Source organism: Lysinibacillus sp. Ag94, from assembly GCF_023242215.1.
In the GTDB taxonomy this organism is placed as follows: Bacteria; Bacillota; Bacilli; order Bacillales_A; family Planococcaceae; genus Lysinibacillus.
In genome coordinates this window covers 3,352,943-3,468,285 of the sequence record NZ_CP096780.1, presented here as the reverse complement: position 1 = coordinate 3,468,285, position 115,343 = coordinate 3,352,943, and the positions used below count along the sequence as shown (strand labels likewise).

107 protein-coding genes and 2 other annotated features (1 of these 109 cut by a window edge) are annotated in these 115,343 nt (G+C 36.3%); of the genes, 81 read left to right on the top strand and 26 right to left on the bottom strand.

Annotation, left to right across the window (positions count from 1 at the left end):
- The 3 genes from MY533_RS16060 to MY533_RS16050 all read right to left on the bottom strand — a co-directional run.
- A protein-coding gene (locus MY533_RS16060; protein WP_248716748.1) for a hypothetical protein crosses the window boundary here: on the bottom strand, positions 1–202 show its start. The gene continues 239 nt to the left of window position 1, outside the view; the window shows 202 of its 441 coding nt (coding positions 1–202); it begins with the start codon at positions 200–202; its stop codon lies off the left edge, out of view.
- 255 nt (positions 203–457) lie between these two features.
- A complete protein-coding gene (locus MY533_RS16055) occupies positions 458–1,186 on the bottom strand; it encodes an FxLYD domain-containing protein (protein ID WP_248716747.1) in 729 nt (242 codons plus the stop codon).
- A gap of 78 nt (positions 1,187–1,264) precedes the next feature.
- Positions 1,265–1,486 carry a helix-turn-helix domain-containing protein gene (locus MY533_RS16050; protein ID WP_248716746.1) on the bottom strand — a complete coding sequence of 74 codons (222 nt, stop codon included), beginning with the start codon at positions 1,484–1,486 and terminating at the stop codon, positions 1,265–1,267.
- Between the two features lie 182 nt (positions 1,487–1,668).
- Here MY533_RS16050 and MY533_RS16045 point away from each other — a divergent pair, with 182 nt between their 5' ends.
- The 4 genes from MY533_RS16045 (at position 1,669) to MY533_RS16030 (ending at position 3,982) form a co-directional block, all read left to right on the top strand.
- Entirely contained in the window at positions 1,669–1,845 is a 177-nt protein-coding gene (locus MY533_RS16045) for a hypothetical protein (RefSeq protein ID WP_248716745.1), read from the top strand.
- Positions 1,846–1,879: 34 nt separating this feature from the next.
- On the top strand, positions 1,880–2,770 hold the full coding sequence (locus MY533_RS16040; RefSeq protein ID WP_248716744.1) for a helix-turn-helix domain-containing protein: 891 nt from the start codon (positions 1,880–1,882) through the stop codon (positions 2,768–2,770).
- A gap of 55 nt (positions 2,771–2,825) precedes the next feature.
- A complete protein-coding gene (locus tag MY533_RS16035) occupies positions 2,826–3,449 on the top strand; it encodes a hypothetical protein (protein WP_248716743.1) in 624 nt (207 codons plus the stop codon).
- A 344-nt stretch (positions 3,450–3,793) separates the two neighbouring features.
- Positions 3,794–3,982, top strand: coding sequence for a hypothetical protein (locus MY533_RS16030; RefSeq protein ID WP_248716742.1), 189 nt, complete (start codon positions 3,794–3,796; stop codon positions 3,980–3,982).
- A 165-nt stretch (positions 3,983–4,147) separates the two neighbouring features.
- Here the strand turns inward: MY533_RS16030 and MY533_RS16025 are convergent, their stop codons facing one another.
- Positions 4,148–4,588 (bottom strand): hypothetical protein, encoded by a 441-nt coding sequence (locus MY533_RS16025; RefSeq protein WP_248716741.1) that lies wholly within the window; start codon positions 4,586–4,588, stop codon positions 4,148–4,150.
- 816 nt (positions 4,589–5,404) lie between these two features.
- Here MY533_RS16025 and MY533_RS16020 point away from each other — a divergent pair.
- From MY533_RS16020 to MY533_RS15960, 13 genes are all read left to right on the top strand, one after another.
- Positions 5,405–5,788: a hypothetical protein gene (locus tag MY533_RS16020; protein WP_248716740.1), complete on the top strand. Its 384-nt coding sequence runs from the start codon at positions 5,405–5,407 to the stop codon at positions 5,786–5,788.
- 114 nt (positions 5,789–5,902) lie between these two features.
- Entirely contained in the window at positions 5,903–6,421 is a 519-nt protein-coding gene (locus MY533_RS16015; RefSeq protein WP_248716739.1) for a hypothetical protein, read from the top strand.
- 1,928 nt (positions 6,422–8,349) lie between these two features.
- Positions 8,350–9,288 carry an NAD-dependent epimerase/dehydratase family protein gene (locus tag MY533_RS16010; RefSeq protein ID WP_248716738.1) on the top strand — a complete coding sequence of 313 codons (939 nt, stop codon included), beginning with the start codon at positions 8,350–8,352 and terminating at the stop codon, positions 9,286–9,288.
- Positions 9,289–9,424: 136 nt separating this feature from the next.
- Complete coding sequence (locus MY533_RS16005) at positions 9,425–14,968, top strand: type I polyketide synthase (protein WP_248716737.1); 5,544 nt, start codon at positions 9,425–9,427, stop codon at positions 14,966–14,968.
- A complete protein-coding gene (locus MY533_RS16000; protein ID WP_248716736.1) occupies positions 14,961–21,518 on the top strand; it encodes a non-ribosomal peptide synthetase in 6,558 nt (2,185 codons plus the stop codon). Before MY533_RS16005 ends, MY533_RS16000 begins: the two co-directional genes overlap by 8 nt.
- On the top strand, positions 21,496–22,263 hold the full coding sequence (locus MY533_RS15995) for a thioesterase II family protein (protein WP_248716735.1): 768 nt from the start codon (positions 21,496–21,498) through the stop codon (positions 22,261–22,263). Before MY533_RS16000 ends, MY533_RS15995 begins: the two co-directional genes overlap by 23 nt.
- 118 nt (positions 22,264–22,381) lie before the next feature.
- Complete coding sequence (locus MY533_RS15990) at positions 22,382–22,651, top strand: 2TM domain-containing protein (protein WP_132357055.1); 270 nt, start codon at positions 22,382–22,384, stop codon at positions 22,649–22,651.
- A gap of 327 nt (positions 22,652–22,978) precedes the next feature.
- Positions 22,979–23,425 (top strand): LytTR family DNA-binding domain-containing protein, encoded by a 447-nt coding sequence (locus tag MY533_RS15985; protein WP_132357054.1) that lies wholly within the window; start codon positions 22,979–22,981, stop codon positions 23,423–23,425.
- A 2-nt stretch (positions 23,426–23,427) separates the two neighbouring features.
- Positions 23,428–23,847: a DUF3021 domain-containing protein gene (locus MY533_RS15980; protein WP_371873361.1), complete on the top strand. Its 420-nt coding sequence runs from the start codon at positions 23,428–23,430 to the stop codon at positions 23,845–23,847.
- Positions 23,848–23,851: 4 nt separating this feature from the next.
- Complete coding sequence (locus MY533_RS15975) at positions 23,852–24,772, top strand: ABC transporter ATP-binding protein (RefSeq protein ID WP_248716734.1); 921 nt, start codon at positions 23,852–23,854, stop codon at positions 24,770–24,772.
- Entirely contained in the window at positions 24,769–25,641 is an 873-nt protein-coding gene (locus MY533_RS15970; RefSeq protein WP_248716733.1) for an ABC transporter permease, read from the top strand. The genes MY533_RS15975 and MY533_RS15970 overlap by 4 nt, the downstream gene beginning before the upstream one ends.
- Before the next feature lie 296 nt (positions 25,642–25,937).
- Positions 25,938–26,138, top strand: coding sequence for a hypothetical protein (locus MY533_RS15965; RefSeq protein WP_132357050.1), 201 nt, complete (start codon positions 25,938–25,940; stop codon positions 26,136–26,138).
- A 115-nt stretch (positions 26,139–26,253) separates the two neighbouring features.
- A complete protein-coding gene (locus MY533_RS15960) occupies positions 26,254–26,541 on the top strand; it encodes a hypothetical protein (RefSeq protein ID WP_132357049.1) in 288 nt (95 codons plus the stop codon).
- A gap of 186 nt (positions 26,542–26,727) precedes the next feature.
- Here the strand turns inward: MY533_RS15960 and MY533_RS15955 are convergent, their stop codons facing one another.
- From MY533_RS15955 to fdhF, 3 genes are read right to left on the bottom strand one after another with little or no spacing between them, the layout of a single operon-like run.
- A complete protein-coding gene (locus MY533_RS15955) occupies positions 26,728–27,774 on the bottom strand; it encodes an Mrp/NBP35 family ATP-binding protein (RefSeq protein WP_248716732.1) in 1,047 nt (348 codons plus the stop codon).
- Positions 27,775–27,790: 16 nt separating this feature from the next.
- Positions 27,791–28,267, bottom strand: a complete 477-nt coding sequence (locus tag MY533_RS15950; RefSeq protein ID WP_248716731.1) for a helical membrane plugin domain-containing protein — start codon at positions 28,265–28,267, stop codon at positions 27,791–27,793.
- A 4-nt stretch (positions 28,268–28,271) separates the two neighbouring features.
- Entirely contained in the window at positions 28,272–31,205 is a 2,934-nt protein-coding gene (fdhF, locus tag MY533_RS15945) for a formate dehydrogenase subunit alpha (protein ID WP_248716730.1), read from the bottom strand.
- A 788-nt stretch (positions 31,206–31,993) separates the two neighbouring features.
- On the opposite strand from fdhF, the gene MY533_RS15940 reads away from it, so the two are divergent.
- Genes MY533_RS15940 through moaA form a run of 3 tightly spaced genes read left to right on the top strand, consistent with a single transcriptional unit; the run spans position 31,994 to position 34,187 of the window.
- A complete protein-coding gene (locus MY533_RS15940) occupies positions 31,994–32,341 on the top strand; it encodes a Na-translocating system protein MpsC family protein (protein WP_132357045.1) in 348 nt (115 codons plus the stop codon).
- A 12-nt stretch (positions 32,342–32,353) separates the two neighbouring features.
- Entirely contained in the window at positions 32,354–33,169 is an 816-nt protein-coding gene (fdhD, locus tag MY533_RS15935) for a formate dehydrogenase accessory sulfurtransferase FdhD (RefSeq protein WP_248716729.1), read from the top strand.
- 1 nt (position 33,170) lies between these two features.
- Entirely contained in the window at positions 33,171–34,187 is a 1,017-nt protein-coding gene (gene moaA / locus MY533_RS15930; protein ID WP_248719224.1) for a GTP 3',8-cyclase MoaA, read from the top strand.
- An 82-nt stretch (positions 34,188–34,269) separates the two neighbouring features.
- Here moaA and moaC read toward each other — a convergent pair whose 3' ends face one another.
- Genes moaC through MY533_RS15915 form a run of 3 tightly spaced genes read right to left on the bottom strand, consistent with a single transcriptional unit; the run spans position 34,270 to position 35,823 of the window.
- Complete coding sequence (gene moaC, locus MY533_RS15925) at positions 34,270–34,752, bottom strand: cyclic pyranopterin monophosphate synthase MoaC (protein WP_132357042.1); 483 nt, start codon at positions 34,750–34,752, stop codon at positions 34,270–34,272.
- Entirely contained in the window at positions 34,745–35,332 is a 588-nt protein-coding gene (locus MY533_RS15920) for a molybdenum cofactor guanylyltransferase (RefSeq protein ID WP_248716728.1), read from the bottom strand. The genes moaC and MY533_RS15920 overlap by 8 nt, the downstream gene beginning before the upstream one ends.
- The gene (locus MY533_RS15915; RefSeq protein ID WP_248716727.1) at positions 35,329–35,823 is read right to left on the bottom strand and encodes a MogA/MoaB family molybdenum cofactor biosynthesis protein; all 495 of its coding nucleotides are present in this window, start codon (positions 35,821–35,823) and stop codon (positions 35,329–35,331) included. Before MY533_RS15915 ends, MY533_RS15920 begins: the two co-directional genes overlap by 4 nt.
- A 119-nt stretch (positions 35,824–35,942) precedes the next feature.
- Here MY533_RS15915 and MY533_RS15910 point away from each other — a divergent pair, with 119 nt between their 5' ends.
- The 5 genes from MY533_RS15910 to moaD are packed head-to-tail and all read left to right on the top strand — an operon-like array spanning position 35,943 to position 39,453.
- Positions 35,943–36,959, top strand: coding sequence for a thiazole biosynthesis adenylyltransferase ThiF (locus MY533_RS15910; protein WP_248716726.1), 1,017 nt, complete (start codon positions 35,943–35,945; stop codon positions 36,957–36,959).
- A gap of 14 nt (positions 36,960–36,973) precedes the next feature.
- Positions 36,974–38,266: a molybdopterin molybdotransferase MoeA gene (glp, locus tag MY533_RS15905; protein ID WP_248716725.1), complete on the top strand. Its 1,293-nt coding sequence runs from the start codon at positions 36,974–36,976 to the stop codon at positions 38,264–38,266.
- A complete protein-coding gene (gene mobB, locus MY533_RS15900) occupies positions 38,227–38,751 on the top strand; it encodes a molybdopterin-guanine dinucleotide biosynthesis protein B (protein ID WP_248716724.1) in 525 nt (174 codons plus the stop codon). Before glp ends, mobB begins: the two co-directional genes overlap by 40 nt.
- Positions 38,748–39,227, top strand: coding sequence for a molybdenum cofactor biosynthesis protein MoaE (locus tag MY533_RS15895; RefSeq protein WP_132357036.1), 480 nt, complete (start codon positions 38,748–38,750; stop codon positions 39,225–39,227). Before mobB ends, MY533_RS15895 begins: the two co-directional genes overlap by 4 nt.
- Positions 39,220–39,453, top strand: coding sequence for a molybdopterin converting factor subunit 1 (moaD, locus tag MY533_RS15890; protein WP_132357035.1), 234 nt, complete (start codon positions 39,220–39,222; stop codon positions 39,451–39,453). The genes MY533_RS15895 and moaD overlap by 8 nt, the downstream gene beginning before the upstream one ends.
- A gap of 91 nt (positions 39,454–39,544) precedes the next feature.
- On the opposite strand, the gene modB is transcribed toward moaD, so the two are convergent.
- Positions 39,545–40,201 (bottom strand): molybdate ABC transporter permease subunit, encoded by a 657-nt coding sequence (gene modB / locus MY533_RS15885; protein WP_248716723.1) that lies wholly within the window; start codon positions 40,199–40,201, stop codon positions 39,545–39,547.
- Positions 40,202–40,990, bottom strand: coding sequence for a molybdate ABC transporter substrate-binding protein (modA, locus tag MY533_RS15880; RefSeq protein WP_248716722.1), 789 nt, complete (start codon positions 40,988–40,990; stop codon positions 40,202–40,204).
- A gap of 163 nt (positions 40,991–41,153) precedes the next feature.
- On the opposite strand from modA, the gene MY533_RS15875 reads away from it, so the two are divergent.
- Together MY533_RS15875 and MY533_RS15870 are read left to right on the top strand one after the other, a co-directional pair.
- The gene (locus MY533_RS15875) at positions 41,154–42,077 is read left to right on the top strand and encodes a substrate-binding domain-containing protein (protein WP_248716721.1); all 924 of its coding nucleotides are present in this window, start codon (positions 41,154–41,156) and stop codon (positions 42,075–42,077) included.
- 656 nt (positions 42,078–42,733) lie between these two features.
- Entirely contained in the window at positions 42,734–42,934 is a 201-nt protein-coding gene (locus tag MY533_RS15870; RefSeq protein ID WP_248716720.1) for a cold-shock protein, read from the top strand.
- 520 nt (positions 42,935–43,454) lie between these two features.
- Here the strand turns inward: MY533_RS15870 and MY533_RS15865 are convergent.
- On the bottom strand, positions 43,455–44,831 hold the full coding sequence (locus MY533_RS15865) for an MATE family efflux transporter (protein WP_248716719.1): 1,377 nt from the start codon (positions 44,829–44,831) through the stop codon (positions 43,455–43,457).
- Between the two features lie 19 nt (positions 44,832–44,850).
- Positions 44,851–45,330 (bottom strand): DUF6530 family protein, encoded by a 480-nt coding sequence (locus MY533_RS15860; protein WP_248716718.1) that lies wholly within the window; start codon positions 45,328–45,330, stop codon positions 44,851–44,853.
- 730 nt (positions 45,331–46,060) lie between these two features.
- Here MY533_RS15860 and MY533_RS15855 point away from each other — a divergent pair.
- From MY533_RS15855 to MY533_RS15840, 4 genes are all read left to right on the top strand, one after another.
- Positions 46,061–46,438: a hypothetical protein gene (locus MY533_RS15855; RefSeq protein WP_248716717.1), complete on the top strand. Its 378-nt coding sequence runs from the start codon at positions 46,061–46,063 to the stop codon at positions 46,436–46,438.
- Positions 46,439–46,490: 52 nt separating this feature from the next.
- A complete protein-coding gene (locus MY533_RS15850) occupies positions 46,491–47,033 on the top strand; it encodes a TlpA family protein disulfide reductase (protein ID WP_248716716.1) in 543 nt (180 codons plus the stop codon).
- A gap of 71 nt (positions 47,034–47,104) precedes the next feature.
- Positions 47,105–47,608, top strand: a complete 504-nt coding sequence (locus tag MY533_RS15845) for a DinB family protein (protein ID WP_248716715.1) — start codon at positions 47,105–47,107, stop codon at positions 47,606–47,608.
- A 20-nt stretch (positions 47,609–47,628) separates the two neighbouring features.
- Complete coding sequence (locus tag MY533_RS15840; RefSeq protein WP_248716714.1) at positions 47,629–48,351, top strand: metallophosphoesterase family protein; 723 nt, start codon at positions 47,629–47,631, stop codon at positions 48,349–48,351.
- A 132-nt stretch (positions 48,352–48,483) separates the two neighbouring features.
- Here MY533_RS15840 and MY533_RS15835 read toward each other — a convergent pair whose 3' ends face one another.
- Together MY533_RS15835 and MY533_RS15830 are read right to left on the bottom strand one after the other, a co-directional pair.
- Positions 48,484–48,792, bottom strand: a complete 309-nt coding sequence (locus tag MY533_RS15835; protein WP_248716713.1) for a hypothetical protein — start codon at positions 48,790–48,792, stop codon at positions 48,484–48,486.
- A 150-nt stretch (positions 48,793–48,942) separates the two neighbouring features.
- Entirely contained in the window at positions 48,943–49,947 is a 1,005-nt protein-coding gene (locus tag MY533_RS15830; RefSeq protein WP_248716712.1) for a nucleoid-associated protein, read from the bottom strand.
- Positions 49,948–50,235: 288 nt separating this feature from the next.
- On the opposite strand from MY533_RS15830, the gene tsaA reads away from it, so the two are divergent.
- From tsaA to MY533_RS15815, 3 genes are all read left to right on the top strand, one after another.
- Entirely contained in the window at positions 50,236–50,697 is a 462-nt protein-coding gene (gene tsaA / locus MY533_RS15825; protein WP_248716711.1) for a tRNA (N6-threonylcarbamoyladenosine(37)-N6)-methyltransferase TrmO, read from the top strand.
- Positions 50,698–50,734: 37 nt separating this feature from the next.
- The gene (locus MY533_RS15820) at positions 50,735–51,298 is read left to right on the top strand and encodes a GNAT family N-acetyltransferase (RefSeq protein ID WP_248716710.1); all 564 of its coding nucleotides are present in this window, start codon (positions 50,735–50,737) and stop codon (positions 51,296–51,298) included.
- Positions 51,299–52,426: 1,128 nt separating this feature from the next.
- Positions 52,427–53,572 carry a DUF418 domain-containing protein gene (locus MY533_RS15815; protein ID WP_248716709.1) on the top strand — a complete coding sequence of 382 codons (1,146 nt, stop codon included), beginning with the start codon at positions 52,427–52,429 and terminating at the stop codon, positions 53,570–53,572.
- Between the two features lie 272 nt (positions 53,573–53,844).
- On the opposite strand, the gene MY533_RS15810 is transcribed toward MY533_RS15815, so the two are convergent.
- The 7 genes from MY533_RS15810 to MY533_RS15780 all read right to left on the bottom strand — a co-directional run bounded on the left by MY533_RS15810 (position 53,845) and on the right by MY533_RS15780 (position 61,515).
- Positions 53,845–54,705, bottom strand: a complete 861-nt coding sequence (locus MY533_RS15810) for a DUF6612 family protein (RefSeq protein WP_248716708.1) — start codon at positions 54,703–54,705, stop codon at positions 53,845–53,847.
- A 576-nt stretch (positions 54,706–55,281) separates the two neighbouring features.
- Positions 55,282–55,566 carry a cytochrome aa3 quinol oxidase subunit IV gene (gene qoxD, locus MY533_RS15805; RefSeq protein WP_132357021.1) on the bottom strand — a complete coding sequence of 95 codons (285 nt, stop codon included), beginning with the start codon at positions 55,564–55,566 and terminating at the stop codon, positions 55,282–55,284.
- The gene (gene qoxC / locus MY533_RS15800; RefSeq protein ID WP_248716707.1) at positions 55,566–56,165 is read right to left on the bottom strand and encodes a cytochrome aa3 quinol oxidase subunit III; all 600 of its coding nucleotides are present in this window, start codon (positions 56,163–56,165) and stop codon (positions 55,566–55,568) included. The genes qoxD and qoxC overlap by 1 nt, the downstream gene beginning before the upstream one ends.
- Before the next feature lies 1 nt (position 56,166).
- Positions 56,167–58,110: a cytochrome aa3 quinol oxidase subunit I gene (qoxB, locus tag MY533_RS15795; RefSeq protein ID WP_248716706.1), complete on the bottom strand. Its 1,944-nt coding sequence runs from the start codon at positions 58,108–58,110 to the stop codon at positions 56,167–56,169.
- Between the two features lie 27 nt (positions 58,111–58,137).
- Positions 58,138–59,061: a cytochrome aa3 quinol oxidase subunit II gene (gene qoxA / locus MY533_RS15790; protein WP_132357018.1), complete on the bottom strand. Its 924-nt coding sequence runs from the start codon at positions 59,059–59,061 to the stop codon at positions 58,138–58,140.
- Positions 59,062–59,895: 834 nt separating this feature from the next.
- Positions 59,896–60,738 (bottom strand): DUF2785 domain-containing protein, encoded by an 843-nt coding sequence (locus MY533_RS15785; RefSeq protein WP_132357017.1) that lies wholly within the window; start codon positions 60,736–60,738, stop codon positions 59,896–59,898.
- Positions 60,739–61,047: 309 nt separating this feature from the next.
- Positions 61,048–61,515, bottom strand: coding sequence for a hypothetical protein (locus MY533_RS15780; protein ID WP_248716705.1), 468 nt, complete (start codon positions 61,513–61,515; stop codon positions 61,048–61,050).
- A 314-nt stretch (positions 61,516–61,829) separates the two neighbouring features.
- Here MY533_RS15780 and MY533_RS15775 point away from each other — a divergent pair, with 314 nt between their 5' ends.
- The 10 genes from MY533_RS15775 (at position 61,830) to MY533_RS15730 (ending at position 77,355) form a co-directional block, all read left to right on the top strand.
- Positions 61,830–62,819, top strand: coding sequence for a CDC27 family protein (locus MY533_RS15775; RefSeq protein WP_248716704.1), 990 nt, complete (start codon positions 61,830–61,832; stop codon positions 62,817–62,819).
- 112 nt (positions 62,820–62,931) lie between these two features.
- Positions 62,932–64,221 carry a trigger factor gene (tig, locus tag MY533_RS15770; protein WP_248716703.1) on the top strand — a complete coding sequence of 430 codons (1,290 nt, stop codon included), beginning with the start codon at positions 62,932–62,934 and terminating at the stop codon, positions 64,219–64,221.
- A gap of 793 nt (positions 64,222–65,014) precedes the next feature.
- Positions 65,015–66,286: an ATP-dependent protease ATP-binding subunit ClpX gene (gene clpX / locus MY533_RS15765; protein WP_132357013.1), complete on the top strand. Its 1,272-nt coding sequence runs from the start codon at positions 65,015–65,017 to the stop codon at positions 66,284–66,286.
- Between the two features lie 230 nt (positions 66,287–66,516).
- Positions 66,517–68,841, top strand: a complete 2,325-nt coding sequence (gene lon / locus MY533_RS15760) for an endopeptidase La (RefSeq protein WP_248716702.1) — start codon at positions 66,517–66,519, stop codon at positions 68,839–68,841.
- Between the two features lie 4 nt (positions 68,842–68,845).
- Positions 68,846–69,427: a ribosome biogenesis GTP-binding protein YihA/YsxC gene (gene yihA, locus MY533_RS15755; RefSeq protein ID WP_132357011.1), complete on the top strand. Its 582-nt coding sequence runs from the start codon at positions 68,846–68,848 to the stop codon at positions 69,425–69,427.
- A 118-nt stretch (positions 69,428–69,545) separates the two neighbouring features.
- The gene (locus MY533_RS15750) at positions 69,546–69,719 is read left to right on the top strand and encodes a YjfB family protein (RefSeq protein ID WP_081011007.1); all 174 of its coding nucleotides are present in this window, start codon (positions 69,546–69,548) and stop codon (positions 69,717–69,719) included.
- A 161-nt stretch (positions 69,720–69,880) separates the two neighbouring features.
- Entirely contained in the window at positions 69,881–71,542 is a 1,662-nt protein-coding gene (locus tag MY533_RS15745) for a hypothetical protein (protein WP_248716701.1), read from the top strand.
- 351 nt (positions 71,543–71,893) lie between these two features.
- Positions 71,894–73,348, top strand: coding sequence for an S-layer homology domain-containing protein (locus MY533_RS15740; RefSeq protein WP_248716700.1), 1,455 nt, complete (start codon positions 71,894–71,896; stop codon positions 73,346–73,348).
- Positions 73,349–73,367: 19 nt separating this feature from the next.
- Positions 73,368–76,271: a vWA domain-containing protein gene (locus MY533_RS15735; protein WP_248716699.1), complete on the top strand. Its 2,904-nt coding sequence runs from the start codon at positions 73,368–73,370 to the stop codon at positions 76,269–76,271.
- Positions 76,272–76,524: 253 nt separating this feature from the next.
- A complete protein-coding gene (locus MY533_RS15730; protein ID WP_371873360.1) occupies positions 76,525–77,355 on the top strand; it encodes an MBL fold metallo-hydrolase in 831 nt (276 codons plus the stop codon).
- A 175-nt stretch (positions 77,356–77,530) separates the two neighbouring features.
- Here MY533_RS15730 and MY533_RS22370 read toward each other — a convergent pair whose 3' ends face one another.
- On the bottom strand, positions 77,531–77,704 hold the full coding sequence (locus tag MY533_RS22370) for a GNAT family N-acetyltransferase (protein WP_371873359.1): 174 nt from the start codon (positions 77,702–77,704) through the stop codon (positions 77,531–77,533).
- A gap of 11 nt (positions 77,705–77,715) precedes the next feature.
- A complete protein-coding gene (locus MY533_RS15725; protein ID WP_248716697.1) occupies positions 77,716–77,976 on the bottom strand; it encodes a hypothetical protein in 261 nt (86 codons plus the stop codon).
- A 195-nt stretch (positions 77,977–78,171) separates the two neighbouring features.
- Between MY533_RS15725 and MY533_RS15720 the strand changes: the two genes are divergently transcribed.
- The 30 genes from MY533_RS15720 to MY533_RS15570 all read left to right on the top strand — a co-directional run bounded on the left by MY533_RS15720 (position 78,172) and on the right by MY533_RS15570 (position 107,802).
- Complete coding sequence (locus MY533_RS15720; protein ID WP_248716696.1) at positions 78,172–78,705, top strand: hypothetical protein; 534 nt, start codon at positions 78,172–78,174, stop codon at positions 78,703–78,705.
- A 546-nt stretch (positions 78,706–79,251) separates the two neighbouring features.
- The gene (hemA, locus tag MY533_RS15715; protein WP_248716695.1) at positions 79,252–80,616 is read left to right on the top strand and encodes a glutamyl-tRNA reductase; all 1,365 of its coding nucleotides are present in this window, start codon (positions 79,252–79,254) and stop codon (positions 80,614–80,616) included.
- Between the two features lie 194 nt (positions 80,617–80,810).
- Positions 80,811–81,638: a cytochrome c biogenesis protein CcsA gene (gene ccsA / locus MY533_RS15710; protein ID WP_132357006.1), complete on the top strand. Its 828-nt coding sequence runs from the start codon at positions 80,811–80,813 to the stop codon at positions 81,636–81,638.
- 18 nt (positions 81,639–81,656) lie between these two features.
- Complete coding sequence (gene hemC / locus MY533_RS15705; RefSeq protein ID WP_248716694.1) at positions 81,657–82,589, top strand: hydroxymethylbilane synthase; 933 nt, start codon at positions 81,657–81,659, stop codon at positions 82,587–82,589.
- The gene (locus tag MY533_RS15700) at positions 82,579–83,340 is read left to right on the top strand and encodes a uroporphyrinogen-III synthase (protein ID WP_248716693.1); all 762 of its coding nucleotides are present in this window, start codon (positions 82,579–82,581) and stop codon (positions 83,338–83,340) included. Before hemC ends, MY533_RS15700 begins: the two co-directional genes overlap by 11 nt.
- Positions 83,337–84,317 carry a porphobilinogen synthase gene (hemB, locus tag MY533_RS15695; RefSeq protein ID WP_248716692.1) on the top strand — a complete coding sequence of 327 codons (981 nt, stop codon included), beginning with the start codon at positions 83,337–83,339 and terminating at the stop codon, positions 84,315–84,317. Before MY533_RS15700 ends, hemB begins: the two co-directional genes overlap by 4 nt.
- Positions 84,318–85,610, top strand: a complete 1,293-nt coding sequence (gene hemL / locus MY533_RS15690) for a glutamate-1-semialdehyde 2,1-aminomutase (protein WP_248716691.1) — start codon at positions 84,318–84,320, stop codon at positions 85,608–85,610.
- 519 nt (positions 85,611–86,129) lie between these two features.
- Positions 86,130–86,576: an SRPBCC family protein gene (locus tag MY533_RS15685; protein ID WP_132357001.1), complete on the top strand. Its 447-nt coding sequence runs from the start codon at positions 86,130–86,132 to the stop codon at positions 86,574–86,576.
- Between the two features lie 488 nt (positions 86,577–87,064).
- Positions 87,065–87,952, top strand: a complete 888-nt coding sequence (locus tag MY533_RS15680; protein WP_248716690.1) for a valyl-tRNA synthetase — start codon at positions 87,065–87,067, stop codon at positions 87,950–87,952.
- A gap of 268 nt (positions 87,953–88,220) precedes the next feature.
- Positions 88,221–88,501: a binding site (T-box leader), on the top strand.
- A gap of 125 nt (positions 88,502–88,626) precedes the next feature.
- A complete protein-coding gene (locus MY533_RS15670) occupies positions 88,627–91,272 on the top strand; it encodes a valine--tRNA ligase (protein ID WP_248716689.1) in 2,646 nt (881 codons plus the stop codon).
- A gap of 219 nt (positions 91,273–91,491) precedes the next feature.
- The gene (locus MY533_RS15665; RefSeq protein WP_248716688.1) at positions 91,492–92,787 is read left to right on the top strand and encodes a bifunctional folylpolyglutamate synthase/dihydrofolate synthase; all 1,296 of its coding nucleotides are present in this window, start codon (positions 91,492–91,494) and stop codon (positions 92,785–92,787) included.
- Complete coding sequence (locus MY533_RS15660) at positions 92,784–94,037, top strand: bifunctional folylpolyglutamate synthase/dihydrofolate synthase (protein WP_248716687.1); 1,254 nt, start codon at positions 92,784–92,786, stop codon at positions 94,035–94,037. Before MY533_RS15665 ends, MY533_RS15660 begins: the two co-directional genes overlap by 4 nt.
- A gap of 427 nt (positions 94,038–94,464) precedes the next feature.
- Entirely contained in the window at positions 94,465–95,112 is a 648-nt protein-coding gene (locus MY533_RS15655) for a hypothetical protein (protein WP_248716686.1), read from the top strand.
- Positions 95,113–95,211: 99 nt separating this feature from the next.
- Complete coding sequence (locus MY533_RS15650; RefSeq protein ID WP_142509021.1) at positions 95,212–95,805, top strand: Maf family protein; 594 nt, start codon at positions 95,212–95,214, stop codon at positions 95,803–95,805.
- Between the two features lie 34 nt (positions 95,806–95,839).
- Positions 95,840–96,511 carry a RadC family protein gene (gene radC, locus MY533_RS15645; protein WP_132357282.1) on the top strand — a complete coding sequence of 224 codons (672 nt, stop codon included), beginning with the start codon at positions 95,840–95,842 and terminating at the stop codon, positions 96,509–96,511.
- 606 nt (positions 96,512–97,117) lie between these two features.
- Positions 97,118–98,137 (top strand): rod shape-determining protein, encoded by a 1,020-nt coding sequence (locus MY533_RS15640; RefSeq protein WP_132356994.1) that lies wholly within the window; start codon positions 97,118–97,120, stop codon positions 98,135–98,137.
- Positions 98,138–98,150: 13 nt separating this feature from the next.
- Positions 98,151–99,077, top strand: coding sequence for a rod shape-determining protein MreC (mreC, locus tag MY533_RS15635; protein WP_248716685.1), 927 nt, complete (start codon positions 98,151–98,153; stop codon positions 99,075–99,077).
- Complete coding sequence (gene mreD / locus MY533_RS15630) at positions 99,077–99,601, top strand: rod shape-determining protein MreD (protein WP_132356992.1); 525 nt, start codon at positions 99,077–99,079, stop codon at positions 99,599–99,601. The genes mreC and mreD overlap by 1 nt, the downstream gene beginning before the upstream one ends.
- A 27-nt stretch (positions 99,602–99,628) precedes the next feature.
- Entirely contained in the window at positions 99,629–100,297 is a 669-nt protein-coding gene (minC, locus tag MY533_RS15625) for a septum site-determining protein MinC (RefSeq protein WP_132356991.1), read from the top strand.
- 1 nt (position 100,298) lies between these two features.
- Positions 100,299–101,096 (top strand): septum site-determining protein MinD, encoded by a 798-nt coding sequence (minD, locus tag MY533_RS15620; protein WP_132356990.1) that lies wholly within the window; start codon positions 100,299–100,301, stop codon positions 101,094–101,096.
- 93 nt (positions 101,097–101,189) lie between these two features.
- Positions 101,190–101,744, top strand: a complete 555-nt coding sequence (locus MY533_RS15615) for a M23 family metallopeptidase (RefSeq protein ID WP_248716684.1) — start codon at positions 101,190–101,192, stop codon at positions 101,742–101,744.
- A complete protein-coding gene (locus MY533_RS15610) occupies positions 101,734–102,345 on the top strand; it encodes a zinc metalloprotease (protein ID WP_248716683.1) in 612 nt (203 codons plus the stop codon). Before MY533_RS15615 ends, MY533_RS15610 begins: the two co-directional genes overlap by 11 nt.
- Positions 102,346–102,390: 45 nt before the next feature.
- Positions 102,391–102,466, top strand: a sequence feature (ribosomal protein L21 leader region).
- A gap of 14 nt (positions 102,467–102,480) precedes the next feature.
- On the top strand, positions 102,481–102,789 hold the full coding sequence (rplU, locus tag MY533_RS15605) for a 50S ribosomal protein L21 (protein WP_036124117.1): 309 nt from the start codon (positions 102,481–102,483) through the stop codon (positions 102,787–102,789).
- Positions 102,790–102,805: 16 nt separating this feature from the next.
- Positions 102,806–103,162, top strand: coding sequence for a ribosomal-processing cysteine protease Prp (locus tag MY533_RS15600; protein ID WP_248716682.1), 357 nt, complete (start codon positions 102,806–102,808; stop codon positions 103,160–103,162).
- Positions 103,159–103,458, top strand: coding sequence for a 50S ribosomal protein L27 (gene rpmA, locus MY533_RS15595; RefSeq protein ID WP_132356986.1), 300 nt, complete (start codon positions 103,159–103,161; stop codon positions 103,456–103,458). The genes MY533_RS15600 and rpmA overlap by 4 nt, the downstream gene beginning before the upstream one ends.
- A 298-nt stretch (positions 103,459–103,756) precedes the next feature.
- Positions 103,757–104,284, top strand: coding sequence for a Spo0B domain-containing protein (locus tag MY533_RS15590; RefSeq protein WP_248716681.1), 528 nt, complete (start codon positions 103,757–103,759; stop codon positions 104,282–104,284).
- A gap of 5 nt (positions 104,285–104,289) precedes the next feature.
- The gene (gene obgE, locus MY533_RS15585) at positions 104,290–105,579 is read left to right on the top strand and encodes a GTPase ObgE (protein ID WP_132356984.1); all 1,290 of its coding nucleotides are present in this window, start codon (positions 104,290–104,292) and stop codon (positions 105,577–105,579) included.
- Between the two features lie 26 nt (positions 105,580–105,605).
- Positions 105,606–106,061, top strand: coding sequence for an ACT domain-containing protein (locus MY533_RS15580; RefSeq protein WP_053484814.1), 456 nt, complete (start codon positions 105,606–105,608; stop codon positions 106,059–106,061).
- Positions 106,062–106,512: 451 nt separating this feature from the next.
- Positions 106,513–107,388 carry a prephenate dehydratase gene (gene pheA, locus MY533_RS15575; protein ID WP_248716680.1) on the top strand — a complete coding sequence of 292 codons (876 nt, stop codon included), beginning with the start codon at positions 106,513–106,515 and terminating at the stop codon, positions 107,386–107,388.
- 24 nt (positions 107,389–107,412) lie between these two features.
- Positions 107,413–107,802 (top strand): thiol-disulfide oxidoreductase DCC family protein, encoded by a 390-nt coding sequence (locus MY533_RS15570; RefSeq protein ID WP_248716679.1) that lies wholly within the window; start codon positions 107,413–107,415, stop codon positions 107,800–107,802.
- A 130-nt stretch (positions 107,803–107,932) separates the two neighbouring features.
- On the opposite strand, the gene MY533_RS15565 is transcribed toward MY533_RS15570, so the two are convergent.
- Positions 107,933–108,466: a transcription repressor NadR gene (locus MY533_RS15565; RefSeq protein WP_132356981.1), complete on the bottom strand. Its 534-nt coding sequence runs from the start codon at positions 108,464–108,466 to the stop codon at positions 107,933–107,935.
- 140 nt (positions 108,467–108,606) lie between these two features.
- Between MY533_RS15565 and MY533_RS22240 the strand changes: the two genes are divergently transcribed.
- From MY533_RS22240 to yajC, 7 genes are all read left to right on the top strand, one after another.
- Positions 108,607–109,638, top strand: coding sequence for a LysM peptidoglycan-binding domain-containing protein (locus MY533_RS22240; RefSeq protein ID WP_305883953.1), 1,032 nt, complete (start codon positions 108,607–108,609; stop codon positions 109,636–109,638).
- 70 nt (positions 109,639–109,708) lie between these two features.
- Positions 109,709–110,506, top strand: a complete 798-nt coding sequence (locus tag MY533_RS15555; protein ID WP_248716678.1) for a phosphotransferase — start codon at positions 109,709–109,711, stop codon at positions 110,504–110,506.
- Between the two features lie 115 nt (positions 110,507–110,621).
- On the top strand, positions 110,622–111,242 hold the full coding sequence (gene ruvA / locus MY533_RS15550; RefSeq protein WP_053596159.1) for a Holliday junction branch migration protein RuvA: 621 nt from the start codon (positions 110,622–110,624) through the stop codon (positions 111,240–111,242).
- Between the two features lie 18 nt (positions 111,243–111,260).
- The gene (gene ruvB, locus MY533_RS15545; RefSeq protein ID WP_132356978.1) at positions 111,261–112,265 is read left to right on the top strand and encodes a Holliday junction branch migration DNA helicase RuvB; all 1,005 of its coding nucleotides are present in this window, start codon (positions 111,261–111,263) and stop codon (positions 112,263–112,265) included.
- A gap of 17 nt (positions 112,266–112,282) precedes the next feature.
- Positions 112,283–113,326 carry a tRNA preQ1(34) S-adenosylmethionine ribosyltransferase-isomerase QueA gene (gene queA / locus MY533_RS15540; RefSeq protein ID WP_248716677.1) on the top strand — a complete coding sequence of 348 codons (1,044 nt, stop codon included), beginning with the start codon at positions 112,283–112,285 and terminating at the stop codon, positions 113,324–113,326.
- Between the two features lie 53 nt (positions 113,327–113,379).
- Positions 113,380–114,525 (top strand): tRNA guanosine(34) transglycosylase Tgt, encoded by a 1,146-nt coding sequence (gene tgt / locus MY533_RS15535; RefSeq protein WP_132356976.1) that lies wholly within the window; start codon positions 113,380–113,382, stop codon positions 114,523–114,525.
- A gap of 167 nt (positions 114,526–114,692) precedes the next feature.
- The gene (gene yajC, locus MY533_RS15530; RefSeq protein WP_248716676.1) at positions 114,693–114,953 is read left to right on the top strand and encodes a preprotein translocase subunit YajC; all 261 of its coding nucleotides are present in this window, start codon (positions 114,693–114,695) and stop codon (positions 114,951–114,953) included.
- The last annotated feature ends 390 nt before the right edge of the window (positions 114,954–115,343 follow it).

The window sequence follows — 115,343 nt, the reverse complement described above, 5'->3', positions numbered from 1 at the left end:
GTCTATAACTGTCTGTATAAGAGTTTCCTATTCCTCCATTTTTTAATTCAGATGCTTTATCATGAATACTACTGTATGTATTTATAGTAGAAAGAGTTTGAATTTGATTTGTATTTTCTGTTTCTGCAGCTGATACACCGCCAGTTAAGCCACCAAACAATCCTAGTGAGATAACAGGTACAAGTAATAATTTTTTCTTCAAAATAAAAACCTCCTAAAATTAGAAATATATTACAATATTATAGTAACATAAATATTTTTGGTTAGTCAACCAATTATTGGGTAAAGTTTTAGGAGTGAAGTATTTATAAATACCAATCAAGCTAAAAACACAGGTAGAGAAACTGCTTTTAAGCCATACAAACCAAGGCACTGATTAACATAGTGTCTATTTTTATGCAATGAAAAAAAGCCACTCATTTGAGTGACTAATATTTTTATTGCTTATGAAAATTTATTAAAAACTCCATCCATAAGATTTTACTTCAATTTTAGAAATATTTTTTATAACCTCTGGTGGTACATCAGGATAACTTAATTCGAAACCAGCTTCACTACCAGGTGCGATTCCTACATCAACACTTCCTTTTAGTGCTCCTAATAAATTTCCGTTTGCGTCAAATAAAGCTGCAGCTAAACGTACATCATCTTGCTGTTCTTTAGTAATATTCTTAACAACACCAGTTACCTTATATCCGAAATCTCCTGGGATACCTTTTGTACCACTAACTTCAAGAACGTTAGGATCCTCTTCTGTGTTATCGAAGCTGAAATTAAATGTTGTTTCTGCATATGCGTCAGCAGTTGCACCATCTAATGTTGTTGATTCAGAAATAATGGCAGTTTCACCAGGTAATATGACACTAGGGACGGAATAAACCATTGTTGATGTTCCAAGCATGCTACCATCTTTACCTTTATAATTCATTTGTGTTTCCCCGATTTTTACAGGTGTTTTACCTTTGTTTTCAAAGATGGCTGCAGAATGAACCCATGTAGTCCCAATAGAATCTTTCCAAGCTCCTCCTGTATGTTTAGTAACCTCTGCAATAGCTTTTGTTTCCTTTTTTGTTTCAGCAGGTTTACTATCACCACCACCTGTACTTGCTGTGTTTGTACCACTTCCGCATCCGGCTAATCCTAAGCTTAAAACTAATGCTGCACTAAAAATTAATTTTTTGTTCATATATAAAATCCTCCCTCTATATTTCCATTTTAGGAAATTATGATTGAAAAGTACATAATAAAAAACAGACAACATTATTTAGTTATCTGTTTTCGTGAATTGAATGATTTCAGAAATATCCTCAATGTTTAGGGCATCAGCTATTTTTTCTAGTGCATTCTTATTAATACGTATTGTTTTATCATTAACTAATTCACTTATGGTACGAGGATTTAAACCTGTTACCTCCACAAGTTTCTTTTGATCCCAGCCTCGTTTTTTCAATAGTTCTCCAAGGTTAGATTTTAATTCAGCGCCCATTTATTCACCAACTCTCATTTTATGATGTTATTTTTATTATAAACCATAATTTACTTAAAAGAAATTAAATGTTGACATTTTACTTAAACGAAATTAAGATTTACTTAATAGAAATATTTACTTAAACGAAATTTTTTTACTCAATGATTTCTTTTAAGTAAATCAAATGGGGAGTGAACAAATTGAAAACAATCCAACAACGTAATGACTACATCCGAATGAAAATGAAACAACAAGAGGCAATTACAGATGTCCATAAGTATCAGAATCGATTGAAGTGGATCATGAGGTATCATAGTCTGCTTACAGAATTGGAAGTAAAACAAATACGTGAACATTTAAGTCAGGCGTTTAAGTAGTAGAAAGAGGAATGGAAAAGAGGTGAAAAAACAAATGGCATTCGAATACCTAGCACAATACACAACATTCGACTCGGTAACAGATATGGATAAGAGTGTGGAGGACCATATGGCAGTTCACTATTATGACTTAACAGAATCAGAACGAGCTATCGTTTTCAAACTTGCATCACACAGTTTAGAGCATCCAGGAGTATGTCACTTAAAAGCTTCTACAATTGCTACATCATTGGAGATAAGTACAAAGACAGTTTATCGTTCAATGAAAAAATTAGTTGAGTTGGGCATCATCGAAAAAGTACTATGTACAAAATTAAACGGCATAAAAGGGGCTAGTATTTATCGTATTTTACCTTATGTCCCATCGAGTGTGTCCCAACGAGAGACAGTAAATGAAGCTAGTAATGACGCGATTTGCTGTCAACAATCTGAAAACCTATCTTTAAACTCTTTTAATCTTTTAAGTTCTAAACAAGCAAATAATAATTTATGTCAATTAGAAAATGAATTGGCTTTGCAAGCTGAAAAGAAAAAAGAGCACATGAATGAGTATCAACAAATGCTGTTTGATTTCATGCACTCGCTGCCATTAACAGATAACTTAAAAGATGAATTACACAAAGTTGTATTAGCTTCAAAAGTAAATTCTGTAGAAGACTTCATAAAAGCTAAGAATGTTCTATTCAAAATTGCTATGGATATTAAAGAAGGAATATTGACGGTTACAAGTACATTAAGAGCCGTATTTGTAGGTGCTTATAGTAAGGCTGTAGAGCGATTAAATAACAAGTCGAATAAATCGTTATCTATAGAAGAAACTCGTTCCAATGAACGTCCTGTACCTTTCTATAACTGGTTGAAGGAAAGAAATAGTCCTTCAAATATATGTAATAGACCAAATTTAGAAAATTGGATATTATGGTAAAATTAAAGAGATTGGAATATTAAAATTTATATATTAAAGAAGGAGAAAATTTAAAATGCAGACAAAGATATCTTTTTCCATACTAAAAACAGTGTTTTTAGTAAACTATTTACTTCCGTTATGTATTATTGTATTCGCAGTGATTTCTATAAAAGAATGGTACCCTGAAATAATAAGCTTAAATAATAGATTTTTTACAATTTGTATTTTACTAGTTTTGATCTACACTCTATACAATACATACTATATATCCAAGCAAATTGTAAATGATAGAAAACTTCGTGAAGAACTTGCTACTTTAAAAAGAGTAAATGACGGAGAAATAAGGTTGAGCGAAAAAATGAATTTCTATTTAAACCTTGTTGAGGAAACCAAATCTAAGTTGGAATTATATAAATCTATAAGCCTTATACCCATATTAACTTTTATATTGGGCTTTATCATAAAGTGGGATGTTAATATATTTAATAAACATTTAAAAGCCTTACTTAATTTTGAGTTAGAATTTAATTATTATGTTGCGGGCATGTTAATATTATTTGTAATTTGGTATGTGATTTCATATAGAAAATGTTGGATATTTTATAAGGGGATGTTAAAGGATTATTATGAAGTAAAAACTGCATATGAAGAATTAAAAATAAATAAAAATAATAATAAACAAAAGACCACTCCGTGATGGGTGGTCTTAAAATCATGGTAAACAAAAGGTAAACATTATAGTTATTAATCGTTGATATATAAGTATTGTGGTATGTCCTCCTGGGACGTCATTATTGCGGTATAAACCGCGTCAAATCAACCTTCTAGCGTAGTTTTATAGCGGTCAATGAAGCGGTCTAACTGCGGAAATTGAAACGCCTTATAACTAAACGTTAGGAGGTTTTTTTGCGTTGTCTAAAAGAAACGGTTTAAATGTAGGTGCGCGGAGGATAGCAAGAACCCGATCGTTGTTAATCCGAAGTCTACGCTATCTATCGAAAAAGCGTTAGGAATTGTCGTAAACAGATGCGAGCAAGCGGATTGCGTGAGCGTACGGTTCACGATTATGAAACGTACGTAAACGATTTTGTTCGTAAGGCAGACGTTGAATACTTGCTTGCTATAGATGCTGACGCCATTTACGGATGGTTAGGGCAAATGAAAGTAAAGGATACGACAAAGCGCTTTCGTTTGATGTGCTTCTGTGCGTTTCTCGGCAAGTGTAAATAATGGTTGGCTTAACGATATAGCTTTGTTTATATATGTAATTGTGTAATTTACAACATTCCGGTTAAATACTCACCCACGCCAACGGGTTGAGTCGCTAATCCTGCTCCAACAGTATCGGCATTCGCTTGGGTTTGCGCCAACATTGACCAAAATAAAACTAGGCGGCTACAAACGTCTCTTGTCATTTTTTGATATTAATTTTCGTGATTTGGCATCATAAATTTCATAACCGATTTCAAAGATATGGTCTTTTGTAACAGTCACCTTACAATAGTAAGGAATTGACTTACCATAAGCATCTAGCTCAGGGATTTCGCTAAAGTAATATTGTTCATCAGTATCTATCATGTTAAAAGATGCTTCTGCAGAGCGCCCGGAAGAAGAAACTTCAATCGTACAATCTCCACTAATAACATCATAATCTTTTTGAATAACAGATTTTAGACTTGGTAGGGTAAGCACTAACAAAGTAACACCTACTAAAAAACCAAAAAGAGACTTAAATCCATCAAAGGATAGAAGTTCTTTGTCTTGATAAATAAAAATTAATAATATAGCTTGCGAGAGAACAAGCAATAATCCTATTGAAAGTACTATATAATACAATTCTTCACTTCCTATGTATAACTGTTGAATATTTCATTGTAGCAAATATAAAGTTGATCTAACATATTTTATCGTTTTATTCTTATCAAGGTAAACAGGATTATTATTCCGTTAAATATTGTCATTCATAATTAATTGAATAAAGTGGTCCAAAATCGGGATTATGCTCATGTTCATAAAGATGCTAGATGTCTATTTTAAATCGAATCCCTTTTACTTATATCGATTCCATCACCAATCGTATATAATTTAGCTTTGTCTAATGTTTTACATTGAAATGAAAACAAAAAAGATTGGCCAAGATACGTTTACGTTACCAAGTGAAACCGCATATACGTGCTGAATCAATTTGAAAAGCTTTGAGTTAGGTTCTGGGGCAACGCTGATGATTGTGCATTAAACAATCTGGCTACAGGTGATGGACGTTCCTTAGCAATATAATATGCTGGCAACTACAGTACATGATTAACAGGAACTGTAAATATAGCAAGATATGCTGGTCAATATGTTGAAATCAAAGGAAAAAAGGTGAACCTAACAGTTTCAGGTTGGGGCTATACGACGAGTGCAGCAACAACTGGTATTTACAATTAGTCTGTTCCACAAATGCGAGTGGGACTTCTTAAAATGAGCATGCGACTAGATGGCAATTTACAAAAAATACTTTCATTGCAGACAAGGATTTTGTCAGAGCAAAAGTATATGTCAATTCGAACAGCTATGGCTTTTTTGACAATATTAAAGTAGAGCAAACAGGTTCAGGCGTATCAAAATCGTATACCAATCTTTCAGAAGTTAAGTAAGGGAGGGAATAGGATGGAATATAATATTATTTTTTCGGCCGAAAAAGAGTTATATATAGAACATTTATATACTATTGAGGGGTATTCTACATTTAAAATAAAAGTGAAATCTGGTGAATTCAAAGGTGCAACCAATTTTTGCTTATCGCAAAATAATATTGATACAATCACAAATATCTTATCTAACATGTACAATATGTTAGAAGGTGTTTGTGAAATAGAAGATAATGATTCAGATTCTGTATTGAGTTTGTGTATAAATAATAAATTAGGGCATTTAGTTGTCCATGGCCAAATCGGAGGAAGTCATGAGACACATAACATGAAATTTGAATTTTTGACAGATCAGACAGTGTTAGAATCATTAAAAAAGGTATTCGATATTTATAAATCTTAAGGTGCAAAGGACAAGTATAAAATATTGGGTTTAGAAACTTTCTGGAGTTCGTTATTTTAAAAGCACTAGGATGAGCACATATAATGCTAATCTTAATAGGATAGGTGATTAATAATGCACAAGTACAGTATTTCTAAGTATGACCCTTTGTTCAGGGATGAAGCTGGATGTTATCAAAAAAATGAGTGGACTGCAATCAGTGATATTGGGAAATCTTTCGATGGAATATTATTAACGGATGAAGAGTATATAGGGATAGAGGATAAATATGTTGATGCAGTGAAACTAATAATTAAATTTCATTCACTTACTAGTTTATCTGTAGCAAATTTATGTCATTCATTCTCAAAAGAAGAATTTTTAAATTTAATAAAACCTTATTCCCAGTTGTACTCCGAAAGTTTACTTGACTTCTATTCAAATTTTAATGGAAGTCAGGCGGGTCTTGACGAAGTTGAGAGTTTATGTAGGTTACAGCTTAGAGAAGATATTGGGGTTGATATATTTTCTCCGAGAAAGCTAAAAATATTTATCGGATACGATTATTTAATGGGGGTTCATAGTTCAAAATCTCTGGAGCCAATTATTCCAGAAATAAACGCTATGGGATTGTTTGTCGAAAAATTTGATTAATAAACTGAATAGTCCTTAATACAACATTTGGTATTGCCTTTCCGGAAAAAGAAGAATAGAAGGAAAGAACGACTTGTAATTGGTACAGGATTATTTTGGTGAAAATTTTAGGTTGTAATTCATAGTGAAAAAGGAATAAAAGACTTAAAGAATAAGGGATCGTTTAATTGAATTAATAATACGATTCAACAAAGACGTAGCAAATGATGCCTATTTAAATATACTTTATAGGTAAAATTTGATGGTGCTCTTACTAGTCGTGACAGAACTGCAAATGGCGCTTGAAACGGAAAAGTTGAGCAAGGAAGATATTATGATAAAAATGGGAATGCTGACCTGGATATTGACTATACAAATCATGGAAATTCGAAGTAACACCCAAAAGTACCTCATAGACATGACTGGAACTGCACTAGTAGAGGTCTAGTTTATTAAAAAGGAGAATATTTAGAATTCAAAAAAACTCATTTCAATGGGTGACGAACTCAATTTTTACTATAAAGAGGATGAATACTGGATAAGTCATAGTTTAGAAAAATCCTTCCTATCAAGAACTAAAGATTCGTACACACAAGAGTTTAATGGCTACAATGAACTATTTGAAAATGCAACAATAGAGGGTATAGGAATTTCCTAAAATATCCAAAACTAAGACTGCTAAAATAAAAACAGTAATGTATAAAAGGGCCGAGTTTAGTATAAGATTACTCAAACTTGGTCTTTGCTTGATTTAATCCTACTTTCGATAAAGAAGAAAAAGACAAAATCAGGTGTGATGGGTTATCTTTAAATTACGATAGTTGTAAACCGTTGATATTTCAGTACTGTCCTCCTGGGACGTCTATAGATCCAGATAGAATAAATTTGAATCAACTGAAAAGCGCTTCAGATCCTTTGTTATCAAGGATTTGAAGTGCTTTTCCTTTTTTGAGAATACGTTAGAAAAGGATGGAGAATGAATAGCGAGAAAATTTTTATGGGGAAATGTATCGTATCATCTAAAAGAATGGAGAAAAAAATATCGCTGCATACTAAAAAAGTTATAAAATTATCGTTTAATAGGCGGAGCATAAATCAATGCTTATACTCTCTTTTTTGTTATTGTCTATAAACTCGTCGATCATGATGCTAGTACGACGCTATCAGACGCTTCTCAAAGGCTACAAAAAGAAGAGGGTTTTTAAATCAATTTTAAAAGATTAATAGAATCTTAATAAATTTAGTGAAAACTCTAGATCTAATTTTTTTAGGAATAAAGCATTTTCATTACAAACAGATAATCTGTATTTGTCGTCAATGAATCATTAGAAAAAATAATTTCGTTTTCATTAATCAATCTCAAAAGTAATTGATTTTAAAGGGATAGAAAGACCTTCCCCAACAGTTTTAATATAACTTTCTTTCAAGTCCATAAGTTGAAAATATAGTGTTTCTATCATTTCACAACTCCGAATAATTCTTATTCCATTTTACCTCCACTTTTTATTTCCTTATTGTTTTTGTTCAGGCATTGACGGATGGCAATCCCAAGGCATGGCTCACTGATGGAAGGAAGTCTTAGAGCAATTTTAAAATAATTTACTATAAGACAAGAGCGACAGTGACTAGAAAAATCTTAATATTTATGCTTTGGATCTTTTTAGATTAATATAACTGATTTTTTACCGTTTAAACAATTATTCAAATAATACATTTGCACCTTCATTTCAAAGTAAAGAGGTTTGGAATATTTATCCTACTTTTAATGCGTATTCGAAATCAATATAGTTCTAAAGGTAGTAAATATAAACATAGGTATTTTAACATAAAATTCAGAAATATTTATTTCCAATAAGATACAAATATGGTAGAGTGGAAAAGGGTGGATTAATGTTATTATTTGTTATATTACCTTTTGTTTTCCAAAAAGTGTTTTGTAGGAGGTTGAAATGTGTGCTAATAAAGAAAAACATGTTGTAGTTGGAACTGGACCACTTGGGCTTGCAGTAATGAGAGAGCTTCTAATTAGGGAGAAAGAGGTCATAATGGTTAACCAAAAGAGTTTCATCGAACTTCCTAAGGACGTAATTTTAATCCATGCGAATGTTTCAAATTTTGAAGAGTCAGCTAATGCATTTAAGGGAGCAACAGTTGTATATCATTGTGCCAAACCTGATTATACGAAGTGGCCAGAGCAATTTCCGAATTTAAACAAAGGAATTATTTATGGAACAAGTCAAGCAGGGGCTAAATTGATTTATGCAGATAACCTTTTTATGTATGGTTCTTCAAAACAGCCGTACAATGAATCGTCGTTAAATCTTGCGAGTGATCGGAAGGGGTTAGTTAGAGCTCAAATGGCTGAAGAAATATTAGAAGCTCACTATAGTGGTACAATACGTGCCGCTATTGGAAGAGGACCTGATTTTTATGGTCCAAATGTTTTACATTCAATCCTAGGTGAAAGGGTATTTAAGTCTGCGTTACAAGGAAAAGCAGCTAAAGTAATTGGGTGCATAGATGTTCCTCATACACATATTTATATAAATGATTTCGCTAGAGGACTTGTAACTTTAGCAGAGAATGAAGAATCGCTTGGAGAAATATGGCATATCCCGAGTGATACTACTGTCACTACTAAAGAACTAATACAACTAGTTTATAAAGAAATACAGAAAACATTTAAAGTACAATGTGCTCCGAAACAAATATTCCGATTAATGGCATTGTTTAATCCTTATATGCGTGAAATGAAAGAAATTTATTATGTTTATAATCAACCATATATCGTTGATCATAGTAAGTATGAGCGTACATTTGGTCTAGAGGTGACACCGCATGCAAAAGCTATAAAAGAAACGTTAGATTGGTATCGAAATAACCTCTAGTATCCAATTCTGTGAAGGTTTGATATACATTCTTTTATACGTAGTTAAGGAAGTACAAAGAACAATACATTGCTACTTTAAACGCAAGATAAAAAAACTTCTTTTCAAAACATAAAACTACTATAAGCGAGGGAATATGATGACATTAAAAGATAATTTAATAGAACCAATTGCGGTAATAGGTATTGGATGCCGTTTCCCAGGAGGTGTAAACTCACCAGAATCTTTCTGGGAGTTATTAAGTAATGAAGTGGACGCTATAACTGAAATTCCAAGTGATAGATGGAGTATATCAAACTTCTATAGTTCTAATAAGGTAAACCAAGGGAAATCGAATTCTATGTGGGGTGGATTTTTAGACAATGTAGATCAATTTGATGCCTCTTTCTTTGGTATATCTCCTAGGGAAGCAGCTTTATTAGATCCGCAACAACGTTTGCTTCTAGAAGTTTGTTGGGAGGCTATGGAAAATTCAGGTCAAATGCAGGAACGTTTAGCAGGTACAAATGTAGGTGTTTTCATGGGTGCTTTCACTTTAGATTATAAATTATTGCAATTTTCGGAATCTAACAGACATTTAGTAGATGCACACTCAGCTACAGGCGCGATGATGACGTTATTGGCAAACCGAATTTCTTACACATATGATTTCCGTGGGCCAAGTATTACGGTGGATACAGCATGTTCTTCATCCCTTGTTGCGTTACATTTAGCTTGTCAAAGTATAAGGAATGGGGAAAGTACAATGGCATTCGCGGGCGGTGTCAATGTAATGATTAAGCCAGAATATTTTATTGCTGAATCTAAAGCAGGGATGTTATCAGCTGATGGGAGATCTAAAGCATTTGATTCTTCTGCTAATGGTTATGTACGTGGCGAAGGAGCAGGAGTTGTATTATTAAAACCACTTTCTCAAGCCATTCAGGATAATGACCCTATCCATGCAATTATTAGAGGTAGTGGGGTTAATCAAGATGGTAATTCCCAAGGTATTACTGTGCCAAGAGCAGAAGCACAAAAACAATTATTATGTGACGTTTATGAAAAGAGTGGTATTAAACCTAATCAAGTACAGTACGTAGAAGCTCATGGAACAGGAACGCCGGTTGGAGATCCTATAGAAGCGAATTCATTAGGAAGTATTTTGGGGGCTGATAGAGTTCCAGGGGACAAATGTTATATCGGATCAGTTAAGACTAATATTGGGCATACGGAAGCTGCAGCAGGTGTAGCGGGATTAATTAAAACAATTCTTTGTTTGAAGAACCGTCAAATACCGGCTCATCTTCACCTTAAGAATGCCAACCCTGATATCGATTTTGAAAAACTAAATATTAAAGTTCCAACAAAATTAACTGCTTGGCCAGAAACTGATGTAGCAATTGCTAGTGTTAATTCATTTGGATTCGGTGGAACAAATGCCCATGTGGTTTTACAAGAATATGTACCTAATGAGACTATTCAGGACATAGAAAAAACGGAGGATCTCCAAACAATAGTTTTATCTGCACGGAATACTCAGGCATTAAAAGACTATGCTAAAGATTTCAAAAGAGCTATTTCTGATAATAAATACTCATTACGTGATATTGGGTATAACGCTATTACAAGACGTAGCCATCATAGTCATCGATTAGCTATAACTACAAATTCTGTGGATAAATTAATGGAGAAATTAGATGTATTCCTGGAAGATGGTAAAGAAGCTGGTATTGTCTCAGGAGTCGCTGATAATAAAAAATCACCTTTAAGTTTAGTATTCACTGGAATGGGTCCTCAATGGTGGGCAATGGGTAGAGAACTTCTTCAAAAAGATGATGTGTTCCGTAAAGCCGTAGAGCAATGCGACGAGATATTTAAACGTCTTTCAGGATGGTCAATAATTGATGCTATGCTAGCTGATGAACTATCATCCAAAATGGAGGAAACTGAAGTTGCACAGCCAGCTAATTTTATGCTACAAGTTGGTTTGGCTGAATTATGGAAATCATGGGGAATAACACCTGATGCTATCGTAGGACATAGTGCTGGAGAAGTTGCAGCAGCTTATTGTGCTGGTGTTTACAGTTTAGAAGATGCAGTAAAGGTAATATACCATCGAAGTAATCTACAACAACGTACTACTGGATTAGGTCAGATGGTAGCGGTGGGATTATCTTTTGAAGAAGCCAGAATTGAAATTCTAGATCTTGATCAAATATCTATAGCTGCTATTAATAGTCCTAATGCTGTAACGCTTGCTGGGGCTCCTGAATCCCTTGATATACTTATTGAATCACTCGAAAAGAAAAAAATATTTTATAAATACCTAAATGTTAAAGTTCCGTATCATAGTCATTATATGGATCCTTTAAAAGAAGATATTTTAAATGCTCTTAAAGATATTAAAGTTCATAAACCACACACGCCAATCTATTCTACTGTAACTGGCAAGTTAATGAGTAATGACGACTTTACCGCCTACTATTGGTGGAAAAACGTAAGAGATTCAGTACTTTTTGCAGCAGCAGTGAATAACATGATTGAAGATGGTTTCTATAATTTTATAGAAGTAGGCCCACATCCTGTTTTAGCTAATTCTATTTCAGAATGCTTGTCACTTCATAACGTTCAAGGACTAATAATCCCTTCTTTACGTCGCAAAACCGTAGATAAGGAGGTATTATTCGAATCTCTTGGTGCCTTATATACAAAAGGGTATGCTATTAATTGGGATAACATACACAAAAAGGCGGATAATACGATCTGTTTACCTACTTACCCTTGGCAGAGAGAACGCTATTGGCAAGAGTCTTTAATATCCGAACAAGAGCGACTGGGAACACATGTCCATTTATTACTCGGAAAAAAATTAAATACACCTGAGCCTACTTGGGAAAATGATTTAGATTTGAATCGCCTTCCTTATTTATGCGACCATCAAATTCAGGGAGCATATGTATATCCTGGGGCGGCATATGTTGAAATGATGTTAGCAGCATCTAAAGAATTATTTGGGTCTACTGGTTTCGTCTGTGGTGAAAGTGTTAAGTTTAATAAAGCCTTGTTTTTAACATTAGGAGAGTCTGTAAAATTAAGACTGGTTTACTCAGTGGAAAACTCAACAGTTTCTATTTATAGTCAGCCTACGGGAGTAAGTCAGGATTGGACATTACATGCTGAAGGGCAGATAAGACCGAACGTTAGTCTTAAATCTCAAAACAAAGAACTTCAAGTCTTAAAACAACGTTGTACTTTACAACTTTCCCAGGAACAATGTTATTTGCAATTCCGTAAATTCGGTCTTGAGTATGGAGAAACTTTCCAGGGTATTGAAACACTATGGCAAGGTGAGCAAGAAGCATTGGCAAAGATAAGTTTACACGAAATAATTGGAGCTCAATTGGATGAGTATGAAATACATCCTTCTATCTTGGATTTATGTTTCCAAGTACTTGCTGCTGCATTGCCATTCCAAGAGGACGAAGAGAATACGACAGTTTATATGCCTGTAGGTGTAGCAAAGGGAGCTTTACATCAAAAAGTTCGTTTAAATACAGATTTGTGGATTCATGCTTCTATTTTGAACAAAACAGAAACATCATTAGAGGGAGATATACACCTTTTTGATTCTGAAGGAAATATTATTATGGAAATTTTAGGATGTAACGCAGTTTCATTAAAGGATACAACTTCATCTAACAAATCTTTAGGAACACAAGATATATATGAATTGCAATGGCATACGCAAGTAAGAAAAGAAGCTAGTGAATATTCTCCTGTAAAAAACGTGTCTGACAAAGGGTATTGGATAATTTTTGAAGACGAACAAAAAATAGGACATTCTGTTGCAGAAAAGCTAATGAAGGTAGGAGAGCACTGCTATTCTGTGCATCCAGGAGTTAAATACGAAAAAACAAATAATATATTTACTATAAACCCTTCAAATTCTGAAGATTTCGTTATATTAATGGATGATATACTTTCAGATTCCGCTCAATGTCGAGGAATTATTTATGGTTGGGCACTCGATAATAAAGTAACAGATATTTTAAACACCAATGGCTTAAATAGAGTGGAAGAATTGGGTTGTGTTGGTTTGCTTCACCTTGTTCAATCTATTGTTCATAAGCAACTTCCAGATAATGTTCGTTTATGGGTAGCAACAACTGGAGCACAGCAAGTAGGTACGGACAGTTTGAATAACGTAGCTCAATCAGCTGTATGGGGGCTAGCAAAAGCGATTGGGCATCAGGAACATATGAATTTATGGGGAGGAATTATAGATTTAGATGATTCCTTGTCAGTTGAGAAAAATAGTAATCTATTATTTGAAGAGATTTGGAATACAGATGGAGAAGATCATGTTGCCTTTAGACAAGGGGAACGTTTTGTTGTTCGGTTAGAAGAAGATGTTCAACTTAATAAGCCACTCCCAATAGTATTCAGACCAGATGCAAGTTACTTAATTACTGGTGGTTTTGGTGGTTTAGGGTTATTAACGGCTCGCTGGATGATTAAAAAAGGCGCTAGGCATTTAATTTTAATGGGCCGTGGAAAATTCCACAATCGTTTAGATTGGGATAAAGTAGATATCGATAGTGTAGAAGGGAAGCGTATTACAGCTATAAAAGAGCTAGAGTCGCTGGGAGCTACTATCCATATAGCTACTGCTGACGTATGTAATAAGAGTGAAATAGAGAAATCTCTGCTTCAATATTCTGAAGCTGGGTGGCCAGAAATCCGTGGAGTAATCCATACAGCCGGGGTAGCTCGACCACAATTATTATATCAAATGAATCAGCAACAATTTACCGACGTTCTTCGACCAAAAATGATTGGCGGATGGAACTTACATGAACATTTTGAAAACCAATCACTAGATTTCTTTGTTCTATATTCATCCATTGCATCTGTTGTAGTTATGAGTGGACAGGCTAATTATTCAGCAGGCAATGCATTTTTAGATGGATTGGCACAATATCGAAGATCTCGGGGAATGCATGGATTAAGTATTAACTGGGGGCCATGGCTAGAATCTGGGATGGCTACACAGCTTGATTTGCTAAATTACTTTGATAATCGCGGTTTATATTCGATGACAAATGATCAAGGGCTTGAGGCACTGAACCAATTATTATGTCAGAATAGAGCGCAATTCAGTGTAGTAGGAGCGGATTGGCCAAAAGTAGCCGATAAAAACTATCCTCTTGGAAATGTACCTCCTATCATTGCCGAACTTGTTAATAAACATAGAGAATTACAAAGTCACACGGATAATTCAGAAGATAATTCGCAAGACTTTTTGAATAGTTTATTACAATTAAAGGATCGTAAGGAACAGCTATCACAACTTGAAGCACACATTATGGAATTATCTTGTGCCGTGTTGCGTTTAAATCGTACACAGATAGAAGTAAATGTACCACTTAACGCTTTTGGTTTAGATTCCATGATGGCAATGGAGTTGAAAAATACAATTGAAGCAAGTCTTCAGGTTACTATTGCTGTTGTAGATTTATTACGTGGGGTAACTTCACAAGAGTTAGCAATAAATATTATGGAAATGCTAGATAAAAAGCACAACTTAATCCAAGATGAAGAAGTAGAACAGATTATTTCGGATTTAGGAGAACTTTCAGAAGACAAAATTAACGATATTATTAGTTTAGTCGCAGCTGGGAGGGATCAAGTTGAATAAGTATCTTGATCAGATTGGAACACTTACAGATGAACAGAAAGCTTTGCTGGTAAATCAACTTAAGTCAAAGTTAATTGGCCGAGAAATCCCTAAAACTGAAAACCATACTTTATCTTTTCCTCAGAAAAGATTATGGTTTTTAAGTCAATTAGATCCTGAGAGCTCTGCTTACAATATTCCTTCTGCTTTTCTGTTATTGGGAGAGCTTGATATTGATGTTTTGCAGGCTTGTTTCAAAGAAATAGCTAATAGACACGAAACACTTCGTACAAGTATTGTTGAAGATAGGAACGGTGAACCTATAAGAAAAATAACGTCCGAATCTTCAGTGATGATGGAATTTTTAGATTTAAGAGAATTGCCTAAAGACGTACAACGTCAAGAGCGAAATAGAATCGTCAATGAGGAAATTCAAAAACCATTTAATTTAAAAAATGACTCTTCTTTATGGAGAGTCGTTTTACTTCAATTGAATGATGATGAACACTACCTAGTAGTTACAATGCATCATATTATCTTTGATGGGTGGTCCGTTACAGTATTATTACAAGAGCTTAGTGAGTTATATGAAGCTTTTATCAACAACACACCTTCTAAATTAAAGAATCTTACAATGCAATATTCTGACTACGTGTCATGGCAACAGAAGCATTTGACTGATGAACTTTTTCAAGAACAGCTAACATATTGGAAAACAGCCCTCGAAGGCTCTCCGCCTGTTTTAGAACTACCGACGACTTACTTACGTCCAGCAATACAAACTTTTAATGGATCCTCATATGTTTTTGAGTTATCAAAAGCAACAAGTGATAATTTGAAAAAATTATGTAATTCTGAAGAGTCGACAGCTTTTATGGCAATGCTTACAGTGTTTTATACCTTGTTATATCGTTACACTGGACAAAATGACATTATCGTTGGTGTTCCTATCTCAGGAAGAAACCGAAATGAATTCCAAAAGTTAATAGGTGTATTTGTTAATACTTTGCCTCTTCGTGTAAGGCTGTCTAGAAATGTAAGCTTTAAAAATTTACTTAAGCAGGTGAAGGAAGCTTCTTTAGAAGCTTTCTCTCACCAAGATGTTCCTTTTGAGAGTATTGTTCAGAATGTAGCTCCTGAAAGAAGCTCAAGTCTTAACCCGCTTTTTCAGGTTTTATTCACATATCAAAATGCGGTTCCAAACTATCGACTTAATAATGTATTGATGAATTATCAACCTATAGATGGTGGTACAGCAAAGTTCGATTTGTCTCTTGATATTTTAGATGGCGGAGATATTTATCCACAGAAATGCATTTTGGAGTATAATACCGATCTATTTGATAGTACCTTTATTTACAAAATGGCAGAGCACTTCCAGATTCTACTAGAAAAAATTCTGTCTGAACCTGATAAGCCAATTGGTGAAATAAATTATTTGACAACTGAGGAATTGAATCAATTAAAGTTATGGAATGGAAATATCATTGATTTCCCTAAAGATGAAAATGTATGTACATGGTTTGAAAAACAAGTTGAGAGGAATCCAGATGCAATAGCCATCGTTTTCAAAGATGAATCTATGACCTATAAGGAGCTTAATGTAAAAGCGAATCAACTTGCATCTTTAATTTTGAAACAAAAGGAAGCGGAGGATTCAATTATTGGGATATGTTTGCCTAAATCAATGGATTTAATTATATCCGTTTTAGGGGTATTAAAAACAGGCCTAGCTTATCTACCAATGGATTCTTCATATCCAAGCGATCGACTACATTACATGCTCAAAGATTCCAAGGTAGCTACTATTATCACTAATAAAGTGCTTAATAGTTCGCTCTTAGCTGAATCGAGCCTAAATACTATTGTTGTTGACGATACACAGGTAAAAGAGAAGTTAAATCAAGAAAAATCTACAAATAAGCCAATTAAGATTAACCCAGATAGTTTGGCTTATATCATCTACACATCTGGTTCTACAGGTCTTCCGAAAGGGACTATGGTAAGCCACAATAATTTGGTGCACACGTTTAATGGCTGGGAACATGAATATCAGTTAATGAATAATACTCATGCCCATTTACAAATGGCCAGCTTTTCATTTGACGTATGCGTTGGTGACATTGTTCGTGCGCTATGCTCTGGCTCAAAATTAGTGTTATGTCCAGAAGAAGTTTTATTAGACCCAGAACAACTATATCAACTTTTACTTCATGAAAAAATTGATTGTGCGGAGTTCGTCCCTGCAATTATTCGTAGTTTGTTACAGTACTTAGAAGACAGTCAACAAAAATTAGATTTTATGAAGTTAGTCATTGTCGGCTCAGATAATTGGAAAATAGAGGAGTATCAGAAACTTTGTAAATATTGTGGGGCACAAACAAGGGTTATTAACTCTTACGGCCTAACAGAAGCAACAATTGATAGTTCTTACTTCGAGTGTGCTAATAATCAATTACAATCCAACGATTCATTGCCTATTGGTAAACCATTTCCTAATACCCAGCTACTGATCTTAGATGAATACCGTCAGGTAGTTCCAGTTGGCATTCCAGGTGAATTATACGTCTCAGGTGATGGAGTTGCTCAAGGCTATCTTTATAGAAAAGAGCTAACTTCTGAAAGATTTATAGTATTATCTGATGAATCAGGAACAATGAAAAGGGCATATAAAACAGGTGACTTAGCTAAATATTTACCAGATGGGAATATTGAATTAATTGGACGTTCAGACTTTCAAATAAAGATACGTGGTTACCGAATCGAATTAAATGAAATTGAAAACAACATACTCCAGTATCCGGGGATTACTCAAAGTATTGTAGTTGTCAGAACCGGTAATTCCGAATTGCAGAGCTTAGTAGCTTATATTATTTGTCAGAAAAATAGTGCAGTTTCTATTCGGGATTTAAAAAGTTATTTAAATACGAAACTACCCGATTATATGGTTCCATCCTATATTGTTTTGTTAGACGCATTTCCATTAACCAATAATGGCAAGATTGATCGGAAGCGACTACCAGAACCAGATATTACTGAATGGAATATGCTTAATGAATATACACCAGCCCGAACGCTTACAGAAGAAATCTTGGTTGATATATGGAAAGAAGTATTTGGTGTTTCTAGAATTAGTGTAAATGATGATTTTTTCCAAATAGGGGGCTACTCTTTACTTGCCATGAAAATAACGGCACAAGTAAGGAAAATTTTTAAGATTGAATTCTCGTTGCAAACTTTATTCAACTTTACAACAATTTCGAAATTGGCTATTGAAATTGATAATCTAAAAGGGAAAAATCAAGAGTATTTTGATGATAAGCAGCTACTTCCAGTTATTAAACCTAATCTACAAGACAGATATGAGCCATTCCCACTAACTGATATCCAACAAGCATACTGGATTGGACGTAATGATGTATACGAATTAGGTAATGTTGCTACACATAGTTATGATGAATATGAAGCACAATATTTAGATATTAATAAGTTCGAGGAGGCATGGAACTATTTAATAAAAAGACATGATATGTTAAGGACCGTAATAACATCAGACGGCAAACAACAAGTTTATCAAAAAGTACCGTATTATCCAATTACAATAACGGATTTGCGGGGGAAAAATCCTGATGAAGTAGAAAGTGCAGTTAAAGCTACAAGGGAAGAATTATCCCATCAAGTACTAGATATTTATACGTGGCCAGTGTTTGATATAAGAATTACTCTACTTGAGGATCAAAAATCACTTATCCATTTTAGTTCAGATGCATTAATGTGGGATGTATGGAGCTTTGTTATTTTAATGAGGGAGCTAGTGACAATTTATCAAGGAAAAGAAAATGAGCTAGCACCATTGGAAATCTCTTTTAGAGACTACGTTATGGCAATTGAAGAATTCAAAAAAACAGATAGATATAATAATGCTCTTGATTATTGGAAAAAACGTGTTGATTCTTTACCTATGGCACCAGAGCTTCCTCTATCAAAAAGTCCAAAGGAATTAAGAAATCCACAATTTGTACGTCTTCACGAGAGTTTAGATTTTCAGTCATGGAAGAGATTGAAATCAAAAGCAATGAAAGCGGGAATTACTACCACAGGTATTTTGTTAGCTGCATTTACGGAGGTACTAAGATATTGGAGTAATAGCCCTGATTTTTCACTTAATCTAACATTTTTAAATCGAAATGCTGCACATCCTCAAGTAAATGATATTGTAGGAGAGTTTACATCAGTTAATTTATTGGCAGTAACAAATTCGAATGAATGCTCATTTATTGAGCGCGCAAGGAAGATCCAAGCTGATTTATGGAGTGACCTTGAAAATCATTATATTAGTGGTGTTCAAGTGCTTCGTGAAATGACAACGAAAAAAGGAGGCGCCTTTGAAGCAAAGATGCCAGTTGTCTTTACCAGTGCGCTAGTTGTTCCAATACCGGAGGAAAAAGATGTCCCGTTCCCTATTAAACCTGTGAATGTAAATGGTGTTACACAAACTTCCCAAGTATGGCTAGATTGCGGCGTTTGGGATGATCGTAACGGACTGTATTGTAATTGGGATGTAGTTGAAGAAATTTATCCCCCAGGCTTTATTCGTAGCATGTTTTCAACATTTTGGTCGTTAGTTACTCGACTTGCGAATGAGGAAGAGATTTGGAATCAGCAAGTTATTCCATTAATTCCTCTAGAACAACTTGAACTAAGAAATGACATTATTTTGCATGAAAACATTGAGTCGGCGGATCTTTTACATTCACTATTTAATCAAAAAGCGAAGAGTCAACCTAATTCTCCTGCAATTATCAGCAGCCATAAAACAATGACATATGATGAAGTTTATAAATGGTCCAATAAAATAGGCAGATTTTTAAAGTATAAAGGAACCCAACCTAATCAATTAGTAGCTATCTTTATGGAGAAAGGGTGGGAACAAGTTGTCGGTGTACTTGGTATTTTACAATCTGGTTCAGCATACTTACCTATTGATCCGGCACTTCCGCATGAACGTATTCTATATCTTCTACGTTCTACGGGTGTAAAAATTATTCTTACCCAATCAGGAATGAAATCTCAAATAGAATTACCAGAAGAGATATCTATTTACGAAGTAAATGAGCAATTTTTGTCAGATTGGTCTGACGAACCGTTGCCATTCGTTCAAAGTCCCGATGATTTAGCCTATGTAATATTTACTTCTGGTTCCACAGGTGATCCAAAAGGAGTGATGATTACTCATTCTGGTGCAGTAAATACCATTATTGATATAAACAGCAAGTTTAATGTAACGGAGAAAGATCGTGTGATTGCACTTTCAGCCTTACATTTTGACCTCTCAGTCTATGATATATTCGGAAGTCTTGCCGCAGGTGCTAGTATTGTCATACCTGATGCAGATGCCGGGTTTAATCCAAAGCATTTAGAATGGCTTTTGAGCATTGAGAAAGTTACAGTGTGGAATTCAGTCCCTGCTTTAATGGAGATGTTTATGAATCATTTATCACAGAAAAATGGATATGCTGATAATCTTAGACTAGTCATGCTGAGCGGGGATTGGATAGCCGTTTCGTTGCCAGAACTTATTCGTTCGTATTCATCTACAGAATTAATTATAAGTTTAGGAGGTGCAACTGAGGCTTCTATTTGGTCTATTTTCTACCCTATTGAAAATTTGCAAGCTAGTAGTAAAAGTGTACCCTACGGAAAAGCGCTTTCTAAACAAAAAATGCTTGTCTTAAATGAGTCACTAGAACCTTGCCCTGATTGGGTTACAGGACAAATTTATATAGGTGGTATAGGATTGTCTACTGGATATTGGAAAGACCAAGTCCGAACAAATGAGAATTTTATCTATCATCCTAAGACGAAAGAACGTTTATACCGAACAGGAGATTTGGGTAGGTATTTACCAGACGGCAACATTGAATTTATAGGTAGAGAAGACTTTCAAATAAAAATTAATGGATATCGTATTGAAATAGGTGAAATTGAATATATGTTACTTCAACATCCTGCGATAAAAGATGTAGTTGTTACTGTTGCTGACGAAGGAACAACTAAAAGACTTTTGGCTTTTTATATACAGGCTCATGGAGAAACTGTCGAGAGTAGAAATTTACGAACATTTCTTATTCAAAAATTACCCGAATATATGATTCCAAAAAATTATATAAAAGTTGATAATTTCCCTTTAACTTCAAATATGAAAGTAGATCGTCAACTTCTAATAAGAAATGTAGATGTAGAGAGCTTAACAATTAATTGTTACGAAAAACCTCGGACTGTAGTAGAAAAAAAAATAGCCGAAATATGGTCTAATTTACTTGCATTGGATAAAATAGGCGTACATGATAGCTTTTATGAACTTGGAGGAGATTCTTTGCAATCAATGAAAATGATTGAAGAAATCCGAGAAACTTATCAAATCAATTTCCCTTTAAGGGCGTTATTACAAACCAGTACAATTGAAGAGATGGCCACTTATATTGAAGAGCAATTGAAAATAGAAAACAATTCGGTTAAAGCAAGGTCGTTTGAAGGGAATGTTAAAAATGAATCAGTTAACTCTCATTAAGTACAATCCATGGATCGTTACTTTTAAAGCTATAAAGGCACCACGTCTACGCCTTTTTTGCTTCCCTTTCGCTGGGGGGAATGCCCTAACATATAAAGATTGGGGTGACTATTTACCTGAAGATGTTGAGGTATGCTGTATTCAATTACCTGGTAGAGGGAATCGATTGATCGAGAAGCCAATTTCTAATCTTCCGAATCTTTTAGAAGCACTCGAAGAAGCATTTTTGTCGTTTATAGATGATGTTCCTTTTGTATTTTTTGGACATAGTATGGGCGCATTAATAGCCTTTGAGTTCACCCGTCATTTGGAGAAGCGTCATGGTGTTCGTCCAGATTGTTTATTTGTCTCTGCTCACAGGGCACCACATTTACCACGAAAATCTTCAACTTTTTATCATACTCTACCAAATAATGAACTTTTAGAAAGGTTGAAGAGTCTAAATGGAACACCAGATTGGTTCTTTGAAGAGCAAGAACTTGTTCAACTCTCTTTACCTATGATAAAAGCTGATTTAGAAATATGTGAGTGCTATGTTTATGAACAAGGGCCGTCTCTAAAAATTCCTATTATTGCGTTTGGCGGAACGCGAGATAAAGAGGTGAGTGAAGAAAGTATTTTGCAGTGGGAGAAAATTACAAATTCATCCTTTCAAATGTTTTTGTTACCAGGGAATCATTTCTTTTTAAATAGCTCGCAGGATCGTCTTCTTTCTGAGATATATAAATATATACGTACCATATAAAAGTCGTGTATAAATGGATAATCCTTGTTAGCAGGATTTTAAAGAGCTTCAAAAATAGAGGGAAACATGGATCCTATATGCTCTAAACAACTTTTCTATCAAAAAGCGAGGGATATTTTTGAGTGATAATGAAAAATATGAACGTTCGATAAAGAGAGTTCGAGCATTGAAGAGTTTTTATATCCACTTATTTGTATATATAATTGTCAATTTAGGATTGATAATTATTAACTTATTCTCTTCACCGGGAAGCTTATGGTTTATTTATACTTTACTAGGTTGGGGAATCGGAATTGTAGCACATGGTATTTCAGTATTTAGTAGAGGCAAGTTTTTGGGGGAAGAATGGGAGAAGAGGCAGTTAGAAAAGTATATGAATAAAAAATAAATTCAACTTTAATAATAAGTCATTTCGATTTACCTAGACGTTTCAAAAGCTCAATGTTTTTGAAACGTTTTTCTTCTATTTAAATGCATAAAAAGGATTTGTTGAATAGTTATCTCGGTAATTTGGACTGGAATTCCACTTTCAATTACTTTTTCAGTTACTTAATTCGAAGTGTTAAGTGCTTGATGTATCTAAGAGGCGAAAACTTAAATATGCAACTTATTAAAGAAAATAAACACCTTATAGTTAATTTAATACATTTCATTTAGATTTTTAATTTTATGGAAAATTAAATGATATCATTATTTTAGTGGCATGGAGGTCTAGATGAAAATAAAGATAAATATCGAAAAGCAATATGATGAAATAGAAGTACACATTTATGCAAATGAATATAACGCTGAAATTGAACAGTTGATGAAACAATTAAAAAAGAATGAAGTTAATGTCATTGATGGGTATAGGGATAATGAAATTCACATGTTAAAAACGAATGATATTTACTGTATCTATGCAGAAGGTATAAAAGTTTTTTTTCAAACTGAAGAAGAAGAATTTGACTCAAAGCGGAGAATTTATGAATTGGAACAATTACTTGGCGACAAATTTGTGCGTGTCAATAAATCAACTCTTGTTAATATTTCTAAAATTACCTCTATACAATTAGGGCCACTTGGATCAACACAACTACTTTTAGAAAATGAGATTTCCGTTGTTGTGAGTCGAAATTATTTAAAGAAACTAAAACAAGCACTTGGTATTGGGAGGAATTAACAATAAAAATTATACAAAATGGGATAATTGGACTTCTTATTGGACTAAGCACGTCCTATGTAATATTAACACTGGGTAGTGTTGCCAACCCAGATAGTTTAATTAGTGGTCAAGATCTATTAAGAGAGCTATTAACTGCAGCAATTATGGGTATTTTAATTGGCATTGCAACACTTATATTTGAAACGGGAATTGTGTCTTTCAATGTTCAATTAACACTTCATTTCTGTTTTGTTACTATTTGTGTCTTTGTCGCAGGATTGGTCGGCTCTTGGTTTGAATTATCAAAATGGCATACCATCTGGCCAGTTTTTTTAATTGAAGCCATCGCCTATATCATTATTTGGATGCTATTATGGCTACTAACAAAGCGTGAAGTAGATGAAATTAATAACTTATTACAAAATAGAAAGAGAGGTTAGTTAAATGGAATTAGTAATTGACGTGAAAAATTTAAGTAAGAAATACGGTTCACATGAAGCAGTAAAGGGAATTTCGTTTGAGGTAAAGAAGGGTGCATTATTTGCATTTTTAGGGACAAATGGTGCTGGAAAATCTACATCTATTGAAATGTTGTGTACATTGTTGGAAAAAACTTCAGGGGATGTAAAAATTAATGGTGTGCCCCTAGGTAGTCGAACAAATAATTATTTAATTCGAAAAGCAATAGGGGTTGTTTTTCAGCAAAGCATTTTGGACGCGCGTCTAACAGTGAAAGAAAATATCTTACATCGAGGTAACATATATAACTTGACAAAAAAAGAATTACAAGAAAACTGGGGATTTGTGGATCGCTATTTACATTTAGAAGATATTGCGAAGAAAAAATATGGGACATTATCTGGCGGTCAAAAGCGACGTGCAGATATTGCAAGAGCAATTATTCATAAACCAACTATTTTATTTTTAGATGAACCTACAACAGGCCTTGATCCACAAACACGCGTCTTTGTTTGGGATGCAATTAAAAAGCTACAAGAAGAAACGAATATGACGATTTTTTTGACTACTCATTATATGGAAGAAGCTGCTGTAGCAGATGAAATAGTAGTAATGAAGGAAGGAAAAATCGTGTCTAAAGGTACACCAAATACATTAAAAGAGCAATATACATATGATGAATTATTTGTCTTTTTTAATAACGGTGTAGATGGTTCATCATTACTAACGCAAAACAATCTTAATTTTGAAGAGAAAAATGGCGAGTACCGCGTACGTGTTCAATCTACCATTCATGCACTTGATATTTTAAAAGAACTTCAGACTTTTATTAGCTCATTTGAAGTAAAGAAAGGTTCGATGGACGATGTATTTATTCGTATCAATGAGGAGGTGCCATTAACATGAACACAATGTTGAATTTGGTTAGTAGGCATAATAAAGTATTTCGACGTGATCGTATGCTTGTATTTTTTTCAATCTTATCAGTGATTATTGTTATCATGCTGTATGCGATTTTTATTCAAAAAACACAAGTAGATGCCATTGAACAATTAGTACCAGCATCGGATCAATTGAAAACTATGGTGAATGAATGGATGGTTGCAGGCTTACTCTCCATTATTGCTGTAACTACGACGTTAGCAGCTCTAGGTATTTATATAAAGGACTTAGAGACAAAAGTAATGGCTGATTTTTTAACAACTCCTAATGCACGTGCAAAAATTCAATTAAGCTATGTTATCAATTCCTTGCTTATTGGCTTTGTTTTATCGCTTATTGGGTTAATTGCATGTCAATTATTTATTGTGTTCATGGGCGGATCCTGGTATACGTTTGAAAAAATAGTTCAACTCATTGGGATTATTGTACTTGCAGTTACACTAAGCAGTGTTTTCAACCTATTTCTTACTCTGTTAGTCTCAACACAAAATGCTTTTTCAACCTTAAATACAGTTGTAGGTACCGCTATTGGTTTTTTATGCGGAGTATACGTGCCACTTGGCGCAGTACCTGATTTTGTACAAAAAATAATCATGATATTCCCGATTAGTCATACAACAGTTTTGTTTAGAGAAGCTTTGATGCGTGATTCCCTTGATAAGGTTTTTGAAGGTGCACCTGAAGCAGGGAATAATTATGAAATTCAATTTGGTGTCCATTATGAATGGAACGATATGATTTTTTCCCCAATGCATAGTGTAATTTATATTATTGCTTCTATTATTGTTTTTACGCGTATCTCATTATGGCTATATGGTAGAAAAAACAAATAAATATTTACTCAACTTCTACACATTATGACTTCATTTGCACTTGTGGAAGAGCCACATACGACTTTACCGTATGTGGTTCTTTTTGTTCATCACATGTTTATAGGAAAAGGGTTTAATACAAAACCCTACTATTTAAAGTTAATCCTAATGTCATAGTTGAGTCATTGTATACAAGGTTGTGAACAGCTAGAGCCAACTCGAAGGACGATACGATTTTCATGCCGTTTTCCCTGTTTTAGAATAATTTATATAAAAAACGGAAAGGAATATGTGTAAAAATGTTGGAGTTGATAGTGATGGAATTTGATAAAGAGAAAGAAGTTTACTGCTACAGCTGTCGTAAAAAAACTGTATTTACTCGTAAAGATATGCATAATAAAAATGGGGTAGACAGTCACTGTAGTGAATGTTCTGGTATTTGGTTTGAATGGCAAAATCGAGCCGTGGAGAGAGAAATGGAAAAGTGGATTGAATATAATAAACGGCTCATAAATTAGCAGAGTTAAAATTAAAACCTTTTCAAATCACAATACGTCAACAAGAGGAGCTAAAACTTATAAAAAGCGTTATAATATAATAGGAAGAAACTCAATAAAGAGAGATGAATTTAACATGAACGAACAATTAGAAGATTGGATTACACGTTTTCAAAAGGAGAAAGATATAGAGGCTCTCGCAAACTTAAAAGATTATTGCTACTATATGATTGAACCTTTAATTGAGGAATTTACGGAGAAATACGGTGACGATGCTGGGGAGTTATTACGATTAAAATGGGATAAGCGTTTTTATTTTATTTTTACAAAGTATCAATTAAATGTTGGGCTGCCTTTAGATTCTTTCGTTAAAAATACGTACCGTTTTTATTTTATGCAAGTTTTAAAAAAAGCAGGCTATTGAATTACATATAGGGGAGTGTTTCAAATTTGAACATTGCTCCATAAAAAAATCCTTGGCTCGTGTAAAAGCGAGCCAAGGATTTTTGTGTTTTATCATGCTCTTTGGCAGGAGAATAACTGCCGGTAAAAGCCTGATTGGGGAAGACTAATCTTCAGTAGGGGATGAAGAAAACCGCCTACTTTCTCTTTATCGATACATCATATCTTCTGCAAGATGGGTAAATACCTCACCGATAATGGAGTCTTCGTCATAAACGGAAGAACCTGTATTTTCCTCAGGTTGCGCAAATGGAACTTGAGCGAGGATACTTGTCTGAAGTTCTTCTGCTAATTTTTCTGCGCCACCTTGACCGAATAAATAGTTCTTTTCACCATTTGAGTTTTCGAAGTAGGCCATGTTTTCAACTACACCAAGAATCGTATGTTTCGTATGTTGAGCCATCAGACCTGCACGAGAAGCAACATGAGAAGCTGCAAGGTGTGGTGTTGTGACAATAATTTCCTGCGCTTGTGGAATCATTGCCGCCATATCAATGGCTACATCTCCTGTACCAGGTGGTAAGTCTATAAGGAGATAATCTAATTCATCCCAATGTGTATTGACAAGGAAATTACGAATCCATTTGTTGAGCATTGGGCCACGCCACATGACAGGTTGGTTTTCGTTTGTGAAAAAACCCATCGACATGATCTTCACACCATGACTGATTACTGGAATAGCCGTTTGGTCAATCATTGTTGGCTTTTGTTGAATCTTCATCATGGCAGGAATACTGAAGCCATATATATCGGCGTCTAAAATACCTACACGTTTTCCAAGACGGGCAAGAGCTACTGCTAAGTTAATTGTCACGGTAGATTTACCGACGCCACCTTTACCACTAGTAACTGCTATAAATTTAACACCAGAATCGGGAAGAAGCATTTTAGGCATACCTTTATCCGTCACTTTTTCTGATTTTAAAGAAGCTGTTAAACTACGACGTTCGTCATCTGTCATAGAACCAAATGCAATGGAGACTTTTGATGCACCGATCGCTTTCAACGCTTCTTCAACATCTTGTTGGATTTTAGCTTTTAAAGGACATCCTTGAATAGTCAAAATAATATCAAGTGAGATATCCGTACCGTTGACTTGAATATTGCGTACCATATTCAAGTCAACGATGCTTTTATGAAGTTCTGGATCATCGATTTTCTGCAAAGTTTTTAAAATGTGTTCGTTCGTTAGCATATTAGAAACCACCTTCCTATTTTAGGCCTTTGCCAAGCCCTTTTAAGAAGTGAACGCCAAAGTTAACAGCACGATTAACATCAGGATCGTTTAACATTTTGAACAACTTAAAGGCACTAACCTTTTCGTCCGATTCAACGGCCTTGTTCGCTTCATTTATACCAGTATTTAAGCCCTCAACAAGCTTTGTTGTTGTTTCGGGATTCAGTTCGGTTAATGCTCCCGCAACACCCATTAAGTTGTTGATAATATTCGTCACTGGCTTACGCGTTAATTGACCAAGAGCAATATGTGCAACATCCTCTTTTGCTTCAAGTAGTTTCGTAGCAGCTTCTAGCGCTCCAATATCATTTAATTCTGCCATGATCGTAAAGACCTGGTTTACCATTTCTTCATTCTCAGAAAGAAGTTGCTTTAAATTCTCTAACTTTTCTTCCTTTAGTTGTTCTTCTGTTATTTGCGCTTTTTTAATTGTCGTAATTGGTGCAGCCATGAAATCACTCCCTTTCGTTAGTTGTTAAGTGAACGTAGCCAGGACGGTTCCATTTACGTTGTACCTCAACACCATTTTGTGGATGACGTTTTTTATAACGTGGGTTTGTTCTAGGAAGTGGCGATTTTCCTTTTTGCTTCAATACTTCTACACGTACTTTTGTTTGTTTGTACGCCGGTGTCGATGTATTGATGTCTCCAGCTGGACCCGTTAAGAAATTAATCGCTGAATCTTTGCTAACAGAGTTCATAGGCAAGAAAAGTTCATTTCCTTGTACGCGATCTGTTACTAGGGCATTTAATTTTAATGCGCCTTGAGGAGACACTAAACGAAGAAGAGCTCCATCTTCAATGCCGCGTTCTTTTGCTAGCTCCGGTGATACTTCAACAAAAATTTCAGGTACTTTCGATTGAATCCCTTTTGATTTATTTGTCATATTACCTTCATGGAAGTGTTCAAGCATACGACCGTTATTAATATGACAGTCATATTGCGCTTCATATTCAACCGGTCTAATCCAATCATTTAAAGCAAATCGAGCTTTTTTGTCAGGGAAGTTAAAGCCATCCTCATATAGTAATGGTGTGTCTTTACCATCAAGGCTACCCCAACAGAAGCTACCCCAATTTTCTAATACATCATAGTTTGCTTGCGAGAAGAATGGTGCAAGACTAGCCATTTCAGCAAAGATTTCACTTGGGTGACTGTAATTCCAGTCAGCGCCTAGGCGACGTGCTACTAATTGAAGGATTTCCCAATCGGCTTTTGATTCACCAAGTGTTGGTAATGCTTGATATAGTCGTTGCACACGACGCTCTGTATTCGTGAACGTACCTTCTTTTTCAAGAGAAGGTGCTGCTGGTAAAATAACATCCGCATATTGTGCTGTACGTGAAAGGAAGCAATCTTGTACAACAAAGAAGTCTAATTGTGAAAGTACTTTATCTACATGGTTAGCATCGCAATCTACTAGTGCCATATCTTCCCCAACTAAATACATTGCTTTCATTTTACCTTCCATGATCGCATCTAACATTGCCATATTCGTACGACCTGGTTCAGGTTTGATTTTCACACCATATGCTTCTTCAAATTTCTTACGTGCTTCGTCGTCTATTACTTTTTGATTACCTGGTAATAGATTCGGTAGTGTACCCATATCACAAGCACCTTGAACATTGTTGTGACCACGAAGAGGGTAGGCACCTGCACCTGGACGACGATAGTTACCAGTAGCTAGAAGTAGGTTAGAAATTGCAGCTGATGTATAGGAGCCACCTGTATTTTGTGTAACACCCATACCCCAAAGTACACATGTACCGTCAGCATCACGAATCATTTCAGCAACATTTATCAACGTTTCTTTTGAAATGCCCGTTTCTTTTTCTGCATATTCTAGTGTGTATGTTTCAAGTACATCTTTAAAATCATCAAAGAAGTGCACGTTCTCTTGAATGAAGGCTTCATCATGCCAACCTTGATCGATCATATATTTTGTAACGGCCATTAACCATACTTGGTCTGTTCCTTGTTTTGGACGCATGAAAATATCAGAACGCTCAGCCATTTCATGTTTACGAACGTCGGCAACAATTAATTTTTGACCGTGTAACTTATGGGCACGTTTTACACGAGTAGCTAAAACAGGGTGACCTTCTGCAGGGTTTGCCCCAACAATAATAACAAGGCCAGCTTTTGCAATATCTTTGATCGTTCCAGCGTCGCCACCTATACCAACTGTGCGTAGTAGGCCATCTGTAGCTGGCGATTGACAATAGCGTGAGCAGTTATCAACGTCATTTGTTTCGAATAGTTGACGTGCCATTTTTTGAATTAAATAGTTTTCTTCGTTTGTAATTTTTGAAGAAGAAATAAAGCCGACAGAACCAGAACCATATTCTTTTTGAATACCACCTAGTTTAGTAGCAATTAAGTCAAGTGCTTCATCCCATGAAGATTCAACAAATGCATCATTTTTACGAATTAATGGTTTTGTAATTCGTTCTTCAGAGTTGATGAAGTCCCAGCCGAATTTTCCTTTTACACAAGTGGAAATAGCATTTACAGGACCGTCAGAAGGTTGCACTTTTAAAATTTTGCGGTCTTTTGTCCACACTTCGAACGAACAACCTACACCACAGAAAGTACAAACTGTTTTTGTTTTCTTCGTACGTTTACTACGCATAGCTGCTTCGACTTCAGAAACGGCAAAGATACCACTATACCCAGGTTCAACTTCCTTAATTAAATTAATCATCGGATCTAATGTTTCTTGTTTAAGCCCAGTCATAAAACCAGCTTCACCGAGCATTGATTTTTCCATTAAGGCATTACATGGACAAACAGTCACACATTGTCCACAGCCTACACATGAAGAATCGTTAATAGCCACGCCTTCATCCCAAATTACTTTTGGTCTTTCGGCCTCCCAATCAAGAGATAATGTTTCATTAACTTGTAAGTTTTGACAAACCTCTACACATTGTCCGCATGCGATACATTGATTTGGATCATATCGATAAAACGGGTGAGACATGTCTACTTCGTGTGGTTCAACTTTTGGTTGATAAGGATATTTTTGATGTTCGATTTCCATTAATTCTGCTGTATTGTGTAATGTACAATTTCCGTTGTTATTATCGCAAACTGTGCAGTACAGTAAATGATTTTCTAGTAAACGGTCCATTGCTTCTGTTTGTGCAGCTTTCGCTTTATCAGAAGTAAGTTGGATATCCATGCCGTTTACTGCTTTTGTTGAACAAGAGCGAACTAATTGTCCATTCACTTCGACGATACATGTATCACAAGTTTCGATAGGATCAACAGCTGGTACATGACAAATTTGTGGATGGGCGATGCCATTTTGATTAATGGTATCAAGTATTGTAGCCCCCTCTGCTACATCATACGGTTGGCCATTAATTTTAATTGTAGTCAAGGTATTTTCCTCCTTTTGCTCTTTGAGACTTATTTGACAACAGGTTAATACTTAGGATAAACGGGAATAGAGTTACGAGCTTTTTTATTTTAATTTGTCTTGTTATAATGTCATTTCCCAATTTGTCCAATTTCTACACCAACATAGATGCAAAAAGCGTGTAGTATTTGTTGTCGATGTTGATATTGCTCAAAAATAAAAAAATCCACCATGAAAAGGCATGTACTAACATGCTATTTATTCATGGTGGATAAAATTCTTAACAGGCCTTGCTAAAAATTCAATCAACTTTTATTTTTTATTCAATATAACTATAGAATTTAAATATTAAAACCACCATGCCTATAGTTCAAACTTATTTGTATGAAACCATGACAAAGGAATCAAAATACTTTCATTCCATATGTAATACCAATTATTATAGCCTTTTCAGCCAAAATCGACAATAATTATAATAAAATTTATCTTCATTCAGTAGAAATTCCTATCTCAGAAGGTGGTTAGATAAATGCAGATGTAGCTTCTTTTTCAATAGGTTTCCCTACTTCCTGAATGAAGATAAAGCCTCCGGCGGATGTCACGGATTTTAAAAGGAATGAATTGTGCGGGCACAATTCAAAATCCGGACGCAATTACGCCAAGGCTTAATTGATCGAGGACTGATAATATTTATCATTGGATATTTTCTCTTTAATTTTTATTTAAGTTGCTATATTATTAACAAACTGTAAGGGTGACCCCCATGAACATAGGATAAAAAGATTAATTACGTTGGGAGAATCGGTAAAATGTCAAAAAAAGTGCATGAGTTCAACGACATTATTCGAAAACTACGCAAAGATATATTTGGAAAAGGACCAGAGCGTATTCATACAGTTTTCGTAGAGAACATGGCTGTCTCAACTTTATATGGTAATATCACACCGACAGAAAAATTTATTGCGAGTACGCCTGAAGGGTTAAAAATGGTTCATGCTGCACGTACAAGAATGATTCAAGATTTGTATACTAAATCACCTCCAGACGGCATGGAAGAATTGATGGGCACTAAGTTACTCCATTTATTTTCAGATATCAAAATTGAAGAAGATTTTGCTATTTCTGTCTTTGTTTTCGAAGATAATATTAGCGAATAAAGGGGATGCCATATGGAACGCGCAGTAACTAGAGAAATAATACGTGTTGAAGGTAATCAATTCAATGAAATAGAAGATACTGTTGTCACAGAATATGCGGTCACAGTGAAGATTAATGAGCAAGAATTCGTGACGATGGTTTGTACACCAGAGTATGTAGAAGATATGGTTATTGGCTATTTGGCTTCTGAACGAATTATTCGCGATTACGAAGATATTGAAGCCATTTGGCACCAAGAAAAGGAAGGTTTTGTGCACGTTAAAACAAAGCGTGTGAATCCTTACTTTCAACAAATTCAAAATAAGCGTTACATTACTTCTTGCTGTGGCATGAGCCGTCAAGGGTTTGTATTTGCTAATGATGCATTAGTCGCTAAAAAAATGGAAGGCATTCATGTGCGTATTACTACAGACGATTGTTTTCGTTTAATGCGTGATATGCAAGATTTGGCCGAAACATTCAAACAAACTGGTGGTGTTCATAATGCAGCGCTATGTGATGCGAATGGCGTTTTATTAAGCCGAATGGATATTGGGCGTCATAATGCCTTAGATAAAATTTATGGTTATTGCCTAAAAAACAAAATTAGCATTCAGGACAAAATTATCGTATTTAGCGGAAGGATTTCATCTGAGATTTTACTTAAAGTATCGAAAATTGGCTGTGAAATTGTGCTATCTAAATCTGCTCCAACAGAATTAGCATTGCAATTGGCAGAGCAACTCGGTATTACGACGGTAGGCTTTATTCGCCAAAATTCACTTAATATTTATACACACAAAGAACGTATTCATTTACCTACAAATAAAATGAAAGGAAGAGATTAACATTACCAACCTACAAGACCAACTACACAGACCATTAAGAGATTTAAGGATATCAGTAACAGACCGTTGTAATTTTCGTTGTCAATATTGCATGCCCGCAGAAGTATTTGGTCCAGATTATGCTTTTTTACCGTCCGATAAAATATTGAGTTTTGACGAAATCGAACGATTAGTAAAGATTTTCGTTTCATTAGGTGTGAAAAAAGTACGCATTACTGGTGGTGAGCCTTTACTACGTCGTGATCTGCCGACATTAATTGAACGTCTACACCGCATAGCTGGAGTAGAAGATATTGCCTTAACGACGAATGGCACATTGTTGAAAAAATATGCTAATGAATTGGCGAGAGCAGGTTTATCACGAGTAGCTATTAGTCTAGATTCTCTAAATGAGGAACGTTTTTTCGAGATGAATGGCCATCGAGGAAAGGTAAAAACGGTATTAGAAGGTATAGAAAAAGCGGCAGAAGCGGGCTTACAAGTGAAGATCAATATGGTCGTTCAAAAAGGAAAAAATGAGCAAGATATCATGTCGATGGCACAATATTTTAAAGAGAAACAGCATATTCTTCGCTTTATTGAATATATGGATGTCGGTAATTCGAATGGTTGGCGGCTAGATGAAGTTGTGTCAAAGAAAGAAATCATTGACCAAGTCCATCAACTCTCCCCTCTGCATCCTGTTGCGCCTAATTATAAAGGGGAAGTGGCTACACGTTATCAATATGAGGATGCTCAAGGTGAAATTGGCGTAATATCATCTGTAACAGATTCGTTTTGCTCCAGTTGTTCTCGTGCCCGTATTTCGGCAGAGGGAACATTATATACGTGCTTATTTGCTACAGAAGGAACGAATCTACGAGAATTGTTAAGGTCAGGGGAAGATGATGAAACGATTACCCAATGCATTTCGAATGTTTGGGAAAATAGGAAAGATCGCTATTCCGATGAACGAAATGAACAGACAATGGAAAAAAGGAAACACGCAAAAATTGAAATGTCACATATCGGTGGTTAGACGAAATAGCGTGGTATTAGTTAGTGCTGGTGACTTATGTTAATAAACAGAAAAAAATCGGCAAATGCCGGATTTTTTCTGTTTATTTATGCACAAAATCGCCACTTTTTCCGCCCGTTTTTTGAACGAGGTATGTTTCTTTAATCACCATAGATTTGTCGACGGCTTTACACATATCATAAAAAGTCAGAGCAGCAATGGATACAGCAGTTAATGCTTCCATTTCAACACCTGTTTTACCATTACATTTTACTGTAGCTTGAATGTGAAGTTCGTAACCTACCTCTGCTTTTGTATAGTCAAATTGAAGATCTGTTCCTTGTAACATAATCGGATGGCACATTGGGATAATATCAGCCGTTTTTTTAGCACCCATAATCCCCGCAATTTGTGCCACTTGCGTTGGGTCGCCTTTTTTAATGCCTCCCTGTTGGATAGCTTGATAGACTTCATCGGATAACGTGATTGTACTACGAGCGATCGCTGTACGGTTTGTGATTGTTTTATCTGAAATGTCGACCATTTTCGGACGACCTTCTTCATTCCAGTGTGTAAAATTACTCATTATTAGACTTCCTTTCGAATGTTTGTAGCCAATCTTGTTGAGAGTTGATATTGATAAATGTGGAGCTTTCTTCAAATGGAACATAACATACTTGAAGTTGCTCTAACAAGACTTTCATACTTCGCTTGTTTTGTTGGACTAATTGCTGTGCTTTTGGTAATGCGCTGCGTCGATATAAAGCAGCAAGAGGTTGTAATCTTGAAGCTTGTTTAGGAACAATCGCATCATAACGATCATCGATAAATGTGAGCATAGTTTGGACAAATTCTGCATTGATAAAAGGCATATCACTAGCTATGACGAAAAACCACTCTACTTCCGGAAAATTTGTCATTATATTATGCAAGGCAAACAGAGGTCCTTGATGAGGCTGTTTTTCAATAATCCATTGGACATTTTCTTCTACAAACTTTGAGTGCAAGCTAGCATTCGTAGCAATAATTAAAGGCTGTAGTTGATTTTTTTGTAAGGCTATGAGACTGTGCTTATATAAAGGTAGACCAGCAAATAATTCAAACATTTTCGGTTGACCATATCGTGAAGATTGGCCGCCAGCTAAGACAACACCAGCCATTTTCATATGCGATTCAACTCACCGACAAAATGTTGAACAGTAGGAAGAATCAGTTTTGTCATGGCAAGGGTCACGGCATTAGTTGAACCTGGTAGTACATAGATAGCCGTTTTATCGCGACTACCCGCTGTTGTACGACTAAACATGGCTTTTGGGCCAATTTCTTCATAACTTAGTGTTCGAAATAATTCACCAAAGCCCATCATTTCTTTTTCGAAAAGAGGGAGAATCGTGTCGTAAGTTTGGTCTCTCGGTGTAAATCCTGTGCCTCCTGTTACGATAATGGTATTAATGCTTTGATCAGCGCACCATTTAAGTACATGATTGGAGATTTCAAGAGGTTCATCTTTTGACATTTGGTAGTCTACTAATTCAAATGAAGCTTCTTGAAGTAATGATTGAATACGCTGACCACCACGATCATCCGCCTTCGTGCGTGTGTCACTCACTGTTAAAATGGCAGCTCGGATAAGAAGTTCACTATGTGTGGGATGCAAGGGAAAAGACCTCCTTTTATAAGTTGATTTTTGTTTTTGCTGAAAAACATTGCTTTTATTATAAAGCTATATATTAAAAGGTCAAACTAAAATTCATAGAAAGAAAGGCAAAAACGTTTATGCATAATAGATATTCTAGACAACAATTATTCAGCCCAATCGGAGAGAACGGGCAGCTACTACTAAAAGAAAAGCATGTCCTGATGATAGGAGTTGGTGCTTTAGGTAGTGCTAGCGCTGAGGCGCTTGTCAGGGCAGGCGTCGGAAAGTTGACGATTATTGATCGTGATTATGTAGAGAGGAGTAATTTACAAAGGCAACAACTATATACCGAACAAGATGCGCAAGAAAAGGTACCGAAAGTAATCGCTGCAAAAAAACGACTACAAAGCATTAACGCAGAGGTAGAAATTAATGAATATATTCTTGATGCGTATACAGAGCAAATAATCCCACTGCTTGCGGATGTAGATATGATGGTGGATGCAACGGACAATTTTGATATTCGCTTTATGATGAACGATCTTGCACAAAAATATCAAATTCCTTGGGTGTATGGTTCTTGTGTTGGCAGTTATGGCGCTACTTATACGATTGTGCCCGGTAAAACACCTTGTTTACATTGTTTGCTAGCAGCGATGCCCAATACAGGGATGACATGCGATACAGTAGGAATTATAAGTCCGACTGTTCAAATCGTTGCCGCTTATCAGGTGGCTGAGGTATTAAAGTTTTTAGTAGGTGATGAAGAAGCATTACGAAAAAGTTATTTAACTTTTGATGTTTGGCAAAATCAACATTATGAAATTAACGTTGAAAAAGTTCGCAATCATGATTGTCCATCCTGTGGCAAAAATCCGACCTATCCGTATTTATCATATGAAAATCAAACAAAGTTAAACGTATTATGTGGTCGCGATGCTATTCAAATACGTCCGGTAAAAACGATTCATTATAATTTTGATCAGCTCGCCGTTCAACTTAGTCCCTATGGTGATATTCAACAAAATCCTTATTTACTATCTTGCCAAGCAGAAGATTATCGACTAGTGATTTTCCAAGATGGACGAGTTGTCATTCACGGTGTACAAGATATACAAAAAGCTAAAACCATTTATTATCGTTTATTCGGATAAAGGAGTGTTCTAAAATGTTAGAAAAAAGAAAACCAATTGCTGTTGGAGAAGCTGTTCAACGTGTCATGGAGTTTGCCTTCCAAGAAAAAATAGAAGTTGTTTCACTACAGCAAGCACATGGACGTTTTTTAGCAGAAGATGTTGCTGCTGACCAAGATGTACCAGCTTTTGATCGTTCACCCTATGATGGTTATGCTATTCGCTCGGTCGATAGTCAAAGGGCAAGTTCAGACAATCCAGTAACCTTTAAAGTAGTAGGGAAAATTGGTGCGGGCTATGTATTTGAGGGAGAGGTCGGTGATCGTGAAGCGGTGCGCATTATGACAGGGGCTCCTATCCCGAACGGATGTGATGCTGTCGTTATGCTCGAATTAACGCACACATTTGAAGAAGACAATCAGCCTTATATGTCGATTAAACGCGCTTATGAAGCAGGAACAAATATTTCCTATAAGGGAGAGGACGTTCAAAAAGGCGCAATTCTTATGGAAAAAGGACAATACATCAATCCAGGTGTTGTCGCATTACTTGCTACTTTTGGTTATGATCAAGTACCTGTTTTTCGAAAACCAATCGTTGGCGTAATTGCAACAGGAAGTGAATTACTAGAACCAAGTGATGCTTTACAGCCTGGGAAAATTCGTAATAGTAATGCCTATATGATAATGGCTCAAATTGAACGTGCTGGAGCAACCGTCAAATATTTTGGTAAATTCAGCGATGAGCTAAATTTATGTATTCAAGCTGTTGAAAAAGCTCTTCAGGAAGTAGATATATTGATTACAACAGGAGGAGTATCAGTAGGTGATTACGATTACTTACCTGCCATTTATGAAGCCATTGACGCACAAGTACTTTTTAATAAAGTAGCAATGCGACCAGGTAGTGTCACAACTGTTGCAGCTCGAAATGGTCAATTATTATTTGGACTTTCAGGTAACCCATCAGCGTGCTATGTTGGGTTTGAATTATTTACACGACCGATTATTCGTACGGCTTTTGGCAATAAGCAACCACATTTACGTAGAGAGCACGCTATTTTAAATGCAGACTTTAAAAAACCGAATCCATTTACCCGTTTTGTGCGTGCGAATGCGTCTTACGAAAACGGTCAATTAATGGCAGTTCCCTCTGGGTTCGATAAATCTAGTGCCGTTTCTTCTTTAGCAGAGGCAAATGCCTTTATTGTATTACCAGGTGGATCACGTGGATACGAAAAAGGCATGCAAGTAGTCGTTTTATTGTTAGAAGATTTGCAAGGAAGTGAGTGGCCATGGGGCAACATCGAAAAATCTTACAAATCGTAGGCTATCAAAATAGTGGTAAGACAACGTTAATGGAACAGCTCATTACACAAGCCACGACAGAAGGTTTTCGTGTAGGAACAATCAAGCACCATGGACACGGTGGTATCCCTATGATCGAAAGTTCAAAAGATAGTGTTCGTCATGAGAAGGCTGGCGCAAGTATAACAGCAGTTGAAGGACAAGGTACTTTGCGCATGAGTATTCACCAAAGTACCTGGCAGCTTGCTGATATTCTAGCTATTTATGAAACATTTCATATGGATATCATTTTCATTGAAGGCTATAAAAATGAAGACTATCCGAAGGTTGTTCTTTTGCGGCAGGCGGAAGATGAATCTTTGCTAGAAAAAGTAGGCAATATCATTTGTGTTCTTTATTGGCCAACATATCCACTAAATAAACCGTTAGATTATCCAACTTTTTCAATTAATGAAAAAGCACAATATATGGATTTTCTTATGCAGGAAATGAGGAGAAAATCATGACTACATCGTTGTTTGAAATCATTGATAAACCAATTGATGTTGAAGAAGTTAGACAAAAAGTAACAGATCGAAATGCTGGTGCAATCACTGTTTTCATCGGAACAGTACGTGAAATGACAAAAGGCAAGAAAACACTACATTTGGAATATCAAGCTTATCCATCTATGGCTATTAAAATGTTTGAACAAATATGTAAAGAAATACAAGAGCGATGGCCAGAAGCGAAAGTAGCCATTACACATCGTGTTGGTCATTTAGAAATTTCGGATATTGCCGTAGTAATTGCGGTGTCATCACCACATCGTAAAATAGCCTATGAAGCCAATGAATATGCTATTGACCGTATTAAACAAATTGTGCCTATTTGGAAAAAAGAGTATTGGGAAGATGGGACTGAATGGATTGGTGATCAATTAGAAAATGTCCCTTATCCAAAAGGAAATCCATCAATGGGTGAGGAGGAATCTTGTGATTAACATATTATTGTTTGCGCACTTACAAGAAATGATCGGTGAGTCAAAATTATGTATAGACTTAGCAGACCATACAGTTGGACAAATTAAAGAATGGATGGAAACGCAATATTCACAAGTTAATTTACAACATGTCATGACAGCAGTAAATGAGGAATTCGCAACAGATGCAACGGTTGTAAAAAAAGGGGATACAATCGCGTTTATTCCACCAATTAGTGGGGGGTAAAAAGAAAAGATGTAGTTGGTACAGATTAGTTTGCACCGACTACATCTTTTACTATATTTGTAGGGGAAGAGCCACTAGTTAACATTTCATTTTATGCCTTCATAAAATGAACGCTCAGAAGCATAAGGAAGGAAATACCTATCATACAAATCACCCATGACCAAGCGAGTGACATGTTACCCGAGCCAATTGCCATATAAATAGCAAGTGGCGTAGTTTGCGTTTTGCCTGGAAGGTTTCCGGCAAACATTAAGGTTGCACCAAATTCACCTAAAGCTCGTGTGAAACTTAAAATTCCACCTGAGACAATTGATTTTAATGCAAGAGGGATAGCAATAAAGAAAAAAACTTGCCATTCGTGAGCACCATCAACACGTGCAGCGTTCTCAATGTCCACATCAACAGATTCAAAGCCAGTTTTTGCTGATTGATACATTAAAGGAAATGCCACAACAGTAGAGGCAATGACCGCCGCCCACCATGTGAACATAATGGGTTGATTAAAAAGCCATGTAATCAAGTTACCAAGCACGCTGTTTTTACCAAAAATAACAATTAGAAGAAAGCCTATTACAGTAGGAGGTAATACTAATGGTAAAAGTAACACTGTTTCTAGAAATAATTTTCCTTTGAAATTACGCTTTGCCATCCATTTACCAAATAGAATACCAGTTACTATTACAATTACTCCTGACACAAGCGCTATTTCGATAGAAAGTTTAATAGGTGACCAGAAATCCGTGCTCATCTATGAATGAGTTCCCTGAAAACCATATTTTTTAAATACTTTCATCGCTTGCTCACTTTGTAAATAGTGATAAAAATCCTCCGCTTCTTTTGCATGCTTACTATCTTTGATAACACCTACAGGATAAATAATAGGTGTATGTGTATCTTCTTTAGCTGTAGCAACGACATCGACTTTTTCTGATACAAGGGCATCTGTTTTATAAACCAGCCCTGCATCAACATTTTCAGTTTCTGTATAAGTAAGAACTTGTCGTACGTCTTTTGTATACACTACTTTTGGTTCTGCATTTTCCCATAGGTTCATGTTTTTCAATGTCTCTATACCGTACTTGCCAGCAGGGACCGTTTCAGGTGTACCAATAGCAATCTTATCAACTTTTGTTAAGTCTCCAAATGATTGAATATGTTTTTCATTTTTCTTCGGAACGATTAACACTAATTCGTTCGCTAAAAGATCCGTTCCTTGTTTTTTATCGATTAAACCTTTTTGAACTAGCTCATCAAACTTATCTTCTGCCGCTGAAAAGAAAAGATCAACAGGAGCACCTTCTAAAATTTGTTGTTGTAAAGCACCAGAGCCACCAAAGTTAAATGTGATTTTAATCGTATCGTGTTCATTTTCATAGTTTTTTTGAAGTTCTTCTAATGAATCTTGTAAACTAGCTGCTGCGGAAATCGTTAACTCGACTGGTTCGTTTACTTTGTTGTTGCTTCCTTGGCTACCACAACCTGCTAAAATGCCGATAAGTAGTACCAATATAGCTATTAAACTATAATACTTTTTCACGTTGATTGTACTCCTTTTATAACTCGTTATAACAAGACATAACTAATTATAATTAGTTATGTCTAAAAAAGAAATACCAAATCACTAGAAACTTTTAAGATGTAAAAAATATGATAATTACGATACTATAGAATCAATAGAAGCAGAAGGGGAGATTTTTTACATGTCACATGAACATTCCTATACGATTGAAGAGGTGGCTCAATTATTAAAGGTTTCAAAATTAACGATTTACGATTTAGTGAAAAAAGGAGATTTACCTATTTTTCGTGTAGGCCGACAAATGCGAGTGGATAAAACCGATTTACAATTATATATACAAAAGAGTAAGACAGGAGTCACTCCTGCTGCATCTACTGCCTCGACTACTCCTTCGACAAAAAATAAAAAAATTATTATTAGCGGACAAGATTTAGCCTTAGACTTATTAGGAAAATATATAGAGAAAAAACAATCAATTAAAGTGTTGCGCTCGCATGAAGGTAGCTTTAATGGTGTCATGGCGCTGTATAACGGGGATTGTGATATTGCTAGTTTACATTTGTACGATGGGGATACAGGGGAATATAATACACCTTATTTAAAAAAGATTTTTGTAAGTCACTCATATATTCTTCTCAATCTGATTTCACGCCGAGCAGGCTTTTATGTTCAAAAAGGAAATCCGTTGCAAATTCAATCAATGGATGATTTTAAGACCAAATCATTAAAATTGATGAACCGTGAAAAAGGTTCAGGTGCTCGTACTTTCCTAGATGAACAATTACGAATTCATCACATATCGCCAACCACAATAGATGGGTATAACGAAGAAGAAATGAGCCATATAGATGTAGCCTCTGCTGTCGCAAATGGGCATGCAGACATTGGAATAGGCATTGAAAAAATATCAAAACTCATAGAGGTTGACTTTATACCACTCATTAGAGAACGTTATGATATTGTCTTATTAAAAACACCTGAAAACCAACTGCTGGTTGAATCGGTAAAAGAGATTTTAAATTCACCAGAATTCCAATCAGAAGTGGTCGCACTAGGAGATTATGACGTCACTCAAATGGGACAAGTTATATATGAAACGCTTTAACTCCTTTCAGCACTATAAATTAGGGTGTCATCCAGAAGATGGGGGCGACTCCTTGGGATTAGCGTGACAGATGAGACCTTAGAGCGAGTAAGTAAAGGAACGAAGGGTAAGACCATCACAGGCTTTGATAATGCTTGCGTGACCAACCTCGCTTCGCTTTCGCTCAAAAAGCATCCTGTCGCTGTTACTCCAAGCCACAAATGTACGCCCTGAACCAGACGGACCTACTAATACAAAGAATGTGCTTGTGTTAGCTTAATAAAGCTCGTTTGTTAAACTTTATTTCAAAGGATAACTAAAATTTAAGTCATTGTAATATATTATATTGAAGATTAATAAGGAATGAATAAGAAAGAAACTTGTGAAAACTAACGGAGTACATGGCTCTAAAAAGTGAAATATACCTCGTAGTTGAACTTATTTTTGTAACGAAACGGGGAAGAAAGAAACTAAATTTTAGAAAATCTGCTTTTACACTAGACAAATATGATTTTTTCTTATATATTAAGTATAATAAAATCGTTTTCAAGAGAACAATAAATTCACATATTACAAAGAGTAATCGTGTTTTGTTTGATGCTTTTTGTAATATGTGAATTTTTTTCTTTTGAAGTAAAATGATTTTACTTAAATACAATTAATGGAGGTCATGCAAAATGGCACAAGGTACAGTAAAATGGTTTAACTCAGAAAAAGGTTTTGGATTCATCGAAGTAGAAGGTGGAAATGACGTTTTCGCTCACTTCTCAGCTATCCAAGGTGAAGGTTTCAAAACACTTGAAGAAGGCCAAAAAGTTGAGTTCTCAGTAGAAGAAGGCCAACGCGGACCTCAAGCTACAAACATCGTAAAACTTTAATTTTAATGATGTAACCATAAAAAAGGCATCCTTTCAGTAGGATGCCTTTTTTTTATGCAAAAAAAGAAGAGCTGTAATGAAAATGGATTGGTTAATGAGTGCAAAATTGGAACTATATACAAAATCAATCGCATACATAGTTAGAAGGTAAACTTTGAAGAGTAGGAGGATAAATATGAGTAGGAAAATTTGATAATTATAATAGTAGCATTTATTGTGGAAGTTTTAATTACGTATTTTATTGCTTCATTTTTCTCCGTAAGAATGATCGAGGTAATGTTTTTCACTGGTATAGTCTTCGCTGGGGGCACTTTTTACTTTTCAAGTAGTGGGGGAGCTATATCTAGATTATTTGCATCTCAAGCTAGTGGGCAAACAGGCATAATTTTGAAAAGAGAACGTTTCACTTATAAATTAGGTCCGATATTTACTGCTTCAATTATATTCTTTTTCTATACACCTATAGAGAATTGCTGTAGACAAAGTTACAGTAACTTTGTCTACAGACCCTATCATAAAATTAATCGCTGAGCATTGCTTTTAATGTTCGTTTTTGCCAGCCTAGCTTGAAGTATGCGTATTGTAATACAAAATGTACACAGAAGGCAGCAGGGTAAGCAATCCAAACGCCATTTAGCGCGAATGTAGTGTAGTGCGATAAAACAAACGCCAATGGTACCTCGACTACCCAAATGGCGATAACTAGGAAAATTGTAGGCCATAAGACAACACCCGTAGCTCGCATTGTAGCTGAAACGGTTTGTGTATGGCCAAAAATTAAATAACTCCAAAATGCGATATATAAATAATTCTTGGCGATGAGTACCGTGTCCTGTTTATCAATAAAGAAAGATAAAATAGGCTCCGCAAATAAATACATGATTAAAATAATCGCGCCACCTAAAATATAGTTAACGAGCACACCAAATTGACGAATTTTTTTAATCATATCCGTAGAGTTTGCCCCTAAAGCCTGCGCCACGAATACTGAGGTCGCAATAGCAATACTCATCGCAGGCACCTGTGCATAGCTAGCGACCTGATTGACAACACCGTAAGCAGCAGTAGCATCGGAGCCGTAAACATTAACAAAGCCTATTACAGCAATTTCTGCTACAGAGATTGCAACCATACTAATGCTTGCCGGAATGGCTAATTTTAATAATGAAGCTAAAATATCCTTCTTTAATTTAAAATGCTGTAGAATCGATTTGTCTAAGCGTAAAATATGCTTTGTTTTATGCAAGTAGGCAAATAATAATAACATCGTCACTAGATTGGATAAAACAGAGGCATAAGCAGCGCCGTTCAAACCAAACTTAGGCAGGCCAAGCCAGCCGAAAACTAATGGTGGTAGGAATGCGATATTTAAAATAACACTTATGACTAAAAATAAAAAAGGTGTTTTGGAATCACCTACACCACGCATAAAGGTTGTGTACACCATATACCAGAACATAATTGGTAATGTGAAAAATAAAATTTGAGCATAGCTTATACTCATATCTAATATATTTGCGGGTGTTTGCATAAAGCGTAAAATCCACTCAATAAAAAAGCCACCAAAAATTGCGACGACAATCGATAAAATCGTTGTAAAGGCTAAAGTTACCCCTACAACCTCCTTCATCTTCTCATGATTGCCAGCCCCATACGTTTGCCCTACTAAAATCGAGCTACCTGAGCCAATCCCAATAGCAAATGCCATTAAAAAGAAGAAGAATGGAAAAAATGCTGAAATTGCTGCTAGCGCATCAACACCTAAATTGCGCCCAACTATAAACATGCCAAAGACTTGCCCTAGTGACTGCAGCACATTTGCTAGCATAACCGGGATTAAAAAGTTAAAAAAAGCTTTTTGCAGTTTCTTATCATCATGTAAAATTTGTTGGTTCATTTTTATCCCCTCTTGGGTTTTAATAACCCATTTCCTTTAAAATATGTGATAGCGTGCGCAGGCGTTCGCCTATTAGTTCACCATCCGCACTTAAAGCCTGATGAAAGAGCTTAATATCCTCTTCAATTTGTTCATTTTCCGTACATACTTCCACTGTCATTGCATCCCCTTGTAAGCCAATACGTTTAATAACAGGGTTTTCTTCATCATATAAATGATCGTAGCGATAAGCTTCCTTAAAATGAAGCTGAGATTCACATACTAATATAGCAAGGTCAAGCACGCGATGAAGTGGTAATTCTTCCGATTGACGTGACCATTTACCACCTGTATGACGCCACACTTTAGCAGAAATATCAACCTTGCCTCTGTCATTCCATTGAGCTAAGCCAAGTGACAGCCCTTGCGCATCTGTATGATAAGCAGTGCGCCCATCAATATTGGCATAATTTTCAGCAACAATAACAGGTTTATGCTTTAAATGAGTAGGTATTTTCATTAATTACATCTCCCTTTATTCGTTCAATTTTTAGTAATTTAGTAAATTACTGCATTAGTAAATATAACATTGGACAAATTCAGAGGTCAATTTTTTTGTGGAAAATTTTTCACACAATGGATCTAACGAACAAATTAGTTGAAATGTTATCTTGTAAGACTGCATTGATGAAAGGGGATAGTTATATAGAGAGTAGACTGAATTCATTAAATTGGTTAAAATGGTAATTGGTTGGTTCATCATCAAAAGTTGTGGATGACTTTTGTTAAAACTTCTACTATGGAAATAGTTGACCTTTGTTCCGACTGGGCGACTTCTGGGGATCAGCGATAGAGGAACGAAGGCTAAAAGCATCACATCCTGTGATAACGCCTTCGTGACCAACATCTTGCCGCTGTCGCTACGTTGCACTCACGCTTTCGCGCAAAAACATCTTGCCGCTGTCGCTACGTTGCACTCACGCTTTCGCGCAAAAACATCTTGCCGCTGTCGCTACGTTGCACTCACGCTTTCGCGCAAAAAACATCTTGCCGCTGTCGCTACGTTGCACTCACGCTTTCGCGCAAAAAACATCTGTTGGCCAGAGACCCTGCAGCGCAGCGGATGTTTTCTATGGTCGGAACGGAAATCAACCACACGTTTTGGTTATGATCCAATTGGTATATATAATGGAAATCAAATAGGCATTATTCTTTGAATATCGGAAAAACGAATGAAGGAGGGTAATAGAATGAGAATCCAATCTACAAATAATAATTACATAAATACGATTAAAAAAGGTGAAAATAATAGACTATCTCCAGATTTATTTTTAGATAAAAATAAAAAGGCAAAAGCGAAATATGAAATTATAAGAGAAGGTGGTTATCTTCGTCATTATGTAACAAATTTAAATGGTGAAAGAGTACTGATTAAAGAAACAAAATTACCAAAGGAACAAGATACAGATCAAAGCACAGGCGGGATGACTGACGTTTTGTTGGATAGCCTATTCAATCAATTTACAAAAACTTTAGATCACCAAAAATCTGATGATTTATTAAAAAACGGCATAGCAGGTCAGAAAGCCAAAGAAAAATTAATGTTAGCTTATCGAAATTCAATCTAGGTACGTTTTAAGAGAAAACGATAATTAAAAAGGTTTATGTAGGTGATTGTTTATGCAGGATAAAAAGCGTTTAGGTTATTATATATCTGCTTTGTTAGTCGTAGTACTAGTAGGAATTGTTGTGAAAAATGTATTTATAAAAGAAACAACAGTCAAACCGATAGTAGAAAATGAAGATGGAACAAAACAGCTTGTTTTTGATGCAAAATTAACACGATTAGACGAATCATCAACAACATTTAAAGAATACAATGGAAAGGTCCTAATCGTTAACTTTTGGGCATCTTGGTGTGGACCGTGCCAAGAAGAGGCTTCTGAATTTACGGATTTTTATACCAATAAACCAGAAAATGTTGAGCTGTTAGCGATCAATGCAACTTCTAAAGATAGTAGAGAAAATGCCATGAAATTTCAAGAGTCATACAAATTGAATTTCCCTATATTTCTTGATTTAGATGGTACACTTCAAAAATCATTTGAAATAATGGCTTATCCAACAACTTTTATATTTGATTCCAAAGGTAAATTAATGTACACGATAAAAGGATCGATTAATCAAAAAGAATTAAATAAATATATTGAAAACCTCTACTAATCTATAAACATTTCCTTTATGATGAGAGCACTTTTCTATTGGCGTCACTTTTAAGAACGAGGGGGATTATTATGTATCAGAGTTTAAATGATTTTTTTAAGTCTTGGGCGTTCGAAGCAAATTGTACACAGAGGTTATTAAATAATCTAACTGATGAATCGCTTAAACAGGAAATAACATCTGACAATTGGACATTAGGACGTATTGCTTGGCATACTGTTACTGCAATTCGAATCATTACTTCAAATACAAGTTTACCATTTGATGCTCCATCTAAAGATTATCCTGTTCCCACTTCTGCACAATTTATTGCAGATAGCTATTCCCAAACTAATAATGCATTTGTGAAGGCAATAAAAACAAATTGGACTGATCAAACCCTTCACGAGGACATCCATTTTTTCGGTCAAGAAATGCGAATTGGTACATTGTTAATGTTCTTGATTCAACATCAGAATCACCATCGGGGACAAATGACGGTTCTTATGCGACAGGCGGGATTAACTGTCCCAGGCATTTATGGGCCAGCTAAAGAGGAGTGGACAAATTTCGGTATGGAAGCTCCAAAAATGTAAAACTAATTAGGGATGATAGTGTGAAAATAGCTGTATTATCAGACATTCATGGAAATAAAGACGCATTAAAAGCAGTGTTAGAAGATATAAAATATAGAAGTATCGATAAGATATATAATTTAGGGGACACTCTTTACGGACCGTTATTCCCGTTAGAATATGAAATGATAAAGAGTACAAATATTAAAAGTGTAAGTGGGAATTGTGATCGGATATTGTTGGCGTCTTTATCGGAAAATCCAACCGTGCAATATGTAATAGACATGCTCTCAGAAGAACATAAAAGCTGGTTAATTAACCTGCCATTTTCCATTCAGACAGATGATTTTTACCTTTGTCATGCTTCACCTGAAAATGATGAGCTATATATGTTGAATGATATAACGCCAAATGGTGTTACTTTAAAACAGACACAGGAAATAATGAAATTAGTAAAAGATATCCCACAAAATATTATTTTTTGTGGTCACTCCCATTTTCCAACGATTGTTTATTTACCTAATAACAAAATCATTATTAATCCAGGCAGTGTCGGTTTGCCTGCTTATGAAGAAGTTGAACCATTCTATTATAAGATGGAATCCGGTACACCATTTGCGAATTATACAGTTGTAGAAAAGCGGAATGGTGAATGGATGATTGAGCAGTTAAGCATTCCTTATGATACTAAGGTCGCTATTAAACAAAGTGAAATTCAAAATAGGTCTGATTGGGCCAGAGCATTAAAATATGGAAGAGTTTAAGGTGGTATTTCAGCGGGTGTCCAAACACTCGCTAAGAGAAGCTAAAGCCTTCGACGCAATTATGCCAAATTAATAGGATAATAAAGTAAAAGGACTTGCTGATACATCATACAAACAAGTCCTTTATTGTTATCATTTTAAATATTGACGTGAGCTTTGCTCTTTCGCTGTAATGACTTTTAGTAGATCCTTCTTTTGGATAAATAAAATGACAGAGGCTTGAACTGTCATTGCTAAGATAAGCAGCATGAAGTGAGAATTGTGATTGAATTTTAATGAAAGAAAATAAAATATTGGTGCAGACGATAAGTATGAAATATATTGGTTTTTAGTTACTAAATAAATGATGGTTGAAATACATGTAGTTACTAAAAGGAGTTCAAGTAAAATCTCAATGGAAGCACTATCAATATAATTTAGTAATTCGTTTATATAGGACATATTAAATAAGTCCCTCCTTAATGTTTTAGGAAATTGTAACATATTAGGTAATAGTTTGAAAGAAGCGATTCTGCTCATTGTGGAAATATGTTTTTTTTAACTATAAAAAGAGGCTTTCCTATAAATATTTGGAAAGCCACAAGTATATTATTATAGTTCTTCCTGAAAATAAATTTTGTAGAATTTTCGATTCGTAGATTCATCGTAGCCTACTTCAATTAGTTCTTCCACTTGCTCGATATCCTGTACATTTACCTGGATTTCAATATTAGAATCGAGTTTAATTTTACGTTTATATTTTTTTTCAGCCTTTTCAAGCGCACTTTCAGAAATTACGGTTTCATATGGTTTTACCGAATTTATAATAATATCTTTTTGTGTAGGTTCAGCATTATCAAACACTGTTTCAATATAATTATTTACTTGAAATTCATCTTCATTTCTAAAGTAATCAAGCGTTTTGTTTAAAAGCCCAAGCTTCTCAGTATTTGTAAAGCTCTCTTCTTTTAAAATATATTTTTTGCATTCTGTTAATGCTAAATTCGTTTTGTAATAATGTTCATCAGCTGCTTTAATCTTTAAAAATCGTTCTTGCCAGTAGACAATATCTTCTTTTCTTTTTGTTTTCATGAAGACAGCAGGTGCCTCATCCGTTCCCATATCTACGATAATGGCCATGTTATTAATTTTCTTTACATTAATTCCATCAACACCATTGACGACCATTTTGTTGTGATCGCTTTTTACATCTAAAAACATTTCCTTTTCATCAATTTTAACGATGGCAATTATTTTTTTAGCTTCTGTCGCTAGAAAACAATTGTCAAATAATCCAATAAACAATTCGCCACTTTTAATGTTAGGATGTTGAGATACACTATGTAAGTGTTTAGCAATGTTGATTGATTGTTCTAAGAAACTAGTCTCCTGATCAAATATTGCCCTCACATATGTGTAAACCTCGTTTAAGGCAATGTCTGTTTCATGAAAAAATTCGAATTGCTGCTCTAAATCGATTTTGCTAAACGCTAGCTGTGTAAAAGCTGCCTCTAGCATGACCTCAGGCTGTGATAATGATTCCTCACCTAACACGAGTGTATCGTCAATAAAATGTAAAATATATTGTAATAACTTACTTTCACTTACTTCAAGCATGTTTTCCACCTTCTAAAATTTCATTGTAGATAATATACCATATCATATCCCTTGCAACATTTTCATGAATTTTATTTTTACGAATAATAAAATTAAAAAGAACATTGAATATATGCATTTATGAGATTTGTTGATCATTTGTATAAGGCTATGGGTTCTTTATTAAATAGGGAAACTCATTTGAAATGACAAGTACATTACCTTAAATTGACATTGATGGTTGCTGAAGTATACTAGGAATAAATGGAACTATGCATGAAGAAATCTACAAAGAGAAGAGGTCTTGATATGCTTTATAACATTAAACCAATAGCTGTAGTGAGCAATAGTCGAACAATGATTGAAGACGACAATTGGGGTAGCGTCATGTCTACTATTGAATTAACAAAAGATATGTATGAATCATCTTTAAAGGGGATTGATGATTTTTCTCATTTAGAAATAATTTTTTATTTTGACAAAGTGGAAGCTGAAAAAATTCAATATGAAGCGAGACATCCAAGAAATAATAAGGATTATCCAGAAGTCGGTATTTTCGCTCAGAGAGGTAAAAATAGACCTAATAAAATGGGCGTAACAGTTGTAGATTTACTAGAATTAAGGGATAGAACATTAATCGTTAAAGGCTTAGATGCTATTGATGGAACACCAATCATTGATATAAAACCTGTAATGAAAGAATTTCTACCGAAAGGTGAAATAAAACAGCCACAATGGGCAACGGATTTAATGAAGAATTATTGGGACTAGTATATTATTTTATTTTATTTGTTAAGGAGAAATCATTATGTTTTTAAATCTTCATATTGAAACCGAGAGACTAGTAATTCGTCCATATGCTTTCACTGACTTGGATGAGTTATATGCAGTCGTTTCTGAGCCTAATTTTTACCGATTTATCCCAGAGGATGTGCCGAGCCGCGATGATATTCAGCGAGTAATAGAGTGGTCCATTCAATGTAACTTAAAAAACACGCCTACTAACATACATAAGCTTAATCTAGCTATTGTAGAGAAGCAGAGTCAAAAATTAATTGGTTATTGCGGACTTGGTCCCGATGATGTAAAAGACACAGAAATCGAAATTTATTACGGTATTTCTGAAGCGTATAGAGGGCGAGGAATAACATCTGAAGCAACAAAAGCTTTGATGAATTATGCATTTTATAAGATTGGTTTACCTAAAATTATTGCTGTTGTTCATCCTGAAAACGTGGCATCTTTACGAATTGTAGATAAACTGGGAATGAGCTATGAATATACGTATAACAAACTTAATTCAGAACTGAAGGATTTTGAAGGATTGCTTCATTATTCTATAGATGCTAAAGCATATCAAGGAAGTAAATGAATATGTAAGCTTAAATTCTTCCTCGAGGATAAGTCTTAGATGAGATCCTTGATTGGATGAAGCGAGTTAGGGGAACGGAGGCTAAATGCATTAAGGTATTTTAATAACGCCTTTTTTTGATGATGCTGCTTCGCATTCGCGCAGATAAACCCTTTACTGACAGAAAGAGGTCAGGACGACGGAAAGAATAGTCGAATCGACGGAAGGAAGGATCTGAGTGACGGAAAGAAAGGCCGAATCGACGGAAAGAAGAGTCAGAGCGACGGAAAGAGGTCAGGAGGACGGAAAGAATAGTCGAATCGACGGAAGGAAGAGTCAAAGCGATGGAAAGAAGGGTGTGAGCGACGGAAAGAAATGCCGAATCGACGGAAGGAATAGTCAGAGGTCAGGACGACGGAAAGAATAGTCGAATCGATGGAAGGAAGGATCTGAGTGACGGAAAGAAAGGCCGAATCGACGGAAGAAGAGTCATAGTGACGGAAAGAGGTCAGGAGGACGGAAAGAATAGTCGAATCGACGGAAAGAATAGTCGAATCGACGGAAGGAAGGATCTGAGTGACGGAAAGAAAGGCCGAATCGACGGAAAGAAGAGTCAGAGCGACGGAAAGAGGTCAGGAGGATGGAAAGAATAGTCGAATCGACGGAAGAAAGAGTCAAAGCGATGGAAAGAAGGGTGTGAGCGACGGAAAGAAATGCCGAATCGACGGAAGGGAAAGTCAGAGCGACGGAAAGAATAGTCAGAGAGACGTAAAGAGGTCAGGACGACGGAAAGAATAGGCAAAGCGCTGCTGCTTCGCATTTGGCATAAAAACCCTTTTGCTGTCGCTTCGCTTTTCTGATAAACGACGACCCGTGGAAGGCGCTCAGTCGAAACGGATATTTACCCTTCGTTTTCTGAAGAATGTTCAATTAAGAAAATAGCATTTCAATAACATGGGACTTCTACTTAATGAGTAGAAGTCTTTGTTTGTATCGAAACAAAATTCAAACGTCCATTCCCGTGTCCCCTTACGCATTTAAAACAGAATAGTTCTATTTTTCTGTTTTTTAAGACCGTCTTAAGATTACGATTAAATAGCTATAAGGTTATTACGTTATTCTTTCTTTAAATGAATGGAAAGGGGAAACATGATGGGATTGAAACGGGTTTCGTTCGTTGATAGTCTTCGTGGATTTAGTTTGCTTGGGATTTTACTTGCTAATTTAGTAATTTTTCAATATGGCATGCATGGAGCCTTAAAAAATTTATCATCACAAAGTGCAGGGGATTTTGTGAGGGTATTTATTGGTGGCTCTTTTATGCCTATTTTTACACTGTTATTTGGATTTTCTTTTATAAAGCTAATTGAATCTGTACGCGAAAAAGGGATGAAAAGTCGATGGATTATACTTCGACGGAGCGTGGGGCTCATTGTATTAGGCTGGCTGCATACAACATTTATATGGGAAGGTGACATACTCTTATATTATGGTTGTATGATTCTGTTTTTGTTACCATTCATTAATCGAGAAGCAAAAACAATTATCATATGGGCTAGTATTTTCTTTATATTTTCAGTCGCAATTATAATGAATATTAACTTAGATCTCCCAGCAAATCAGCAGGATATCAATGCGTATATTGAACAAGCAGATACCATTTATGCACATGGTAGTTATTTAGACGTCGTTAATTTTCGTCTAAATGGGCTAATGCCTGAACAAGAAACATCTATCCTATTATTTGTAGCGCCATTATTCTATGCACCGTTGTTTTTACTTGGTATGGCGCTTGCAAAAATGCGGGCATTTGTAAATATGGAGCGGGAACAAAAATGGTATAAGCTAGGTATTATACTTGTGCCTATAGGGTTACTATGTAAATATTTGAGTTTAAAAGAAGGAGATTTGTCGACTATGCTTCAGATGAGTGGGGCACAAGTTTTAGCGTTAGGCTATGTATGTGTAGCCGCCTTACTCTATAAGAAATGGCGTACATCGTCTATTATTCATGCCTTTGAATGTGTTGGTAAGCTGTCTTTAACTAATTATTTAATGCAATCTATTATTTGTACAACAGTATTTTTTGGCTATGGTTTTGGGTTGTTTGGAAAATTAGGTGTTTTGAATGGTATGTTATTTGGATTAGGTATTTATTGTGTGCAGTGCATTGGCAGTGTCTTCTATTTAAAAAAATTCAAGCGTGGGCCATTTGAGCAGGCTTTACGGATATGGACGAATTGGTCGATTGATGGTCGATTAAAGCGAAAAGAACAGAGTATTAATAGTGATTGAATTAATTTTAAAACAAAGGGGATGAGAGAAATCCCCTTTGTAATAGCAGCTCTCGAATGTGGTTCTAGCTATATGTCCTGCTAGAGAATAGATTTTGAAGGGAATAGAGACGAATCCAGAGGAAAACGAACGATGGGAAGTTTCGCATTGCAATGAATGAAGCAAATTGTATTGTAGTATCGTTGGACTATAAAAAGTCGATTTCATTTAAGTGATACCTAAAGTAAAAGGAATCTGCGTACATGAAAGTAAGCAGATTCCTTTTATATTGATTATTGTGCAATAGATTGTGCTTTATCGATAATTTCTTGTGGGATGTCGATTGTTTTTAGGTGATTGAATTCAGTGTATGTCACAACTGATTTTGTTTTCATTGATAGTTCTTGATCTTCAACTTTCATTTTTAAATCGAAATTCATATCCAATTTATTTGTATCGAAAGTCTTTTTATCAATTTCTAGAACATAGTGTATTTTATCGATTGTTAAGTTATCAAGTGGGTTTTCTTCAAGACCCATATCTTTCATGGATTTGCTAATTTCTGAATCGATAAGTTCTTTAAATTTATCGCCTTTAGCGTCTAAAGATAAGATATATGCTTTATCTGTTTGTTCGAATTTGAAATCTTTGATAAAGTTTTTAAGCTGATCTAATTGTGCCTTAGCATCTGCAGATGATGCAGTTTGTTCCATAATTGCATCAAATTGTTCGTTCGGTAACTTATACCAAGTTTTAGTTGTTTCATCCTTCATGAAAAAGCCTTGATCTTTCTTCATGTACATATCAATCGGCATTTCCGTACTTTTTTGATCTGCGCTAGCCATATCTGGCATTGTCATTGAACCTGATAAATGCATAGCAATAGGATCGGTAACTACATCCATATCCATTTTCGATTTGATGGAAAACTCCATAGATTGATCGCCTGAGCCAATTTTGGAATCTTGAGTTGTCTCCATTTTTGCACTCGTGCTTTTAATGTCAGCTTGGCGTTCTATCGCTTTTTCATACACTTGCTCTAAAGTGAGTGTACTTTTATTAGTCGTGTCTTTCTTAGGGGTAGCGCTACTGTTACAGGCAGCTAGTGTCAGTGCTAGTGCTCCAACACTTAAAACTTTAAAAAATTTGTTCATTACTTTCATCTCCTATTCATTGGTAAAAAACATCATCTATTAGTATACATTACTATAATAGTAAAAGTTTCATTATTTTAAAAACAGTACTAGTTCAAAAATAAAATAATAGTAAATACCTAACGCATGTTTTGATAAATAAGTCTTCTTACTCACTGTGAGTAGCGAGAAAATTAATTCATAAATAATAATAAATCCGGTGATAGTTATTGTGAAATATTGTAACGGACATAAACATGGGGATGACTCCCGCTCTAGCTGGCGCTTCGCTTTCGCACAGAGCAAAGCTTCCTAGGGGCGAGGCGTCTTTGAGTTACTTGGGCAACTCTCATGCGAAAGCGTAGTGCTAAAGAAGCGACAGGAATAGGAGGTTAGTAACGAAGGCTTTTATTTTTACCGATGCCAGATGTAATTATGCAAAGGAATAATGAATAAGGTCAGTGATGGCTATGTTTGCAATAAGGTGGAGTAGGGGAGGGGTGTTCGGTTTTAAGTTGAGTCTACTTTCTATGGTGGAAAAAATATTTACAAAAAGAAAAAGCCGAGAAAATGATAGCATTTTCTCGGCTTTGTTTATCAATTATAGCCCCAGATCATTGCGAATAATGTACCAATGATTGTGACAACACCTACGAATACTGAATATAAAATCGTTGTATATAACGTTTTCTTATCTTCAGATTCACCGATGTGCATGAATAATACTAATTGTACAGTTGCTTGCGCAAGAGCAGTTACTAGTAAAACAGCGAATGCCATGTTAAAAGACATATCGAATTTAATAACAGCTAAAGCTACAACAGTTAGTAACAGTGAGAAGCCGAAGCCCATCACATGTTGTTTTGGGAATAATTCCTTCATCAGCTAATCAGTCCTTTCAAGTAGACGAAGCTGAAGATGAAAATCCAAACAACGTCTAGGAAGTGCCAGTACAGTGAGAAGATAAATGCTTTGTTAGCTGTTTGTGGGTTTAAACCACGGCTAGCTACTTGGATTAAAATTGCAACGCCCCAGAAGAAACCGAATGTTACGTGGAGACCGTGCGTACCAAGTAAAGTCATTAATGCCGATAAGAATGCGCTTGTTCGAATAGTCGCACCTTCTTCAACATATGTGACAAATTCATCAATCTCAATACCTAAGAAGCCAAGACCTAATAGAAGTGTGATGATGAAAAATGCCATCATCGCTTTTTTATTGCCAATACGCATTGCGTGAACACCAAGACCAATTGTGAAACTACTAGTTAATAATAAGAAAGTTTCCCATAATACTGGTGTTAATTCGAAAATCTCAGCGCCATTTGGGCCACTACCTGTACGTGTTTGAAGTGTGAAATACACTGTAAATAGTGTGGCGAATAATACGATTTCGGCGCCAAGGAAAATCCAGAAACCGAAAATTTTCAGGCGATTTTCTTCTGTACTATATTCTAATGGAAGTGAAGAATCGATTTTCATATTATTTATCACCTCTCAAGCTTTTCTCAGTTGCCATAACTTCTTCAACTGAAATGTATCGACCATGATCTTTTTCAAATGAACGATGAATCATAAAGCCGAATACACCAATCATACTAATGATGGCTGGAATCCATAGATTAAATACAGCGAAGAATGCTGCAAGGAAGAAGAATCCGCTCATCCAGAATGGTGTGCCAGTGTTGTTAGGCATGTGAATTTTTTCAATTTTACCTGCTGTAATATCGCGACCTTCTTTTTTCGCGAACCAGAATTCATCTAAACGTGTAACAGTTGGAACTACTGCAAAGTTATATTCTGGTACTGGAGAATGAGTAGCCCATTCTAATGTACGACCATCCCAAACATCTGCCTTTTCATTACGAGGCATATGTTTCCAGCTGTAGTAAATGTTATATACGATTAACGCAAAGCCGACAGCAAGACCAATACCACCGATGAACGATAGCATGTTCAATGGACCGTAACCAGTTGACTCAGAGTAAGTGTACATACGACGAGCGTAACCATCTAAACCTAAAATGAATAGAGGGAAGAATGTTACGTTAAAGCAAATTGCGATAAACCAGAAAGCTGCTTTACCTAGTTTTTCATTTAAACGGAAACCGAACATTTTTGGCCACCAGTAGTGGTAACCTGCAAGTACACCGAATACTGTACCTGGAATTAATACATAGTGGAAGTGGGCAACTAGGAACATCGTATTATGATATTGATAGTCAGCACTTGCCATTGCAAGCATTACCCCTGTAACCCCACCAATTGTGAAGATAGGAATAAAGCCAAGAGCATAAAGCATAGGAGTTGTAAATTGAATTTTACCGTGTCTCATTGTGAGCAACCAGTTAAATATTTTAACCCCTGTAGGAACAGCGATTGCCATTGTTGTAATAGAGAATACACTGTTTACCATTACACCGTGACCCATTGTATAGAAGTGGTGGGCCCATACTAAGAATGATAGTAACGAAATAACGACCATACTCATAACCATTGATTTATAGCCGTATAAGTTTTTGCGTGCAAATGTCGCAATGATTTCAGAGAAAATACCGAAAGCAGGTAGGATAACGATATAAACCTCAGGATGTCCCCAAACCCAGAATAGGTTGGCCCAAAGCATATCCATACCGCCATTTTGCATTGCAAAGAATTGTGTACCGAATTGACGGTCTAACATCATTAATGCAAGTGCTACAGTTAATACTGGGAATGCAAATACGATAATAATGTTTGTAATTAAAATTGACCAAGTGAACATTGGCATTTTCATTAATGTCATACCAGGTGCACGCATTTTAATGATTGTTGCGATGAAGTTAACACCAGTCATTAACGTACCAATCCCTGATAATTGTAAAGCTAAAGAATAGTAATTGTTCCCAACAGATGGACTAAATTCTGTCCCAGCTAATGGGAAGTAAGCTGTCCAACCAGCATCAGGTGAACCACCAATGATAAATGATAGGTTTAATAAACCACAACCAGCCGCAAATAACCAGAAGCTGACTGCATTTAGACGTGGGAAGGCAACGTCACGTGCACCAATTTGCAGTGGGATAACAATGTTCATTAAACCAATTACGAATGGCATAGCCATGAATAAAATCATTAATAAACCGTGTGTTGTGAAAATCTCATTATAGTGTTGTGCATCTAGAAGTCCATTATCAGGAACTGCCGTTTGTGCACGCATTAACAATGCATCGATACCGCCACGGAATAGCATCAAAAGTGCTGTAGCGATATACATAATACCGATTTTTTTATGGTCAACAGTTGATAGCCAGTTTTTGTAGAAATAGCCCCACTTTTTGAAATACGTAAGGCCAGCCACGATAACAACTGCTCCAACTACGATACTAATAGCTGCCGCTAAAATCATCGGTTCTTGCATAGGATGGAATACTTCTTCCATACTCATTGGATGCGCTCCTTTCGGGTTTAAAAATTAATGTGAATGTTTTGCTTCAGAATTTTCTTGTGAATCAGAATGATCGCCATGGTTCATTTTACTATGATCCATGTCTCCCATTTTCATATGTTCACTATGTTCCATTGGAGCTGGTCTAAATTCTAAGTGTGTAGATGAATAGCTTGAACGACCAACGTGTTCTGCTTTTAATAGTTCATCAAATTTTTCTTTTGTTAATGGTTTTTCTTTTGCTTTTACATCAGAAGCCCATTTGTCGAAGTCTTCTTGCGTCATAGATTGTGCCTCAAATTCCATTTCAGCAAATCCGCGACCGCTAAAGTTTGAGTTACGGCCCATGAATGAACCTACTTCATCTGCGGCAAGGTGAATAGTTGTTAACATGTCACTCATCGCATATTTTTGCCCAGCTAATTGAGGAATCCAGAAACTTGTGATTGGTCCGAATGAATAAAGTTTGAACTCAATTGGACGGTCAACAGGAATATTTACATAGTTTACAGTTTCAATACCTTGCTCTGGATAGCTAAAATGCCATTTCCAGTTAGATGATGAAGCGTAAATAACAAGTGGCTCTTTATTGTCATAACCATCTGGTTGAGACTCTACAGTACTTGTTGTTCTTACAGTAACAATTGCTAAGAATGCCACTATGATAATAGGGATAACTGTCCATGTAATTTCTAGTAGATGACTACCCTCTTCGTGAGGAGGCTCATAATCGGCAGATGCTTTTGAAGCACGGTATTTTGTTAGCATAAATGCTAAAAGCACATACACGACTAGTAATATAAAGGCCATTGTAATAATGGATAAAATAATTGTGTCTGATAATGTTTTGGCATTTGGCCCTTTTGGATCAAAGATTGTTAATGGTTCACAACCAGCAAGAACTGCAAGCGCACCAAATGCAATGAACATTAAGCTTAACTTTTTCTTCATGTTTGACTCCTTTCTTAAAACGGCTATTCATAAATTTCATGTGTTTGCGTATAAATTCGAATTTATAAATAGTGGGTAATAAGGTCACCTCTTTTAGTTGTTGTACCAATCAAATAATAAGAAATACTTACAATGGCATGGTTCATTATGAAACATTGAATTTAGTATTTGATTGGTCTAATGCAAGCGTTCGCAAAATCATTAATTTGTGTAATCGACTTTTTAGACAAAGTGTCATAATCAATCGACACAAAATGTCATTGTTTGCAAATAGGATTATACGCTCGTTTCAAAGAAAAAAAATTATTTTTTTATATTTTTAATAGTAAACGGGGGATGATTATGAACATTTTTTGAACAAAAATCGTTATTTCAATATTAGTATTTTTGCATTTAATTAAATAAACACTGTTGAAACGTTGAAAACACTGAGTTTCTTGTATTTAACCATGTAAATAGTTTTTTTTGTGAAAATATCATTTCACATTTTAGACTTCATTTTGTAATAAAATTGCCGTTATGTTGAGGTTTTGAGTGCTTTTTTGTTGCGTTTTTTAAAAAGATGAGTACGCAGGATGATGAATTATGGATATATAAGGAGAAATTTTAAATGTCAGGGATGAATGGAAAGGGGGATAATATTAATTATGTTAATATAATTATAGACTTCCATATAATGTTATTCGAATGTTTTATCCGAAAAGTAAAAATAGCAAACTAAGGATATCCTTGGTTTGCTATTTTTGGTTACAAAGACGAAAATAAATGTTCTAAGCAGAAAGAAAGTGATTTATCCTTATTTGACACAATTATGCCAAGGTAATGAAGATAAATTTAAGCTCCTAGCTTTAGCCATTTTGCTACTTGTCCATAGATAGTATTTTGAAGTTTTGGGGCTATATTATTCATCTTTAAGGCAAAGTACAATGTTTTCATTAAATTTAATGTGCATGTACGTCCACTAAAAAAGGCTTCGTTATAGCCCTGAGTCACTAAGTGCATTTCAAACTTATCAAATACCTGATCGACAAATTCTATTAATGCTTCCTCGGAATAGTTACGAGCTAGTAACGCTTCAATTATATTAATTAAGCGTTCTTCCTCATCATCGACGAAGACAGTATCTTTCCATGTAACAAGTTTTAATGCATGCAAGATGTGAGGTGCATACTGTAAGTTAAATTTAGGATGTTTAATCGTCATGGCTGCTAAATCTGCACCATGTGCAATGCTATGCGCCCAGCCCTTATCATGAACATGACCTCGTGTATCTTTTTCCAATAATAAATAGCGGCCAATCTTTTGAAAGAAAGCTTGTAGACGATCATCATTTAATACCAGTAGTTCAGCATCTTTTGCAAGAATACCTGCTGCAAGTAAAGCAGAAAACGAACGTGTAAAGACACTATCTGTCAATTCTTCACCTAGCTTTAAATATAAAAATTCGTCGCTTGTAACAGTATCAAATAAATATTGTAACTGTTCGGTGCGCAGTAAATTATCGCTAAGTATATGAATAAAAGTACGATAAATTAATTTGTCACGTAATTCGGCATCTGGTGAACCAATGTGCGTTAACATTTCTTGTAACAACCAATCGCCTTTTTGTAACATAAATTCTTGTTGTGCTGAATGTGTCATAGTGGAAAATGATTGTAAAGTATTTTTGATATCCATATGTAATTCCCCCGAAGTTAAGTTAAGTCTCTCTTTGAGCATTTTTTAAATGTATTCCTTGATAATCTGTAGTCTTTGTAATTACTTTTATAACAATGCGCAGACATAGTAAATGCTTTTAGAGCTATGCATTTTTATTATAGCGTTTTAATGATAATTTGTGAGTTGTGAAGTTTCTAGGGAGTATATTCACAATGGGAATTCCAGAATCAAAAGAAAGTTGATATGATAGACAAGCAATAAAAAGGAGTAGACTTAAAAACGAGCTCAAAACAAAAGACATACCTATTAAAGTATGTCTCATCCTAGTTATGAAATAACGGCTGACTTTATACCGAGCGGCCATTCGGTAAAGGTATTTTGATTAGTTTTTAATTCTACAAGAATATTTGCATTTATAATGGCATCGATTAGCCATTCACTATAATGAAGGTTCGGTTGAGAGTGCATTAAGATTCGTTGCATATCTTTTTTGTCGATACTTAGCAGTTTATAGTTGCATTCAATGTGTACATTTTGGGGAATAATAAAAAGTGACTCATGTTGGTGTCCAAGTGAAATGGAGCCAGGAATGTGACCTTTGATACTTATAATATGTGTAATCGCTTCTTGTGTATATATATCAATCTTAGTTCTTGTGAGTATTTCAAATTCAATCGGAGAATCCTTCAGATGGGGACCGTCCGCTGTAGATAACGAAACAACTTTAATTGATAGTGCCTCATACATAGGAGAGATGCTACTACCAAATTCACTAACTGTATCTATTAATTGCATGTATTCCACTCCTTGTGAAGAACTTTAAATTACAAAGTTGGTGCCTGGTAAATAGTAATAAAAAAGGTATTATTAATTATAATACAATTTATTACAAAATATGAAATGCTAAAGTGGATATTTTTTATTGAAAAATGAGCGGTGGATAAATTTATTGGTATATTTGTGTTGGCCTTGATGTGTGGCAAACCTTCGAGGTCAAATAAGAGTAGCCTACTGGTTAAGTGTTCAGTGAATACGAAAATCAACTCCATGTTATGATGAATATTTAATAAGAAACTAATAAGTAAAATAGAGCTAAAGAGGTGAGAAAAATGACAAAGCGAAAACGGCATGTGATCAAACATGACAATATTGTTGTTTTTCCTGGTGCTGTTCAGACATTAATACGTGAAGGACATATGTATGCGGAAAATTATCAATATGAAGAGGCTGTGGCAAGCTTTGAAAATGCATTTTCATATGAGGCTGGAGACGAAAGTGCATTAAGTACCTACGCGTATGCTTTATATGAATTAAAAGAATACGATAAAGTTAAAAATGTTTGTGAGCAATTGTTTGCTATGGGGACGACATTGTATGTAGAAGTAATGGAACTGTATGTTACAGTATGTATGCAGTTAAAGGAATACCATCAAGTAGAATCATTAATTACGACATTAATTGAAGAAAAAGTACTTCCGGAAGATCAGCTTGAGAAATTTGAACGTATAAGAAGCTTGAATCAAGAGGTCGCTAAAAATCTCCAAAAAAAAGAGGATGCTAAACGATTGTTAGAAGAGCAAGAATATGAACTTTCGAAATTTAGCGCATTAACGCCAAATGAACAATCTATTCTGCTGCATCGCTTAATGGATACGAATGTACGACAATTAAAAATAGCATTGAAAGCTATTATTGAATGTCCAACAATCCATCCATTTGTTCAGAGCTTAGCATTAATTTTATTAGTGGAACAAGAAGTGTCGATTGACATTACTGTCTCAAAATTTGATGAAACAATAACTGTTAATCCTAAAAATTTAGTTCTACCAAATCAGTTGCCTCAGTATAGGGAAGTAAAAAAAATAATTGAAAATAAATTAGAGCAAGACCCATCGACGTTGGAAATGGTACAATATTTAATGGCGAAGCATGCCATTGTAACGTATCCGTTTGAATGGCAACCATTCGAAGCCGATGATATTGCTTATAGTTATATTGACTTTGTACAATCGATGCTCGGAAAAGTACAGGAAATGGATTATGAAATTATCGACTTTTTACAAATGTTGGAAAAACTTACTGAACTACATGAGGTATGAAATAAGTTGAAACTATACGCATCTATGTTATACTAAAATGGTTGTCAAAATCGTAGTTACGAATGAATTGTCTAACATTTAAACTTGATTATTTATTTGGAGGTATTTATACATGTCAGCAAAATGGGAAAAACAAGAAGGTAATATCGGTACTCTAACAATCGAAGTACCAGCTGCAGAAGTAGATGCAGCAATGGACCAAGCGTTCAAAAAAGTTGTGAAACAAATTAACGTACCAGGTTTCCGTAAAGGAAAAATGCCTCGTAAAATGTTTGAACAACGTTTTGGTATCGAATCTTTATACCAAGATGCATTAGAAATCATCGTTCCTGATTCTTATTCAAAAGCGATCGATGAAGCTGGAATTATGCCAGTTGATTACCCAGAAATTGCTGGTACAGAAAACTTCGTACACGGTAAAGATTTCACATTTACTGCTCAAGTAACAGTGAAACCAGAGCCGAAACTTGGTGAATACAAAGGTTTAGAAGTTACGAAACTTCCAGTAGAAGTTACTGATGAAGAAGTAGAAACACAAATTCAAGAGCAATTAGCTCGTAAAGCAGAACTTGAAATTAAAGAAGATGAAGCTATCGTAGAAGGCGATACAGCTACTATCGACTTTGAAGGTTTTGTAGGTGAAGAAGCATTTGAAGGTGGTAAAGGTGAAGATTACCCACTAGAAATTGGTTCAGGCTCATTCATCCCTGGCTTTGAGGAGCAACTTGTAGGTGTAAAAGCTGGTGAATCTAAAGACGTAGTTGTTACTTTCCCAGAAGAATACCATGCAGCAGAATTAGCTGGTAAAGAAGCTACTTTCAAAGTAACTGTAAAAGAAGTGAAAACGAAAGTTCTTCCAGAACTAAACGACGAATTCGCTAAAGAATTAGACCCAGAAGTTGAAGGTGTCGATGCTTTACGCGCTAAAATCAAAGAGCAAACTGCTGAACAAAAACAAGCTGAATCTGATGCAACACTTCGTGATCAATTAGTTGAAAAAGCTGCTGAAAATGCAGAATTTGAAGTACCTGCTGGTATGATCAACTCTGAAACTGATCGTATGTTACAAGAATTTGGTCAACGTTTACAAATGCAAGGCATGAACTTAGACCTTTATTACCAATTCTCAGGTCAATCAGAAGAAGATTTACGTGGACAAATGAAAGAAGAAGCACAAAGCCGTGTACGTGTATCTTTAACACTTGAAGCAATTGCTGAAGCTGAAAAAATTGAAGCATCTGAAGCTGATATCGCAGCTGAATTAGAAAAAATGGCTGCTCAATTTAACATGACTAAAGAGCAAATTACTGGCGCTTTAGGCGGCACAGCAGTTCTTGAAAACGACATTAAAATTCAAAAAACAGTTGAATTTTTAGTAGAAAACGCTAAAATTACTGAATAGGATTTTTTTGTAACTGGATAAAAAATAAAAACAAGGTACGGCATTAAACCGTGCCTTGTTTTATCACATATTTTTTATTTAGAATAAGCTAGATTCCCCTTTTAGTTCAGTTAATGATAGTTTTAATATTACGACTACTTTCACCGCAAAAAGCATCCTCCAAAAAGGAAATACTTTTTTGAAAAGGGGATAGGCAAAAGCCTTTACACTTCTCTAATACATAGTATTGTTTGACTTTTCACACGATGCTAAAATTTGACTTTATTCAGTAGAGATCAAATTGATGTCTCAATCCTTCCAAATGAGGAACAACGAAATACATCCTCGTCTGAATGAAGTTAAGCCTCTGGCGAATATAATAGATTTTCAACTTCTTTCAGCCATTATTTTCTGTAGCGACAGCTACAATTATGCCGAGGCATAATTAATAGAAAAAAAGTTACTTGAGTATTTTTAACTTGTATCACCGGTATTTTAATGAAGCCACAGGCCAAATATTAGTCGAGAGCCAGAAATCTTGACGGAAAGAAAGGTCTTTGATCGCTAGAGGTTTCTGAAGAATCAGTCAGTTATACACAGAATTCAACCACACGCTAATGTTAAGAGCTGGAATTCATCAAGCTAATGAATGGGCATTATTTGCAATAAATAATAATGTTTTTTGTACAATAAATGTCGAAAACTTTTTGAAATCTTGAAACATAGACGCCGTGGTGTAAATAGATGCAAACAATTTATTTGATAAAGATTCAATAATCTTGTAAGATTGTTGCTTGAATAGGGGTGAAACATATTGTTCAAATTTAATGATGAAAAAGGCAATTTAAAATGCTCATTCTGTGGAAAACCACAAGAACAGGTACGTAAACTAGTTGCAGGTCCTGGTGTTTATATTTGTGATGAATGTATCGAACTTTGTTCAGAAATCGTTGTAGAGGAACTGGGCGTTGAAGAAGAAATTGAATTTCAAGATATTCCAAAACCGAAAGAGATCTTAACGATTTTAGATGAGTATGTAATAGGGCAAGAACGTGCTAAAAAAGCTTTAGCGGTTGCGGTTTACAATCACTACAAACGCATTAATACAAATAGTAAAATTGATGATGTAGAATTAGCAAAATCGAACATTGTGTTAATCGGCCCAACTGGTAGCGGTAAAACTTTATTGGCCCAAACATTGGCGCGTATATTAAACGTTCCTTTTGCAATTGCAGATGCTACTTCTCTAACAGAAGCTGGCTATGTTGGTGAGGACGTTGAAAATATTTTATTAAAATTAATTCAATCCGCAGATTACGATATCGAGCGTGCTGAAAAAGGAATCATCTATATTGATGAAATCGATAAAGTTGCACGTAAATCCGAAAATCCATCCATTACACGTGATGTTTCTGGTGAAGGTGTGCAACAAGCTCTTCTAAAAATTTTAGAAGGTACAGTTGCTAGTGTCCCACCACAAGGTGGTCGTAAGCATCCACACCAAGAGTTTTTACAAATCGATACTACAAACATCTTATTTATTGTAGGTGGAGCATTTGATGGAATAGAATCCATTATTAAACGTCGTCAAGGTGAAAAAGTAATTGGCTTCGGTTCAGATCCAAACAAAATTGATACGGATGAAGGCTCAATTATGGCGAAGCTGATTCCAGAGGATTTATTAAAATTTGGTCTAATTCCAGAATTTATCGGTCGATTACCGGTACTTGCAAGTCTAGAACAATTAAACGAGGCTGCGCTTGTACAAATTTTAACGGAGCCTAAAAATGCACTAGCTAAGCAATATCAAAAAATGCTTGAACTAGATGGTGTTGAGCTTGAGTTTGATGAAGGTGCTCTTTCTGAAATTGCAAAAGAAGCAATAGAACGGAAAACGGGTGCACGTGGTCTTCGTTCAATTATTGAGTCAACAATGCTTGATGTAATGTACGAACTACCTTCACGTGAAGATGTGAAAAAATGTATCATTACGGCAAAAACAATTACGGATAAAGAAAAACCGAAATTGCTTCTTGAAGATGGCACTGAACTCGATGAAGGTAGCGACACAAAAACTTCAGCATAACGAACAGACACTAATGTCTATTGTTATGAGATAAAGAGTAATTTAGCTGACTTCGATTGTGCAATATTCGCACATATCGACAGTCAGCTTTTTATTCATTCATACATAAAGCCAACTGTAATTAGATGAAATTTTTGGCTCAATTGATTAACTAGTGTGAATTAGCTTTTTAGACGCATACTAGTAGCGTGGGAGTGAATAAGAAAATTATGACGGAGGTGAATACCCGCATGGTGACAATACAAAAAACAACAAGTGTACCATTATTGCCTTTACGTGGACTTTTAGTATACCCGTCGATGGTGTTACATATTGATGTGGGTAGAAATCGTTCTGTAGCGGCGCTAGAACAAGCGATGCTAGAGGACCAATTGATATTATTGGTAACACAAAAAGAAGTACATGATGAACAGCCTGATGAGCAAGATTTGTATACAGTTGGTACGATGGCATATGTCAAACAGATGCTAAAACTACCAAATGGAACTTTGCGTATTTTAGTGGAAGGTGTGGCGCGAGCAACATGGTCTAACTATCGGGCGCTAGAAAAATATACGATTGTTGACATCGATGTTAAGGAAGAAACAAACGGTAAGGATGTTGAAACACAGGCTTTAATGCGTACGTTGTTAACGTATTTCGAGAGATACGCAAAAGGCTCCAATAAAATTACATCTGAAACCATCAGTACTGTGGCAGACATTGAAGAGCCAGGTCGTTTAGCAGACATTATTGCATCGCATTTACCCTTTAAGATTGCAGATAAACAAGAAGTATTAGAGATGCTCAATGTAAAGAAGCGTTTAGATCATTTAATTATTCGTTTACATGACGAGCAAGAAGTACTTGATCTTGAAAAGAAAATTAATACAAAAGTTAAGCAATCCATGGAGCGTACACAAAAGGAATATTATTTACGTGAACAAATGAAAGCTATTCAAACTGAGCTAGGAGATCGCGAAGGAAAAACTGGCGAAGTAGCTGAATTACGTAAACGTATTGACGAAACAGGAATGCCTGAATCAACGAAAGAAGTAGTGCTTAAAGAGTTAGATCGCTACGAGAAGCTACCATCGGCTAGTGCAGAGAGTGGCGTCATCCGAAACTATATTGATTGGATTATTTCATTACCATGGACGAATGCGACTGAAGATCGCATGAATATCGAACATGCGGAGAATATTTTAAATCGTGATCATGACGGGTTAGAAAAAGTAAAAGAACGTATATTAGAATATTTAGCTGTACGTCAGCTGAAAAAATCGTTACGTGGACCAATATTATGTTTGGCTGGCCCTCCAGGAGTAGGTAAAACATCATTAGCCCGATCTATTGCAGAAAGCTTGGATCGCAAATTTATCCGTATTTCATTAGGTGGGGTACGAGACGAATCGGAAATTCGTGGTCATCGTCGTACGTATGTTGGGGCAATGCCAGGTCGTATTATCCAAGGGATGAAAAAGGCAGGAACTATTAATCCTGTATTCCTGCTAGATGAAATTGATAAAATGTCTAATGACTTCAGGGGAGATCCGGCAGCAGCAATGCTTGAAGTTTTAGATCCGGCTCAAAATAATACATTTAGTGATCATTACATCGAAGAACCTTATGATTTATCAAATGTATTATTTATAGCAACTGCCAATGATTTAAGTACAATTCCTGGGCCGTTACTAGATCGTATGGAAGTAATCTCAATTGCTGGTTATACAGAAATTGAAAAAGAGCAAATTACGAAAAATCACTTAATACCGAAACAGTTAAAAGAGCATGGCTTGAAAAAAACACAAGTTATTATGAAAGACGAAGCAGTAGTGGATATTATCCGTTATTATACTCGTGAAGCAGGTGTTCGCGGACTAGAGCGTCAAGTCGCAACCCTCTGTCGTAAAATCGCTAAGATCATCGTTTCTGGTGAGAAAAAACGAGTAACAGTGAGCTCGAAAACGTTAGAGGATTTACTCGGTAAACATCGTTTCAGATATGGACAAGCGGAAGAGGAAAATCAAATCGGTGTAGCTACTGGGCTTGCCTATACAACTGTGGGTGGTGATACATTACAAATTGAGGTATCATTAACACCTGGTAAAGGAAAATTGCAGTTAACTGGGAAGCTCGGCGATGTCATGAAGGAATCTGCTCAAACAGCTTTATCGTATGTCCGTACAAAAATGGAAGATCTAAAAGTGGATGCAGAATATTTTGAAACACATGATATCCATATTCATGTTCCAGAAGGAGCTGTTCCGAAAGATGGACCTTCCGCAGGTATTACTATGGCAACTGCAATTGTTTCTGCAATTTTACACCGTCCAATACGCCGTGAAGTCGGTATGACAGGTGAAATTACATTACGTGGACGTGTATTGCCAATAGGCGGCTTAAAGGAAAAAACACTCAGTGCGCATCGAGCGGGTTTAACGACAATTATTTGCCCGAAAGATAATGAGCGAGATATTGAGGATATTCCTGAAAGTGTACGCGAACAACTAACATTTAAACTAGTGTCATCGGCTGATGAAGTGTTAGCCCATGCACTGGACGGAGGTTTATAAGAAAATGAAAGTCCATAACGTAGAAATGGTCATAAGTGCTGTAAGACCAGACCAATATCCAGAAGATGGACTGCCAGAATTTGCACTAGCCGGTCGTTCAAATGTGGGGAAATCCTCCTTTATTAACCGAATGATCGGTCGTAAGGCTTTAGCACGTATTTCTTCTAAGCCCGGAAAAACACAAACGCTTAATTTTTACAAAATTGAAGAACAATTATTTTTTGTAGATGTTCCGGGCTATGGTTATGCAAAGGTTTCAAAAACTGAGCGTGAAGCATGGGGAAAAATGATTGAGCGTTACATCACAGGACGCAATGAATTAAAGGCAGTCGTACAAATTGTTGATTTACGTCATCCCCCTACAGCTGATGACCGCATGATGTATGATTTTTTAAAGCATTACAATATTCCTTGTATTGTTATTGCAACAAAAGCAGATAAAATTCCAAAAGGTAAATGGGATAAGCATAAAAAAATCGTGAAAGAAACGCTAGACATGGAAAAAAATGATCCTCTTATTGTCTTTTCTTCAGAAAAAGGAATCGGCTTTGAAGAAGCTTGGCGTACGATCGAAAATAAAATGTAATAAAAAAACATCTATTGAGTCTATTATTTAGGACAGTAGATGTTTTTTTATTAAAAATTGGGGGAACCGCTTGATGAATGGAACAACTGACCGATAAATTAAATAGGAGGTGGACTAAATGGATATTGCAGCTTTATCAATGGCAATGAATCAAGCAACTTTAATGCAAAATGTATCTCTAGCTGTAACGAAACAGGCAATGGAGATGCAACAGCAAAATACAGAGCAATTAGTTGAAATGTTAGATGCTCCACATCCGACAGCCGGACATACAATTGACATTCAAGTATGATGAAGCAAAGGTAGCTTGAAATTGGAAGCTACCTCTATCTTTATGTCTAATGGTAGATTTAAAAAGTAAGTAAAAGCACTAAAATGTAACTTTTTGAATAGGAAAAACTACCAATAGTACGATATACTATATATTAATAACAATTTTTTAGGAGGCGGGATTTGTTGAAGAAGATTCCATACATACTAATGATTGTGTTACTAACGGTTCTCGGATATTCATCAAATAATACAGCTCATGCTGCCCAAATGGTGACTGGAACCTTTGTTGATGTAACATTTTCAGAATATGCAAATTCTAACGGAGTAATAGAAAAAAAGCTAAGTAAAATTACTTTGCAAAATGAAAGCGGACGTCAAGTTACATACAATATAAATGATAATGCCCGCCTGTATATTAATAATACAGTGACAACAATCGAAGGCTTTAAGATGGGAATGCAAGTAGAAGCTGAAATTTCTCTTCGTAGTGTTGTTGAGCTGCGAGGTACTTCTAATTCTACAAGTGAAACAGAATCTCCAACAGTTACACAAAATACAAAAACACTTGCTGGAGTAGTGACAAGTATTGATCCAAATGGACTATTCATTATGCTGAAACCAGATATTGGGGAGGAAACAACTTACTATATAAATAAAGATACAGATTATCATAAAAACTCCTCAGCTGTCGATATTAGCGCTTTATATGTGGGAGATCGTGTTAAGCTTAGCCTTAAAAATCGAAACACATCCATTGTCACAAAAATAGAAATTAGTGAGATGGGTACATTAGTTGAAAACCTATATAAAGGTGAGATACAGGCTGTTAATGCCAATACAAATAAATTAACTGTCAAAAACCAACATGCTTTTATAAATTGGCAGTTTGGCTCTGACACAACAACGGCTTTATCAACAATGAATTTTTCATCGAAGGTTCCTATATATGTTGGAAATACAAAAATTGAAAAAGGTCAGTTGAAAAATTACATTGGCAGTCAAGCATATTATGCAACAGTTAAACAATTTGGCAAAGAAGTGATTGAAAAGATTGTTGTGTTGAAAAACAATGAGCGAACGTACTATGAGCCTATGCTTTCTGTAGATACTAAATATCAATTATTAAAACTTAAATCTGCTGGTACATTATACTTCCACGATGGAACGATTTTAATTAGAAATGGTCGTTTAATTGAACCTACTGGCTTATTAGCGTATGGTACAGCCTTTGTAATTTCGGACGGTGCTGCACGTGATCATTATGCCCAAGTTGTTCAAGTAACAAGTGATAGCTTTATGTCACCAAACTTATCAGGTCATGAATTATATTATGGACGTTTATCTCAAGCAGATGGCTATTTAATCGAAATTGATGATGCGATGAAGATTGAGTCAAATGTCTTCAAGAAAACGGAGCGAACTGTACTATCAGTTAGTAATTCAACAAAAGCCATAGTAGATAATGGTAACAAAATATATAGTGTCATTCCTGATATTGAGCTTCATTTATATGAAGGCGAATATGGCTACTTCTATGTAAAGGATGGTCATGTACAGGCCCTTCATATGCTTAATAAAGCGAAGCCTGTTGCACCATTAATGTTAACTGGTAAACTACAGTCAGTTAAATCGAAATACCCAGCAGTAATTAATGTGAAGAGCGTTAGTCAATGGCAAAATGGTCGCTGGTATGAAGCTGGTGAAATGGTTGATATGAATATTGACCAAGCTACAATTATTAAAGCTGGTAAAGTTATTCAAGCATCTGATTTAAAACCTTCTGATCGTTTAGTAGTATTATCAGATCGTTTTGTCAAAGCTCATTTAATATTAGTTGATTAATAATTTAGAAGTCTGTGAGTCTTTTGCGAGTTTACGTTAGCACTGCGCTTTCGCACAAAAAACAATTGCCGCTGTCGCTATGCTATCGCGCAAAAGACTTTTGTTGCTGTCGCTGCGCTTTTGTATAAAAAACAATTGGCTGTAGCTACACTAACCTCTGCAGGCCTAAGTACAAAGTCAATTCCGGACGCAATTATGCCGAGGCACAATTGACCTTGAATTTTTCAGGTGTGTTGAAAAAGCAGATAAGAATGATAAAACAACACACCTGATTATTTTGTAAAGTAGAAGAAATTTATTGACAGCTCCAGATGCGGATATGTATGGAATGAAAGTGAGGGACAAAAAAGAATGCGAAAACATTTATCTAAAATAATGTTAGTGGTTCTTGCTGTATTTATTATTGGAATTACTATCCCAGAAAATGCATTAGCTGTTTCATTAGAAACAACAGGTTCTGTAAAAAATGAATATACATATGAGGAAGCTGTTTTCATTACAGGAACACCCATTATATTTAAAGGTACTAGTAAAGACATTAAAATTACACAAAAAGAATCTAAAGGAAAGTTAACCGAAACACATAGTCTAAAGCTAAAAGCAAGTAATGGTGCTACATTGACACGAAATATGACCTATGAATCTGATGTCGTAGATTATGCTACAATTGGTCAAAAAACATCGAATGGTGTAGTGAAAAAGTATACTGAGAAAATTGTTGTTGGGAAAATAACATATACATTGGTAGATTACCAATTTTCACAAGGGACTGTAGCGGACAATCGTGCAGCCTCTGATTATTACTCAGGTAATGTGATTTCAAGAAAAACATATGCCTTTCAAACTGGAACTGGAAAAAATGCAGTTCAAAATACAGTAACAATTGATACTGATAGTCGTCATGCCGGCTATGAAAACTTCTGGGGAGCGACAGAAACACAAATTACAGAAGCTGTTTATAAATATAGCGACGGTAAGACTAGCCATGTGAAAAACCGTTTATCGACAAGCAAATCACGTGTACTAAACTATGAAGAAAACCTAGGAAGTTTAGGTAGCTTTGATGGTGGATATGCGGTAGTAAGTGAAAAAGATGTTATTTCTGAATATACGTTTGATTTATACTCTGGGCAAAAAGGTACTCTTGATTTAGATAAAGAATATATGCCAACAATAGAGCGTTTAATCATTCCTAAGTTCCGTGATTTATCAAAGCATTATGCAAAAGGAGCTATTGAAAAATTATACTCTTTAGGTATTTACTCTGATGCAAGTAACTTCTTCTCACCAAATACCCCTATGAAGCGAATTGACTTTACAACGGCGATTGGTAAGGCAGTTGACTTACGTGTTATGGAAGAACCGAAAACGAAAAAATCGACATCAGCTACTAGTATTTTTAAAGATGTTAAACGTACGGTGAAAGATTATGCCTATATTGAGTCTGCGTATAAAAAAGGAATTATTAAGGGTGTAACGCCAGAGTACTTCAAACCTGATAATCAAATTACTCGAGCTCAAGCCGCTACGATTTTTGTACGTGCATTAGGGCTAGAAAATAAGGCGCCAGATCCAGGCTATATGACGAAATTTAAAGATGATGCGCAAATTCCGGACTATTCAAAAGACGGTATATACATTGCGAATGAGTTAGGATTAATGACTGGTGACCCTATAACAGGTCGATTTAATCCAGATCAACCATTAACACGAGCACAAGCATCCGTAGTATTAGAACGTTTCTTGAATTATTTGGAAAGCGATTTAAAACAAAACTATCGAGATGACATATTGTTCTTTAATTAACGAAAGGGCTGAAAAATAAATGACCTATGCTAAAAAAGCATTTCTATCTCTGCTTTGTTTCGTACTAATTTTGGTGACAGCAGCTCCAGCTGTGACCCAAGCGGCTACGACAATTAATGATGTCCCAACAAATAACGGTAAATACAAAGCTATTTCGTGGGCAGTCGATAATGATCTACTCTCATTAAATAGCGCTAATAACTTTTTACCTAATGAACAAATAACTGATCGAGAGCTTGTAGTAATGTTTGCGAAGCTCGATAAGAACTATGCATTAACATATAACGAAAGTGTCGCATATAACTTTTACAGCGAGTTTTACTTACCGTTCAATGGTACTTACACAACAGCAAATCGTTCGAAAGCTGTTACACGTGGACAATTTGCGCGTATATATGCCGCCTTTAAAGGTTTAGATTTAGACGAGCCGCAGGCGGTTCAATATTTATACACAAATGATATCTCAACAGGAAGCACAGGTAAAAAGACATTTGCCGATTTCGATCCTTCTACAAAGCTGACTCGTGGAGATATTGCTGAATTTTTATATCGCAGTGTACAAAACGGCAACTTTGCTGTACTAGGATTAAAACGTGCAGCAGCAGGTCGTGATAATGATAAAATCACATTACCGCCAGGCTTCATGGGCTCAAACAACGCAGAATTTGAAGTGCCAAAAGATAATTCTAATGATTTTACTGGACCAGAGTATGTGAATAATGCTCTTCAAAGTATTGATGTAGAAAAACCAGATTTAATTGCAAATGATCAAGATTCAACGCTCATTACGGTATCTTTAAAAGCTTGTAATGGTGATCCAATACCTGATGATAAATCTTATACATTCCGTGTAACTTCGTCATATGGAGCAAAAATCGTTGACACATCTGGTGAGGCTGTTCGAAATGTACAATCAGATGGCTCTACTGTCTCTGCAATTGTTATAGCACCAAAATTAACAAAATCTGTACGTGATACAATTACATTTGAGCTTATTAACAACACTGATCCTGGTATGAAGTGTCTTGTAGGAGAGAAATTGAATGCACATGTACGTTACTCACCTCAGCCAGAAATGCGCATTGATTACCAAGTGTATGATCCAGCAAACACGGATGATAATAATGGAAATGTCACACCTCCATATGTACCATATGAAAAATTACCAACGTTCTTTACTGAAAACATTATTAACGTTCATTGGATTAACCCAGAAGAAAAGCTATTTAGTATTGGACAGCAAACGAATGTAACGAATAGTTTAGGAAATGTGGAAAATAAATATTTACAATATGGTGGCAGTGATAAAAATTACCCTGCATTAGGCTATGAAAATGCCATCTTACAGTTTGAGAATTATAATATTTCAGTTTGGCTATTCGAAACAATTATTCAAAAACGCTTAAAGGATTCCATTAGTGATAAAGTTGAAATCATGTATATGATTTCAGATGATGGGCGTCCTATTTACCGTATTCAAGGAATCGATGATGCGATTGCCTCACAGGTTGAGAATATTAATCCAGTCGGTTCTATTATTCAACTTATGGGCTATATGCCAGACGAAAAACAGCTGACGCTCGAGCATTATGATAGTGTTATGAAAATTTATGCAATTCTTACAAGCTTGAGTAACTATGATCGAACAGTATTATTAAAATACCAAGGTGGTAAATTACTCGGTCAAGTAGAAGCCTATAAAAAACGAGTAGAAGCATTAAAGGAAAGTGCAGATGCGGCATCAAGACCATCGGGTAAAGATCGTTATACTAAGGTAATGGTTACATTAGTAAGACCGGGTGGAGAAATTATTACTGACTATCAAGGAACAGTGAAAATTAAATTTGATGGTGTTGAGAAAACAGCTTCATTTGTGACAAATACTTCGGATTATTTAAATCACACAGGAAGCCCAGGGACAGCTGTAGCGTACTTTGATTCGGTTATTTATGGAAAATCAAAAGCTGAAGCAACATTAGTTAATAAAATAGATCCTCGTTATGCAACAATATTGAAGGATTTTAAAGATAAAACAATAGTAAAGGAAATTTTCACAAATCCTTACTTTAGTAAAAATTCTTGTTCTTTAGCAACAGAAGTTGCTTACGTAGTCGATTACTCTGCTTCCATGAAAGCTTCTGACCAAACAAATTATCGCGGTAAGAAGATGATGGAGGTAATCAATCAAATTAAGGCTAAAAATAATATTGTTATTGAAACAAATACAAAAGCTACTGTTCTTGGAGAGGGCACTACAGACAATGTCTTGAAAAAAGATCTATATAAAGCATCAAAAGAGAAGGGTGCTACAGATATTTTTGCAGGTATAGATCTCGCTCTGTCTAAATTCTCAAATGACTCGAAAACTTCAAAAGCTATAATTGTTGTTTCAGACGGTAAAACAAGTAAATCTAAAATGACAAAAGTGCTGAACGATGCGAAAAATAAAGGGGTTAGAGTTTACACTGTAAGTATCGGTAAAAAATCACAAGTTAATGATGCCGTTTTAATGCAACTGGCTACTGAAACTGGTGGTACTTATTACCACGCTAATGATAACTTACAATTACATCAAGTTTTCCAAAAAATTATTGATGCAATTTTATGTAAAACTTCGCCTTCAAGTTGCGTGAATCCTGAAGATTTATTTGAAGAAGCGACAGTCACTCTACGCAAAGGCAATATTACGATGAATGCAAAAATTGATGGTAATTGCTCAAATGTTGCAATGATTAATGTACGTTTCCCTTCTTTAAGTGGAGATGTGCAATTTGAATTGACAAAGCGTAGTGATAATGTCTACATGCTAACAAAAACAGTGCAAACAATGCAGGACTTCAAAGTTAATAATGAGATTGAATTTGTAGCATATGATAAAGACGGTAAAATTATAGCTACTAAAACTGTGACAATCACAAGTTAATAGATAAAAGTTAAGCTGAACTAATTTTAACAATTAGTTCAGTTTTTTTATTACATCTTTATGCGGTTGATTTCCATTCCGACTAGGCGCTTTGCTTTCGCTACAGAAAACATTTGTTGCTACCCTATAGTCTGTTTGGAAGAAATGGATGGATCACTTTAAAGCTGTCACAAATATTTACAGAATTATTTAGATTGGTCTCGTTACTTAGCAAGGAATATGAGAACACTATATTGAATAAGTAACAAAGGTGATCATTTCTAGTATTGAAATTCATACTCGTATTTTTGGGGGGATTATTATAGTTAAGGACTCGTGGTTTACTGTTCAGGAAATCGATAATAAAACATTCGCAATTAGTGAATATGGACATTGGGAAAAGGTGCATTCATTTCTATTAGTCGGCAATGAAAAAGCAGTTCTTATTGATACCGGTCTTGGAATTAATAATATTAAACGTATAACGGATCAATTGACTGATTTGCCGATTGACGTTTTAACAACTCATGTGCATGTCGATCATATTGGAAGCCATGGAGAATTCGAAAATGTTTATGTTCATGAAGCTGACTCAGATTGGTTAACGAATGGTATTACAGGATTGACGATAGAACAAATAAGAACAGATATTAGTAGAGATATAACAATTCCAACTCCAAAAACCTTTAATCCAGAAACGTATAAACCATATCAAGGAACACCAACTGGCTTATTACAGGATGGTGATGTGATTGAGATAGGAAATAGACAATTAATTATTCATCATACCCCTGGGCATTCTCCAGGTCATATATGTGTTTTTGACAAAACAAACGGATATTTGTTTACTGGTGATTTACTATATGATGAAACACCTATTTATGCTTATTATCCTTCGACTAACCCTCTTGATTTAATTGATTCCTGGGAAAAGATATCAAAGATCCAAAATGTCACAAAAATTTATGGTTCACATAATACATTAGGTCTTGAACCAAGTATCCTACAAGAACTCATAAACGCAGTTAAGGAACTTAAAGAAAAGGATCTAGTAAAGTTTGGAACAGGGATTCATAAATTTAAAGGGTTTAGTGTACAGTTTTAATTCTATCTTCAACGAAAAATGGGATTGTAGCCACTATAACGATGTTTGTTTTAAGAGAACAATAGTATAAAGAAAGTAAAAAAAGCAGTGTTATAAAAAATTACACTTAACAAAGCCTATTTTTACACTTGTTCAAATATGGTTCAATTCATGCAACGCTTTAATGTGTAACTAATTAGTTTATTCTCTTCGTTGAAAAACCTGCTTTAAAGTATAAACGATTCGCTTTGTAGTTGTTATTGATTACACACAATCTGATCTCATTTATATTCTCATAGTTAAAAATTTCTTGAATAACCTCTTTTAATAGTCTTGTGCCTAGACCTTGATTTTGAAATTTTAGAGAAATCGCAATATATTCTAGACTAGCTTCTTCCAGACTTCTGCTGAATGTCCATCTATATCTAAACCAATAGCTGCAATCATTTCATTTTGCTCGTTACGCATAATCACAAAGGACAGATGATCATCCGCTACAATAAAGTTTTCATTTATATCATTAATAATTTCATTAACATTTAAACCAACATAGCCACTATGAGAAGTTTTTTCTTTATTTAACTTTGAAATGAAACCCCCAATATCTTTAATATCACTAACCTTTGCTAACTCAATAAACATTGTCCACTCTCCTAACTCCTCTTTTTTTTAATAATATAATAAATGGAATTTTTTCACTATAATTCTTATGAAATAATAAACATAGATTTCACTCATAATTGATCAAAAGCCTTTAAAACATTTGTATTGCTTTCATCTGATAAATTTAATGAATTTGGGAATGTTACACCTAAAGATATTTTAAGGTGGAGACAAATGAATAGAACTGTTTCTTTTTTCTTAGTTTCGTTTTGTACATTTTTTTTAATCACATTACATGTATCTGCCAATGATAAACCGAGTCCTTATGAAGAAATATATCCTGAAATAGGATATAAGTCGGTGGAAGAAGCAGTGGATGATTTTGAACAACACTTTAACAAAAAATTAAAGCTACCACTTAGAGTACCTCCTATAAGCTTTACACATCATTTTGGACGATTCTCCGATTTAAAGTATGAAGGTAATGACGCATTTGAAGTGAAATTTATCAATGACCAATTATCCGAAAATCACTTTAAAATTGATATTCGTCCACTTAAGTATAAATTGCCCCTAAGAGAGAAATATGTAGTGAATACTTTTAAATTAAAAAATGGGAATGCAGCCACGTATATAACTATTTCAGGTTTTAATGTCCTCGTTTTTGAGAGAGACAATTTGCAGTATATGCTAAGTATAGATAAGCGGGTTTCAAATAAAGTAACTCCTGAGACTTTAGTAGACATAGCCAATTCTATTGATTATTAAATGGATCAAAAAATTTAATGTGACTCGAGAACAATAGTATAGAAAAGGTAAAAATAGCCTTGTTAAAGATAAGGTTATTTTTTTATATCTTAAAATAACTTTTATTTAAACTGTCCAAATGTAGTTCGACTCTATTAGGATTTTAAAACGTATATCATGTGAATAAGTTGATTGGAGTGGAGACTGGGCGACTTCTTGGGGATCAGCGATAGAGGAACGAAGGCTAAAACCATCATATCCTGTGATAACGCCTTCGTGACCAACCTCGTGTTGGCCCGAGACTCTGCAGCGAAGCAAAGCGGCAGCAATAAAGCGCCCAGTCGGAACGGAAATCAACCACACGTTTTGATAATAGCTATTAAAGAAAATGTTCTGGAAAACATTAAATTTGAAACAGGAAGTATAATTTGTTACACTTAGTTTATAATAATTCTAATGTAGATAACGAATTTCAGTTCTTCATGACATGTTCACAAATTATTGATGAACTCTTGTCGAACTGTGCTATAATGAGATTTGTTAATTAGAACGTGAGAGGTGTTATTCATGCATACCATCGTAGTAGGCTTGAATTATAAAACGGCGCCAGTTGAAATTCGTGAAAAGTTATCATTCATAGAGAGTGAACTACCACAGGCAATGGAAGCGCTGCAGAAGCAAAAAAGTATATTAGAAAATGTTATTGTTTCGACATGTAACCGCACAGAAATATATGCAGTAGTTGATCAATTGCATACCGGACGTCATTATGTGAAACAATTTTTAGCAAATTGGTTCGACATACCTGTGGAGACATTTTCTTCGTATTTAACAATTCGTGAAGAAGATGAGGCAATCGAACATTTATTTAAAGTGACTGCTGGAATTGATTCGATGGTACTTGGCGAAACTCAAATTTTAGGACAAGTACGAAAAAGCTTCTTAAATGGACAAGAGATTGGAACAACAGGTACGGTATACAATCAGCTATTTAAACAAGCGGTGACATTTGCGAAGCGTGCACATAATGAAACGGCTATCGGTGAAAACGCGGTATCTGTCTCTTATGCAGCAGTGGAATTAGCGAAGAAAATATTCGGATCTTTACAACGGAAACATGTAGCAATTTTAGGTGCAGGGAAAATGGGGGAACTTGCTATTGAGAACCTTTACGGTAGCGGTGTAGGAAAAGTAACCGTTATTAACCGTACGTTCGAAAAAGCAGAAAGCCTGGCAGCTAAATTTGACGGTGAAGCAAAATCTATGAAGGAATTACAATGCTCGTTATTAGAAGCGGATATTTTAATTACGTCTACAGGTGCAACAGATTATGTTATTGACTATGAATTGATGCAATTTGTTGAACGTTTGCGTAAAGGTAAACCATTATTTATGGTAGATATTGCAGTTCCGCGTGATATTGATCCGCGTGTTGGAGATTTACCAAATGTTTTCTTATATGATATAGATGATTTGCAAGGCATCGTCGAAGCAAACTTAGCTGAACGTGAACGCGCTGCGGCTGATATTTCTGTAATGATCGGCAAAGAGGTTGTACAATTTAAAGATTGGGTTGCGACACTTGGCGTTGTCCCTGTCATCTCGGCTTTACGTAAAAAAGCGAATCATATTCAAGAAGAGACAATGATTAGTATCGAAAATAAAATGCCGGATTTAACGGATCGAGAACGTAAAATTTTAAGTAAGCATACAAAATCTATTATTAATCAATTGTTAAAAGAACCAATTCTACAAGCTAAGGAAATGGCAAATTCACCAAAAGCAAATGAACAGTTACGTTTATTCCAACAAATTTTCGGTATTGAGGATGCTGTGGAAGCTGAAGTTACTGCGATGACAGAACAAGAGCTTGAACGCAAAAAACGCGTACAGTCGTCACAAACTTCCACTGAACCAAAGTATTCTTTCTAAAGATAACTATGTGTTCGGGGTGTAACTTTAGAATTATTAGTTGTTCCTTCGAATTTTTCGCGCGAACGAGATTTTCTACTGATATTAAATGAGGCGTTTTCGTATCTGTATGGTAAACTAAGGATACGAAAACGTTTTTTTTCTAGGCTAAAGTACATGACTTTAGCACTCTCAACATAAAGAAGGGATGTCTATTGGCTGATTTGACAATGACAAGGCTCTATGAAGTAATGATCGTCTTGTATGGGATCAGTCTAGTATGTTACTTTACTGATTACTTTTATAAGCAAATAAAAGCAAGGCGAATTGCTTTTTGGCTTGTTTCATTCGTATGGGTAATTCAAAGTGCCATTATATTATTAACTTTTGTGGAATCGAAGCGTTTTCCGATTTTATCGTTGTCAGAAGGGATTCTCTTTTATTCCTGGTTGCTCGTGACATTATCAATTATTTTGCACTGTATTGCACGGGTTGATTTACCGGTGTTTATTATTAATATACTAGGATTTTTATTCGCTAGTATCTTTACTTTTATGCCGAAACGGTCAACAGGAGTAGTAAGCGATACATTAATTTCGGAATTGCTTTTTATTCATATATCATTTGCAATATTATCGTATGCAATGTTTTCGTTAACATTTGTTTTTGCGATATTGTATTTAGTATTATATCGTTTGCTTAAAAAGAAAAAATGGTCACATTTATGGACTAGGTTACCTTCACTACAGCAGACGAGTAACTGGATGAATGTTTCATTTTTCATTGCTATTCCAGTGCTATTTGTAAGTTTAGTTTTAGGGTTTGAATGGGCACTACTAACGCTAGAGAGTTTTTCAATTTTTGATGCGAAGATTATTGGGTCCTTTATTATTTTAATTTTGTATTGCTTTATATTGTATGCGAATCGTAAAAGTAAGCTGACAGGGACAACTTATGCGTGGGTACATATATACGCTTACCTATTAGTTGTTGTTAACTTCTTTTTAGGAAGTAGTTTATCACGATTCCATTTATGGTATTAGAAGAGAGGTTGGAGACTGTTGAGAAAAATTATTGTAGGTTCTAGGAGAAGTAAGCTAGCTTTAACTCAAACAAATTGGTTTATCAATGAGTTAAAAGCTGCTGGTGTACCATTTGAATTTGAAGTGAAAGAAATTGTGACGAAAGGTGATCAAATTTTAGATGTGCAGCTATCTAAGGTAGGTGGTAAAGGGCTTTTCGTAAAAGAAATTGAACAAGCACTTTACGACAAAGAAATAGACTTTGCTGTTCATTCTATGAAGGATATGCCTGCAGTACTGCCTGAAGGATTAGTAATTGGCTGCATTCCACCACGTGAAGATGCACGTGATGCATTTATTTCAAAAGGACATGTGAAATTTGCCAATCTTCCAGCAGGAGCTGTTGTTGGGACAAGTTCTCTTCGTCGTAGTGCTCAACTTTTAACAGTCCGTCCGGATATAGAAATTAAATGGATTCGTGGAAATGTGGATACACGTTTAGCTAAACTTGAAACGGATGAATACGATGCTATTATTTTAGCAGCAGCGGGACTAAAACGCCTTGGCTGGAGCGATGATGTAGTTACTGAGTTTTTACCTGTTGAAGATTGTCTACCAGCAGTAGCACAGGGCTCTCTAGGTATTGAATGTCGTGGAGACGATACGGAGCTATTAACAGAATTAGGTAAGTTAACAGATAGCATTACATGGCAAGAAGCACATGCAGAACGTGCTTTCCTAGCTGCTATGGATGGAGGCTGTCAAGTACCTATCGCAGGATACGCAAAGTCTAATGGGGAAGAAATTACATTAACTGGACTTGTTGCTGCCCCAGATGCTTCAGTTGTTTATAAGGAAACGGTTGTGGGCACTGATGCGGAAGCAGTTGGAAAAGAGCTTGCTAAAATTTTAACGAAGCAAGGTGCTTTTGATTTAATTCAACGAGTAAAGGCAGAGCAAGATGCAAAATAATTTACCTTTAGAAGGTAAAACTATTATTTTGACAGGTACATCTAAAACGACAACAATAATAGATGATATTACAGCTTTAGGTGGCCAAGCAGTAATTGCCCCATTGATAGAAACTTGCGAGCTAATCAATAGAAATGATGATATGCAACTAGAGTTAGCGCGTCAATTTGAATGGCTCATTTTTACGAGTCAAAATGCTGTAGAAGCTTTTGCTAGTAAGATGCGCCGATTCAGCGTAAATGCAGCGTATTTTCCAGGGAAAATTGCTTCTATTGGTACTAAAACTACTACAGCCCTAGAACAGCTAGGATTCCATGTGAGTTTTATGCCCTCTATATTTAGTGCAGATGTATTTGTTCAAGAATTTCCTAGTGTAGCAGGTAACAATCCTACATGTCTATTTATTCGTGGAGAAAAAGCGAAAAAGACATTGAAGGAAGGGTTGCCCTTTAAATTGAAGGAATGGACAGTATATCAAACGATTGAGCGACACGACCAAAAGCAATTATTGATTGAATGTATCCGCGCGAATAGCGATGTCACAGTGATTTTTGCTAGTCCTTCTGCTGTTGACGTCTACGCCAAGGATGTAGCTTCGGTAATTGGTTGGGAGGCAGTACGTGTAGCTGTAATCGGTCATATTACAGAAGCAGCTATTTTGAATCACGGTGCTATTGTGGATGTTATGCCGAGCGTATATACAATGCAAGCAGTCATCGAGGAAATAACGAAAGTAGGAGAAAGAAAATGACAAAATTACAATTTCAAAGACATCGTCGTTTGCGTGCAAATGCTGCCATACGATCAATGGTAAAAGAAACATACTTACACAAAGAAGATTTAATTTATCCAATCTTCGTTATTGAAGGCGAAAATATTAAAAATGAAGTATCTTCTATGCCGGGAGTTTTTCAATTTTCATTAGATAAACTTGAAGCTGAGATTGATGAAGTTGTTGCTTTAGGTATTCCTGCGGTTATTTTATTTGGCTTACCTGCAGAAAAAGATGCAGTCGGAACTGGTGCATTCCATGATCATGGTATTGTGCAAGAAGCAACACGACTTATTAAAGCTCGCTACCCAGAGCTTTTAATTATTGCAGATACATGCTTATGTGAATTTACAGATCACGGACATTGTGGCGTAATTGAAGGCGATCAAATTTTAAATGATCCTTCATTAGATATTTTAGCACGTACTGCAGTATCACAAGCAAAAGCCGGTGCGGATATCATCGCTCCTTCCAATATGATGGATGGATTTGTGGCTGCCATTCGTGCAGGTCTAGATGAAGCAGGCTTTGAAAATGTTCCGATTATGTCATATGCCGTAAAATATGCATCTAGCTACTATGGTCCATTCCGAGAAGCTGCTGATGGTGCGCCTCAATTTGGTGATCGTAAATCATACCAAATGGATCCATCGAATCGTATGGAGGCATTCCGTGAAGCAGAGTCGGATATTGCAGAAGGTGCAGATTTCTTAATTGTTAAGCCAGCTCTAAGTTATTTAGATATTATTCGTGATGTGAAAAATAACTATACATTACCGATTGTTGCGTATAACGTTTCTGGTGAATATGCAATGATCAAAGCAGCGGCTATTAATGGCTGGATTGAAGAGAAAAAAGTAGTGCTTGAAACGTTACTTAGCATGAAACGCGCAGGCTCAGATTTAATCATTACGTATCATGCTAAAGATGTTGTACGTTGGTTGGAGGAGAAATAAATGACGCGTTCTTACGAAAAATCAAAACAAGCTTATGCTGAAGCAATTAACTTAATGCCAGGTGGTGTTAGTAGCCCAGTACGTGCATTCAAATCCGTAAATATGGATCCAATTTTCATGGAATCAGGTCACGGTGCTATTATTAAAGACATTGATGGCAATGAATATATTGATTATGTATTATCATGGGGACCTCTTATTTTAGGTCATGCACATCCTGAAGTTGTACAAGCAATTGCAGAAACAGCAGCCAAAGGCTCTTCGTTTGGAGCACCTAGCTATACAGAAAATCGATTAGCTAAATTAGTGTTAGATCGACTTCCTGGTATGGAAATGATTCGCTTCGTGTCTTCTGGTACAGAGGCTACGATGTCTGCTTTACGTGTGGCTCGTGGTGTTACAGGACGCGATAAAATTTTGAAATTTGAGGGTTCTTATCATGGTCACGGAGACTCCTTACTAATTAAGGCAGGCTCAGGGGTAGCTACATTGGGCCTACCTGATAGCCCAGGTGTCCCAGCGGATATTGCACGTAATACGTTAACAGTAGCGTACAATGATTTAGAAGGAGCAAAACTAGTTTTCGAAAAGTTTGGTTCAGAGCTTGCGGCAGTAATTGTTGAGCCAGTGGCAGGGAATATGGGTGTTGTACCTCCACTACCAGACTTCCTACAAGGCTTACGTGAATTAACAAAGGAACATGGATCATTGTTGATTTTTGATGAGGTTATGACAGGCTTCCGTGTTGACTATGGCTGTGCACAAGGTTATTTTGATGTAACACCAGATATGACAACATTAGGAAAAGTAATTGGCGGTGGACTTCCTGTCGGTGCATTTGCAGGGAAAAAGGAAATTATGGAGCAGGTAGCACCAGCTGGTCCAATTTATCAAGCTGGAACATTGTCAGGGAATCCATTAGCAATGACGGCAGGCTATGAAACATTATCTCGCCTTGATAATAGCTCTTATGAATACTTCAAAAAGCTAGGAGATCAATTAGAGTCTGGTTTCCGTGAAGCAGCAACGAAATACAATATTCCGCATACTGTAAATCGAGCTGGTTCAATGATAGGTTTCTTCTTTACGAACGAAGATGTTATAGATTTTGCATCAGCAAAAACGTCTGATTTGCAATTATTCGCTGAATACTTCCGTCTAATGGCAGAGGAAGGTATTTTCTTACCGCCTTCTCAATTTGAAGGTTTATTTATTTCTACCGCACATACAGAGGAGCATATCGCAAAAACAGTTGATGCCTTCCATAAAGTATTTGCACAATTAGCAAGATAATAGACAGTTACAAAATAGCATGCTAGAAATATTTTCTGGCATGCTATTTTTTTGTTTAAGTAATACGATATGTCTTTATCTGGGTCATCATCAAAACGAGTGGTTGATTTCCGTTCCGGCTAGGCGCTTTGTTGCTGTCGCTTCGCTTTCGCACAGAAAAAACATTTGTTGCTGTCGCTTCGCTTTCGCACAGAAAAAACATTTGTTGCTGTCGCTTCGCTTTCGCACAGAAAAAACATTTGTTGCTGTCGCTTCGCTTTCGCACAGAGCAAAAGCTTCCTGGGGGCGTCAGATGAGCAGCTTCACTCGACTCCAATCAACTTATTTGCGTAGTAGATGTTTTAACAAAAATCATCCACAGCTTTTGGTGATGATCCATTTTTACCTGTTAAATGACAATGAATGTATGATCGTTCCCGTTTGAAAAAATTTTATTAAAATTATAACTTTCAGCATAGCCAAATTGTGGGCGAAATCGTATATAATATAGCTATTCGTAAAAGAAAGTAGTGAATTGATATGGCAACTGGCACACATATGGTCGAAGTACCCGTAGGAATTGAAAATGTATGGGATTTCGTCAGTGATATGGAAAAATGGGCAAAGCTTGTCCCAGGTTATAATGCACATGAAATGATTGATGAAAAACATTCAAATTGGACGTTTAAAGGCAATGTTGGTGTTCTGAAAAAAACAGTACAAGTAGAGATTACTATTTTAGAATGGGTAGCTCCTACAAAAGTAACATTCGAATTAAAAGGACTTTCTGATAACTTTTCAGGAAACGGTTATTTCCTAGCAGAAAGTATTGATGCAGAAAATACAAAAATGACAGGCTTCTTAGAAGTAACTGCAGGAGGATTAGCCGGTCCGGTTTTAAATCCAATCTTTAAGCCGATTGTACCTAAAGCAACACAAATGTTAACAGACCGTGTAGCAAATAAAATTAAATTGGTGAATGTATAATAATACTGTTAACTTCTTTTTGGCGGATGTTCAAATGCTTGCTGAAATAGGGGAACTCAGGCTAAAAAATTTCACATCCTGTGAAAACGCCTGAGTGACCAACCTCAGTGTTGTTGCCGCTGACGCTTCGCTTTCGCGCAAAACACTGTTGTTAGCCCAAAGCACTATCATGGAATCGGCTTTGTAAAAGCAAATTCCAGACGAATTGTCGAGGCATAACATAATTGATATAAACAGTAAAAAGGCATGCTAGACGTTCTAGTATGCCTTTTTTAGCTTATTATTGGGGCTGATCCCCATTACGGCCGGGGCGCTCCCCTTGGGAACAATACAAAAATCCGAATGCATTGATATCATCACGAAAACAAAAAGTAACAGTTATATTTTTACGCCAAAACGAAATTGCTTAATCATCCTATAGCATACTATCCTTCGAAGCTTCATATGATGCAAGGGGAGGGATTATTATCGAACAGAAAACTTGGAATATGAGTGAAACTTTTTGTTTTCCTGGTTATGGCAGTCCAACAGAAATAGCAGACGTACAAATTATGCCACGGTGGCAGACGATGCAGTTAGAAGATTCTCTACGTTTAATGGGTATCTATCATATCACAGCACATGTTCGTTTTGATTTTCAAGACATGAAAGCTTTCCTTGATGATGAAGAATTAGTACAAATTGATGCGCTCGATATTCAAGGGGATACTGGTTATTTTGAGTATGCAGTTCCTTTAAATGTGGATTTACCAAAAGAAGCAGCTATTGAAGATTTAATGGTAAAGGATGTTCGACCTAAATTGAGGAATCAGATGTGTCAGCTCGAATGGACGGTTACAAGTATTTTTAATGAGCCTGAGCCAGCATTCGCTTTAGAAAAACAGCCTGTTACTGTCAATGCCTCAGCTCAAATAGAGAAGGGATCCCCTATAAAAGAAACGGCAGCTGTAATAGCTTCGATTCAAGAAGAAAAACCTGCGGCTATCGAAGCTTCGATTCAAGAAGAAAAACCTGCAGCTGTAGTTGCTTCGGCACAAGAAGAAAAAACTATAGCTGTAATGGCTTCGACACAAGAAGAAAAACCTACAGCTGAAGCGGCTACAGCACAAGTAGAAAACTCTACAGTTGTAACAACATCAGAACAAAAGGAAAAATCGGTAACATTTAAAAAGGAAAAGTCTGAAGCGATAGTAGCTTCAGACAAAAAAGAAAAGACTGCACCAGCTGAGCAAAAAACAATGTTGAGGGAATCCTCAAGTCATATTGTAGTCCGTGAATCCAGCTCCTGGCATGAAGTTCCATCGATGATTTGGGATTTAACGGAAGATTACACACCGCTAAAGGTTCGTGTTTCAAATGACTTCATTCAAAAGTAAATAGCATAGAAGTAGCAGGAGCAATAAGATGATGAAATCTCCAGATGTTGGAATGATGATGACACGTATAAACTGAAAAACACAAATTGGTACAATTATCGTTTTGCAATAAAAACGAAATTGTCGTAACCATGGTGGTAAAAGCCAAGGATTATACTTACGTCGTCGCATTTGAATTTTCACTTCCTTTTCTAGTAGTGCTTCCTAAAAATGACTAAATCACTTGAAAAAATGCACGATTTTGCGGTACAATGTGAAAAAGTCGAATATAGATGCTATGACAGGGAAGAGTAAATTATTAGTACATTTTAAGAGAGGAAACGGTAGCTGAAAAGTTTCTATTTGTACCTAATTGAATGTAGCCCTCGAGCAGCTTTAGTGAACTAACAGTAGTTAAAGCCGGTTAAACACCGTTACCGAATTGAGAGCCAGTAGTAAAAGGTTTAAGCGAGTAGTACATGTTTTTCTGATGAAATGTGTGGGGAAGCTTAACTCGCCTCTGCTGGAATTAAAGGTGGTACCGCGAATTTAAACTCCTTCGTCCTTTTAGACGATAGGAGTTTTTTTATTTTCATGAATCTTCTGCTACATGTGCCTCCAGCTGAGACATATAAACAGAACGATTGGTACGATCTCACACCGGTAAAATTATTAAGTCAACAGGAGGAGTCAAAATGACAGAAAACATTTCAATGCCTACAAAATATGATCCGCAGTCCATTGAAGCGGGTCGTTATGAATGGTGGTTACAAGGGAAATTTTTTGAGGCGCAGCCTACAAGTGATAAGGAGCCTTATTCTATCGTTATTCCACCGCCGAATGTAACAGGTAAATTACATCTTGGTCATGCTTGGGATACAACATTACAAGATATTTTAATTCGTATGAAGCGCATGCAAGGTTACGATGCACTATGGTTACCAGGAATGGACCATGCAGGTATTGCAACACAGGCAAAAGTAGAGGCCAAACTACGTGAAGATAATATATCACGTTATGATTTAGGGCGTGAAAAATTCCTAGAAAAAACATGGGAATGGAAAGAAGAGTATGCTGGGCATATTCGCGATCAATGGGCGAAGCTTGGTCTTGCATTAGATTATTCTCGTGAGCGTTTCACACTAGACCAAGGTCTTTCCGATGCAGTTAAAACTGTTTTCGTTCAATTATATGAAAAAGGCTTAATTTATCGCGGTGAACGCATTATTAACTGGGACCCTGCTGCAAAAACAGCCTTATCAGATATTGAAGTTATTTATCAAGATGTTCAAGGTGCATTCTATCATATGAAATACCCATTAGCTGATGGGTCAGGATATGTGGAAGTTGCAACTACACGTCCTGAAACAATGCTAGGTGACTCTGGGGTAGCCGTTCACCCGAAAGATGAGCGCTATCAACACTTAATCGGTAAAACAGTTATTTTACCAATCGTTGGCCGTGAAATTCCTATCGTAGCAGATGACTACGTAGATATGGAATTTGGGACTGGTGTTGTAAAAATGACACCAGCACATGATCCTAATGACTTTGAGGTTGGTAACCGCCACAACCTTGAACGCATTCTTGTTATGAATGAAGATGGTACAATGAACGAGCTTGCTGGCAAGTATAACGGTATGGATCGCTTTGAATGCCGTAAGCAAATCGTAGCTGATTTACAAGAATCAGGCGTGCTTATTCGTATTGAAGAGCATACACATTCAGTAGGTCACTCTGAACGTTCTGGTGCTGTTGTAGAGCCGTATCTTTCAGCACAATGGTTCGTAAAAATGCAACCACTAGCAGATGCTTCACTTGCTCTTCAAAAAGATGAAGAAGGAAAAGTGAACTTCGTACCATCTCGTTTCGAAAACACATATTCTCGTTGGATGGAAAACATTCGTGACTGGTGTATCTCTCGTCAGTTATGGTGGGGTCACCAAATCCCAGCTTGGTATCACAATGAAACAGGTGAAATTTACGTAGGAAAAGAAGCACCAGCAGATGCAGAAAATTGGACACAAGATGAAGACGTTTTAGATACATGGTTCTCGTCAGCACTATGGCCATTTTCTACAATGGGTTGGCCGGATGAGACAAATGAAGAATACAAACGTTACTATCCAACAAGCACACTTGTAACTGGTTATGATATTATTTTCTTCTGGGTTTCTCGTATGATTTTCCAAGGTCTTGAATTTACAGGTCAACGTCCATTCAAAGATGTTTTAATTCACGGTTTAGTACGTGATGGTGAAGGACGTAAGATGAGTAAATCACTTGGCAATGGTGTAGACCCTATGGACGTTATTGATCAATATGGTGCCGATTCATTGCGTTACTTCTTAGCTACTGGATCTTCACCTGGTCAGGATTTACGCTATACAACTGAAAAAGTAGAAGCCATTTGGAACTTCTCTAACAAAATTTGGAATGCCTCTCGTTTTGCTTTAATGAATATGGAAGGTATGACATTTGATGAAATCGACTTAACTGGTGAAAAATCAGTTGCCGATAAATGGATTCTAACTCGTTTAAATGAAACAATTGAACGTGTAACATCTCTTGCAGAACGCTACGAATTTGGCGAAGTTGGCCGCGAGCTTTATAACTTTATTTGGGATGATTTCTGTTCTTGGTATATTGAAATGGCGAAGCTACCGTTATACGGTGAAGACGAAGCAGCTAAGAAAACAACTCGTTCTATTTTAGCTTACGTTTTAGATCAAACGATGCGTCTATTACATCCATTCATGCCATTCATTACAGAAGAAATCTGGCAGCACTTACCTCATGAAGGTGAATCAATCACAGTGGCAGCATGGCCAACTGTACGTACGGATCTTCATTTTGCTGAGGAAGCAGACAATATGAAGCTCCTAATGGATATTATACGTTCGGTACGTAATATTCGTGCGGAAGTAAATACACCTATGAGCAAAAAAGTGCCGCTATACATTTCAGCGAAGGATGTAGCAACGGCTACAGTACTTGAAGCCAATAAAGCTTATTTAGAAAAATTCTGTAATCCAGAAACGCTAACAATTGGAGAAAATTTAGAAGCACCTGGTCAGTCAATGACAGCAGTAGTTACTGGAGCTGAACTATTCCTACCGCTTGTTGGACTTATTAATCTAGAAGAAGAAATTGCTCGTCTTGAAAAAGAATTAGAGAAGTGGGCAAAAGAAGTCAAACTTGTAACTGGTAAGTTATCGAATGAAAAATTCGTGTCCAAAGCACCAGAAGCATTAGTTAATGCAGAACGTGAAAAATTAGCCGATTATGAAAGTAAACATGCGGTTGTATTAAAACGTTTAGAAGAACTGAAAAATATGTAAGATTGGGACAGCGGATGGCGAAAGTCATCCGCTGTTTTTTATATGCAACAAAAGTTTTAGGTGAAAACATATAGTAATTAGATCATGTGGGAGCACTATTTATGCACAACAATTGCAAAAGTATTTCATTCAAAGTACAAGAGTTTTTTTCGAAATATATGTGTATTGGACGCTACTTATACTAAAATAAAGATATTGTAGTAAGAGGGAGTGTTTCTTTTGTTTAAAACGATGCAAGAATGTACAGATTTTATTTTTACGTTAAAGGCAGTTGATTATAAACGTGCACCGCTCGTATTAATGCGAGAGGTATTAGCACTTCTTAATAACCCACAGGATAGGCTACGAGCTATCCATTTAGCTGGCTCAAACGGCAAGGGATCAACAGTGAATGCGCTGAGAGAAATGTTACAACATGCTGGCTATAAAGTTGGTGCCTTTACTTCACCCCATTTAGAGCGTGTTAATGAACGTATGACTATTAACGGAATTCAAATTTCTGATGAACAATTTCTACACTATATGAACAACATTGCTGAGATTATTGAGGCACATTATGATGGTGACTTTCCGAGCTTTTTTGAAGTTGTAACACTTATTATGTTCCAACATTTTGCGGATCAAGAAGTGGATATTGCGCTGATTGAAACAGGACTAGGTGGACGTTTAGACGCTACGAATGTCATAACGCCCTTAATGTCAATTATTACAACGATTTCACTAGAACATACTGCGTTTTTAGGAGATACATTAGCAAAGGTAGCGTTTGAGAAGGCGGGCATTATTAAAGAAAATATACCTGTTGTAGTGGGTGTTAAAAGTGCAGAGGCACTTACGGTTATCGAAGAGGTAGCAAATGAGCGTCATGCCCCATGTCTTGTTTTAGGGAAGAACTTTACGGTTGAAAACATTGAACAAGGTACTACTATACAGCACTTTATTTATCGAAAAGAAAATATGGAGATGGTAGCTGTCCCATTGAAAATGGCTGGGCAGCATCAAATAAATAATGCCAGCCTTGCGATTACAGCAATCCTGACGTTAAGAGAGAATGGAGCCATTGATATTTCAGATGAATCAATTTGTCAAGCTCTGGCAAAAGCTCAGTGGGCTGGCCGATTTGAACAATTACCGGGCAATATTATATTAGACGGAGCACATAATTCTGAAGGAACTACCGCACTAATTCAAACGCTTAAAACGGTCTATCCACGCCAAAACTATCGATTTATATATGCAGCACTATCGGATAAAGATCATGCGAAAAGTATTGCTTTAATGGATAGTATTGCTACATCCATTGCATTTACACAAATTGAGCTGCCAAATGCTATGCCTGCTGATCAATTAGCTGCATTATCTACAAATACGAACAAAATGTATAATGCGCAATGGCGTGAAATGGTACAAACGATGCTACACCAAAGAAATAAAAATGAGGATGTTATCGTCATTACAGGCTCATTGTATTTTATAGCTGAAATACGACAATGGCTTCAGGGGGAACAACGATGATTCCAAAATTGAATAGCTACAAGGAAAAGTGGAATGTTCAGAGTGATGATGTTATTAAACCTGGACTAACTGCGATTGAAGAGGCATTAGCACGAGTAGGTAATCCAGAAAACAAATTGCAAGTCGTGCATTTGGCAGGGACTAACGGTAAAGGCTCTACACTTACATTGCTAGAATCTATCGCCAAAGAACATGGCTTACGTGTTGGTAAATTTATGTCTCCTTGTATTGTGGACGTACATGACCAAATTCAAGTAGCGGGTCAAGCTATTACAGAAGCGGAAATGAATGATGTATTTCACCAAATGCAGACTGCCGGACTAAGTGGGAAACTAACAGATTTCGAACTTTTAACGGTCGCAACATTTTTACACTTTGTCGCTAGTGATGTAGATATTGCCCTTATTGAAGCAGGAATGGGTGGCTTACTTGATAGTACGAATGTGGTTACACCAATTGTGTCAATCATACCGAGTATCGCATTAGAGCATACGAATTTTTTAGGAACTACGATTGAAAGTATTGCCCGTCATAAAGCAGGAATTATTAAGCCGTATCGTCCAGTTATTATTGGGGATCTACCGTTAGAAGCGAAGAAATTAATTTATCAGGAAGCTCAAAAAAAGTATGCAGCCGTTCTTGAACTAAATCAACAATTTTATGTGGAACAAGAGCAAGAGGGAGAGAGCTATATGCATAACGGCAATGGCTTCCATGTAACGAAGCTTACGCGCGCAATGAAGGGGGCCCATCAGGCAAATAATATGGCACTAGCTATTACAGCCTTTCTTGAAGTGGCGACTACTTTAGAGTTACAAGTTAGTGCCGAAGCTGTTCAAAAAGCTGTGAAAAACGCTATTATTTTAGGACGTTTTGAAGAAATTATGCCTTATATTTTTTTAGACGGTGCGCATAATCCAGCGAGTGCTAAAGAATTAATCGCAACGATTAAGCAAGAGTTTCCAAATGAGCAGATTACTTTTGTAATTGGTATTCTTGCGGATAAGGCTGTAAAAGAGATTTTGCAGCAATTCGAGCAAGTAAGTGATTGTTTTTATTTTGTTGATTTCAATAATCCCCGTGCGATGGCTGCTCACAATATGCTTAAGCTGTCGAACGCTTCTCATAAAGCAATTTTAGAGGATTATGGGCAATTTTTAAAACGACAGTCAGAAAACAAATCGAGAACGATTGTCTCGGGTTCGTTGTATTTATTAACAGAAGTACGAAGTAGATTAAAAAATATTTAACATCTAGTTTGAGCGAATAATATATTTGCAGTAAAAAATCAGGTTCTCATTAAAAATGAGTCCTGATTTTTTAAATTTAGTGTGAAAAATAATTTTTTAATTTTGGGGTACTCGGGTCTTTCCATTTATTCTCTTCTAATCGAAAATTTCTTCTTGATGAAAAAACGTTAAGGTAATGCTCTATTTCTTTTTTTTGTCAAAGTTGATCTTACAAATAGTAGAGTAAAGAATCTACCTCTTTTTTTAGTAAAACTTTCATAGCAAAAATATTTAAATTTCAAGTGAAACATCGAAAATAACTATTAAATCAAAATATAGTAAATTCGCATTTACACATTCTTTTATACATATACTTATATATCAAATTGTAACAATACCGTCTTGTCTAAATTGACTTTGATATGTTAAAGAAAGAGGTGATGATTGAATGAAAATTGTCAGTCATGTGATGAAAAAACAAGTATTTCGAGCGATGATTATTGGAGGAATAGTTGGACTTTTTGGTGTAGCCCTTTTTTTAGGTATTCTTCAAGCAAGTACTAAATTTTCTTTAAAAAATGATAACACTGAGGTAGCCACTAAAAGTAATAATGCTAATTCATCAAAAGAAACAATTCCGACAGCAGGAGGAGCAACGAACGGACCGATGTTTTTTGCAAGTCAAGCAGGGGTCTATTCAAATTATGAAAGTGCAAGCTCGTTTGTAGCTGAACATCCTTCATTAAAAGAAAGTGCAATTGTCGAGGTTGACGGAAAATTTTATGTTTGGACAAGTATGGTTACAGATGAAAGTCAGCTTGTCTTTTTAAAAGATCCCGCAACATTTAAAAAAGCATTTACTTTAAGTGGTGACAGTTGTAAGGAGGCAACGATTGCAGAACTTCCATCTGTGCTAGCTGACAAAAATGCAACAAAATTAAATTTTAAGGATAAATCGAAGGATTCTACGTTGCCTGCTGATTGGCAATCTATTGGAGCGGCAGCCTCGTCTATTTCAACAGATATTAGCATCGTTCGCTTACAAGTTTTTGCCCATTACAAATCGAAAAATGCTTGTCTTCAAGTGAAATTTTAAGTACAAAAGATGGTGAAATAAGCATTATCTTGATATTTAGAAAATTTTCAAATCCAAATTTCTCCGTTATGATAACTAATAAGGAGGAATGGTCAGATAATGTTTAAAACTAATCACAAGCTAGTGCTAGCTTCAGCTTCACCACGAAGAAAGGAATTGCTTGCAATGCTATCACTGCCATTTGACATAATAACTAGTGAAGTAGAAGAGACAAGCGTCCAGGCAACTACAATGCAAGATTATGTGAAAGGTGTAGCTCTATTAAAAACACGTGATGTGGCGAAAAAAGCCCCAAAAGCCACGATTATTGGAGCAGATACGATTGTTGTTTATGATGATGAGTTACTCCATAAACCTAAAAATCGTGAGGAGGCAATTTCTCACTTATTGCGCTTATCAGGTAAGCGTCATGCGGTCATGACAGCTGTTGCCATTATTGAGCCTAACGGTAATGAAACTACATTCGTCGAAGAGACAAATGTTGTTTTTCATCATTTATCGCAAGAGCTCATTGAAGCGTATGTAGATTCGGGAGATCCTTTCGATAAAGCAGGTGGTTATGGCATCCAAACTGCTGGAACTCTTCTAGTTAAACGAATCGAAGGAGATTATAACAATGTAGTCGGCTTACCACTTGCAACGTTGTTTACGCATTTGATAGCACTTAATATTATCCAATTTGCGAAGGAGTGAAGCTTTTTTGCCAAATGATGTTTTACCAAGGACAATGATACGAGACGTTAATATAGAGGATCGACCACGCGAAAGACTACGGAGACAAGGAGCGATGAGTCTATCGAATCAGGAGCTACTGGCGATTTTACTAAGAACAGGCACGAAAGAAGAATCTGTTCTTGTACTTGCAAATCGCGTTCTAAGCGTTTTTGAACGTTTACATCATTTGAAACATGCAACAATAGAAGAAATGGTTGCTATTAAAGGGATTGGTGAGGTCAAAGCCATTCAATTATTAGCGGCAATTGAACTCGGTAGACGTCTCGCACAGAAATATAACGATGAAAAATATACGATTCGTTCACCGGAAGATGCAGCTGCCTATTTAATGCCTGATATGACCTCACTGAATCAAGAGCATTTCGTAGTTCTTTTTCTGAATGTGAAAAATCAAATTATTCATAGACAGACGATTTTTATAGGCAGTCTAAATGCTTCAATCGTCCATCCTAGGGAGATTTATCGCGAAGCTGTAAAAAGATCTGCGGCTGCTATTATTTGTGCTCATAATCATCCTAGCGGGGTTCCAACACCTAGTGATGAGGATATTGAAGTGACGAGAAGAATTTTAGAGGCTGGTTATATTATAGGCATTGATTTAATTGATCATCTTATCATCGGTGATCATCAGTTCATTAGTTTGAAAGAAAAAGGATATTTTTAACTTCTTTTAGCGGGTGTCAAACATCCGCTGAAAGAAGTTAAAACCTCCGAAGATGTCACGCAATTATGCCGGGGCATAATTGAGCTCTGCAATATATTTTGCAGAGTTTTTTTATTTCCTTAAATTAGATAAAATTATTACATCGCTTTTATTATTTTAAAAATAAATATTTTGTATTATTTTGCGGTAAAGTAAAATTAATAGCGAACCTTTTTTGATAGAAAACGTTACTGTATTCGTAGAAATGTCTATAATATTCACAAAAATTGGTAGCCTATTACACGTTGTCTTACAAGAATAAAAATTATATGCTAATCTATACATACTATTTTTGTTTGGGTGGGAATTAAAATAGTATCTTTTCCGCGAGAAGAGGTATGTGGCACTACAAATTCTTGCGTTTTTCCGTTATAATGAACGGTATGATTTTATTTTTATTCAGAAAAAGACTCTCACTCCAACAGGTGTGAGATAAATGAGTGTGTAGTTTTTTTTCAGTAGGTGTCCAACACTGGGTGAATGAAGATAGAGACTCGGGGGGGAAATACGCCTGAGTGCAGTTGATGTCAACGAAAGTATGGCTTAAATAGAAAGGGAGTACACAAATTGTTTGGATTAGGAAGTAAAGATGTCGGGATTGACCTTGGCACAGCGAATACATTAGTGTTTATTAAAGGGAAGGGAATCGTTTTACGCGAACCTTCAGTTGTAGCAAAAAATACAAAAACGGGAGATATTGTTGCAGTTGGTAATGATGCGAAAAATATGATTGGTCGTACACCTGGGTCAATCGTAGCAATCCGTCCTATGAAAGATGGTGTTATTGCTGATTTTGATATTACTACAGCAATGATAGAATACTATTTAAAAGAAGCTTGTAAAAATTCTGGTGGCAATTGGAAAAAACCGAATGTTATGATTTGTGTGCCTTACGGTATTACATCGGTTGAACAACGTGCGGTTATTGATGCTGCTCGCCAAGCAGGCGCTAAAGAAGCATTTACAATTGAAGAGCCATTTGCAGCAGCAATCGGTTCGAACTTACCAGTATGGGATCCAACAGGGTCAATGGTCGTTGATATCGGTGGTGGTACAACAGAGGTAGCGGTTATTTCATTAGGTGGTATTGTAACAAGTGAATCCGTGCGTGTTGGCGGGGATGCAATGGACCAATCTATCATTTCTTATATTCGTAAATCATATAACTTAACAATTGGTGAACGTACTGCAGAAGCAGTAAAAATGGAAATTGGTACAGCATTGGCTGAGGGTCCAGAAGAAAGAATGGAAATTAGAGGACGTGACCTTTTAACAGGTTTACCAAAAACGATCGAAATTTCTTCGCAGGAGATTTCTGAATCTTTACGTGAAGCGGTAGCATCTATTATTGATGGTGTTCGAAAAACCCTTGAACAAACACCTCCTGAATTATCTGCAGACGTAATGGAACGCGGAATTGTACTAACAGGTGGTGGTGCGTTATTAACGAATTTAGACAAAGTCATTAGCCAAGAAACTAATATGCCAGTATTTATCGCAGAAGATCCACTAGACTGTGTTGCTATTGGTACAGGTAAGGCTCTAGAACATATTGATTTAATTCGTCAACAACAAGTTAAAGGGTAAGGGGGTTTAGGCAATGCCACATTTTTTTTTCAATAAGAAATTAATTTTGCTACTCGTAGGCATGGTTTTTCTTGTGGCATTGATTAGCTTCTCATTACGTGAACGGACGAATGCAACTTTACCAGAGCAAATTATTAAAGACACTGTCGGCGTCGCACAATCTATTGTTGCGAAGCCGGCGAATTATATTACTGGTGTTTTTAATAGTATTGATTCCCTCTTAAACACGTATGAAGAAAATAAACGTTTAAAAGCACGCTTAGATGAATTTGCAGCCGTACAAGCTGAGGCATCGGACTTGAAATCTGATATTAAAAAGTTTCAAGAGCTTACGGACAAATCGGAAAGTTTAAAAGCTTATGATCCGATTCATGCCACAGTTATTGCTAGAAATCCTGACCAGTGGGAACAGAAGATTATTTTAGATAAAGGATCTTCACACGGTGTAGAAAAAAATATGGCAGTTATGACAGCAAAAGGGTTAGTCGGTAAAGTTGTTTCAGTGACACCCTTCACGTCTCAGGTAGAGCTTTTATATACTGATAAATCAAACTATCGTGTTTCTGCGATGGTTCAAGGAGATAAACAAGCATACGGTTTAATTGAGGGCTATGATAAAGAGCGTAATGAACTCATCATGAAGCGAATCGATTCAAGTTTAACAATTAAAAAGGGTCAGCAAGTTGTTTCATCAGGACTCGGCGGTATTTTCCCTAAAAATGTGCCAATCGGAGAAATAACTGAAGTAAGTACAGATGATTTTGGCTTAACAAAAATGGCCTATGTTAAACCAGCTGCTGATTTTTCAATTTTAGACTATGTTGTTATTGCTAAACGGTCCGCTACCGTAATAGATGGATTTGATAGTAATAAATCTGTTGATAATACATCGAACAAGGATTTAACACATCCACAAAAGGGTAAAGAGGAGGCGGAATAATGGTTCGGTTTCTCATCCCCTCTGTGGCAGTTTTACTATTTTTGGTAGAACCGGAGTTTGCTATGTTTTCACCGATTGAAGTGAAAGGGCAAATCTTTTATTTAGTTCCGAGATTTTTAATCTTATATTTAATATTTATATCCATCTATTACAGCCGTCAGCGAGCGGTAATGTATGGACTTTTTTTTGGTGTCTTGTATGATGTGTTTTACATTGATATTATTGGATTATATTCAGTACTGTTTCCGCTTATTTGTTTTATAGCAGGGTCTATTGTGAAAGTTATTCATCAGCACTTAGTTGTGACAACGACGATTTCAGTTGTTTTAGTAGCAATTTTAGAATTTATACTCTATCAATTCTTCTATCTTATCGACTTTACAACGATTCCATTATCGGAATTCTTACGTTCACGACTGCTGCCAACGATCATTGCAAATGCACTGTTTTTAATGATTCTTGGTTGGGCCTTCAAGTATCTAATTAATGCGCGTGTCTTGCAGAGAGCACGTGAAGTTTCTTAATAAAGAGCAACGTGAGGTGAGGCATTCATGAAAAAACAGTTAGTTAATATGAAGGGAACAAAGGATGGATTTGTTCTTCGTTTAGACGATCAATGTGCGTATGTCGATTTAGTAGAAGAGCTTAAAAAGAAAGTGTCAGAAAGCGGTATCGATAGTAAAGTAGATGTACAATTATATTTGGGCTATCGATACTGTTCTGCTGAACAAATCAAAGAGCTTATTAAAATTGTTCAGGAAACTGAGCAACTAATTGTTTCAAAGGTGCAAAGTGAAGTACTGACTGTCCATGAGAGCAACCAGAAAAGGATTGAAAGTCAACAAGATACATATATTGGTGTGGTCAGATCGGGTCAAGTTCTGCGTTCGTCAGGAGATATTATTATCGTAGGGAATGTCAATCCGAACGGACGTGTAGAAGCGGGTGGCAATGTGTATGTCCTAGGTAAACTCAAGGGCATTGCGCATGCTGGTGTTCATGGTAATAAGGAGGCAATCATTGCAGCATCTCTTTTTGAAGCCACACATATTATGATTGCTGATCAGGTCCAGGCAATGTCGGACGAACATGTAAAAGCAATTAAACATGAAGAGATGACTTGTGCATTTATTGGCTTGGATGGACGCATTACGTACGATCAAATTCACGCGTTAAAAAATATTCGACCATTATTAAATGTGTCTAAGGGAGGTAGCTAGTGTGGGAGAAGCGATCGTCATAACTTCAGGTAAAGGCGGTGTCGGAAAAACAACGACAACGGCTAACCTGGGGACTGCATTGGCTCTACAAGGTAAGAAAGTATGTTTAGTAGATACCGATATTGGACTTCGTAATTTGGACGTCATTTTAGGTCTTGAGAATCGGATCATTTATGATTTAGTAGACGTTGTTGAAGGGCGCTGTAAGATTCATCAAGCATTAATTAAAGATAAACGTGTAGATGAGAAACTATTTTTATTACCTGCTGCTCAAACAACAGATAAAAATGCTGTTAAACCTGAGCAGATGAAGAGCTTAGTAGAAGAATTAAAAAGAGACTATGACTATGTTTTAATTGACTGTCCAGCGGGCATTGAACAAGGCTATCGCAATGCTGTTGCTGGTGCAGATCATGCAATAGTTGTAACAACACCAGAAATCTCTGCCGTTCGTGATGCAGATCGAATTATTGGCTTGCTCGAACAGGAAGAAATTACTGCACCTAAACTAATTATTAACCGCATTCGCCAGCATATGATGAAAAGCGGTGATACGTTGGATGTTAACGAAATTACAACACATTTGTCAATCGATTTATTAGGGATCATCGTAGATAATGAAGGGGTTATTTCATCTTCCAATAAAGGTGAACCAGTAGTAATGGATCCTACTAATAAAGCATCTCTAGGCTATCGTAATATTGCCCGTCGAATTCTTGGCGAATCTGTGCCACTTATGGCCATTGAAGATGAAAATAGAGGTGTATTTTCAAAATTAAAAGCGTTATTTTCTAAATAATCATCAACCTTTTCGTGCATTTGTACGAGAAGGTTTTTTTCTTGTGCATGAATGGACATGCAATCTCATATAGTGTGAAAAAAGGATGAGGGCTTGTTTAAAAAATGGAGATGGTTGGTCACAATCCTGCTTGTGGCCGCAATAATGCTTGTAATACGGTTAGAGGATCAAGGTGTATTGGAAACACCTGTGAGAAAACTTGTTACAACATCAGCAGATTTAACCTACTTAAGTGAGCTCGGACAAAGCTGGCTAAATAAAGAGGATACAACAATTTTAGTTTCGAGTGATGTTGGGCAAACTGAACTATTATCATTTGCCAATGCGCAAGTTTTTAAGGAAGGTTTTTTATTGCAATATGACATGGGCCTACCGGTTTATGCTGGGAAGAATGGACTTGTCGTTTATACTGGCCATACAAAATATACCGGTAAGACAATGACAATAAGCTATGATGATGGTACAACAGTATCCTATGGTATGCTGGATAGTTTAGCACAACTTCCATATACAACGGTGCAGGCAAACGATTTAATCGGCATGAAAGAGGCGGGACAACTCTATATTTCGATTGAAAAAGATAAGACACAATATAGCTTAGAGCAGATTGTACAGTGGCTTGAAACAGCGGCGTCCAATGAAAATTAAACTACATCTTCTATGCATCCCTCTCGTATTTTTAATGATTTTTACTGGCCAAATCGCTTATTACGCCATTATTTTATCTTCGTTATTATGGCATGAGGCTGGTCATTTGTTCATGGCAATGCTTTGTGGCGTAAAAGTAAAATCATGCGTTATTGCACCTTACGGAGGGGAAATAGAATTTGAAAATCCAGCGGTTGTGCCTGCAACGTCACTCCTTTGGATTGCCTTAGGGGGACCAATCGCTACAATATTAGGGATTGGCCTCGCTTTTTTTATGCCAGAACTGCTTGCTACTAAACTTATTAATGTGCAACTGGTGCTATTAGCAATCAATGTTTTACCGATTATTCCGTTAGACGGTGGTAGAGTATTTTTAGCGTGCTTATTTTTATTTAATCCAAGTGTTCGTGCGTTTGAATATTACTACTGGTTTTCTCTTCTAATTGCCTTTATACTATTCATGGTATCTTTATGTTACCTTCCACAATCTATTTTTTTAGCAATTTTATGTTTATTTATATGGCTTCAAGTGTTTAAGGAATGGAATTATCGAAAATATCGTTTAGCATTTGAGAAATATGTAATGAATAGATTGACTTAAGAAAAATCTTGTGGTAATATTTTAATGTTATTGTTTGTAGCACCTGTGCTACTGCAACCGCACTGGAAAGGTTTAAGTATCGTAAGATCACCTTTATAAACAGGCGAGTCTGAGTCTAAGAGGAGGTGCAGTAAAATGTACGCAATTATTGAAACTGGTGGTAAACAAATCAAAGTAGAAGCTGGTCAAGAAATCTATGTTGAAAAATTAGGTGTAGAAGCTGACGAGGTTGTAACTTTCGATAAAGTTTTATTCGTTGGTGGCGAAAACGTTAAAGTTGGAGCTCCATTCGTAGAAGGCGCTACTGTAACAGCTAAAGTTGTTAAAGAAGGCCGTGCGAAAAAAATCGTTGTTTTCAAATTGAAAGCTAAAAAGAACTACCGTCGTAAACAAGGTCACCGTCAACCTTACACAAAATTAGTTGTTGAAGCTATCAACGCTTAATTGTGAGGTGTAGCGAATGATACAAGTTACGATTCATCACGATGAAAATAGACATGTGTCAGCATTTGAATTTTCAGGACATGCAGAATACGATGAATCTGGTAAGGATTTAGTATGTGCTGGAGCATCTACAATTGCCATTGGTACAGTAAATGCTATTTATGCACTATTACAATTACAGCCAGAAATCGAACAAGCTGCTGAAGGTGGAGGTTATCTTAAGGTAAACTTACCGTCAGAAATAGAGCCTGAGATTGATGCAAAACTACAGTTAATTGTCCAAGTAATGACTGCCCAAGTGTATTCGATGGTGCAAAATTACGGACAATACATCCAAATCAACTACAACCAAGTAGGAGGTGGAACGGAATGAAATTATTATTAACTTTAGACTTACAATTTTTCGCATCGAAAAAAGGTGTAGGTTCTACTAAAAACGGACGTGACTCTGAGTCAAAACGCCTTGGTGCTAAACGTGCTGATGGCCAATTCGTAACTGGTGGTTCAATTCTTTACCGTCAACGCGGTACAAAAATTTACCCAGGTACAAACGTAGGTCGTGGTGGTGACGATACACTATTTGCTAAAGTTGACGGCGTTGTTAAATTCGAACGCTTAGGTCGCGATCGCAAACAAGTATCTGTATACCCAGCATCACAAGAAGCTTAATCTTTTAAAAAGATAACATAAAGCGGAGGACTGCATTTATTGCAGTCCTTTTTTTGGCTAAAATACAACTTCTTTCAGCAATTATTTCTGTAGCGACAGCAACACACGACTGAGTGATTACTATCGTGCTGCTGATGCTACGTTAGCAACACGCTTTCGCATAACACACATCTTCAGACCAAAGCACAAAGCCGATTCCGGATGTAATTATACCTCGGAATAATTGAATGAAGAATTAAGGGAAAAATACAGCAAAACTTGTTATACTAGTAAAGATAACTTTATTGGAGTGAATGGGATGAACAATCAATCACTAACCATTAGTGAAGTATTACGTTTTGCAAATCATGATTATGTGAATCAGCTTCAGCTTATTCGCATGAATTTAGATTTAGGTAGAATTGATGAATCGAAAAAACTTATTCAAGAGTATTCAGAGCAATTACAAGTACTTTCTATCCTTAATCGTCTACAATTACCACGAACAATAGAATGGCTGCAAACAGGAGGCTGGCGCTATCCTTCATTACAAATGAAGTTAAGCGGGGACATAAAAAAGCCTGTTACAAATACTATTGATTCGGAAGTTGTAGATTACTTAAACAAAACAGTTATGCATGTTTATGATACATTAGATCCATTTACAGAGCAGAGTTTAGCGCTCGATGTACGTGTTGACGAACATACATTTGCCGTGACATTCACGCTAAATGGGCTTTGGAGTGCTGATGCATTTACCGAAAAAGGTTTGAAACAATTAGACATTCAAACAATTGAACAGACGAATTCGTGCTGGCAATATGTCTTGAAAGCAAATAGGGAGTGAACTAAATGTTTGTCGATCACGTTAAGATTTATGTAAAAGGTGGCGACGGCGGGGACGGAATGGTTGCCTTCCGCCGAGAAAAATATGTACCGAATGGTGGTCCAGCTGGTGGTGACGGCGGACATGGTGGTAACGTAGTATTTGAAGTTGAAGAGGGCTTACGAACTTTGATGGATTTCCGCTATAAACGCCATTTTAAGGCAGACCGTGGTGAGCATGGTATGAGTAAAGGAATGCATGGTAAACGTGCAGACGATTTAATCGTTAAAGTACCGCCGGGCACAGTCGTAATGAACGAAGAAACAGGCGCGGTTATTGCCGATTTAGTTGAACATGGTCAACAAGCGATTATCGCAAAAGCTGGCCGAGGCGGACGTGGAAATTCACGCTTCGCAACACCGGCAAACCCAGCGCCAGAACTTTCTGAAAAAGGTGAGCCAGGACAAGAATTAAATGTTATATTAGAGTTAAAAGTTTTAGCAGATGTAGGACTAGTAGGTTTCCCAAGTGTTGGGAAATCAACGCTTTTATCTGTTGTTTCTGCTGCGAAGCCGAAAATTGGTGCCTATCATTTTACAACCATTGTCCCTAATTTAGGGATGATTGAAACAGATGATCATCGAAGCTTTGCGATGGCAGATTTACCTGGTCTTATTGAAGGAGCACACCAAGGGGTAGGACTAGGTCATCAATTTTTACGACATATTGAACGTACACGTGTTATTGTCCATGTTATTGATATGTCAGGAATGGAAGGCCGAGATCCATACGAGGATTATTTAACGATAAACGAAGAGCTAAAGCAATATAATCTTCGTTTAACAGAGCGTCCTCAAATTATCGTTGCCAACAAAATGGATATGCCAGAAGCAGAAGAAAACTTAGAGGAATTCCGCAAAAAAGTAGGAGAAGACGTTCAAATTTTCCCAATTTCAGCAGTATCACGTCAAGGTTTAAAAGAGTTACTATTTGCTATTGCAGATTTACTTGAAGTAACGCCTGAATTCCCTCTATATGATGATTTAGAAGAGCAATCTGAAGCAACGGTAATGTATAAACACGAAGCAAAAGGTGAAGATTTCGAAATTACTCGTGATGATGATGGTACATTTATCATCAGTGGTTATGCAATTGAACGCCTATTTAAAATGACTGACTTTAGCCGTGAAGATGGTATTCGACGTTTTGCTCGTCAATTGCGTGCAATGGGTGTGGATGAAGCCTTACGCGAACGCGGAGCGCAAGATGGCGACATAGTTCGTCTGCAAGAGTTTGAATTTGAATTTGTCGATTAAGACAAGAGTTTTAGGGGGAAGCGCGTATGAAGAATGTTGCGAATCAGCGATATTATTTAGTTCGTGAAGATGTTTTAACGGATGCTATGCAAAAAACTTTGGAGGCGAAACACTTACTTTCAAGTGGTTCGGTATCTTCCATTTGGGATGCGGTAAAGCAGGTGGATTTATCGCGTAGTGCGTTTTACAAATATCGTGATGCTGTATTTCCTTTTCACTCAATTGTGCAGGAACGCATTTTAACAGTCTTTTTACAGCTTCAGGACCGTAAAGGAACACTTGCAAAGCTTTTAGAAACGGTGACAATTACGCATTGTAATGTACTGACTATTCATCAAACAATACCGATCCAAGGACGTGCTAATGTTACATTGTCATTAGATGTAACTAGTATGACATGTGAGCTTGATGATTTAATACAGCAACTCAAACGTTTAGATTTTGTAGAGTCAGCGGAAGTAATTAGTTCTGGTGCATTGTAACTAAAAGCAAGCTTGAATTTTTGACAGAATGTAAGTAAACTCAAAAGGGGCAGTCCCATGTGGTGTAGTGAATCGCTTCATGGGACAGCTCCTTATTCTATTACAAAAGATAAAACACTATCACAAAATCTATCATACAAAAGGCAATTGCTTAGTATATAGGAAAGCCTCATATTCTGTCTCCATCTAACATTTGATGGAAAAATATAAAAGGTTTTTATAGATGTAAAATTCCGAATCATTAGTTAAATTTAAGAAGCTCATTATCAAAAAGCTGAGGATACTATTTGTTAGAACGTTGTTCGTTCCGACTATGCGACTCCTTGGGGATCAGCGTGACAGATGACATTCTGGAGCGAGCAAAGCGGCTCATCGAACGCCACGTCATGGTGATGGGCCACTTTAATATAAAATCATAAAGCTACAAGTTGTAGTGAAGGAGGTAAATGTAATGACAGAACAACAATGGGAAAAACGGATTGGCTATTTAGGACCAGAAGCATCATTTACATACTTAGCAACAAAGGCAACTTTTCCGAATGAGTGGCTTGTCCCTTGTTCTACAATTCCAGAATGTATTGAGGCAGTAGCTGAGGGGAAAGTAGATTTAGCGGTTGTACCACTAGAAAATGCTTTAGAAGGATCTGTATCGCTAACGCTTGATTATTTATTCCATGAGGCGACCCTATATGTTACAGGTGAGCTTCTATTGAAAATACAGCAGCATTTAATGGTCAATAAAGCGCAAAAGGACAATTGGGAATCGATTACAGGTGTTTATTCACATCCACATGCTCTAGCCCAATGTCATAAATACTTATTTTATCGTTTCAGCCATGTTCCGTTACATCAAACGACATCTACAGCAGCAGCTGCAAAATTTGTATCTGAAAATCCAAACGAGTGCATTGCGGCAGTTGGAAATGCTGCGGCAGCAGTTAAATATGGCTTAGAAATCGTTCAACCTGATATTCATGATTTCCATTTTAACCATACACGCTTCTTCGTGTTATCAAAACAAAATAGACGATTGCCGCAAGAATTATCTGATGGACAGGCGAAGACAACCTTCATGATTACATTGCCAACGGACCGTTCAGGGGCATTGCATCAAGTATTATCAGTATTTGCATGGCGACAATTAAATTTAAGTAAAATCGAATCACGACCATTAAAAACAGGCTTAGGTGATTATTTCTTTATGATTGATGTATTAGCAGATGAGAAGGAGCCTATGATGCGTGGTGCTATGGAAGAACTAGCTGCACTTGGTTGCAAGGTGAAGTCACTTGGTACATACTTTACTTATCTAACATCGGACGAGTAATAACAGTGGCTAGGAGGGATCATTGTGGGGGGCATTATTTTGTTTGACGGAGTTTGCAATTTTTGTGATAGTAGTGTGCAATTTATTATCAAATATGATCAAGCAGAGTATTTTCAATTTGCGTCCATCCAAAGTGAAGCTGGGCAGGCATTACTTGCACAATATAAAGTACCAGAAAATATTGATAGTGTCCTATTAATCGAACAGGGAAAGGTATATTTTGAATCCACAGCAGCACTTAAAATCTGTAGGAGATTAGATAGTTTTTGGCCTGTTTTTTGTATTTTCATCATAATTCCTCCATCTATACGAAATAAAATGTATCGATTATTTGCTAAAAATAGATATCGTCTTTTTGGACGAAAAGAAGCATGTTTAATGCCGACATCTTCACAACGAAAAAGATTTCTCTAACTTTTAAGCTATCCAAGTAAAGTGGATAGCTCTTTTTGTTGAAATCTGTAAAGGAGAGCTCAAGTAAATCATTTAATGCAATAAGCTGCTAGTCTTTGTGAAAGCTAGCAGCTAAGGAAAGTTTGTTAAATTATTGATCTACAACTAAGTAACCCTTTTTTTGTAAAGTAAGTTCAATTAAATCTAAAATGTCAACAGAAGGAGCAGAAATAACATGAAGATGTGTACCACCTGTAAGCTCGGATAAATAGCTTGCCTGTGTTTCATTGACGCGTTGAATAAATTGTTTTACCTCATGACGGTTAGAAACCATAATGGATGCGGTAATTTCCCCATAAATTGGGTGTTCAACAATAACGTTTTTTACTGTACCACCGCAATCAACTATTGTAATAAGTTCATCTTCTGCATCCTCGGCAGTGTGGAAGCAAGGAATTGTACGTTCAACAGTTTGCTGTAATTGTTCCTGATGCATATAAAGATATCCTTGGCTAGTTGCAATAATAGGTTCATTTCTAGCCTTTAATAATGTCATATCATTGACAATGACTTGTCTAGAAACATTAGCGAATTTAGCTAGGTCCGTCCCTGTTATAGGTGCTGCGCTTTTTTTTAGTTGTGCTAGGAGTTGCAGTCGGCGTTCTTCGCCTAACATTTTTTTCATAAGAGATCACCTCTGCTTGTAATAAAGGAAGCAGTTTTCCTTAAAACTAGTGTACCATGAAGCATTTCCAACTGCGTGAAATTTTTGTATCCAAATGAAACATTGAACATATGATACGAAGAGAGGAAGGGAGGAAAAAATTGCGTATTCATATTGTCCAAAAGGGAGACACGTTGTGGAAGATTGCGAAAGAGTACGGAGTTTCGTTTGAAGATTTAAAGCGGCTGAATGCCCATCTTGCTAATCCAGATTATATTGTACCGGGCATGGAAATTATCCTACCTGAAAAAATACACAAAGAACCACATAGAGAACATCATCGAGAAACGGATTGGGGAATGCATAGGGAAGGACATAGAGAAGGACATAGAGAGGGGGGACATAGGGAAGGCCAGAGAGAATCCCATAGGGAGGGGCATAAGGAGCACATGCACAAAGAGCATATGCACAAGGAGTCACCTACAAGGCATGTTAAAGAAAAAGAGGTGCAAAGACCAACGCCACCACCAATTATTGTACCACCGCCACCAATGCCAGAACCACAGATGATTCCAATTCCTTATCCAATGCCAATGCCGATGCCTCAGCCAGCGCCTGTTGAGCTTAGCTGGAATCAAAACGTTGTCATGCCAAGTGTAGAGCAAAATGTTTCTCCAATTCAAATACAACCACAGCCCGTAGCCCAACCGGAGGCACCACCACCAGCACCAATGCCGCAACCGATTTTTATCATGCCGCAAATGCCTGCAGTACCACATTGTGCAAGCTGCCATCAGCCAGTGCATCATCATATGTATTGGCCGATGCCAATGCCGATGCCAATCCCAATGGAACCGCAAGTTGAGGCGTATACAATGCCAGAGCAACCATCATGTGAAACGGGATGCGAAAAAGTTGCTGGGGCGGGAGATTTCTTAGAATCTAGTACATCTCCATTCTTCCCTATGAGCCCTGAATATCAGCAAATGCCGGAAATGGAACAGCCATGTGGTTGTCATGCTCAACCAGCCATGATGCCGACGTGGCAAATGGACCAATGTTACTGTCCACCGCCATGTCCACCACCATGCCCAATGCCATGTCCATCACATTGCCATATGCCACATTCTTCGGTAGGACCATGGATGTCACCGCATTTTTCTCCAGGCGGGATGACGCCTTATCGATGGTGAAAAAGCGTATATCATTGAAGAAGTAAAGCCTAATATTTGGAAGTATAAATATCAATCTAAAAATTATTTTGTGAAACGAGCAAAGCAGATAGAAATAGCGGAAAAGGTAAGGGTTATACATCGACGACTTGGACATTTGGAGCCCTCGCTAATCTTACCTTTAATGAAAAGTGAAGATGAGTATTTAATCGTGCAAGATTGGCAAGAAGGAAGTCATAGTGCTAATTTTGCACATCTAAAGGATCGGAAGGAATCACTAAAACTCTTAAATACATTACATGATACACATAAAAAAATTGCTTGGCAGCGAGTGCCAGGTTTGCACACCTATTCACAGCTTTTAAAATGGCAAATGCGTCATATGCGTTTTAAAAGCAGACGGAATGAATTTCGTGCATTTTTAACAAAAGAAGAAATCAATCAAATTTTACATTATAGTGAGAAATCGTTACAGCTAATCGCTCAGGAAGATGTACCCGAAAAAGAAATAACGCTTTTACATGGAGATGTCGTCCATCATAATTTTTTATGGTGCTCAGATGGGGAATTACGTTTAATTGATTTTGATTTGGCTCACCTTGGGGAAGCAGATGATGAATATATTTTATGGTTACATCGTGTATTGCCTGCCGTAGATTATGACCTTGGTAAAATATTTGCTGAGCTACCAGAGTTGAAACGATTAGATAAAAAAAAGCTACATCGTTTAAAATATCCAAATGAGCTATTACGTGAATGGCTTTTTGCAGTGGATTTACCATTAAATCAACAACTGTTATTTTTAGATTATTTAGTGCCATTTACAAAACGGGCTCTCACATATTGGCCAAAACTGTGGTACGATATTGATAAAATGATAAAGAAATGACCGTCTTTTGGCGGTCATTTTTGTTATGTGAACGACTACTTGTGTTATTTCTTATAGTCGAGCATTCGTTCGTAATATGCTATAATCGAAGACGATGATTGTGAGGGAATATAGAATGTATGATTATTTAAAAGGACAAGTAAAGCGTATAACTCCTGAGTATATCGTCCTTGAGCAACAAGGGATTGGCTGGCAGCTAAATACACCAAATCCATTTGCGTTCCGGACATCGGCTCTTGAACAACAAATTTTTGTTCACTTGCATGTACGTGAGGATGCACAAGTGTTATATGGCTTTCCAAATTTAGATCAGCGAGAACTGTTTCGTAAACTTATTTTAGTGTCAGGAATTGGACCGAAGGGTGCACTTGCTATTTTAGCTACTGGGAACCCGCAACAGGTTATCAGTGCCATTGAACGAGAAGATGAATCATTTTTAGTAAAGTTTCCTGGTGTGGGTAAGAAAACGGCACGTCAAATGATTTTAGATTTAAAAGGTAAACTTGGCGGATTGTTGGAGACTATCGAGCTACCAAGTACAGAAGATGAGCTACCGTTATTTGGTGTGAATCCATATAAACATGAGCTTGAAGAAGCTATTCTTGCCTTAATGGCACTTGGTTATTCTGAAAAAGAATTAGAAAAAATACGTCCACAGCTCGAAGAAAACGACAAGCTTGAAACAACAGATGCATTTATGAAACAAGCTTTACAATTGCTATTAAAGTTAAAATAGTGAAAGGGGGGGAAGTACATGCCTGAACGTATGATTGCTAGTGAGGCAGGTAGCTATGATGAACAGTTTGAATTATCTTTACGGCCACAAAGATTAGCACAATATATTGGTCAACATAAGGTCAAGGAGAATTTACAAATTTTCATTGAAGCAGCAAAGCTTCGTCAGGAAAGTTTAGATCATGTGCTGCTATATGGACCGCCTGGACTTGGTAAAACTACATTAGCTGCTGTTATTGCTAATGAAATGAATGTCAATGTGCGCATGACTAGCGGCCCTGCGATCGAACGTCCTGGAGATTTAGCAGCTATTTTAAGCTCACTGGAACCAGGGGACGTGCTATTTATCGATGAAATTCATCGCCTGCCTCGTGCTATAGAAGAGGTGCTTTATCCTGCGATGGAGGATTTTTGTTTAGATATTGTCGTTGGTAAAGGCCCCGAAGCGCGTTCTGTTCGACTTGATTTACCACCATTTACACTCGTCGGTGCAACAACAAGAGCTGGCGCATTATCAGCACCTTTAAGAGATCGCTTTGGCGTGTTGTTGAGGTTAGAGTATTATGATAATACGTCACTTGCAGAAATTGTTGTACGTAGTGCGCATTTATTTGATGTTGAGATTGAGCAAGTAGCAGCACTTGAAATGGCGACACGCTCACGTGGTACACCCCGTATTGCTAACCGTTTGCTAAAACGAGTGCGAGATTATGCACAGGTGCTCGGAGATGGTATGATAACGGAGGGACTTGCTAAGCAAGCGCTCGAGCTATTACAAGTCGATCCTAGAGGGCTTGACCATATTGATCATAAACTTGTGACCAATATGATTGAGCGCTTCCGTGGTGGCCCTGTAGGCTTAGATACGCTGGCAGCATCTATAGGCGAGGAACGAGTAACGATAGAAGATGTGTATGAGCCATATTTGATGCAAATTGGCTTTATACAGCGTACGCCACGTGGACGTGTGGCAACACATTCAGCCTACGAACATTTTGGATATGAATATCCCCAACAAACCTAGAAGAAGGAAGTATTTTCATGCGTGTAGAAGATTTTGATTTTGAATTGCCAGAAGAGCTTATTGCACAAACACCACTTTTGGACCGTACAGCTAGTCGTTTAATGGTAGTGACGCCAGGCTCGAAAAATGTAGAGCATCATCATTTTGCTCATATTTTAGATGAACTACAAGCAGGAGACTGCCTTGTGTTAAATGATACAAGGGTCTTACCAGCGCGTTTAATGGGTGTTAAAGAGGAAACGGGTGCTCATATAGAAGTACTGCTATTAAAGCAAATGGCAGGTACGGATGAATGGGAAACACTTGTTAAACCAGCCAAACGTGTAAAAGTCGGCACAGTTGTAACATTTGGAGATGGCTTACTGACAGCTACTTGTACAGGAGAGCTTGAGCATGGTGGGCGTACATTTGAGTTTAAATATAATGGGATTTTTTATGAGATTTTAGAGCAACTTGGTGAGATGCCACTACCTCCATATATTCGTGAAAAATTAGAGGACAAGGATCGTTACCAAACCGTTTATGCAAAAGAGCGTGGCTCAGCTGCAGCACCAACTGCAGGCTTGCATTTTACAGAAGAATTATTAGAGCAAGTAAAAGCAAAAGGGGTCGAAGTTGTATTTATCACTTTACATGTGGGACTTGGAACTTTCCGTCCTGTAAGCGTAGATTCAATTGAAAATCACGAAATGCATGCTGAATTTTATAGTGTAACGGAAGAAACCGCATCTATCATAAATCGAGTAAAAAGTAATGGTGGAAAAGTGATTGCTGTTGGTACTACCTCTACGCGTACACTAGAAACTATCGGCTCTAAATATAAAGGCGAAGTGCGAGCAGAACAAGGTTGGACGTCTATTTTCATTTATCCGGGATATGAATTTACTATTGTAGATGGTCTCATCACAAACTTCCATTTACCAAAGTCTACCCTTGTAATGCTTGTTAGTACGCTTGCAACAAGAGAAACCATTTTAAGTGCATATCATCAAGCTGTAGAAGAAAAGTATCGTTTCTTTAGCTTTGGTGATGCTATGTTTATTCGTCCAAAGGGAGAATAAAGAAAAAATCGGAGTACTGTTTTTACTTTAGATAAGAGAGGAATTTTTATAATATGACACAACCAGCAATTCGTTATGAGCTACTTCATACTTGTAAGCAAACAGGAGCACGCCTTGGCATCGTGCATACACCACATGGCTCTTTTGAAACGCCAGCTTTTATGCCTGTTGGTACACAAGCAACTGTTAAAACAATGTCACCTGAGGAATTAAAGGACATGAATGCAGGTATTATTCTGTCAAATACGTATCATTTATGGCTACGACCAGGTAATGATATTGTTAAAGAAGCGGGTGGCTTGCATAAATTTATGAACTGGGATCGCCCGATTTTAACAGATTCAGGTGGTTTCCAAGTGTTCTCACTTAGTCAATTCCGTAAAATCGAAGAAGAAGGAGTTCATTTCCGCAATCATTTGAATGGGGACAAATTGTTTTTAAGCCCAGAAAAGGCGATGGAAATTCAAAATGATTTAGGCTCAGATATTATGATGGCTTTTGATGAATGTCCGCCTTACCCTGCGACATATGACTATATGCTGCAATCAGTAGACCGTACAACTCGTTGGGCTAAACGTTGTAAAGAGGCACATAAACGTCCAGAAGACCAAGGGCTATTCGGAATTATTCAAGGGGGAGAATTCGAGGAGTTACGTCGTCGTTCTGCGGAAGCATTAGTAGAGCTAGATTTCCCAGGTTATGCAATTGGGGGGCTATCTGTTGGTGAGCCTAAGGATGTTATGAACCGAGTATTAGAGTTTACAACACCATTAATGCCAACGAATAAACCACGTTATTTAATGGGTGTCGGATCACCTGACTCATTAATCGATGGTGCTATTCGTGGTATTGATATGTTTGACTGTGTATTACCAACACGTATTGCCCGTAATGGCACATTAATGACATCTGAAGGTCGTTTAGTTGTTAAAAATGCAAAATATGCACGTGATTTCGGACCAATCGATCCTAACTGCGATTGCTATACATGTAAAAACTATTCACGCGCATATATTCGTCATCTAATCCGTACAGAAGAAACGTTTGGTATCCGTTTAACGACTTATCATAACTTACACTTCCTGTTGAAGCTAATGGAACAAGTACGTGAGGCAATACGTGAGGACCGTCTGGGTGATTTCCGAGAAGAATTTTTCGAGAAATACGGCTTTAATGGACCAAACGCGAAGAACTTCTAATATTAGTAAAAAGACATGTAAATTTGTGTGAAATGTGAATAATTCTAGCAAAAAAATGTCTATCTTAGAAAAAATATTAGTAATGTAGAAAAATTTTGGGCTTGTCCGTCGCTTTTTTATGGTGGAATAGTCTATACTAAATAAGAATTGGAAAGGGGGCAAGAATCATGGAACAATATTCTGGCTTAATCATGATTTTAATCATGTTCGTTGCAATGTGGTTTATTTTAATCCGCCCTGCTAAAAAGAGACAGCAGGAAACACAAAATATGCAGAGTAATTTGCAACGTGGAGATAAAGTTATTACAATCGGTGGCTTACATGGTGAGATTGACTCAATTGAGGACACAACTATAACATTAAAAATCGCAGACAATGTGCGCGTAAAATTTGATCGTCAGGCAATCGGACGTATTGTAAATAACTAATATGTATCTTCATTCAGTAGAAATGTCCGCATCTTAAAATGAGATGAATACGGTAGAGATTTCTTTGCCGTGGGCAAACCAAAACCTACTGAAATAAAGAAACTCAGTCTAAGAACGTCACGTCTTGTGGCAAGTTATTTGTGCGACAGCGACAGAACACCGACTGAGTAACCAACATCACGTTGGTCTAAAGCCTATGGTGGATGTCACGGATTTTCAAAGGAATGTATTGTGCCTGCACAATTCAAAATTCAGGCCAATTACGCCAAGGCGAAATTAATCTTAAAGGCGTTGTCCAAAAAGTGGACAACGCCTTACACTATATGTAAAGCTTTGTCAAAATGCAGAATTCATTTTTGACAAGGCTTTTTTGTATAAAAAGTAACGTAT

What these genes read in the sequence shown, in the direction of transcription:
- MY533_RS16055 (WP_248716747.1), bottom strand. Translation starts at nt 1,186, where the DNA reads ATGAACAAAAAATTAATTTTTAGTGCAGCATTAGTTTTAAGCTTAGGA.
- MY533_RS16050 (WP_248716746.1), bottom strand. Translation starts at nt 1,486, where the DNA reads ATGGGCGCTGAATTAAAATCTAACCTTGGAGAACTATTGAAAAAACGA.
- MY533_RS16040 (WP_248716744.1), top strand. Translation starts at nt 1,880, where the DNA reads ATGGCATTCGAATACCTAGCACAATACACAACATTCGACTCGGTAACA.
- MY533_RS16035 (WP_248716743.1), top strand. Translation starts at nt 2,826, where the DNA reads ATGCAGACAAAGATATCTTTTTCCATACTAAAAACAGTGTTTTTAGTA.
- MY533_RS16020 (WP_248716740.1), top strand. Translation starts at nt 5,405, where the DNA reads ATGGAATATAATATTATTTTTTCGGCCGAAAAAGAGTTATATATAGAA.
- MY533_RS16015 (WP_248716739.1), top strand. Translation starts at nt 5,903, where the DNA reads ATGCACAAGTACAGTATTTCTAAGTATGACCCTTTGTTCAGGGATGAA.
- MY533_RS16010 (WP_248716738.1), top strand. Translation starts at nt 8,350, where the DNA reads ATGTGTGCTAATAAAGAAAAACATGTTGTAGTTGGAACTGGACCACTT.
- MY533_RS16005 (WP_248716737.1), top strand. Translation starts at nt 9,425, where the DNA reads ATGATGACATTAAAAGATAATTTAATAGAACCAATTGCGGTAATAGGT.
- MY533_RS15995 (WP_248716735.1), top strand. Translation starts at nt 21,496, where the DNA reads ATGAATCAGTTAACTCTCATTAAGTACAATCCATGGATCGTTACTTTT.
- MY533_RS15985 (WP_132357054.1), top strand. Translation starts at nt 22,979, where the DNA reads ATGAAAATAAAGATAAATATCGAAAAGCAATATGATGAAATAGAAGTA.
- MY533_RS15975 (WP_248716734.1), top strand. Translation starts at nt 23,852, where the DNA reads ATGGAATTAGTAATTGACGTGAAAAATTTAAGTAAGAAATACGGTTCA.
- MY533_RS15970 (WP_248716733.1), top strand. Translation starts at nt 24,769, where the DNA reads ATGAACACAATGTTGAATTTGGTTAGTAGGCATAATAAAGTATTTCGA.
- MY533_RS15965 (WP_132357050.1), top strand. Translation starts at nt 25,938, where the DNA reads ATGGAATTTGATAAAGAGAAAGAAGTTTACTGCTACAGCTGTCGTAAA.
- MY533_RS15960 (WP_132357049.1), top strand. Translation starts at nt 26,254, where the DNA reads ATGAACGAACAATTAGAAGATTGGATTACACGTTTTCAAAAGGAGAAA.
- MY533_RS15955 (WP_248716732.1), bottom strand. Translation starts at nt 27,774, where the DNA reads ATGCTAACGAACGAACACATTTTAAAAACTTTGCAGAAAATCGATGAT.
- MY533_RS15950 (WP_248716731.1), bottom strand. Translation starts at nt 28,267, where the DNA reads ATGGCTGCACCAATTACGACAATTAAAAAAGCGCAAATAACAGAAGAA.
- MY533_RS15940 (WP_132357045.1), top strand. Translation starts at nt 31,994, where the DNA reads ATGTCAAAAAAAGTGCATGAGTTCAACGACATTATTCGAAAACTACGC.
- fdhD (WP_248716729.1), top strand. Translation starts at nt 32,354, where the DNA reads ATGGAACGCGCAGTAACTAGAGAAATAATACGTGTTGAAGGTAATCAA.
- moaC (WP_132357042.1), bottom strand. Translation starts at nt 34,752, where the DNA reads ATGAGTAATTTTACACACTGGAATGAAGAAGGTCGTCCGAAAATGGTC.
- MY533_RS15920 (WP_248716728.1), bottom strand. Translation starts at nt 35,332, where the DNA reads ATGAAAATGGCTGGTGTTGTCTTAGCTGGCGGCCAATCTTCACGATAT.
- MY533_RS15910 (WP_248716726.1), top strand. Translation starts at nt 35,943, where the DNA reads ATGCATAATAGATATTCTAGACAACAATTATTCAGCCCAATCGGAGAG.
- glp (WP_248716725.1), top strand. Translation starts at nt 36,974, where the DNA reads ATGTTAGAAAAAAGAAAACCAATTGCTGTTGGAGAAGCTGTTCAACGT.
- MY533_RS15895 (WP_132357036.1), top strand. Translation starts at nt 38,748, where the DNA reads ATGACTACATCGTTGTTTGAAATCATTGATAAACCAATTGATGTTGAA.
- modB (WP_248716723.1), bottom strand. Translation starts at nt 40,201, where the DNA reads ATGAGCACGGATTTCTGGTCACCTATTAAACTTTCTATCGAAATAGCG.
- MY533_RS15875 (WP_248716721.1), top strand. Translation starts at nt 41,154, where the DNA reads ATGTCACATGAACATTCCTATACGATTGAAGAGGTGGCTCAATTATTA.
- MY533_RS15870 (WP_248716720.1), top strand. Translation starts at nt 42,734, where the DNA reads ATGGCACAAGGTACAGTAAAATGGTTTAACTCAGAAAAAGGTTTTGGA.
- MY533_RS15865 (WP_248716719.1), bottom strand. Translation starts at nt 44,831, where the DNA reads ATGAACCAACAAATTTTACATGATGATAAGAAACTGCAAAAAGCTTTT.
- MY533_RS15860 (WP_248716718.1), bottom strand. Translation starts at nt 45,330, where the DNA reads ATGAAAATACCTACTCATTTAAAGCATAAACCTGTTATTGTTGCTGAA.
- MY533_RS15855 (WP_248716717.1), top strand. Translation starts at nt 46,061, where the DNA reads ATGAGAATCCAATCTACAAATAATAATTACATAAATACGATTAAAAAA.
- MY533_RS15850 (WP_248716716.1), top strand. Translation starts at nt 46,491, where the DNA reads ATGCAGGATAAAAAGCGTTTAGGTTATTATATATCTGCTTTGTTAGTC.
- MY533_RS15845 (WP_248716715.1), top strand. Translation starts at nt 47,105, where the DNA reads ATGTATCAGAGTTTAAATGATTTTTTTAAGTCTTGGGCGTTCGAAGCA.
- MY533_RS15835 (WP_248716713.1), bottom strand. Translation starts at nt 48,792, where the DNA reads ATGTCCTATATAAACGAATTACTAAATTATATTGATAGTGCTTCCATT.
- MY533_RS15830 (WP_248716712.1), bottom strand. Translation starts at nt 49,947, where the DNA reads ATGCTTGAAGTAAGTGAAAGTAAGTTATTACAATATATTTTACATTTT.
- tsaA (WP_248716711.1), top strand. Translation starts at nt 50,236, where the DNA reads ATGCTTTATAACATTAAACCAATAGCTGTAGTGAGCAATAGTCGAACA.
- MY533_RS15820 (WP_248716710.1), top strand. Translation starts at nt 50,735, where the DNA reads ATGTTTTTAAATCTTCATATTGAAACCGAGAGACTAGTAATTCGTCCA.
- MY533_RS15815 (WP_248716709.1), top strand. Translation starts at nt 52,427, where the DNA reads ATGATGGGATTGAAACGGGTTTCGTTCGTTGATAGTCTTCGTGGATTT.
- MY533_RS15810 (WP_248716708.1), bottom strand. Translation starts at nt 54,705, where the DNA reads ATGAACAAATTTTTTAAAGTTTTAAGTGTTGGAGCACTAGCACTGACA.
- qoxD (WP_132357021.1), bottom strand. Translation starts at nt 55,566, where the DNA reads ATGAAGGAATTATTCCCAAAACAACATGTGATGGGCTTCGGCTTCTCA.
- qoxC (WP_248716707.1), bottom strand. Translation starts at nt 56,165, where the DNA reads ATGAAAATCGATTCTTCACTTCCATTAGAATATAGTACAGAAGAAAAT.
- qoxB (WP_248716706.1), bottom strand. Translation starts at nt 58,110, where the DNA reads ATGAGTATGGAAGAAGTATTCCATCCTATGCAAGAACCGATGATTTTA.
- qoxA (WP_132357018.1), bottom strand. Translation starts at nt 59,061, where the DNA reads ATGAAGAAAAAGTTAAGCTTAATGTTCATTGCATTTGGTGCGCTTGCA.
- MY533_RS15785 (WP_132357017.1), bottom strand. Translation starts at nt 60,738, where the DNA reads ATGGATATCAAAAATACTTTACAATCATTTTCCACTATGACACATTCA.
- MY533_RS15780 (WP_248716705.1), bottom strand. Translation starts at nt 61,515, where the DNA reads ATGCAATTAATAGATACAGTTAGTGAATTTGGTAGTAGCATCTCTCCT.
- MY533_RS15775 (WP_248716704.1), top strand. Translation starts at nt 61,830, where the DNA reads ATGACAAAGCGAAAACGGCATGTGATCAAACATGACAATATTGTTGTT.
- tig (WP_248716703.1), top strand. Translation starts at nt 62,932, where the DNA reads ATGTCAGCAAAATGGGAAAAACAAGAAGGTAATATCGGTACTCTAACA.
- lon (WP_248716702.1), top strand. Translation starts at nt 66,517, where the DNA reads ATGGTGACAATACAAAAAACAACAAGTGTACCATTATTGCCTTTACGT.
- yihA (WP_132357011.1), top strand. Translation starts at nt 68,846, where the DNA reads ATGAAAGTCCATAACGTAGAAATGGTCATAAGTGCTGTAAGACCAGAC.
- MY533_RS15750 (WP_081011007.1), top strand. Translation starts at nt 69,546, where the DNA reads ATGGATATTGCAGCTTTATCAATGGCAATGAATCAAGCAACTTTAATG.
- MY533_RS15740 (WP_248716700.1), top strand. Translation starts at nt 71,894, where the DNA reads ATGCGAAAACATTTATCTAAAATAATGTTAGTGGTTCTTGCTGTATTT.
- MY533_RS15735 (WP_248716699.1), top strand. Translation starts at nt 73,368, where the DNA reads ATGACCTATGCTAAAAAAGCATTTCTATCTCTGCTTTGTTTCGTACTA.
- MY533_RS15725 (WP_248716697.1), bottom strand. Translation starts at nt 77,976, where the DNA reads ATGTTTATTGAGTTAGCAAAGGTTAGTGATATTAAAGATATTGGGGGT.
- MY533_RS15720 (WP_248716696.1), top strand. Translation starts at nt 78,172, where the DNA reads ATGAATAGAACTGTTTCTTTTTTCTTAGTTTCGTTTTGTACATTTTTT.
- hemA (WP_248716695.1), top strand. Translation starts at nt 79,252, where the DNA reads ATGCATACCATCGTAGTAGGCTTGAATTATAAAACGGCGCCAGTTGAA.
- MY533_RS15700 (WP_248716693.1), top strand. Translation starts at nt 82,579, where the DNA reads ATGCAAAATAATTTACCTTTAGAAGGTAAAACTATTATTTTGACAGGT.
- hemB (WP_248716692.1), top strand. Translation starts at nt 83,337, where the DNA reads ATGACAAAATTACAATTTCAAAGACATCGTCGTTTGCGTGCAAATGCT.
- hemL (WP_248716691.1), top strand. Translation starts at nt 84,318, where the DNA reads ATGACGCGTTCTTACGAAAAATCAAAACAAGCTTATGCTGAAGCAATT.
- MY533_RS15685 (WP_132357001.1), top strand. Translation starts at nt 86,130, where the DNA reads ATGGCAACTGGCACACATATGGTCGAAGTACCCGTAGGAATTGAAAAT.
- MY533_RS15680 (WP_248716690.1), top strand. Translation starts at nt 87,065, where the DNA reads ATGAGTGAAACTTTTTGTTTTCCTGGTTATGGCAGTCCAACAGAAATA.
- MY533_RS15670 (WP_248716689.1), top strand. Translation starts at nt 88,627, where the DNA reads ATGACAGAAAACATTTCAATGCCTACAAAATATGATCCGCAGTCCATT.
- MY533_RS15660 (WP_248716687.1), top strand. Translation starts at nt 92,784, where the DNA reads ATGATTCCAAAATTGAATAGCTACAAGGAAAAGTGGAATGTTCAGAGT.
- MY533_RS15655 (WP_248716686.1), top strand. Translation starts at nt 94,465, where the DNA reads ATGAAAATTGTCAGTCATGTGATGAAAAAACAAGTATTTCGAGCGATG.
- MY533_RS15650 (WP_142509021.1), top strand. Translation starts at nt 95,212, where the DNA reads ATGTTTAAAACTAATCACAAGCTAGTGCTAGCTTCAGCTTCACCACGA.
- radC (WP_132357282.1), top strand. Translation starts at nt 95,840, where the DNA reads ATGATACGAGACGTTAATATAGAGGATCGACCACGCGAAAGACTACGG.
- mreC (WP_248716685.1), top strand. Translation starts at nt 98,151, where the DNA reads ATGCCACATTTTTTTTTCAATAAGAAATTAATTTTGCTACTCGTAGGC.
- mreD (WP_132356992.1), top strand. Translation starts at nt 99,077, where the DNA reads ATGGTTCGGTTTCTCATCCCCTCTGTGGCAGTTTTACTATTTTTGGTA.
- minC (WP_132356991.1), top strand. Translation starts at nt 99,629, where the DNA reads ATGAAAAAACAGTTAGTTAATATGAAGGGAACAAAGGATGGATTTGTT.
- MY533_RS15610 (WP_248716683.1), top strand. Translation starts at nt 101,734, where the DNA reads ATGAAAATTAAACTACATCTTCTATGCATCCCTCTCGTATTTTTAATG.
- rplU (WP_036124117.1), top strand. Translation starts at nt 102,481, where the DNA reads ATGTACGCAATTATTGAAACTGGTGGTAAACAAATCAAAGTAGAAGCT.
- MY533_RS15600 (WP_248716682.1), top strand. Translation starts at nt 102,806, where the DNA reads ATGATACAAGTTACGATTCATCACGATGAAAATAGACATGTGTCAGCA.
- rpmA (WP_132356986.1), top strand. Translation starts at nt 103,159, where the DNA reads ATGAAATTATTATTAACTTTAGACTTACAATTTTTCGCATCGAAAAAA.
- MY533_RS15590 (WP_248716681.1), top strand. Translation starts at nt 103,757, where the DNA reads ATGAACAATCAATCACTAACCATTAGTGAAGTATTACGTTTTGCAAAT.
- obgE (WP_132356984.1), top strand. Translation starts at nt 104,290, where the DNA reads ATGTTTGTCGATCACGTTAAGATTTATGTAAAAGGTGGCGACGGCGGG.
- MY533_RS15580 (WP_053484814.1), top strand. Translation starts at nt 105,606, where the DNA reads ATGAAGAATGTTGCGAATCAGCGATATTATTTAGTTCGTGAAGATGTT.
- pheA (WP_248716680.1), top strand. Translation starts at nt 106,513, where the DNA reads ATGACAGAACAACAATGGGAAAAACGGATTGGCTATTTAGGACCAGAA.
- MY533_RS15565 (WP_132356981.1), bottom strand. Translation starts at nt 108,466, where the DNA reads ATGAAAAAAATGTTAGGCGAAGAACGCCGACTGCAACTCCTAGCACAA.
- ruvA (WP_053596159.1), top strand. Translation starts at nt 110,622, where the DNA reads ATGTATGATTATTTAAAAGGACAAGTAAAGCGTATAACTCCTGAGTAT.
- ruvB (WP_132356978.1), top strand. Translation starts at nt 111,261, where the DNA reads ATGCCTGAACGTATGATTGCTAGTGAGGCAGGTAGCTATGATGAACAG.
- queA (WP_248716677.1), top strand. Translation starts at nt 112,283, where the DNA reads ATGCGTGTAGAAGATTTTGATTTTGAATTGCCAGAAGAGCTTATTGCA.
- tgt (WP_132356976.1), top strand. Translation starts at nt 113,380, where the DNA reads ATGACACAACCAGCAATTCGTTATGAGCTACTTCATACTTGTAAGCAA.
- yajC (WP_248716676.1), top strand. Translation starts at nt 114,693, where the DNA reads ATGGAACAATATTCTGGCTTAATCATGATTTTAATCATGTTCGTTGCA.